This window comes from Achromobacter sp. CF-sbj1-Ac2-l (assembly GCF_052698165.1).
In genome coordinates this window covers 3,838,731-3,950,397 of sequence record NZ_CP199855.1, presented here as the reverse complement: position 1 = coordinate 3,950,397, position 111,667 = coordinate 3,838,731, and the positions used below count along the sequence as shown (strand labels likewise).

Genomic DNA, 111,667 nt, shown 5'->3' with positions numbered 1-111,667 from the left:
TCATCAGCGCCATCACCTACATGGCGCGCCGCAGCGGCAACAAGGACGCACTGCGCCAGCTCAAGCGGGAAGGCCAGCCGTTGCGCCGCCTTGGCGCCGAGGAGCAGGCGCTGGTGCAGCCATTCCTGGTGCGGCCCGCCAAGCCCACGCAAAGCGTCGCGCTGCTCAATGACGGCGTGTTCCCGCTGCGCGGCGCCTTCGTGCGTCACGGGCTGGAATCGAGCCACGGCGCCGCCACGCTGCACGACACGCTGGGCGGCGTCGACGTGGTGCTGCCCTACGACGCGCGCGACTATCTGCGCGAGGACAACCAGGCCGAAGTGGTGCTGACGGAGAAATTCGCCATCGTGGTGGCGCTGAACGGCGGGTTCGACCTGGCCGGCGGCCGCGAGCGCGAGGCGCGCCGGCAGAAGCAGAACCAGCAATGGTCCAGCGGCAAGCTGGGGGCGATGCAGGACGTGGTCGATGCCGACGCGCCCGCAGCGCAGGACGCTGGCAACGCGCCCGACGCCCAGGCCGAACGCGAGTTCGCCGACGCCATGCGGGTCGAGATCCTGAGCCAGCGCGAGGAAACGCCCGCCGAGATCGCCTGGCGCCGTCCGGCCGGCGTCGCCTTCTGGCCCGCCGTGTGGTGGCTGGCGGCGTTCGTCTGCCTGGGCGTGGCCGCGGCGGGCGGCGGCCTGGCGTGGCTGGCCTCGGCCGCCGCGCCGGCGCTGCTGGCCGTCTGGCTGACCTGGCGCCGGCGACCGTTGGGCGCGGCGCAGAAGGTGAACCGGGTGCGAGGCGAACTGAACGCGATCGTGCTGACCAATCCGGCCAACGCGCAGGCGGTGTCGACCCAATTGTTCCTGGGCGACAAGCTGCCGGTGACGCTGCCCGATCATTGGCGCGCCAACCTGGAGCTGCCGGATGACGGCCGCGTCGACGTGGACCTGCGGGTGGAGGACTACACCGTGCTGCGCCTGGGCAACCGGTTTTCCGTGGATGAAGAGCAGCGCCTGTTTCCCCAGGTGGCCTGGGGGCGCCACGTGACACTGGCGCTTGCGGGGCTGATCGCGGGCGCGGCGTTCGGCCTGATCGGTGACGGCGATCTGCGCGGCGACGTCGCGCTGGCGTCGGCGTGGGCGCGTGGCGCCCAGCCGCGGGTCTACGACTCGGCCACGGCGTTGGCCCAGGACCCGCCCGCGCCCGGCGACGTGGTGGCCCTGAAGGGCGCGGGCCGCTGCCAGTTCCAGCCGGACGCTTACCGTCAGGGCGAGGTGCGCTTCGATTGCGAGCGCATCCGTTGGCAGGGCGATGCGATCCAGGCTGGCGAACTGCGGGTCACGCCGGCCGCGCTGGCGTTGTATTCGGGCGGTTTCCTGAAGACCCGGCCCAATCCGATGATGGACATGCTGGTCCGCAACCAGGTGTATGGCAGCGTGGCCGGCAATCCGCTGGCCGCTTACAACGCCCGCAATGTCTCCGCGGTGACCGTGAATCGCGTGACCGATCTGGTGCTGACGATCGAACTGGCCTGCGAGGCCGCCACGGGCCAGGCCATCGCCGAGTGCGACCGCCTCAAGGCCGAGACGGTCGATGGCCTGATGCTGGCGCGCGACGAGCCGGACAGTTGGCTGGCACTGTTGCGGCTGGCACAGGGCGGGGCCTTCAGGCAGCAGGGCAATGCCGACGAGGGCGTCATCATCGCGCACGTCGCCAACCGGCTGCGCGGCCTGGCCAGGAGCAGCATGGAGCCGCAGTTGCGCGAGGCGTTGGCGCGCGCCGGCAACGACCTGATGGCGCGCCAGCGCGGCGGTGTCGTCCTGCAGGTGTGGCCCGGCCGCTACGCCGATATGCCGCAATTGCCGCCGCGCGACGAAATGCCCGATCTGCTGCAGTCGTGGAGTCACCAGACCGCGATGCTGGCGGCCGATGGAGCCCGGCCATTCCAGGCTGGCGGCGTGGTCACCGCGGTCGGGCGCGAGGCGTCCGGCACAACGGTGGTCGACGTCGATGCGCGGCTTTCGCTGGCCGATCCATGGCCGTCGCTTGCGCGGGTCATCTGGCTGGCGCTGGCGTTGCTGCTGCTGGCGGTGCATGTGCCGCTGGCGGTGCTGCGGTTGCGCGCGGCGGCTGCCCGCAAGCGTGGACTGGCGGAATACGCGCGGCGGCCGGTCGCCGCGCGTTCGGCCTTTTTCTAGGAAGGCTGTCCCACAGCGCGCTGGCGCAGCGTCTGCGCCAGCCAGTCGAACAATCGCGGATCGGAAAAGCCGGCCCGCACCGGCACCTCCCACAGGCGCGCGTCATGCAGAGCGGCGCATTTGATGGCGTCCTTGGACGTGACCAGGATGGTCCGAGCGGCCAGCGCCTGGAAGGGCGAGGTGGCGTAGTCGTGGTGGTCAGGCAGGGGCAGCGTGGCCGCCAGCGTGATCCCCTGGGTTCGCAGCGTGGCGAAGAAACGCTCCGGGTTGCCGATGCCGGCGGCCGCCGCCACGTCCGGCTGGCCGGCGAAGGCGGCCAGCGGGCGGCGCGCGCCGCCTTCGATCTGGCGGGCGTCATCGGGTTCCAGCCACATGGCGACCTGGCGCGGCCCCGGGCCGGAGGGCGCCGCCGCGTGTCCGCCGGGCACGCCGATATTGGTGATCACCGCGTCCACCTCGCGCAGCCGGCTGGCCGGTTCGCGCAAGGGGCCTGCCGGCAGCAGGCGGCCATTGCCGACGCCGCGCTGGTCCTGCACGACGATTTCCAGGTCGCGCGCCAATGCCAGGTGTTGCAGGCCGTCGTCGGAAACGATCACGTCCACCTGGGGATGGGTGCGCAGTAGTGCCTGGGCGGCCAGCGCGCGGCGCGGATGCACCGCCACGGGCGCGCCGGTGGCGCGCGCGATCAAAGCGGGCTCGTCGCCGAATTGCGCGGCTTCCAGTTCGCCCTGGCCGACGCGTGCCTGCGGTCCGAGTTTCACGCCGTAGCCGCGGCTGACCACGCCGGGCGTATAGCCGCGGGCGCGCAGCGCGTCGACGGTGGCAATGACCATGGGCGTCTTGCCGGTGCCGCCCACGTAGATGTTGCCGATCACCACCACGGGCACCGGCGCCCGGTAGGCCGTCGCGCGGCCGTCGCGGTAGCGCGCGCGCTTGCGCGCCACCACGCTTGCGGTCAGCGCGGACAGCGGGCGCAGCAGGGTGGAGAGCCAGCCGCCGCGCTGCCATTGGCGCGCAATCAGCGAGGCCTTGGGGCGGGACGAAGTCACCGGGCGGTCTGGGCGGCGAAGTTGACGCGGCCGATGCCGGCCAGGCGCGCCGCTTCCATGACGTTGATCACGGACTGGTGGGTGGCCTGCGCATCGGCGTTGATGACCACCAGCGGTTCGGTCTTGCCGGCGGCGGCCTGGCGCAGCACGTCGGCGATCTCGGGCGGCGTGGAGACGTCGATCAGCGTGCCATTGAGCGCATAGCGCCCATCCTGGCTGATCGCCACTTCCAGCGCCGGCGGGGTTTCCTGCTCGGCCGAGGCCTGCGGCAGCGTGACCTTCAGTTGCGTGAAGCGGGCGAACGAGGTGGTCGCCGCCAGGAAGATGAGGATGACCAGCAGGACGTCGATGAGCGGAATCAGGTTGATGTCCAGCTCGTCGCGGTCGCCCCGGGAGCCCCGGAAATTCATGGACGGTCCTCGCGCGCGGCGGAGGCGGGCGACACCGCGCGCGCCAGCCGCGCGGCCGACAGTTCCATGGCGTTCAGGTAGCCGTCGACCCGGCCGCGCAGATAGCGGTGCGCGATCATGGCGGGGATGGCGATGAGAATGCCGAAGCCGGTGTTGTAAAGCGCGATCGAGATGCCCCGCGCCAACTGGGCGGGGTCGCCGCCGCCAGGCGTGTACGAACCGAAGATTTCGATCATGCCGACCACGGTGCCGAACAGTCCCATCAGCGGCGCGACCACGGCGATGGTGCCGATGGCGGGGATGTAGCGGCTCAGGTCATGGGCCACGGCGCGGCCGGTGTCCTCGACCACGCTGCGCAATTCCTCGCGCGGCAGATGGCGGTGGCGCATGACCTCGGCCAACACGCGGCCGAGCGGCGAATTGCGTTCCAGGCGGCTCAGTGATTCGGGAGAATCCTGGCGGTTGCGCAGCATCTCGGCCACTTGTTCGTTCAGGCCGCGCGGCATGACCTGGCTGCGGCGCAGCGACAGGAAGCGCTCGAAGATCAGCGCAAGACCCAGCACGGAAGTCGCCAGCAGGGGCCAGATCGGCCAGCCGGCCTCGCGCAAGATGGAAAGCAAAGCGGTCAACTCCAGGTGCGCCGGGGGACGGGGAGGGCCACGCGCCGGCATCTGCTCAAGCCGGAACTGTAACGGCGCGGCCGGGATGTGGCAAGGCCGGCCGGGCGGCAAAACTATCCACAGAATTTGTGGATAATTCTGTGCAAAACTTCGCCGGAACGCTTGCGGGCACAGGGCTTGCGCTTGGTTGCTTCAAATTCGAGCAGCCGTGCATGGTCAGAAATTCCATAAAAATCATGTTCTTAGGTCGAATTTGCTAGCTTTCGGGCCTGCCGCGGCAAAAATGCCCGGACGCGGTATCATGGCGGCCCGCTACGTATGCCCTGTGGACAGGTACGCATCGGAAAGCCTTATGACAATTGAACTTGCAGTCACAAACAACGTATTTGCGCGGGATATCCTGACAGTTGCCCAGCTGAACCAAGCGGTGGGGCAGTTGTTGGAGCGCAGCGTCCCGGCACTGTGGGTTCGCGGCGAGATTTCCAACTTCACGCAGGCGGCTTCCGGGCATTGGTACTTCACGCTCAAGGACAGCCGCGCCGCCGTGCGCGCCGTCATGTTCCGGGGCCGCGCCAGCGCGGTCGGCTTCGTGCCGCGCGCCGGCGACCAGGTGGAAATCAGGGCCAGAGTGTCGCTTTACGAACCCCGTGGCGACTATCAACTGCAGGTCGACGCCATGCGCCGCGCCGGCCTGGGCAATCTGTACGAAGCCTTCCTGCGCCTGAAGGAACAGTTGAACGCGGAAGGCCTGTTCGATCCGGCGCGCAAGCGCGAACCCGTGCCGTTGCCGCGCGCCATCGGCGTGATCACCTCGTTGCATGCCGCCGCGCTGCGTGATGTGCTGTCGGCGCTGGCGCGGCGCGCGCCGCAGGTGCCGGTCATCATCTACCCGGCGCCGGTGCAAGGCGCCGACGCGGCCGGCCGGCTGGCCGCGCAGGTCCGCCAGGCGAACGCCCGCGGTGAGGTCGATACGCTGCTGCTGGTGCGCGGCGGCGGCAGCATCGAGGACCTCTGGAGCTTCAACGACGAAGCCCTGGCGCGCGAGATCGATGCAAGCGCCATCACCACCATCAGCGGCGTTGGCCACGAAACCGACTTCACGATCGCCGACTTCGTCGCCGACGTGCGCGCGCCGACGCCGACCGCGGCCGCCGAATTGGCCTGCGTGCCGCGCTCCGAACTGCTGGGCCGCGTCATGTACGCGGCCGAAACCTTGGTGCGCGGCCAGCAGCGCCGCCTGGAACGCGCGGCGCAGCGTCTTGACCGCGCCGCCGCGCAACTGGTGTCGCCGGCCCAGCGGCTGGAACACCAGCGCGAGCGCCTGAACAGCCTGAGCTACCGGCTGGCGTCGGCCTGGGCCGGTCCGCAGGCCCGGCGCGGCGCCCGCGTCAACCTGCTGGCGCAGCGTCTGGCGCATCGCGCGCCCGACACGCGCCGCGGCGCGGAACGCCTGGCCGCCGTGACGCGCCAGCTTGGGCAGACACACGCGCGCCTGCTGGCGCGGCGCCGCGACCAGTTGGCCGCGGCCGGCGCGCAACTGCGCGCGCTCGATCCCGGCAACACGCTGGCGCGCGGGTATGCTATCGCGCGGGACGCCGACGGCCGCATCGTGCGCGATGCCGCCACCCTGGCGGCGGGGCAGGGCCTGGACCTGAGCTTCGCGCAGGGCGGCGCCCGGGTCGAGGTCACGCAGGTGCGCGAGACGCGCGACCTCTGAAGCGCCGCGAACAGGCGGTAGCGGGACAACGCGGCCCTCGGGGCCGGCCGTCAGGGATGGAACGATGCGGTTGAACGAACCACGCAAGCCTGAGCGCCGCATGCGCCAGGCCGCTATGCTGGCGGCGCTGTTGGCCGCCGTGACGCTGGCCGCGACGACGCCGGCGCGGGCCGGATTTCAGAACGACCCGCCGCCGCCCGCCGCGCCGCTGTCGGTGGCGCCGCCGCCTCCGGCCGCGCCGTCGCCCCGGGCCGAGCCCAAGCCGCCGTCCGATTGCGACTGCGCGTCGCCCTACCGCGAATATCGGGCGGCCGAGACCGCCGAGACCCGCGCCTTGTTCAACGCCGTTGCCGCCGGCGACGAGGCGGCCTTCGCCGCCGCGCTGGCCAAGGTGAAGCAGCCGGGCGACTACGCGCTTGAAGGCGTGCCGCTGCTGCACGCGCTGCTGATGCCGGCGGGCAAGCGCGGCAAGCACGTGTATTGGGACATGCCGACGGACGAGGCGGCGCGCCTGCGCCAGGCCTGCCACGCGGCGCTGCCGGCCCGCACCCGCATGCTGGCGGCCCTGCTGGCCACCAGGCCGGCGCTGGACGACATCACCTACGAATCGCGCCGTCCGTCGCTGCAACTGGCGCTGCTGTATGGCACGCCCGAGATCCTGGACATGCTGCTGGCGGCCGGCGCCCGCCCCGACCAGCGCGGCGACGAGAACAAGACTCCGCTCGAATTCCTGCTCAGCCGCGATTTCGAATTCGCGGTGCGCATGACCTACCTGCCGCGACTGGTTGACCGCCAGCAGACCACGCGCATGGTGCTGGCCCTGCTCAAGGCCGGCGCCGCGCGTCCCTTCGCCTATATCGACGAACACGCCGATGACGCCATGCGCCAGGCCTTCAGGGACGCGCAGGGGCAACCGCGCCGGGCCGCGGACTACCTGGCCTGGGGGCCGCTGGTCGAATTGACCGAAGGCGCCGAAGTCGTGCGCGCGCTGGCCGCCACCGGCACCCGGCCCGCGTACGGCGAGGGCGCCAGTCCGCTGGCGCTGGCGGCCTACACCGGCAACGCGGGCGCGGTGACGGCGCTGGCGGAGCTGGGGCCGCGCACCGCGCCCGACACCGGCTACGGCGCCAGCGGCGACCGCGACCTATGGCTGGACGCGGCCCAGGCCGCCGTGGCGGCCGGACACGGCGACATCGCCGTGCCGCTGTTGCGCGCCGACATGCCGTTCAATCAGCGCGGACCGCAGACCGGCACCGACGCGGCGGTCTTCGTGCGCATGGAAGCCGAGGAGCGCCCCATCATGAATCTGGCGGCTGGCAAGGGCGACGTCGTCACCTTGCAGCGCTTGCTGGCGCTGGGCGCGACGGTCGAGGGCGACGATACCGAACCGCATGGCGACACGCCCCTGGCGGACGCGGTGCGGGCCCGCCAGGCCGCGGCCGTGCGCGTGCTGCTGGCGGCCGGCGCCAATCCGACCACCACGCGGGAGGGCTACGACCGCAAGTCCGCCCTGCAGCGCGCCATCGAGGCTGATGACGCGCCATTGCTGCACGACCTGCTGGCGGCCACGCCGCCGGCCGCGCTGCAGGCGCTGCTGGCCGACCCCGCGCGCTCGCCATTGGCGCAGGCGCTGCGCCAGCCGGGCAAGCAGGGCGCCGCGATGCTGCGGCACCTGGTCGATGCCGGCCTCGACCTGAGGACGCTCGATGCCAGCGCCATTCGCCAGGCGCTGGAGAACCGCGACGGCGAGATGGCCAGGTATCTGATCGACGCGGGCGTCCCGGTCAATCCGCAGGCCGCCGCGGCGGCGTCGGACGATCCCTATGACAACAAGGGCGTGCCGCCCTTGCTGGTGGCGGTGACTTCGGGCCAGGCGGCCATGGTCGATGCGTTGCTGGCCAAGGGCGCCGATCCGCTCGGCCTGGCCCCGGACGGCCGCAGCGCCCTGTATTGGGCCATCGGCGGCGGCGACGCGGCCATGTTCGAACGCTTGCTGGCCGCCGGCGCGCGGCTCGACGATCCGCGCTTGCCGCGCGCGCCGGCCGCTCATGCCTTGTTGAACGCCGCGCTTGCCTCCGGCGACCTGGCGCTGGTCAAACGTGTGGAGCAGGGCGCCAAGCAGCCGCTGGCCGACGCCTGCCTGCCGTCGGGGGGCGAATACGCGCTGCTCGACCGGCCCGGGTACTTCGCGCAATTGCAGGCGGCGGGCTACACCGGCGCGCGCGCCGAGTGCGTCGGCAAGGACGGCGCCTTGCCGCAGCGCCTGCTGTCGGCGCTGTTGCGCGACCGCCAGTTGGCGATCGCGCGCCGCGACACGGTGATCGATGTGCTCACGCGCTTGAAGGCCGTGGGCGCCGATCTGGACGCGCGCCAGACCGAGAGCGGCGATACGCCGCTGGTCGCCGCCATCCTGCTGGGCCGCGCCGATCTGGCCGATGCCCTGCTGGCGGCCGGCGCGAGCCCGGACGCCGCCGATGCGCAGGGTCGCAGTCCGGCCTGGGTGGCGCTGGCGAGCGGGCAGCCGGACATGCTGGCGCTGCTGGCGCGGCACCACGCGCGCTTTGATGGCGCGGCGGCGCCCTCGGGCCAGTCGTTCAGCCAGACGCTGGCATGCCAGGCCGCGCCCGGCTTTGCCGCCGCGCTGCAGGCGGCCGGCGCGCCGCTCAAGCAGGCCTGCCCCGCCAAGCCGGGCGCCGCCAAGGCCCTGGGCAAAGCGGCCGCGCGCGTCGCCGGCCATTACTACCTGCGCGGCATGCGCGAAGTCGGCAGCGAGCTGCTGCTGTCGCCCGATGGCCGTTTCGATTACCTGATGAGCTACGGCGCCGTGGACATCCAGGCCAGCGGCACCTGGCGCCTGGAGGGTAGGCAGGTGCGCCTGGACACGCCGCCGATCCAGCCGTTCTCGGCGATCGCGAAGGTCGGCGCGGACTCGCGGCCCGCCGAGGGCGACGAGCTCACGGTGCGCGTGTATTACGAAGGCCGGCCGGTCAAGGTCGATGTGGCGATGTCGTCGGCCAGCGCCGATTACGCCGGCACGCCGAAGCAGTCCGAAGGCGCCGATGGCGTCAGCGCGCCGATCGCGCCGGGTGAGCTCAAGGCCCTGGCGGTGTTCGTGCCGCTGCCTTCCGGCGCGCGCTGGCACAGCGTGGATGTGAGCAAGTCCGATATCGCATCGCGGGCGCTGCGCATCGACCTGGAACTGCCGGAATCGGCTAGTCGCACACCGTTGCACATGACATTGGCGTTGCGCGAAGACGGCGCGCTGGTGGCCGCGCAAGGCGGGCGCGAACTGCGCTATGAGAAAGAGTAGCGTTTACGCGCGCAAGGCATAAACACATGCCCGTTAACCCCGCGCCGCCGCGGGGTTAACGCGGTATCCTCGCAGAGTTGCCGATACAATTGAACGGCTTGATCGTGCACTCAACAGAAGGAACCGACACATGGCACATACTCTTCCCCCCCTGCCTTACGAACTGGACGCGCTGGCTCCGCACATCTCGAAAGAGACGCTGGAGTACCACTACGGCAAGCACCACCAGACCTACGTCACGAACCTGAACAACCTGATCCCGGGCACCGAGTTCGAGAACCTGTCGCTGGAAGACATCGTCAAGAAGTCCTCGGGTGGCATCTTCAACAACGCCGCGCAGATCTGGAACCACACCTTCTACTGGAACAGCCTGGCTCCCAAGGCCGGCGGCGCGCCGAGCGGCAAGCTGGCCGACGCCATCAATGCCAAGTGGGGCAGCTTCGACGCCTTCAAGGAAGCCTTCAACAAGTCGGCCGCCGGCAACTTCGGTTCGGGCTGGACCTGGCTGGTCAAGAAGGCCGACGGTTCCGTCGACATCGTCAACACCAGCAACGCCGCCACCCCGCTGACCACGGCCGACAAGCCGCTGCTGACCTGTGATGTCTGGGAACACGCGTACTACATCGACTACCGCAATGCCCGTCCCAAGTACCTGGAAAACTTCTGGGCCCTGGTGAACTGGGACTTCGCCGCCAAGAATTTCGCCTGATTCCGCTGCGCGCCCGGCGCGCACCGCAGGGCCAAGGCCCCTCGCATCGCGAGGGGCCTTTTTGTTTTCGGCGCGCCCCGGGAGCCGACCGAAATTCTAGATTACGGGGTCAAATTTTGTATTTTGTCGAATTCATTTTGTAGAAAATGAGAATAAATCTCCCTCTCTTTACGAATAAAGCGAGGCGAAGGTCCCGCTATCGTTGAAAGCAGTCTGCGGCCGAGCCATGGGGCCAACGATCGCGGCATGCCCGCCACAACACCGTGGCGTTTGACGGGAAGGGAAGCATGTTGCGGTTTTTTTCGGGGTTGCATATCGGCGCGCGCATCGGCGTGCGACTGTCGGGCGCGTTCCTGCTGGTAGCGTTGCTGGGGGGCTGCATCGGCGCGTTCGGGGTGTGGGGGCTCTCCCGCATCAACGACATGAACGACCAGATCGCCGAGGTCGAATTCCGGGGGCTGTCCGACATCAAGGAAGCCAACATCAGCCTGATCGCCGCCGGCCGTGCGCGCAAGAGCTTCCTGGGCGCCACCACCGAGGAAGAAAGGCAGGCGCTGCGCGCCGAGTTCGACCGCGATGTCGCAAACCTGGAGCGCCTGCGCGCCAAGGCGGCGCAGAGCTTCGTCCGCGAGGACGGCAAGCGCCTGCTGGCGCAATTCGTCGAAGCCGAAGAGCTCTGGAAGCGCGAGGCCATCGAGTTCTTCGAGGCCGCCGAAGGGCTGCCGCTGGCCCAGACCGATGCCGCCATCGTCAACATCACCAAACGCGCCGCCGCCTCGTCCGGCAAGGCCGAGGCGCTGATCACCGAATTGGTCCAGGCCAAGGAGCAGGCGGCCGACCGCGCGGTGCGCGAAGTCACCGACCTGTACTCCGGCACCCGCCTCATCATGATCGGCCTGTCGCTGGCCGGCGTGGCCCTGGGCCTGCTGCTGGGCTGGCTGGTGACGCGCGGCATCACCCGGCCGCTGGGGCGGGCGGTGGAGGCCGCGCGCCGGGTCGCCAATGGCGACCTGAGCGGGGACATCCAGGTCACCTCGCGCGACGAGACGGGGGACCTGATGGCCGCGCTCAAGGCCATGAACGAAAACCTGTCGCGCATCGTGCGCGATGTGCGAGACGGCTGCGAAAGCATCGCCTCCGCTTCCTCGCAGATCGCGCAGGGCAATGCCGACCTGTCGCAGCGCACCGAGGAACAGGCGGCATCGCTGGAGCAGACCGCGGCCTCGATGGAACAGCTCACCAGCACCGTGCAGCAGAACGCCAGCAACGCCGGCGAGGCCGAAAAGCTGGTCACCCAGGCCTCGACCGTGGCGGCGCGCGGCGGCGAGGTGGTCGACGTCGTGGTGCAGACCATGAGCGCGATCTCCGAAAGCTCGCGGCGCATCTCCGATATCACCAGCGTGATCGACGGCATCGCGTTCCAGACCAACATCCTGGCGCTGAACGCCGCGGTCGAGGCCGCGCGCGCCGGCGAGCAGGGCCGTGGCTTCGCGGTGGTGGCCGGCGAGGTCCGCACCCTGGCGCAACGCTCCGCGGTCGCGGCCAAGGAGATCAAGGCGCTGATCGACGAATCCGTCCATCGCGTCGAAGGCGGCACGCGTCAGGCCGACGAGGCCGGTAACACCATGCGCGAGGTGGTCGACAGCGTGCGCCAGGCCGCGATCCTGGTCCACGAGATCGCCAGCGCCTCCGCCGAGCAATCCACCGGCATCGGCCAGGTCAACCAGGCCGTGGCGCAGATGGACACCGTGACCCAGCAGAATGCCGCGTTGGTGGAACAGGCCGCGGCCGCGGCCGGCAGCATGCAGGATCAGGCTGGCCGCCTGGCGCAGCAGGTGCGACGCTTCAAGATCGATGCCGGTCCCGTGTCGATGAATGCCGAACCCCGGGCCCGGCTGATCCAGGCCGGCCGGGCCACGCCGCATCAGGCGGCGGACGCGCGCCAGCAACCGGTCGTGGCGCGCCCGGCCCTCATCAAGCACGACGCGGACGAGGACGACTGGTCGTCGTTCTGAATGGCACGCCTGTGGGCTGGCAGTCAGGCGGCAATGGTATGGTTTAGCCACTTCTGGTTTTGCCACTCCTTGCCGCCCGGCCCCGCCCATGTTCCTGCCCACCCCGCTGCGCCGTATCGCCACCGGTTCCCGCCACCTGCTGCGCCGCAAGTTGCGACAGACCAACCGCCTGTCGCGCAAGAGCCTGCAGATGGCCCTGTTGCTGGGAGGCGCGGCGCTGGTTGCCCTGGTGTCGCTGGGGTTTGCCTACCTGGCCGACCTCGCGCTGGAATGGAACCGCGAATGGGTCGGGCATGCCGGCTGGCTGGCGCTGCTGGTGTTGCCGTGCGCACTGGCCATCCTGCGTTGGGCCACGCTGCGGTTCGCGCCCAATGCCGCGGGCAGCGGCATTCCCCAGGTGATCGGCGCGCTGTCGCTGCCGCCCGGCCCGGGACAGCGCAGCCTCGTGTCGCTGGCGCAGGCGCTGTGGAAGATTCCGCTGGCGTTCTTCGGCATGCTGGCCGGCGCCTCGATCGGCCGCGAAGGGCCGTCGGTGCAGGTCGGCGCCGCGGTGATGCTGGCATGGGGCGATTTCTGGAAGCGTCGCGGGCTGCAACTGCGCGGCTTCCATGCCAACGAGCTGATCGCCGCGGGCGCGGCCGGCGGCCTGGCCGCGGCCTTCAACGCTCCCTTGGCGGGCGTCATCTTCGCCATCGAGGAACTGGGTCGCGGCACCGTGCTGCGCTGGCAGCGGCTGGTGCTCATCGGCGTATTGGCGGCCGGTTTTCTGGTGGTGGCGGTGCAGGGCAACAATCCCTATTTCGGCACCTTTGGCGGCGCGGTCCTTACGCATGGCATGCTGTGGTGGGTACTGATCTGCGCCGCGCTCAACGGTGCGCTGGGCGGTCTCTTCGCGCGCCTGCTGGGCAAGGGGGCGGCCGGCATGGCGCCCGCGGCCTGGCGGGCCTGGATCCGCGTCCATCCCATCTGGACCGCCTTCGCCATGGGCGTGGTGCTCGCGCTGATCGGCCTGGCCACGGCCGGCAGCGTCTACGGCACCGGCTACGGCGCGGCCGCCGACCTGCTGTCGGGCGAGACGCAGAACGCCTTGCCCGCCGGTTTCGGCCTGGCCAAGCTGGCCGCCACCGTGGCTTCGTACTGGGCCGGCATTCCCGGCGGCATCTTCACGCCCGCCCTGACCACCGGCGCCGGCATCGGCCATCACATCTGGCAATTGGCGGGCGAGGGCGTGGACCAGCGCGTGCTGGTCCTGGTGTCGATGGCCGCGTTCCTGGCCGCGGCCACCCAGGCGCCGTTGACGGCCAGCGTGGTGGTCATGGAAATGACGGGCAGCCAGCCCATGCTGTTCTGGCTGCTGGTCGGCTCGCTGCTGGCCTCGGGCGTGTCGCGCCAGTTCTGCCCGCAGCCGTTCTACCATCTGGCCGCCGGACGCTTTCGCCGCCAGGCCATCCTCGAGGCCGGGCGCGCCGCGCGGGCGAGCGCGCCGACACCTTGAGGGCAGGCCGGCATGTGTACGGTGAGTGAACAGTAGCTGGACACCGTCCGTTCTGCGGACATCCTCGGGATGCACCATCTTGGCGCGAAACCGCTGCGTTAAGATCGTGCGCATTCGATTCCTCCACTTCAATCCGAGCATCTCATGACCGTGCATGCCTATATCTGTGACGCGATTCGCACCCCCTTCGGCCGCTACGGCGGCGCACTGGCCCCGGTGCGTCCCGACGACCTCGCGGCCGTAGCCATCAAGGCGCTGGTGGCGCGCAATCCTGGCGTGCGCTGGGAAGAAATCGACGATGCCATCCTGGGCTGCGCCAACCAGGCCGGCGAAGACAACCGCAACGTCGCCCGCATGGCCACGTTGCTGGCCGGTCTGCCGGTCGAAGTTCCCGGCGCCACGGTCAACCGTCTGTGCGGTTCGGGCCTGGACGCCATCGGCAGCGCCGCGCGCGCCATCCGCGCCGGCGAAGCCGGCCTGATGCTGGCTGGCGGCGTCGAAAGCATGAGCCGCGCGCCGTTCGTCATGGGCAAGGCCGATAGCGCCTTCTCGCGCAACGCCGCGATCTATGACACCACCATCGGCTGGCGCTTCATCAACAAGTTGATGAAGGCCCAGTACGGCGTCGACTCGATGCCGGAAACCGCCGAAAACGTCGCCGACGATTTCAAGATCAACCGCGAAGACCAGGACCTGTTCGCGCTGGCCAGCCAGCAGAAGACCGCCCGCGCCCAGAAGGAAGGGTTCTTCGACGCCGAGATCGTGCCGGTCTCGATCGCGCAGAAGAAGGGCGATCCTATCGTCGTGTCCAAGGACGAGCATCCGCGCGAGACCAGCCTCGAGGCGCTGGCCAAGCTCAAGGGTGTGGTCCGCGAAGGCGGCACCGTGACCGCCGGCAATGCTTCGGGCGTCAACGACGGCGCCGCCGCGCTGCTGCTGGCCGACGAAAAAGGCGCCGCGCGCCACGGCCTGACGCCGCGCGCCCGCGTGGTCGGCATGGCCACCGCCGGTGTCGCGCCGCGCATCATGGGCATCGGCCCGGCGCCCGCCACCCGCAAGGTGCTGGCCCAGACCGGCCTGACGCTGGACCAGATGGATGTGATCGAGCTGAATGAAGCCTTTGCCGCCCAGGGCCTGGCCGTGTTGCGCCAGCTTGGCATCGCCGACAACGACCCGCGCGTCAACCCCAACGGCGGCGCCATTGCCCTGGGCCACCCGCTGGGCGCCAGCGGCGCGCGTCTTGCCACCACCGCGATCAATCAGTTGCACCGCACCGGCGGCCGCTATGCGCTGTGCACCATGTGCATCGGCGTGGGCCAGGGCATCGCCTTGATCATCGAGCGTGTCTGATTCCGCTACGGCCCCGGGCGACCGGGGCCGGGCCCGCCGCCGCGCGGTGGCGGCACGGCCAAACGAAAAGGGAGCCCATGGGCTCCCTTGTTGCGTGCGCGGGACCGCGGCTGGCTCAGGGCAGTCCGTCGATCTTCCTGCCGGCCTTCATGCCGTGGCTTTCGTACCAACCCTGCGCCATTTCGAGTGCGTAGCGCACCGGTTTCTTGGAGCAGTGGGTGTCGTCGGTCTGGGGCGCCATGTCTTCGATGTTGACGATCGTGCCGTCGTCGGCGATAAAAGCGATCGACAGCGGCAGCAGGGTGTTGCGCATCCAGAAGCACTGCACGTCGGGCTGCTCGAAGACGAAGAGCATGCCGTCATTGCCGGCCAGTTCCTTGCGGAACATGAGGCCGTCGCGGCGGCTGGCTTCCGTGTTGGCGACTTCTGCGCGGATAATATGGATGCCGGCGGCCAGTTGCGCGATCGGCAGCGTCGGTTGCGGGCCGGTCGCCGTCTGGGCCCCGGCCGCCAGGGGCAACGCCAGGGTGGCGGCGCCGAGCAGCGCGGCTACCGCCGCGCGCGCTGCCGATTTAATGAACGCTGTTTTGAGCAACGCACCACCAACATGAAACAAAGCAGCATTCTTCAGCATGACCAAACGCGGTAATCGCGGTAATAAGAAAATAACAAGGCGGGGCCCGAAAGCCCCGCCTGATAATGGCGCAACCTTACCGTTGCGCTGTAAAGAGTAACTCAGGCAGCGGTGATATTGAGCGCCTGTTTGCCTTTGGGCCCCTGGATAATCTCGAAAGCCACTTTCTGGCCTTCTTTCAGGGTTTTAAAACCATTCATCTGGATGGACGAGAAGTGGGCGAACAGATCTTCACCGCCGTCGTCGGGCGTAATGAAGCCGAAACCCTTTGCATCGTTGAACCATTTGACGGTACCCGTCGATTTGGGATTGTCCCCTTGGACGGCGGTTGCGGTCGTATCAGACATGCGGACTGCCTCATTGAATCGTATGTTGACAGAAGGGCATCGCGGCCTAGACCCCTGTCCCCCCTCCGGCCTCCTGGCAGGTTTTCGGTGAATTGAAAACCCCAGAATGCGTGGATAATGCGCCGCTTTTCTTTGCGGAGTCAAGTATGGAAACTACGCATTTCTACGTGTAATTTTGCGTAAGTTACATGCAAGCCGTCCCCTGATTAAATAGAATAGCCGCCCTATGAGTTCTACCTTGGATACCCAGCATGATTTGGCCGTCGAGAAGGCGCCGGCGCGCGTCGCGCCGCCTCCGATGTACCAGGTGCTGTTGTTGAATGACGACTACACCCCGATGGAGTTTGTCGTGAAGGTGCTGCAGAAGTTCTTCAACAAGAACCACGAAGAAGCCACGCGCATCATGCTTCAGGTGCATCACGAAGGCCGTGGGGTTTGCGGCGTCTACCCGCGCGACCTGGCCGCCACCCGGATTGCCCAGGTGGCCCAGTATGCGCGGGCGCGCCAGCATCCATTGCAGTGCGTGATGGAACCGGTCTGAACTCGCAAGAACAGCGCCGCCACCACAGGCGGCGTTCTGCTGTACAGGGTTGCAAAGCAGGAACCGCGCACCGAGAAGCGCGCGGCACTATCAGGTCGGCAGCTCCGCCGCAAAGGAGCATCGCATTCGAGTAGGCGGGGAGGTTTGCCGTGAGTGGAAAGAACAGCAAGACCTGGCTGGCGGTAGCCGGCGCGATCGTGGTGGCCGGCGCCATAGGCGTGGGTTGGTGGATGGGCAAGGGCGGCCAACCGTCCGCGCCGGCGACGCCGCAGACGGTTACGCCGGCGGCAGCCACGACCGCGCCCGCCGCGACGGGTGGCGCCGCCAAGCCGGAGGCCTTGCCGGCCACGGCCACGGTCGGCACCGCTGACGCGTTCGCGGTCCTCAATTGCCAGCCGCGCCAGTACAACGACTCGCTGGCGCTGGCGGTCACTTTCACACAGCCGGTCGAAGCCAAGGCCGATCTGACCAAGTTCCTGCAGGTCACCGACACCGGCGCCGCCTCGGGCAAACCCGACCAGGACACCGAGCGCAGCGCCAACGGCCAGCAGCCGAGCTCCGTCCAGCCTGGCGACGCCGCGCCCAAGGGCAAGATCGTCCAGGGCAACTGGGTGGTCGGCTCCAATCCGCGCATGGTGTATTTCCCCTTCGTCCAGCCGCAACGCACGTATTCCGTCGCGGTGCGCGCGGGCCTGCCGGGCGCTGGCGACAAGGTCGCCCTGGCCGGCGCCTCGCATTGCGACGTGGTGACCGATGCCATGCCGCCTTCGTTCTATTTCGCCAGCCGCGGCGTGGTGCTGCCGGCCGGCCAGAACGGCGGCCTGCCGGTGGCGACGGTCAACATGCCCGAGGTCGACGTGCAATTCCTGCGTGTCGCGCCCGAGCGCGTGCCGGAACTGTTCGAGTCGGTGCTGGGCATCGGCCGCAACACCTCCGCGTCGGACGATGATGAATCCGGCGGCTACGACGACGAAGACGGCTGGCGCTACTCGGGCAACCGCAGCCTGAAGGGTTCGGTCAGCAACTGGGACCTGGACCGCCTGAACACCCTGACGACCAGTGTCTACCAGGGCCGCTTCCTGACGGACGACAAGCCGAACCGCCGCCACGTCACCTTCCTGCCGGTCGAAGGCATCAAGGAACTGCAGGAACCCGGCATCTACGTCGCGGTGATGAGCCAGCCCGGCCGTTTCCGCTACGAATACCAGGTCACCTACTTCTATGTCAGCGACATCGGCCTGCACGCGCGCCGCTACAGCGACCGCATCGAGGCCTACTCGGTGTCGCTCAAGAGCGGTCAGGCGATCTCGGGCGCGCTCTTCGAACTGGTGGATGGCGCCGGCAAGACGCTGGCCAAGGCCCAGGCCGATGGCCAGGGCCACGTGCGCTTTGACGGCAGCTTCACCAACGCCCGCGTGATCCGGGCCTCGCGTGACAAGGAAATGACCGTGCTGGCGCTGGCCGAGCCCGCGCTGGACCTGTCCGAATTCGATACCGGCGGCCATATTTCCCGCCCCAACAGCCTGTTTGTCTATGCCGGCCGCAACCTGTACCGCCCCGGCGAGACCTTCCATGTGTCCGTGCTGCCGCGCGACCTCGACGGCCGCGTCATGCCGCCCGCGCCGCTGACCGCCACGCTCAAGCGCCCTGACGGCCGCGTGGTCTCGACCAACCTGTGGCAGCCCGCCAAGGACCTGCAGGGTTATGTCGAGCGCGCCATCGACCTGCCGCCCGATGCCCAGACCGGCGCCTGGATGCTGGAACTGCGCGTCGACCCCGCGTCGCGCGCGCCGGATGCTTCCTGGAAGTTCCAGGTCGAGGAATTCCTGCCCGAACGCATGAAGATGGCGCTCACGTCCGACCAGGATGTGTTGGCGCCGAACGACACCCTGACCGTCGACGTGCAGGGCGACTATCTGTATGGCGCGCCCGCCGCCGGCAACCGCCTGCTGTCCAGCTTCCAGGTCAAGCGCGACCGCTATGCGCTGCCGCAGCAATGGCCCGGGTTCATCTTCGGCGACGTGGACGACGATTCGCGCCGCCATTTCGAGGAATTGCCGGAGGCCGCGCTGGATTCGACCGGCGCCGCGCAACTGGAAATCGAACCGCGCACCGAAGGCACCCATTCGCCGATGAAGGTGCGGGTCTCGGCCAGCCTGCTGGAATCGGGCGGCCGCCCGGTGGTGCGCTCGATCGAGCGCAGCGTCTGGCCCGCCGACAAGCTGATCGCCGTGCGTCCGCAGTTCGACAGCGACGTCGCGCGCGAAGGCGCGCCGGCCTCGTTCGAAGTGCTGCGCGTGGACGCCCAGGGCAAGATCGCGCCGCTGGCGCAGGCCCAGATGCGCCTGTATCGAGAGGAACGCCAGTACTACTGGCGCTTTGACGACCAGCGCGGCTGGAACAGCGGCTACACCGAAACCGAGGAACTGCTCGATTCGCGCGAGATCGCGCTGAAGGACCGCAGCCAGTTCACGGTGCCCGTCAAATGGGGCCGTTACCGCCTGGAAATCGCCGATCCCGAGACCGGCGAAACCCTGCGCTACCGCTTCTATGCGGGCTGGGACGCCCAGGACGCCGACGCCATGGGCAACCGCCCCGACCGCGTGCAGATGAAGCTGGAAGGCGTGCCGGCCAAGCCGGGCGACAGCGTCAAGCTGACCCTGACGCCGCCGCACGACGGCCAGGCCCTGATCACCGTCGAGGGCGACCGCATGCTGTGGTCGACCTGGGTGGCCGTGAAGGCGACTGGCACGCAAGTGGAAATCCCGATCGACAAGAGCTGGAAGCGCCATGACCTGTACGTGGCCGCGGCGGTGTTCCGTCCCGGCAGCGAGGGTGACCGCGTGACCCCCGCGCGCGCGCTGGGCCTGACCTTCCTGCCGATCGCCAGCGCCGACCGCAAGCTCGACGTCAAGCTGACGGCCGCGGCCAAGACCGAACCCGAAACCAAGACCACGGTCCGCGTGAAGGTCGATGGCGCCCAGGGCAAGCAGGCCGTGGTGACGCTGTCGGCGGTCGACGTCGGCATCCTCAACATCAACCAGTACCGCACGCCCGATCCGCTCGACTTTTTCTTCGGCAAGCATCGCTACGCGGCCGAACTGCTGGACATGTACGGCAAGCTGATCGAGAAGATGGACGGCACCAAGGGCAAGCTGAAATGGGGCGGCGACGCCGCCATGCGCGGCGACAGCAAGAGCCTGCCCAAGAAGGTCAAGCTGGTCGATTTGTTCTCGGGACCGGTCAAGCTCAACGACAAGGGCGAGGCCGACATCCCGCTGAATCTGCCCGACTTCAACGGCACGCTGCGTCTGATGGCCGTCGCGTTCACCGCGGACAACTACGGCAGCACCGACACCGAAATGGTGGTGGCGGCGCCGATCGTGGCCGAGCTGAACACGCCGCGCTTCATCACCCCGGGCGACCAGGCAGCCATCGCGCTGGACGTGACCAACCTGAGCGGCGCCGACCAGAAGGTGACGGTCAAGCTGGAAGCGCTGGATCCGGTCGGCATCGTCGACGGCACCCGCACCGTGACCCTCAAGGACAAGCAACGCACCACGCTGCGCTTTACCGCCACCACCACGGGCTCCTACGGCCTGGGCCTGATGCGCCTGACCGTGGACGGGCAGGGCGGCGCCAAGCCGATCCACATCGTGCGTGAATCGGTGCTGCAGGTGCAGCCGGCCTACGCGGCCGAGCGCCAGGTGCGCCGCCTGCGCCTGAACCCGGGCGAGTCCAACACGCCGCAGGCATCGTGGGTGGCGTCGTACTACCCCGACTCGACCACGGTCAGCATGACGGTCTCGAACCGTCCGCCGATCAACGTCAACCGCGTGGTCGAAGGGCTGCTCAACTACCCCTACGGCTGCACCGAGCAGACCATCAGCGCGACGCTGCCGTGGGTCCTGATCGACGAGGAAGCGGCCAAGCAGTTCGGCCTCAAGCCGCGCACCCAGGCCGAGCGTGAAGCCAAGGTCGCGGGCGCCATCGGCCGCCTGTCGGGCATGCGCAACGCCGTGGGCTCCTACAACCTGTGGAGCAGCTCGTCCTCGCGCGACGTGTGGCTGACGGCCTACGCCGTGGGCTTCCTGCAGGACGCGCGCGACAAGGGCTTCACCATTCCCGAGGCCTCGCTGGATCGTTCGCGCCAGTGGCTGTTGGAACAGGTGCAGCAGAGCAGTGGCTCGTTCGGCACCTGGTCGACCAATCTGAAGCGCGACTTCGAGTCCGGTCGCCTGGACAGCGGCGGCCAGAGCGTGCTGCGCGAAGACCACCGCCGGTTTGCCGGCCTGGCTACGGCCGCCCTGGCGCTGGCGCGCGACAAGAAGGCGCCGCTGTCGACGGTGCGCCAGTTGTTCGACAACTACCAGGACCGCGCGCGTTCGCCGCTGCCCCTGATCCAGTTGGCCGCCGCGTTCAAGCTGATGGGCGACGAAGGGCGCATGAAGAGCGCGCTCGATCTGGCCATGACGCGCGAGTACGGCATCACCCGCCGCGCCAACAGCTACTACGATGACTGGCTCGGCGATTACGGCAGCGCCGTGCGCGACTACGCGCTGGCGTATGCGCTGGCCAACCAGTACGAGCTGCGCCATGACCGCGTCGAGAACCTGATGACGCAACTGGCCGCGCGCCTGGGCAACCGTTCGTACCTGTCGACCCAGGAACAGATGGCCCTGCTGCTGGCCGCGCGCGCCGCGGGCGGCGACAAGTCGACGCCGTGGCAGGCCGCGCTGACGGTCAATGGCGTGCGCAAGGAGCTGGAAGGCGGCAGGTCCGACCGCACCGTGTCGCTGAGCGCGGCCGAGCTGGCCGGCACGCAGTTGCTCAACACCGGCAGCCAGTCGCTCTTCATCGAGTACGACATCCAGGGCAGCCCGACCACGGTGCCGGCGCCGCGCAACGACGTGATTCAGCTCAAGCGCGGCTGGTACCGTCCCGACGGCAAGCCGTGGGATGGCGGCACGCTGCAGACCGGCGACATGCTGGTGGTATGGGTCCAGGCCAGCGCCAACCAGAACATTCCGGACGGCCTGCTGGTGGATCGCGTGCCGGCCGGTTTCGAGGTCGAGAACCTGAACCTGTCGCAAAGCCCCGAAATGCAGGACTGGAGCATTGGCGGGCGCCGCGTGGCCGACGCGATGGCCGACCCCAACATCAAGCACCGCGAGTTCCGCGATGACCGGTATGTTGCGGCGGTCTCGCTGGGTCGCGGCAAGGTGGACGTGTTCTACCTGGTGCGGGTCGTGACGCCGGGCCGCTATGCGGTGCCGTCGACCGTGGCCGAAGACATGTACCGGCCCGAGATCCGTGGCGTAGGCGAGCAATGGAGCACGGTCGAAATCCGCGATCGCAGCGCCAAGCAGCGTCCTTGAACACCGCCGCCACCCCGCCGGCGGGCGCCTCGCGCGCCCGCCGCTGGCGGCGGCGCGGACTCTTCGCGGCCAGCGTGCTACTCGCGCTGGCCGCGTTGTTATTCGTGTTCGACCGCCTCTATCCCCTGCCTCCCATCGATTCCGGCGGCGCGGCCGTGGTGGTCGCCGCGGACGGCACGCCGCTGCGCAACTATCCCAGCCGCGACGGCATCTGGCGCTACCCGGTCAAGCCTGACCAGGTCTCGCCGCACTACCTCGATACGCTGCTGACCTACGAGGACCGCTGGTTCTACTGGCACCCCGGCGTCAATCCGGTGTCGCTGGCGCGCGCCGGCTGGCAATGGGCCACCAACCGCCGCATCGTCTCGGGCGGTTCGACCCTGACGATGCAGGTGGCGCGCCTGATCGACCCGCAACTGGCCGGCAAGCCGTCGCGCTCAATGAGCGCCAAGCTGCGCCAGGCGTGGCGCGCGGTGCAGTTGGAAATGCACTACAGCAAGGACGAGATCCTGTCGCTGTACCTGACCCACGCGCCCATGGGCGGCATCGTCGAAGGCGTCGAAATGGGCTCGCGCCTGTGGCTGGGCAAGCCGGCGCGCGATCTCAGCCCGGCCGAGGCCGCCATGCTGACCGCCTTGCCGCAGGCCCCGTCGCGGCTGCGGCCGGACCGCCATCCCCAGGCCGCGCAGACCGCGCGCGACAAGGTGCTGGACCGCATGGTGGAACTGGGCCGCTGGACCCCGGCCGAGGTGGCCGACGCCAAGATCGAGCAGGTGGTGGCGCCGCCGTTGCGCGCCCGCTGGCTGGCGCCGTTGGCTGCCCAGCGGCTGTTACAGGAGGCCGGCCGTCCCGCAGCCGGTTCGCGCCGCCCCGGCGCCCGCCCGCCGCTGCTGACCTCGACCTTGGATGCGGACATGCAGGCCGCGGTCGAGCGCATGCTGCTGGATCGGGTCGACAACCTGCCGCCCAAGGTCTCGATGGCGGTGCTGGTGATGGACAACGACACGCTTGAAGTCAAGGCCTACGCCGGCTCGGCCGACTTTTCCGATGATTCCCGATACGCCCACGTGGATATGGTGCGCGGCGTGCGTTCGCCCGGCTCGACCCTCAAGCCATTCCTGTATGCGCAGGCGCTGGACGACGGCCTGATCCACTCGGAAAGCCTGCTGATCGACGCGCCGTTGTCGTTCGGCGGCTACGCGCCGGGCAATTTCCAGGCGTCGTTCTCGGGGCCGGTCAGTGTGGCGCAGGCGCTGCAACGCTCGCTCAACGTGCCGGCCGTGGACCTGCTGGACCGCGTCGGGCCCACCCGTTTCGCCTCGGTTATGCTGACGGGCGGGGTCTGGTTACGTTTGCCGGCCGGCGCCGAGCCCAATCTGAGCTTGATTTTGGGCGGGGGCGGCACCACATTGGAAGAACTGGTGGGCGCTTATCGGGCCCTGGCCCGTGGCGGCATTTCCGGGCGTCCGCGCCTGCGGCCGGAGCAACCGCGGGTCGAGTCCCGTATGATGAGTGCTGGCGCGGCCTGGATTGTCCGCGACATCCTGGAGGGCGGCGGCCACCCGGACCGGCCGTTTTACCAATCGGGCAGCCCGGCGAAGCAACTGGCCTGGAAAACCGGGACGAGTTTCGGATTCCGGGACGCCTGGGCCGTCGGGGTGACCGACAGTTGGACGATCGGGGTATGGGTGGGCCGTCCCGACGGCACGCCGAATCCCGGTTTTTTCGGGGCGAATGTGGCGGCGCCGCTACTGCAGGATATCGTGGCGGCGTTGCCGGAAGGCGCCCAGCACGTGCGCGTGCGGCCTGCCTCGGTGCAGGCGGTCGTGACGTGTTGGCCGCTGGGTTACCGGCTCGGCAGCGTGCCGTCGGGGGAATGCCCCGAGCAGCGCGCGGCGTGGGCCTTGAACGACACGGTGCCGCCGTCGTTCGCCGGCTATGCCGATGCCACGCAGGGGCCGTTGCGCCTGGGGGGCGTGGCCACCGGATCGGTGTTGCGGCCGGTGCCTGGCAGTGCGCAGGTGGCGGTGGATGTGGATGTGCAGGGCGCCGAAGGCGAAGTTTGGTGGATGCTCGATGGTCGCGTGGTGGGTCATGCCGCGTCGGGTCGTCCGTTTAATCTGGTGCTGACGCGGGACGGACGGTATACGCTTACCGTCATGGACGCGCAAGGCCGTCATGACAGCGTGGTTTTTGAAATCGCTGGCGTTACGCCCTGATCGGCATAGAATATGAATCGTGTATTTGCCCGCTTCGATGCGTTACGGAGGAAGCGTGATTTCCCAAGAGCTTGAAGTCAGCCTGCATATGGCTTTTGTCGAGGCCCGTTCGGCCCGGCACGAATTTATTACCGTCGAGCACCTGTTGCTCGCGCTGCTCGATAACGCTTCGGCCGTTGAAGTGTTGCGCGCCTGCGCCGCCAACCTGGATGACCTGCGCCGCAACCTGCGTCAGTTCGTTTCGGAAAACACGCCGGTGATCCCCAGCGGCGCGGAAGTCGACACCCAGCCCACGCTGGGTTTTCAGCGCGTCATCCAGCGCGCGATCATGCACGTGTCCGCGGGCGGCACCGGCAAGAAGCCGGTCACCGGCGCGAACGTGCTCGTGGCCATTTTCGGCGAAAAGGATTCGCACGCCGTGTACTACCTGCAACAGCAGGGCGTCACGCGGCTGGACGTGGTGAATTTCCTGTCGCATGGCATTACCAAACAGCCACAGGTGGAGTCCGCCGCCGTGCAGAAAGAGCAGCAAACCAATGGTGAAGAACAGGGCGAATCGCGCCAGTCGCCGCTGGACCAGTATGCGACCGACCTGAACGCCGCGGCGTTGGCCGGCCGCATCGATCCGCTGATCGGTCGCGAGCACGAAGTCGAACGCGTGATCCAGGTGTTGTGCCGCCGCCGCAAGAACAACCCGCTGCTGGTCGGCGAGGCAGGCGTGGGCAAGACCGCGATCGCCGAGGGCCTGGCCTGGCGCATCACGCGCGGCGAGGTCCCCGAGATCCTGCAGGCGGCCCAAGTGTTCGCGCTGGACATGGGCGCGCTGCTGGCGGGCACCAAGTACCGCGGCGATTTCGAGCAACGCCTGAAGGGCGTGCTCAAGCAGATCCGCGGCAATCCCGACGCGATCCTGTTCATCGACGAAATCCACACGCTGATCGGCGCCGGGTCGGCGTCGGGCGGCACGCTGGACGCGTCCAACCTGCTCAAGCCGGCCCTGTCCTCGGGTCAGCTCAAGTGCATCGGCGCCACCACGTATACGGAATACCGCGGCGTCTTCGAGAAAGACCACGCGCTGTCGCGCCGCTTCCAGAAGATCGACGTGGCCGAGCCCAGCGTCGAGCAGACCGTGCAGATCCTGCGCGGCCTGAAGAGCCGCTTCGAGGAACACCACAACGTGCGCTACTCGGCCGCGGCGCTGTCGGCCGCCGCCGAGCTGTCGGCGCGTTTCATCAACGACCGCCATCTGCCGGACAAGGCCATCGACGTGATCGACGAGGCCGGCGCCGCCCAGCGTCTGCTGCCGCGTTCGCGCCAGAAGAAGGTGATCGGCAAGGTCGACATCGAGAACATCGTTTCCAAGATCGCGCGCATTCCGCCGCAGTCCGTCTCCAACGACGACCGCAGCAAGCTCGCCACGCTCGACCGCGACCTCAAGACCGTGGTGTTCGGCCAGGACAACGCCATCGAGGCGTTGTCGGCCGCCATCAAGATGGCGCGCTCGGGCCTGGGCAAGCCGGAAAAGCCGATCGGCGCCTTCCTGTTCTCCGGCCCCACCGGCGTCGGCAAGACCGAAGTCGCGCGCCAGTTGGCGTTCACGCTGGGCGTGGAGCTGCTGCGCTTCGACATGTCCGAGTACATGGAACGCCACGCCGTCTCGCGCCTGATCGGCGCGCCGCCGGGATACGTCGGTTTCGACCAGGGCGGTCTCTTGACCGAGGCCATCACCAAGCAGCCGCATTGCGTGCTGCTGCTCGATGAAATCGAAAAGGCCCATCCGGACGTCTTCAACATCCTGCTGCAGGTCATGGACCATGGCACGCTGACGGACAACAACGGCCGCAAGGCGGACTTCCGCAACGTCATCCTCATCATGACGACCAACGCGGGCGCCGAGACCTTGAACCGTCCGTCCATCGGCTTCGCCAATTCGCGCGTGGTGGGCGACGAAATGGCGGAAATCCGCCGCATGTTCACGCCCGAGTTCCGCAACCGGCTGGATGCGATCATCCCGTTCGCGCCACTGGACCGCGAGATCATCCTGCGCGTGGTCGACAAGTTCCTGATGCAGCTCGAAGACCAACTGCACGAGCGCCGCGTCGAAGCCGTGTTCACCACGGCCCTGCGCGAGCACCTGGCCAAGGAAGGCTTCGACCCGCTGATGGGCGCGCGGCCGATGCAGCGCCTGATCCAGGACACCATCCGGCGCGCGCTGGCCGACGAGCTGCTGTTCGGCAAGCTCGTCGATGGCGGCACCGTCACCGTGGACCTGGACGAGGCCGGCAAGGTCACGCTGGACTTCGACGACCACGGCAAGCCGCCGTCGGCCGCGCCCGACAAGCAGGAAGTCGAGCTCGTCGAATAGGCCCATGAGTAGCGCGGAGAGCCAGCCGCTGATCGAGTGCGAGCACTGCGCAAGCATCTATCGCCGACATCCGCTCGAACCTGGCGAGACCGCCAATTGCGCCCGCTGTGGCACCATTCTATGGCGCTACAGCGGGCTTACTTTGTCCAATTGGCTGGCGCTCGCGATCGCCGCGCTGATCGTCTTCGGCGTGGCCAACGCCTATCCGGTCGCGTCGATGTCGGTGCAGGGCATGGTGCAGCAGGCTTCGCTGCTGGATGCCATCGACATCACCTGGCGCCAGGGACATTACGTGGTGGCGGTCATGACCGGGCTGGCGGGTTTCGTGCTGCCGCTGTTCCAGTTGATCGTGCTGCTGTGGGTGCTGGGGCCCCTGTCGCGCGGCGTCGAGCCGGCGGAATTTCGCGGCGCGATGCGCCTGCTGGGCCTGTTGCGGCCGTGGTGCATGGTGCCGGTTTTCCTGCTGGGGGTGCTGGTCGCCGTGGTGAAGCTGGCGGGCATGGCCGCGGTGGCGCCCGGCGTCGGCCTGTTCGCCTTTGGCGTCCTGACCATTTTCCTGACCATGCTGGGCCGGCTGACCCCGCATGTGTTGTGGCGCTACGCCGAATCCGGCGGCGTGGTGCCCGTGCATGTGCCCGAGGCAGGGCCCGACGCGGTGCTGACGGGCTGTCATGTGTGTGGCCAGGTTCAGGCGGTGCCGCGCGCCGACGACCCCGAAGCGGAGCACCACTGCGTGCGCTGTCACGCGGTGGTGCACTACCGCAAGCCCGACCACCTGGCCCGCACCTGGGCGCTGTTGCTGGCTGCGATGGTGTTCTATATTCCCGCCAATGTCTTGCCGGTGATGAAGGTCAGTTCGGTGCTGGGCGACAGCGCCCACACCATCCTGGGCGGCGTCGTGGAACTGTGGAACATGGGCTCCTGGGACATCGCGCTGATCGTCTTCATCGCCAGTGTGGCGGTGCCCTTGACCAAGTTGCTGGCGCTGATCCTGCTGCTGCTGACCGAGCAATGGCGCAGCACCACCAACCTGCGTCCGCGCACTCGCCTGTACCAGATGGTCGAGTTCATCGGCCAATGGTCGATGCTGGATGTCTTTGTCGTGATCCTGCTGGCAGCCCTGGCCGATTTCCAGGGCCTGATGGAAATCAGTGCCGGCGCGGGGGCCGCTGCGTTCGGCGTGGTCGTCATCCTGACCATGCTGGCCGCCATGAGTTTCGACCTGCGCCGCAGTTGGGACCTCGAGGATGTGAGTGAGTTGGACGATGCCGCGCCGGCCGGTGGCGGGCGCGCGGCGTCCGCAGCCGGCGCGCAAGCGGGCTGATGCCGGCATGATCGCGGTGGACGGAAACCTCCCCGCGCGCCGTTCAAAGAAGAAAAGGAAATACCAATGTCCGACCAAGCACCTGGATCTGGTGAAGAGAAGTATGCGTCGCCCACGATCTCGCGCAAGCGCAAGAGCCGGATTTCATGGATCTGGCTCGTGCCGGTCGTTGCGGCGTTGATGGGCCTGTCGCTGGTGGTGCGGACCTGGATGCAGGCCGGCCCTGATCTGTCGATCGAGTTCAATACGGCCGAGGGGCTGGAAGTCGGCAAGACCCAGTTGCGCTACAAGGACGTGAACGTCGGCACCGTCAAGTCGATCGGTTTCAACGCCGATCGCAGCAAGGTGGTGGTGCAGGCCGAGCTGTCCAGGGAAGTCGCCGACCTGGCGCGCGAGGGCACCAACTTCTGGGTGGTGCGCCCGCGCCTGGACGTCAGCGGCGTGTCCGGCCTGGGCACCTTATTGTCCGGCGCCTACATCGGCGTGGACGCGGTCGAGGGCAAGGACTCGTCCAAGAAGGCGACCAAACTGCATTTCGTCGGCCTGGAGACGCCGCCGGCCGTGACGCACGACCGCGCCGGCAAGCGCTTCAAGCTGAAGGCCGCGGACCTGGGGTCGCTGGATATCGGGTCGCCGGTGTATTTCCGCCGCATCAACGTCGGCCGCGTGATCGGTTACGCACTGGACAAGACCGGCAATGCCGTCAACGTCGAGGTATTCGTCGACGCGCCCAACGACAAGTTCGTGACCAACGGCACCCGCTTCTGGAACGCCAGCGGCGTGGATTTCAGCGTCAACGCCGAGGGCCTGAAGGTGCGGACCCAGTCGCTGGTGTCGATGGCCGTGGGCGGCGTGGCGTTCGAGCCGGTCTACAGCGCGCGTGACGCCAACACCCCGGCGGCGGCCGATTCGCACTTCGAGCTATACGCCACCGAGGCGGCCGCCAAGGCCAACCCCGACGGCGAAGCCTTCCCGATCCGCATGCGCTTCGATCAGTCGATCCGCGGCCTGGCGGTGGGCGCGGCGATCGACTTCTCGGGCATCACGCTGGGCAACGTCACGCAGATCAACATGGACTTCGATCCCGTCAGCAAGCGCTTCTTCGCGCTGGTGGATGCGACGCTGTATCCGGAACGCCTGGGCCGCGTGTACGACGAAGTGCGCGAGCACGCCATCAAGGACGGCGACGAGGCCGGCGGGCGCCTGCTGGGCATCATGGTCAAGCACGGCCTGCGCGCCCAGTTGCGCACCGCCAACCTGTTGACCGGCCAGTTGTACGTGGTGCTGGACGAGTTCCCCAACGTCAAGCCGGTGGAATTCAAGATGACCACGCCGGCGATGATCCCGACCGTGCCGGGCCAGCTCGATCAGTTGCAGCAGCAGGTCAGCAATATCGTCGCCAAGATCGACAAGATTCCGTTCGACAAGATCGGCGAGGACCTGCGCACCACGCTGGCCAGCACGTCCAAGCTGATGAACCGCCTGGACAAGCAGGTGGCGCCCGAGGCGCAAGGCGTGCTCAAGCAGGCGCGCGAGTCCATGGCCAGCCTCAACGCCCTGGTGGCGTCGGATTCGTCGTTGCCGGTCAATGCCGAGAAGGCCATGCAGGAACTGAGCCGCGCCGCCCGCTCGCTGCGCGCGTTGGCGGACTTCCTGCAGTCCAACCCCGAAGCGCTGTTGCGCGGCCGCGGCCAGGACCCGATTCCGGGCGCCGGCCCCGTCAGGAACTGAACCCATGACCCGACTCGATTTCCGTCCCTTCCCGACCTCCCGCCCCGGCCCGTTTGCGCGCGGCCTGGCGCTGTTGGCGCTGCCGCTGCTGCTGGCCGCCTGCGCCTCGTCGCCGCCCGTGCACTACTACACGCTGCAAGGGCCGGCGCCCCAGCCCCCGGCCGTGCCGCGCGCCGCCGCGCCGTTCCTGCTGGAAGTGCAGGGCGTCAATGTGGCGGCCCAGGCCGACCAGCCTCAATTGATGGTCCGCACCGGCGACGGCAGCGTGGCGGCGATGTATTCCGAGCGCTGGAGTTCGCCCTTGGGGGACGAGATCCGCGGTGCGCTGTCCGACGCGCTCAAGCACGACCTGGGCGCGCTGGACGTGCAGGTGGTCAAGCCCGCGCCCACCGCGCCGGTCTGGCGGGTGCAGACCGACGTGCAGCGGTTTGACCTGGTGTCCGGCAGCATGGCGCAACTGGACGCCACCTGGCGGGTGCGGCCGGTCAATCTCAAGGGCAACGGCCTGCTGTGCCGCAGCGTTGTCACCGAAACCGTGTCGGAGGCCGGCATCCCCGCGCTGGTCGCCGCGCAGCAGCGCGCGGTGGCGGCGCTGGCGGGCGCCATGGCGTCCGCCATCCGCGGGCAGACGCCCGACAGCGGCGGCGCGGTGCGGATGCTGGGCTGCTCGCCCCTGCCCGATGCCGACAAGCCTTAAAAAGGGACGGGCAGGGCGCCAAAACCTGTCGCGATCTCAATCGGTTAACCCTAGGGTTAACCTTAATACAAACCCGGTTGCAACCTGACTAGCATACGGTCCTACCGATGCCGGGCCCCCTTGCGGGTCCGGTGTGACCTTTGCCATGCGACAGGAAGCAATCTCTTATGGCCAGCACCACCCTCGGCGTCAAGGTCGATGACGCGCTACGCGATCGCCTGAAGGCCGCCGCGCACAAACTCAACTGCACGCCGCACTGGCTGCACAAGCAGGCGATCCTTGCCTACCTGGACAAGATCGAGCGCGGCCACCTGCCCGCCGAGATGTCCCATCTGGGCGGGGAAGAGGGAGGCGATGACGAGGGGGGCGAACACCAGGCCGCCGCCACGCCGCCGTTCTACGAATTCGGCCAGGACGTGCAGCCGCAATCGGTGCTGCGCGCGGCCATTACCGCCGCCTACCGCCGCCCCGAGCCGGAATGCGTGCCGCTGCTGCTGGGCCAGGCGCGCATGCCGAACCTGGAAAAAGTGCATGCGATGGCCACTGACCTGGTCAAGAAGCTGCGCGGCAAGCGCACCGGCGGCGGGGTCGAAGGCCTGATCCAGGAATTCTCGCTGTCGAGCCAGGAAGGCGTGGCGCTGATGTGCCTGGCCGAGGCGCTGCTGCGCATTCCCGACCGCGCCACGCGCGACGCGCTGATCCGCGACAAGGTCGCGCGCGGCGACTGGAAGTCGCACATGGGCGGCTCGCAGTCGCTGTTCGTCAATGCCGCCACCTGGGGCCTGATGATCACCGGCAAGCTGGTGGCCGTGAGCAGCGAGCAGTCGCTGTCCAAGGCGCTGACGCGCCTGATCGGCAAGGGCGGCGAACCGCTGGTGCGCAAGGGCGTGAACATCGCCATGCGCATGATGGGCGAGCAGTTCGTTTCGGGCCAGACCATTTCCGAAGCGCTGGCCAACAACCGCAAGATGGAAAGCCGCGGCTTCCGCTATTCATACGACATGCTGGGCGAAGCGGCCACCACGGCCGAGGACGCCGACCGCTATTACGCCTCGTACGAACAGGCCATCCACGCCATCGGCAAGGCCGCCGCCGGCCGCGGCATCTACGAAGGCCCCGGCATCTCCATCAAGCTTTCGGCGCTGCATCCGCGCTATTCGCGCGCCCAGCGCGAACGCGTCATGGCCGAGCTGCTGCCGCGCGTGAAGGCGCTGACCATCCTGGCGCGCAGCTACGACATTGGCCTGAACATCGATGCCGAGGAAGCCGACCGCCTCGAGATCTCGCTGGATCTGCTGGAGGCGCTGTGCTTCACGCCCGAGCTGGAGGGCTGGAACGGCATCGGCTTCGTCATCCAGGCCTACCAGAAGCGCGCGCCGTTCGTGATCGACTACGTCATCGACCTGGCCCGCCGCAGCCGTCATCGCGTGATGGTGCGTCTGGTCAAGGGCGCCTACTGGGACAGCGAGATCAAGCGCGCCCAGGTCGACGGCCTGGAGGGCTATCCGGTCTACACCCGCAAGGTCTACACCGACGTGGCCTACCTGGCCTGCGCCCGCAAGCTGCTGGGCGCGCCGGAAGCCGTGTATCCGCAGTTCGCCACCCACAACGCCTACACGCTGTCGGCGATCTACCAACTGGCCGGCCAGAACTACTACCCCGGCCAGTATGAATTCCAGTGCCTGCATGGCATGGGCGAGCCGCTGTACGACGAAGTGGTCGGACCGCTGGCGCAGGGCAAGCTGAACCGCCCCTGCCGCATCTACGCGCCGGTCGGCACGCACGAAACGCTGCTGGCCTACCTGGTGCGCCGCCTGCTGGAAAACGGCGCCAACACCTCGTTCGTCAACCTGATCGGCGACGAGAGCATCCCGGTCGAGACGCTGGTGGCCGATCCGGTCGAGGCCGCCTCGCGCATCGTGCCGTTGGGCGCGCCGCACGAGAAGATCCCGCTGCCGCGCGAACTCTACGGCAATCCGCAGCAGGGCGCGCGCGCCAACTCCGCCGGCCTGGATCTGAGCAACGAACACCGCCTGGGCTCGCTCTCGGCCGCGCTGCTGACCAGCGCCGCCACGCCCTGGCGCGCCGCGCCCATGCTGGGCGAGGGCGATGGCGCCTGGGACACGGCGCGGGCCATCGAGGTGCGCAACCCCGCCAACCTGCACGACGTGGTTGGCCACGTCATCGAAGCCAATGGCGAGGAAGCCGAGGCCGCCCTGCGCGCCGCCGCCAATGCCGCGCCCATCTGGCAGTCGACCCCGGTGGCCGAGCGCGCGCAATGCCTGCGCCGCGCCGCGCAAATGCTGGAAGAGCAGATGCAGACCCTGCTGGGCCTGATCGTGCGCGAGGCCGGCAAGTCGCTGCCCAACGCCATCGCCGAGGTGCGCGAAGCGGTGGACTTCCTGCGCTACTACGCCGACCAGGCCGACCGCGAATTCAGCAACGACACCCATCGTCCGCTCGGGACGGTGCTGTGCATCAGCCCCTGGAATTTCCCGCTGGCCATTTTCACCGGCCAGGTCGCGGCCGCGCTGGCGGCCGGCAATACCGTGCTGGCCAAGCCCGCCGAGCAGACGCCGCTGATCGCGGCGCAGGCGGTGGCGATCCTGCGCGCCGCCGGCGTGCCGCCGGGCGCCGTGCAACTGCTGCCGGGCCGCGGCGAAACCGTGGGCGCGCAACTGGTGGCCAGCCCCGGCGTGCGCGGCGTGATGTTCACCGGCTCGACCGACGTGGCGCGCATCATCGCGCGCACGCTGGCCGACCGCCTGGACGACGACGGCCACACCATCCCGCTGATCGCCGAGACCGGCGGCCAGAACGCCATGGTGGTCGACTCGTCGGCGCTGGCCGAGCAGGTGGTGTTCGATGTGCTCAGCTCCGCATTCGATTCGGCCGGCCAGCGCTGTTCCGCGCTGCGCGTGCTGTGCGTGCAGGAAGACAATGCCGATCACGTCCTGACCATGCTGCGCGGCGCCATGCGCGAGCTCAGCGTGGGCAATCCCGACCGCCTGTCGGTCGACGTCGGACCGGTCATCGATACGGAGGCGCGCAACAATATCCAGCGCCACATCGATGCGATGCGCACGGCGGGCCACCGCGTGGACCAGGTGGAGTTGAATGGCGAATGCCGCCACGGCACGTTCGTGGCGCCCACCATCATCGAGATCGACCACATCAGCGAACTGACCCGCGAGGTGTTCGGTCCGGTGCTGCACGTGGTGCGCTACGCCCGCGACGAGCTGGACGGGCTGCTGGACGCCATCAACGGCACCGGCTATGGCCTGACCTTCGGCGTGCATACCCGCATCGACGAGACCATCGCCCACGTGACCGGCCAGGTCCACGCCGGCAACGTCTACGTCAATCGCAACATCGTCGGCGCGGTGGTCGGCGTGCAGCCGTTCGGCGGCGAGTGCCTGTCGGGCACCGGTCCCAAGGCTGGCGGCCCGCTATATATGTACCGCCTGCTGGGCACGCGCCCCGAGGGGTTGCCGCCGGCGCTGGACGCGGCCGCGCCGTTGCCGCAGCGCATTGCATTGCCGGGTCCCACTGGCGAGACCAACACTTATATGGTCGAGCCGCGCGGCGCGGTCTATTGTGTGGCGGCCACGGAGGCCGGCGCGCGTGCCCAATGGGCGGCGGCGCGTCTGACCGGCAATCACGCGTGGTTCGCCGATACGCCGGCGGCGCAGGCGCTGCTGGCGGGATTGGACGCCGAGCAGCAGGGGCAGGCGGGCATTCTGGCCGATGCCGAGGTCGACCACGCCGATTACCATGCGGTGCTGTTCGAAGGCGATGGCGACACGCTGCGCACGCTGAACCAGCGCATCGCGCAACGCCCCGGCGCCATCCTGGCGGTGCATGGATTGACCTCGGATGCCCTGGCGGCCGGCGCCTCGTATGTGCCCGAGCGCCTGCTGACGGAGCGTTCCATCAGCGTCAATACGGCGGCGGCCGGCGGCAACGCCAGCCTCATGACCATCGGTTGAACGTGACCGAGGGGTAACCCTTGGGAAACCAAGGGTTATCTCCAATATCTAGCGAGGTTGCACTGGAAGCAAAATCCGGTCGCACCTGAAGTTCGATTGTGGCAACCCGGCAATCGCACTCAAATAGATCACCTGGCCCAAAAGCCCAGGTATAACAAAGCCACATCCGACATACCGGAGGATTCCCATGAAGTTTCGCACCACTTTGAAGCTTGTCGCCGCCAGCATCGCCGCCGTCGGCATGGCCGCCGCCGCGCAGGCCGCCGACGTCAAGTTCGGCTTTGCCGCGCCCCTGACCGGTCCCCAGTCGCACTACGGCGAGGACATGCAGAACGGCCTGAACCTGGCCCTGGAAGAAGCCAACAAGAAGGGCATCAAGGTCGACGGCCAGCCCGCCAAGTTCGTGCTGGTGTCGCGCGATGACCAGGCCGATCCGCGCGTCGGCGTGCAGGTGGCGCAGCAACTCGTCGACGAGAACGTGGTCGGCATCCTGGGCCACTTCAATTCGGGCACCACGATCCCCGCCTCGCGCGTCTACCACGAAGCCGGCCTGCCGCAGATCGCCATGGCCACGTCGCCCGAGTACACCAAGCAGGGCTACGAAACCACCTTCCGCATGATGACCAGCGACACCCAGCAGGGCGCCGCGGTCGGCAAGTTCATGGTGCAAAGCCTGAAGGCCAAGAAGGTCGCCATCATCGATGACCGCACCGCCTACGGCCAGGGCCTGGCCGACGAGGTCGAGAAGGCCGTCAAGGCCGCCGGCGGCCAGGTGGTGCGCCGCGAGTACACGACCGACAAGGCCAACGACTTCACGGCCATCCTGACCAACATCAAGGGCTCGGCGCCCGACGCCATCTTCTACGGCGGCCTGGACGCGCAGTCCGGCCCGATGAAGCGCCAGTTGGCCACGTTGGGCCTGAAGTCGCCGCTGGTTTCGGGCGAAATGACCCGCAGCGACACCTTCATCAAGCTGGCCGGCGACGCCGCCGACGGCACCTTCGCCTCGCTGGCCGGCGTGCCGCTGGACAAGATGGCCGCGGGCAAGGACTTCGAAAAGCGCTACCAAGAGCGCTTCAAGAAGGCCCCCGGCGTCTACGCGCCCTACGCCTATGACGGCGCCTGGAACATGATCGCGGCGATCGAAGCGGCCGGCTCGGCCAAGCCCGAGAAGTACCTGCCGGAACTGGCCAAGCTGAACCGCAAGGGCGCGACCAGCGAGCACATCGCCTACGACAAGAACGGCGACCTGAAGGAAATCTCCGTCACCATCTACGAAGTCAAGAATGGCAAGTGGGAGATGGTTGAAACGATGGTCAGCCAGGCCAACTAAGGCCGCCTGACCCGGCCAGGACGCGGCGCCGCCGTGCCTGGCCATCCTGATTGACCCCGCGCGCGCCGCCCGGCGCGGCGGCGATTTGCGCGAAGGCGGCCCCCGGGCCGCGCCGCATCCGATCCTCGCGCGATTTTTCCAGGCTTATTTCCACGGCCCCTATGGATATCTTCATTCAACAACTGATTAACGGCGTCACGCTCGGCAGCGTGTACGCCCTGGTCGCCCTTGGCTACACCATGGTGTACGGCATCATCGGGCTGATCAACTTCGCGCATGGCGACGTCGTCATGATCGGCGCGATGGCGGCCACCACGATCGCCATCTCGCTGGTCGGCGGCGACCCGTCCGCTTCCGCCTTCATGGTGCTGGGCCTGGGCCTGCTGGTGTCCGTGCCGCTGTGCATGGCCGTGGGCTGGACCGCCGAGCGCGTGGCCTACCGGCCGCTGCGCCGCGCGCCGCGCCTGGCCGCCCTGATCACCGCCATCGGCGTGTCCATCATCCTGCAGAACGTGGCGATGATGGGTTGGGGCCGCAACTACCTGAACTTCCCGCAGGTGCTGTCGCCGCGGGTGTTCGAGATCTTCGGCGCGCGCATGAGCACGCTGCAGATCGCCATCGTCGCGATCGCCGCGCTCATCATGGGCGGATTGCTGGCCGTGGTGCACAAGACGCGCCTGGGCACCGCCATGCGCGCCACCGCGCAGAACCGCGAAGTGGCCGGCCTGATGGGCGTGAACATCAACACCGTGATCTCGGCGGCGTTCCTGATCGGCTCGGCGCTGGCCGCGGTGGCCGGCATGATGGTGGCCACCTACTACGGCGTGTCGCAGTACACGATGGGCTTCATGCTGGGCCTGAAGGCCTTCACGGCCGCGGTGCTGGGCGGCATCGGCAACCTGGTCGGCGCCATGGCGGGCGGCCTGCTGCTGGGCATCATCGAATCGCTGGGCGCCGGCTACATCGGCGACCTGACCGGCGGCTTCCTGGGCAGCCACTACCAGGACGTGTTCGCGTTCTTCGTGCTGGTGCTGGTGCTGATTTTCCGTCCGTCCGGCCTGCTGGGCGAGCGTGTGGGGGACCGCGCATGAGCACCACCCTGAAACACAGCGGGCTGTCGACCCGCAACCTGATCGGCATCGCGCTGATCGGCATCGTGCTGGCGGTGCTGCCGTTCGTGATCGGCATGGCCGGCCAGAGCTGGGTCCGCATCCTGAACTTCGCGCTGCTGTACGTGATGCTGTCGCTGGGCCTGAACATCGTGGTGGGCTTTGCCGGCCTGCTGGACCTGGGCTACATCGCGTTCTACGCGGTGGGCGCCTACACCTGGGCGCTGCTGGCCTCGCCGCACTTCGGGCTGCACCTGCCGTTCTGGGCGATCCTGCCGATCGCGCTGGCGGTGGCGTGCCTGTTCGGGGTGCTGCTGGGGGCGCCGACGCTCAAGTTGCGCGGCGATTACCTGGCCATCGTGACGCTGGGCTTCGGCGAGATCATCCGCATCTTCCTGAACAACCTGAACGCGCCGGTCAACATCACCAACGGCCCGCAGGGCATCAACCGCATCGATACTTTCAAGGTGGGCGAGTTCGCCTTTGGCCGCACCGAGAGCCTGCTGGGCATCCGCGTGACCGGGCCGGAGAAGTACTACTACCTGCTGCTGGCGCTGACGCTGATCATCATCCTGGTGTGCGTGCGCCTGCAGAACTCGCGCATCGGCCGCGCCTGGGAAGCGATCCGTGAAGACGAGATCGCCGCCAAGGCGATGGGCATCAACACCCGTAACATCAAGCTGCTGGCCTTCGCCATGGGCGCCTCGTTCGGCGGCGTGGCGGGCGCGCTGTTCGCGTCGATGCAGGGTTTCGTCAGCCCCGAGAGCTTCTCGCTGATGGAATCCATTTCCATCCTGTGCATGGTGGTGCTGGGCGGCATGGGCCACATCCCGGGCGTGATCCTGGGCGCGCTGATCCTGGCCGCGTTGCCGGAATTCCTGCGCGCCGTGGTCGAGCCGGTGCAGCAGATGGTGTTCGGCGCCGTGGTGCTGGATCCCGAGGGCATCCGCATGCTGCTGTTCGGCCTGGCGATGGTGTGCGTGATGCTGTTCCGTCCCGCCGGCCTGTGGCCGTCCGCCGTGCGCAAGCGCGAGCTGGCCACCAAGACGCAGGGAGGCGCGGCATGAGCAAACTGCTGCAAGCCCAGGGACTGGGCAAACGCTTCGGCGGCCTGCAGGCCTTGTCGGATGTCAGCTTCGACATCGAGCAGGGCGAGATCTACGGCCTGATCGGCCCCAACGGCGCCGGCAAGACCACGCTGTTCAACGTGCTTACGGGCCTCTACATCCCGGAAGACGGTAGCTGCACCTTCAACGGCGCCTCGATGTCGGGCAAGAAACCGCACGAGGTGGCGCACGCGGGCCTGGCGCGCACCTTCCAGAACATCCGCCTGTTCGCCAACCTGAGCGCGATCGAGAACGTCATGATCGGCCGCCACATGCGCACCCGCGCCGGCGTGCTGGGCGCGGTGTTCCGTACCCGCGGCACGCGTGCCGAGGAAGCCGCCATCGAGGCCCGCGCCCAGGAGCTGCTGGACTACGTCGGCATCGGCCACCGCGCCAACGACGTGGCGCGTTCGCTGCCCTACGGCGACCAGCGCCGCCTGGAAATCGCGCGCGCCTTGGCCACCGATCCCAAGCTGCTGGCGCTGGACGAGCCGGCCGCCGGCATGAACGCCTCGGAAACCGTGGTGCTGCGCAAGCTGATCGAGAAGATCCGCGACGACGGCGTCACGGTGCTGCTGATCGAGCACGACATGAAGCTGGTCATGGGCCTGTGCGATCGCGTGCTGGTGCTGGAATACGGCAAGGTGCTGGCCATGGGCAAACCCGCCCAGGTGCAGCGCGACCCCAAGGTCATTGAAGCGTATCTGGGCGCGGGCGCCGCCCAGGATCCGCTGATTCATCAGGAGCGCCCGGCATGACGACGGCAAGCAAACCCCTACTGGAACTGCGCGGCCTGCAGGTCGCCTACGGCGGCATCCGCGCGGTGCGTGGCATCGACCTGCGCGTGGACGAAGGCGAACTGGTGTGCCTGATCGGCGCCAACGGCGCCGGCAAGAGCACGACCCTGCGCGCCATCTGCGGCCTGGTGCCGCTGGCCGGCGGCGAAGTGGTCTACGGCGGCCAGTCCATCGGCGGCCAGAAGTCGCACGAGCTGGTGCGCCAGGGCCTGGTGATGGTGCCCGAGGGCCGCGGCATCTTCGGCCAGCTCACCATCGAGGAAAACCTGGCGATGGGCGCCTACATCCGGCGCGACGCCGCGCAGGTGCGGCAGGACACCGACCGCGTGTTCACGCTGTTCCCGCGCCTGGCCGAGCGCCGCAAGCAGGCGGCCGGCACGCTGTCGGGCGGCGAGCAACAGATGGTGGCGATGGGCCGCGCGATGATCGCGCGGCCGAAGCTGCTGTTGCTGGACGAACCCTCGATGGGACTGGCGCCGCTGATGGTCGAGAAGGTCTTCGAAGTGGTGCGCACCATCGCCAGCGAAGGCGTCACGATCCTGCTGATCGAGCAGAACGCCCGCCTGGCGCTGGAGAACAGCCACCGCGGCTACGTGATGGAATCCGGCGAGATCACGCTGTCCGGTCCCGCCGCCGACATGCTCCACGATCCCAAGGTGCGCGCGGCGTACCTGGGGGAAGTGGAAGAGGCGTAGGCCTGTCCCTCTGCCGCATAAAAGAGCCCGGCCATGCCGGGCTTTTTTTATGCGCGTCGGACTCAGCCGGCCTGGCGCTTGAGGAAGCCCTCGATCAGGGCGGCGAAGGCGGGCGGGCACTCCTGCATCGGGTAATGGCCGCAATGCGCAATGACGTGCAGCGTCGCGTTGGGATGCCAGGCCAGGAAGCTGCCTTGCATCGCTTGCGCGTCGATTCCCGGGTCCCGATCGCCGACCACGACCAGGAACGGTGTCTCGATTCCACGCACGGCGTCGACGAAGTCCGCCGTCACCAGCATGTCGAGGTACTTGCGCCGGCAGGCGGGTGCCACGGTCGCGCGGTTGTGGCGGACCTTGGCGTCGGCCCAGCCGTCGGACAGGCTGCTGGAGACATGCCGGAACAGCCGGCGCAAGGCGTCGTCGTCCTCGGTCGTGCTGGCGAAGAACGCCAGGGCCTCCGGCCCCAGGGGGTTGCCGGCGGCGGAGACGGGGCACACCGCGATGGCGCTGGCGATGCGTGACGGCGCGTCCGCCGCCAGGCGTTGCGTGATCATGCCGGTCATCGAGTGGCCGATGATGTGGAACCGCCGCCAGCCGAGCCGGTCGGTGAGCGCGAGGCAGTCGGCGGCGATTTCCTCGACCGTGCAGGCGCCGGTGAGCGCGATGGACTGGCCGTAGCCGCGCAGGTCGGCGAACACGTAGGTGAAGGCCTGGCCGTCGAGCCAGGGCATGACGGCATCGTAGCTGCCATGGTCGCCGAGCCAGTCGTGCAGGACCAGCACGGGGATCGGGCCGTGGCCCAGGCGCGCGTAGCCGAGACCGGCCGGCGAGCCGGGATGGATTTCAAGGGACGTCTTCATTCCAGGTTTCCTTGTGTGAGGGGAACGAAAACGAAACGCCCTCCCGGCGGACCGGGAGGGCGTTTTCAAAGTGCAACCATCCTATCAAATCGCCGGCGCCAGCGTCAACGGGGCGGCGTCGCCGCCGGCGCGCTGGCGGGAAGGCCGGCTCAGGCAGGCTGCGCCACGACCCGCTCGCGCCCGATCAGCAGGGCGATGACGGCGGCGATCAGGCCGGTGGCGCCGGCTGCGACGAAGGCCATCAGGTAGCTGCCTTGCGACTCGCGCACCACGCCCGCCATCCAGGCCGCGCTGGCCGCGCCCAACTGGTGGCCGGCAACGATCCAGCCGAACACGATGGGCGCCTCCCGGTCGCCGAAGGCTTCGGTGGCCAGGCGCAGCGTGGGCGGCACGGTGGCGATCCAGTCCAGGCCGAAGAACACCGCAAAGATCGCCAGGCTGTAGAACGAGAAGTCGGAGTAGGGCAGGTAGACCAGCGCCAGGCCGCGCAGTCCGTAATAGACGAACAGCAGCTTGCGCGGATCGTAGCGGTCGGTCAGCCAGCCGGAGGCGGTGGTGCCGAACAAGTCGAAGATGCCCATGATCGCCAGCAGGCCGGCCGCCTGCACTTCGGGCATGCCATGGTCGCCGCAGAGCGCGATCAGGTGCGTGCCGACCAGTCCGTTGGTGGTGAAACCGCAGATGAAGAAGGTGGCGAACAGGAACCAGAAGGTGCGGGTCTTGGCGGCGCGGCCCAGGGCGCCGAAGGTGGCGGCGATCATGCCGGTGCGCGGCGCAACGGGCGCGGGCGGCGCATGCGGATCGCTGCCGAACGGCACCAGGCCGACGCTGGCGGGGCGGTCGGGCACCAGCCACCAGGCCAGCGGCACCAGCGCGGCGGCGGCGCCGGCCACGGTCCACACCACCCGGGTCCAGTCGCCCGACGACGCCAGCGCCGCCAGCAGCGGCAGGAAGATCAGCGTGCCGGTGGCGGTGCTGGCCGTCAGCAGGCCCATCATCAGGCCGCGATGCTTACTGAACCAGCGGTTGACCACGGTCGCGCCCATGACCACGGCGACCGCGCCCGAGCCGATGCCCGAGAACACGCCCCACGTCATCAGCAGGTGCCACGGCTGGGTCATATAGGCGCTGATGGCGCTGGAGGCGGCCATCAACGACAAGGCGGCGATCAGCACGCGGCGCAGGCCGAAGCGTTCCATGGCGGCCGCGGCGAACGGCCCGACCAGGCCGTACAGGAAGATGCCGACGGCGGCGGCGAACGAGGTGGTGCCGCGGTTCCAGCCGAAGCTTTCCTCCAGCGGCACCAGCAGCACGCTGGGCGAGGAGCGCAGGCCGGCCGATACCAGCAGGGCCAGGAACACGACCGCGACCACGACGAACGCGTACTTCTGGCCGGCGCGGCGGAAGGGGATGGGGGGGTGGGCTATACTCATGTTACTGACCGGTACGTAATTTGGTTTGCGAATAGTATGTACCGGTTAGTAACATCGTCAAGAGGTATTTTTGACGTCCCTGTTTTCAGGGCGGCCGGCCTTGCCGGCCGGTCTCAGTGAGGAGTTCCAGTCATGGCCAGCAAATCCCCGGCGGGTGGCAAGACCGCCGTCGCCGATACGCCCGCGAAGCCGCTCCTGGCGGCCGATCGCATCCGCAAGACGGCGCGCGAGATGTTCTACCGCGACGGCATCCGGGCGGTGGGCGTGGACGCCATCGTCAACCAGGCCGGCGTCACCAAGCCCAGCCTGTACCGCAGCTTTTCGTCCAAGGACGAACTGGCCGCGGTCTATCTGCGCGACTACGACGCCGAGTTCTGGGGGCGCTTCAACGCCGCCTGCGACGCGCATCCCGGCGATCCCCAGGCGGGGTTGCGGGCCTATCTGTCGGGCCTGAGCGTGCGGGCGGTGCAGAACGGCTATCGCGGCTGCGGCTTGACCAATGCCGCGGTGGAATATCCCGAGGCCGGCCATCCGGCCCGCGTGGTCGCGGTCGAGCACAAGGTCGAGCTGCGCCGGCGCCTGGCCGCCATGGCCGCCGAGATGGGCGCGCCCGATCCCGCCAAGCTGGGGGATGGGTTGTTGCTGCTGATCGAGGGCGCCTTCGTCTCCAGCCAGTTGTTCGGCGAGGGCGGTCCGGCCGCCCGGGTGGCCGACATGGCCGACCTGCTGATTGACGCACATCTGGGGCGGCGATAGGTTTTTGCACTGCACAATACTGGTGCCAGATGTGGTGCCGGATGCACCGTTGTGGTGGTGTTTGTACTTATTTCGCAACGCCAAAAATAATGCTAGGCATTTTTATTGCAACGCAGCATGCGCGGGTCTAAGATGGACTCGTGCTGTTCCCCCATCGCGCTTTCTCAAGGAGAGAATCATGAGCGATACCGCGTTGAAAAATGCCCGCATGTCGGATGCGCTGGAGCGGTCCCTGATCCGCGAGGCCATCAAGGCGGAAACCCTGTCCGGCCCGTTCTCGCGCATGGGCTGGCGTCGGCTGAAGCTGCGCCTGCGCCGCTTGGGCGGGGCCGTCGGCGAAGTGCTGCACGACATGGACGCCGGCCGCCGCCAGCATCCGGTGATCTCCGCCCGCCGCTGAACCCGGGCCATGCGCTAGAAAAACGCCAGCGATTGCTGGCGTTTTTTCATGGGGAGGCCGTTGTCAGGCCGCTCCCGCCGCGGCGTCGATGATCCAGTCCAGGAAAGCCCGTACCTCCGGCCGCTCGGTCGCGCCCGGCACGGTGACCGCGTAGTAGGCGAATCGCGCGGGCCATGGTTTGTCCAGCACCTGCGCCAGCCGGCCGGCGGCGATCTCCTGCTGCGCGTACTGCTGCGGCACCAGGGCCAGCCCCTGGCCGGATTCCGCCGCGCGGATCAGCAGGAAGTCATCCTCGAAGGCATTGCCGCGTTCGGCGCGCGGATCCGCCGGCGCGCCGCAGGCCGCCAGCCACAGGGGCCAGTCGGCGCGGTCCGAGTCATGCAATAGCGGGTAATCCAGGCAGTCGGCGGGTTCGCGGATCGCGCCCGGCGGGACCAGTTGCGGACTGGCCACGGGCACCAGCACCGGCGCCATCAGGCGCACGCTTTCCAGTCCCGGGTAGTCGCCCAGGCCGTGGCGCAGGGCGACGTCGACCCGGTCGCGGCGCAGGTCGGTCAATGCCGAGGTCGCCTCCACGCGGATCTCGATTCCCGGATGCAATTGCTTGAACGCGCCCAGCCGCGGCACCAGCCACGAGGCGGCGAAGGTGGCGACCGTGCTGATGGTCAGCGTGTGTTGCCCCTTGCTGGCCTCCAGCGCCGCCATGGCCTGGTCGATCTGCGCGAAGGCCTGCAGCAGGGCGGGATGCAGCGTGGCGCCGGCCGGCGTCAGGCGCAGGCCCTGGCGTTCGCGGGTGAACAGCGCCAGGCCGACGCGGTCTTCCAGCAGGCGGATCTGCTGGCTGATCGCGCCCGGGGTGACGTGCAGCGCCTGGGCCGCGGCCTTGATGCTGCCGCGTTGGCCGACTTCGACGAAGGTGCGCAGGGTCTGAAGCGGGACGGGGGGCATCGAGTTTAGTTTTTCTAAAGCATGGTGGCAGAAATCATCGCTTCTGATTATAGGAGCTTGTTGCCATCATGGTGCGGTCGGTTTGAATTTCCGACGCCACGAAAACTAAACCGAGAGGATCGCTTTGATGATGCCTGCAACCCGTGTCCGGCAGCCTGTCCAGGTCGGGGCACAGCCATGATCGACCTGTATACCGACAGCTCGCCCAATGGTTTCAAGATCACTATCGCACTGGAGGAACTGGGCCTGCCCTATACCCTCAGGCACGTGCATATCGACGCGGGGGAAAACCGGCGGCCGGCATTCCTGCGGCTCAATCCGCACGGCCGCATACCGGTGCTGGTCGACCATGCCACCGGCATCACCCTGTTCGAGTCGGCGGCGATCCTGCTGTATCTGGCCGACAAGACGCGCCGCCTGCTGCCCGTGGAACCCCGGGCGCGCTGGCAGGCCATCCAGTGGCTGATGTTCCATGCCGCCAGCGTCGGTCCCATCCTCGGTCAACGCGTGCACTTCGAGATTTTCTCGGCCACCGCGCAGCCCGATGCGATCGACCGCTATCGAGGCCTGTGCGATGCCGCGTTCGGCGTGCTCGATGGGCAACTGTCGCGGCACCCCCATATCGCGGGCGAAGACTATTCGATTGCCGATATCGCGCACTTCGGCTGGACCCATATCGCCCGCATCGTCGGCTTCGATTTCAGCGCCCACGCCCATTTGAGCGCATGGCACGAACGCGTCGCCGCCCGGCCGGCGGTCCAGCGTGGCGTCACCTTGCCCGCGCCGGCCGTCGGCGCCTGAACCCGCTCAATCATGGAAATGCAAAATGCTTGAATCCACCACGACGTCGTCCGTGTCCGTCCCCACTGGCGCTTCCGCGCCGGCGTTCGCCGCGCATCCGGGTTATTGCCGCATGTTCGCGCCCGGCCAGCTCACCCTCGGCATGTTCCTGCCGCTGCGCTTCTACAACGGCGACATGCGGGTGCTGGCGGGGCAGTCGGAGCTCGTGACCGAGATCGACCGGCTCGGCTTTGCCGCCGTCTGGGTACGGGACGTGCCCTTGATGGACGTGGGCTTCGGCGATGCCGGACAGGTTTTCGACCCCTTCACCTACCTGTCGTTCCTGGCGGCCCGGACCCGCTCGGTCGCGCTGGCCACCGGCAGCGCAATTTTTCCGTTGCGCCATCCGATCGATCTGGCCAAGGCCGCCGCCACCATCGACCAGTTGTCGGGCGGCCGGCTGGTGATGGGCATCGCCTCGGGCGACCGGCCGTCGGAGTTTCCGGCCTATGGCATCGAACACGAGCAGCGGGCTGAACGCTTCCGCGACGCGGTGGCGTACTTCCGGCGGCTGCTGGGCAGCGCGGGCGGCGCCATCGAATCGCCGTTGGGTCGCACCCTGAACGGTACGCTGTTGCTGCCCAAGCCGGCAACGGGCGTGATCCCGCTGATGGTGACGGGGGGCTCCGGCCAGTCGCCGGCGTGGATCAGCGAGCATGCGGACGGCTGGTTGAGTTATCCCGGTCCGTCGCACGACAAGAGCGGGCCGGCGCGGCTTGCCGACAAGATCCGTATCTGGCGCCAGGGCATTCCGGACGGCGGTTTCCGGCCGCACATGACCAACGAGTGGCTGGACCTGGTCGACGATCCCGACCATCCGCGCACGCCGCTGCAAGGCGGCTTCGTGCTGCGCACGGGCCGGAACGGCCTGATCGATCTGTTGCGCGACTGGCAGGCAGCAGGGGTGAACCACGCCGCGCTGGGAATCCAGTTCTCGGAGCGGCCGGCGGCCGAAATCATCCACGAGCTGGCCGAGGAAGTGCTGCCGCATTTTCCGTCGCTGCCGGGGCCGGCCCCGCGCGACGGCCGCTGGTGAGGATCACAGCGCCATATCCACCAGCAGGTAGCCGTCCAGCAGGATGATGCCAACGGTGGCGACCACGGCTGCCCAGGCCCAGGCGCCGCGCAGGACGTGGCGGCCCATTACCTGCTTGCGGCAGGCCAATACCACCAGCGGCCCCAGCGCGAACGGCAGGGCCAGGCTCAGGATGACCTGGCTCAGCACCAGCAACTGGTCTGGGTCCTGGCCGCCGGTGAAGGCCAGCAGGGCGGCGGCCACGGTGCCGGCGATCAGCCGCGTGGCCAGCGCGCGGCGGCGATCGGACCAGCCGCTGTTGATCTGGAAGCCTTGCGACAGCATGCGGCCGGCCAGCACGCCGGTGATGGTGGAGCTTTGGCCCGCCGCGTACAGCGCGATCGCGAACACGATGGCGGCGCCGATGCCGAAGGTCTGGCCGATCACGGCATGGGCGTCGTCCAGGCTGGAGACGATGATGCCGGAGCCGGACAACGAGGCCGCGGCGACGATCATGATGGCCGAATTGATCAACATGGCCACGCCCAGCGACACCATGGTGTCGTTGCGCGCCACGCGCATGGCCAGGTCGCGGGCGTCGGCCGGCAGCACGCGGGCGCGCTGCGCCAGCGACCCGGAATGCAGGTAGAGGTTATGCGGCATCAAGGTCGCGCCCAGGATGCCCAGCGCGATCAGGAAGCCTTGCGGGTCGCGCAGCGCGCGGCCGGTCTGCGTCATGCCATGGGCCACGTCGGTCCAGGCCGGGTTGGCCTTGAACAGCAGGAACACGAACGAGGCTGCCACGATCGACAGCAGCACGGCGATGACGCGCTCGTGGCGGTCGGCGTTGCCGCGCGTCAGGGCCAGCACGGCGAAGGTGCCGACGCCGGTGACCGCGACGCCGCCCAGCAGCGGCAGGTTGAACAGCAGGCGCAGCGCGATGGCGCCGCCGATGAGTTCGGCCAGCGCGGTGGCCAGGATGGCGGCCTCGCCGGCCAGCCAGGCGGCCTTGGCGGTGCGCGGGGACAGGTGGCGGGCGGTGAGGGTGGCCAGGTCTTCGCCGGTGGCCAGTGCCAGGCGCGACACCAGCACCTGGAAGCCCAGCGCCAGGATGGCCGAGGCGATCACCACCAGCAGCAGGCCGTAGCCGAAGCCGCTGCCCCCGGCGATGTCCGTGGCCCAGTTGCCCGGGTCGATATAGCCCACCGCCACCAGGATGCCTGAGCCGACCACCCGGCGCAGGTTGGCCGAGACCTGGGCGTCCTGAGGGTACGCCGCCTTGCCGCCTGAAATCGCGTAGATGAATCGGGTCATGTTAGCTCCTGAGAATGGTTCTCATTTTCCATATCTCCGGCATGACCGTCAAATTGATTTTCAGCAAGCCCCGGATAGGGCGGGCCAATGGCGTCGCCCCATCCGGGCCTGCCGCGGCCGGTCAGGACTTGAGCTTGGCGTCCATGGTGATCTTGGCGTTGAGCACCTTGGAGACCGGGCAGCCCTTTTCGGCCTTGCGCGCGGCCTCGTCGAAGGCTTCGGCGCTGGCGCCCGGAATCACGGCCTCCACGGTCAGGTGCACGGCCGTGATGGCGAAGCCGCCGTCGACCTTGTCCAGCGTGACCTCGGCCTGCGTGTCCAGCTTTTGCGGGGCCAGGCCGGCCTCGCTCAGGATGTTGGACAGCGCCATGGTGAAGCAGCCCGCGTGGGCAGCGCCCAGCAGTTCCTCGGGATTGGTGCCCGGGGTGTCGCCGAAGCGCGTGTTGAAGCCATAGGGCTGGTTCTTGAGCGCGCCGCTCTGCGTGGAAATCGTACCCTTGCCCGTCTTCAGATCGCCCGACCAGGCGGCGGTTGCGGTTTTCTTCATGCGTGACTCCTGTTGAGGGAACGCGCCCGAAACGGACGCGTCCGGTTGGGGGAGCGCGCGGCCGGCCCGATGGCGGCGCGCGTTGCCGGAAGGGGCATGGACCATGATACGGCGGGCGCGGCGGGGCGTCGCCTGTCGGCCGCCCGCATCCGGCAAGCCGATGTAACCGCCGCTTGCGGCGCCTTGCCAGCGCCGCGCGGCGCCGTCACACTTCGCCCCTGGCTCAACCCGAACAGGCATTGGATACAGATGGTAGTGATCGACACCGAACAAACCCGCCGCGCATTGTCGTTCGACGCGGCGATTCCGGCCTTGCGCGAGGCGTTCCGCCAGGGCGCCCATGTGCCCGCGCGCCATGTCCACGCGATCGAATCGGGCGGCGCGCACGGGACCACGCTGATCATGCCGGCCTGGAACGAGCAGGGTTACTTCGGCGTCAAGGTCATCAACATCTTTCCCGAGAACACGCGCCAGTCGCTGCCGGGCCTGCACGCCACCTACAACCTGTACAGCGCCCGCACCGGCGTGCCGCTGGCGCAGGTGGACGGCGACCTGGTGACGGTGTTCCGCACCGCCGGCGCGGCGGCGCTGGGCGCGTCCTACCTGGCGCGCGAGGATGCGCGGGTGCTGACCATCGTCGGCTCGGGGCGCATCGCCGGGCTGGTGGCGCAGGCCATGCGCACGGTGCGGCCGATCGACAAGGTGTGGGTCTGGAACGTGCGGCCGGCCGGCGCCGAGGCGCTGGCGACGGCGCTGCGCGAGCAGGGCTTTGACGCCAGCAGCACCCTCGATCTGGAGCAGGCCGTGCGCCAGGCCGATATCGTCAGTTGCGCGACGCTGTCCACCGTGCCGCTGGTGCGCGGCGACTGGCTGCGCCCCGGCGCCCACCTGGACCTGATCGGCAGCTTCAAGCCCGACATGATCGAGACCGACACGGCCTGCTTCGACGGCACCACGGTCTACGTGGATACCGACGAGGCGCCGACCAAGGCCGGCGACCTGTTGGCCGCGTTCGAGGCCGGCGTGCTGGCGCGCGAGGACATCCGCGGCAACCTCACCGACCTGGTGTGCGGCCAGGCGCCGGGCCGCACCCGGGCGGATGAAGTGACCGTGTTCAAGGCGGTCGGCAGCGCGCTGGAGGACCTGACGCTGGCCGCGCTCGTCTACGAGGCCCGCAGCGGTCAGGCAAAATAGCGCCATCCGCTGTTTTTTCATCCTGCGAGCTGTCGTCATGTCCCGCTTTTTCGTCCGCTACGCCTGCGCTGTCGCGCTGGCCGTTCCCGCCCTGTCCGTCCATGCCGAGATCGTGATCGGCGTGGATGTCTCCACCACCGGCCCGGCCGCGGCGATCGGTATCCAGACCAACAACGCCATTCGCCTGTGGCCCAATACGCTGGGCGGCGAGCCGGCGCGCTACGTGGTGCTGGACGACGGCACGGACGTCAGCCGCGCGGTCAAGAACCTGCGCAAGCTGACCTCGGAAGACAAGGTCGACGCCATCGTCGGCCCCAACACCACCGCCGCCGCCCTGGCCGGGCTGGACGTGCTGGCCGAGACCGGCACGCCGATGATCGCGCTGGCGGCTTCCAGCGTGATCGTCGAGCCGCTGTCCGATCCCAAGCGCGCCTGGGCCTTCAAGATGCCGCAGAACGATTCGCTGATGGCGACCGTGCTGGTCGAGGACATGAAGAAGAAGGGCTTCAAGAACGTGGCCTTCATCGGCTTCGCCGATTCCTACGGCGACAGTTGGTGGAAGGAATTCTCCGCGGCCGCCGGCAATGACATCAAGATCGTGGCGCAGGAACGCTTCCAGCGCACCGACGCGTCGGTGGTGGGCCAGGTGCTCAAGGTGATCGCCGCCAAGCCGGACGCGGTGCTGGTGGCCGGCGCCGGCACGCCCTCGGCGCTGCCGCAGAAGACGCTGCTCGAGCGTGGCTACACCGGCACCATCTATCAGACCCACGGCATCGGCACGCTGGAATTCCTGCAGGTCGGCGGGCGCGACGTCGAAGGCACGCTGTTCCCCACCGGCCCCGGCGTGGTGGCGCGCGAGCTGCCGGATTCGAACCCGGTCAAGAAGGTGGCGGTGGAATTCGCCGACAAGTACGAGCGCCAGTATGGGGCCAACACCCTGACGCAGTTCGCCGGCGACGCCTATGGCGCCTGGATGCTGCTGGATTCGGCGGTGGCGCGCGCCCTCAAGACCGGCGCCAAGCCAGGCACCCCCGAATTCCGCATCGCCCTGCGCGACGCGCTGGAGAACACCCGCGACCTGATCGTGCCCAACGGCGTGCTCAACATCTCCAAGGACAACCACCAGGGCTTCGACGAGCGCGCCCGGGTGATGGGCGTGGTGCGCAATGGCAAGTTTTCCTACGCGGACGCGGCGGGGAAAAAATAGGGACGACATAGTCCCGTACGGTTCGTAACGAGTGCTCACCCGCCATAGGGCGGGACGGGGAAAAGCAGGCTTCGGCCTGCTTTTTTTCGTCCATATCATTAGAGGTGAAATGATTTAATGTCGTATCATTTTTAGCGAAGCCATGTACCTAGAAATAAATTCGGGAGAAATAAGACCATGATCGTCCAACGCACCCGCCGCGTCCTGCTGGCCCTGAGCCTGGGCCTGCTGGCCGCCTGCTCCGACTCCGGCTCGGACAAGCCCGCACAGGGGGCCAGCGCGCCCGCCGCTGGCGGCGACACGCTGGCGGCCGCCAAGGCCGCCGGCAAGATCCGCATCGGCTACGCCAACGAGGCGCCGTTCGCTTTCATGGACAGCAAGGAAGCCAAGGTCACCGGTGAATCGGTGGAAATCGCGCGGGTGGTGCTCAAGCGCATGGGCATCAACGAGGTCGAAGGCGTGCTGACCGAGTTCGGCTCGCTGATCCCGGGCCTGCAGGCCAAGCGATTCGACATCATCGCGGCGGGCATGTACGTGACGCCCGAGCGCTGCGGCCAGGTGGCGTTCTCGAACCCGACCTATGGCGTGGGCCAGGCGTTCCTGGTCAAGCAGGGCAACCCGAAGAACCTGCACAGCTACGAGGACGTGGTCAAGAACCCGGACGCCAGGCTGGGCGTGGTGGTGGGCGCCATCGAAGCCGAATACGCCTCCAAGGTGAAAGTGCCGGCCGGCCAGATCGTGGTGTTCCCGGATGCCGTGAGCGCGCTGTCCGGCGTGCAGGCCGGCCGCGCCGACGCCTACGCGGCCACGGCGTTGACGGTCAACGACCTGATGGGCAAGACCAACGACGGCAGCGGCCTGGAAAAAGCCGAACCATTCACCGATCCGGTGATCGACGGCAAGGGCGTGCGCGGCTATGGCGCCTATGCTTTCCGCACCGACGACAAGGCCTTTGCCGACGCCTTCAATGCCGAGCTGGCCAAGTTCATCGGCACCGAGGAACACAAGAAACTGGTGGCGCCGTTCGGCTTCACGCCCGAGGAACTGCCCAAGGACGTCACGGCCGCCAAGCTCTGCGCCGCTAACTAGGGGGCGCCGATGCAGCTCATATCCGAACATATCGCCGAGCTGGTGCCGCCACTGCTGGAAGGCCTGGCGGTGACGCTGGAGATCATGGCGGGCGCCGTCGTGCTGGCGGTGCCGCTGGCGCTGGCGGCCGGGGTGGGGCGCCTGTCGACCGTGCGCCCCGTGCGCTGGCTGGCGTCGATCTACGTCGAGGTGTTCCGCGGCACGTCGGCGCTGGTGCAACTGTTCTGGTTCTATTTCGTGCTGCCGCTGTTCGGCGTGCAACTGCCGGCCATGCTGGTGGGCATCGTGGTGCTGGCGCTCAATGCCGGCGCCTATGGCGCCGAGGTGGTGCGCGGCGCGATCCGCGCGGTGCCGCCAGGCCAGCGCGAGGCCGGCGTGGCGCTGAACCTGACGCGTGGCCAGATCATGCGCCGCATCGTGGTGCCGCAGGCCATTCCGGCCATGCTGCCGCCGGCCGGCAACCTGCTGATCGAACTGCTCAAGAACACCGCGCTGGTGTCGCTCATCACCATCACCGACCTGACCTTCCGCGGCCAACTGCTGCGCAGCGAAACCCTGCGCACCACCGAGATCTTCACGCTCATGCTGCTGCTGTACTTCGCGGTGGCGCTGCTCATCACCGCCGGCGTGCGCCTGCTTGAACGGAGGGTCCGCGTCCGATGAAACCGATATTCGACTGGTCCTTCGCGCTGGAGATCCTGCCCACGCTGGGTTCGGCGCTGGTCATCACCATCCAGGCCACGGTGCTGGGCATGCTGGTGGCCGTGACGCTTGGCCTGGCGCTGGCGCTGCTGCGGCGTTCGCGCCTGGCGCTGCTGTCCTTGCCCACGGCGTTCGTGATCGAGTTCGTGCGCAGCACGCCGCTGCTGGTGCAGATGTATTTCCTGTTCTACGTGCTGCCCCTGACCGGGGTGCAGATGTCGCCCCTGGCGACCGGCATCGTGGCGCTCGGGCTGCACTACGCCACCTATTGCGCCGAGGTCTACCGCGCCGGCATCGAGGCGGTGCCGCGCGGCCAACTGGAAGCGGCGCGGGCGCTGAACATGTCGCCGTGGCGCACGGCCGTGGGCGTGGTGCTGCCGCAGGCGATCCCGCCGGTGGTGCCGGCGCTGGGCAACTACCTGGTGGCCATGTTCAAGGACACGCCGCTGCTGTCGGCGATCACGGTGGTCGAGCTGCTGCAGCAGAGCAAGATGATCGGCTCCGCCACCTTCCGCTACACCGAGCCCCTGACGCTGGTCGGCGTGCTGTTCCTGGCGCTGAGCCTGATCGCGGCCTGGGGGGTGCGCGGCCTGGAGGCCCGCCTGCAACGATATGGAGGAAAGCGATGAGTTCCAGCATCACCATCAAGAACCTGCACAAGCGCTATGGCGAGCTGGAGGTGCTCAAAGGCATCAACCTGGAGATTCCGGCGGGCCAGACGGTGGCCGTGATCGGGCCGTCCGGCTCCGGCAAGTCGACCCTGCTGCGCGTGCTGATGACGCTGGACCAGCCCAGCAGCGGCGAGATCGAGATCGACGGCGAGCCGATGTGGACCGACGCCCAGGGCCGCCCGGCCGGCCCCAATTCCGAGCACCTGCGCAAGGTGCGCGGCAAGATCGGCATGGTGTTCCAGCACTTCAACCTGTTCCCGCACATGACCGCGCTGGGCAACGCCATGGAGGCGCCGGTGCACGTGCTGGGGCTGTCGCGCGACCAGGCCCGCGAGCGCGCGGTGGAATACCTGGAGATGGTGGGGCTGGGCGACAAGCTCGACGTCTACCCGGCGCAGTTGTCGGGCGGCCAGAAGCAACGCGTCGGCATCGCCCGCGCGCTGGCGATGTGCCCGGAGATCATGCTGTTCGACGAGGTCACCTCGGCGCTCGACCCGGAGCTGGTGGGCGGCATCCTGCAGATCCTGCGCGACCTGTCGGCGCGCAAGAGCATGACCATGATCATCGTCACCCACCAGATGAAGTTCGCCGAGCGCAGCTCGGACCGCACGCTGTTCTTCGACCAGGGCAACATCGTCGAGGATGCCGAATCGCAGACGCTGTTCAGCGATCCGAAGGAGGCGCGCACCCGGCAATTTCTGGACAGCGTGATCGAGGGGCAATAAGTCGCGGTAAATAAGGGGCGGCCCTAAAGGGCGGGCCTAAAGGACGGCCCTAAAGGGCGGGCCTCGTCCCACCCTAAATCCCCACGCGGGCGTCGGGATTGGCCGCGCGGGCGGATGCCGGCGCTATGCTGTGCATCCGCGTCCATCGCCCGGAGCCTTACGCATGAGTCATCTTTTCAGTCCCACGTCAGTCGGCAATGTCGAACTGGCCAACCGCATCGTCATCGCGCCCATGTGCGAGTACTCGGCCGACGAGGGCCGCGCCACCGATTGGCACATGATCCACCTGGGCCACCTGGCCCTGTCGGGTGCGGCGCTGCTGTTCACCGAAGCCACCGCGGTCGAGGCCGACGGCCGCATCTCCCCGGGCGATCTGGGCCTCTGGTCCGACGAGACCGAGGCCGCGCTGGGCCGCGTGGTGCAGGCGGTGCGCCGCTATTCGCCCATCAAGCTCGGCATCCAGCTTGGTCACGCCGGCCGCAAGGCGTCGAGCCATGCGCCCTGGGAGGGCGGCCAACTGGTGCCGCCGGAGCAGGGCGGCTGGCAGGGCTGGGCGCCGTCGGCGCTGCCGCACAATGCCTCCGAGCCGGCGCCGCGCGCGCTTGACGCCGCCGGCCTGGCGCGCGTGCGCGATGCCTTCGTCGACAGCGCCCGCCGCGCCATCCGCCTGGGCTTCGATGCCATCGAGCTGCACGCGGCCCACGGCTATCTGCTGCATCAGTTCCTGTCGCCGCTGGCCAACCAGCGCGACGACGAATACGGCGGCTCGCTGGAGAACCGCATGCGCTTTCCGCTGGAAGTGTTCCGCGCGGTGCGCGCGGTGACGCCGTCGTCGGTGGCGCTGGGCGTGCGGGTGTCGGCCACCGACTGGGTCGAGGGCGGCTGGGACCCGGCGCAGACCGAGGCGTTCGCGCTGCGGCTCAAGGAATTGGGCTGTGAGTTCATCGACGTCTCCAGCGGCGGCGTGTCGCCGCTGCAAAAGATCCCGGTCGGGCCGAACTACCAGGTGCCGTTCGCCGACGCCCTCAAGCGCGCGGTCGGCCTGCCCACCATCACGGTGGGCCTGATCACCGAGGCGCAACAGGCCGAGGACATCCTGGCGCAAGGCCAGGCCGACATGGTGGCGCTGGCGCGTGGCATGTTGTACGACCCGCGCTGGCCCTGGCATGCCGCCGCGCAACTGGGCGGGCAGGTCGCCGCGCCGCGCCAGTACTGGCGGTCGCAGCCGCGCGAGCTGAAGGAACTGTTCGGCGAGACGCGCTTCGGCCAGCGCTAGCGCGCGACCGTCGTCCAAAGAAAAACGCCGCGTGACGCGGCGTTTTTCATGGGCGGACGCTGCGCGCTTACAGGCGCGAATACGCCGCTTCCAGTTCGCGATGCAGGATGTCCGCGAAGTCGGCGCGGGCGGCGTCGTGCTGCGACAGCAGGCGCGCCAGCACCACGTTGTCCTCTTCGCCGTTCCAGATCTTGATGTAGGTGCCTTCCTTGTAGCCATGCTGCTGGCGGAAGATGTTCAGCACGTTCTTGGAAACGTACTGGGTGTAGGCATCGTTCCAGCTCATCTCGCAGGCGCTCATGCTCTGCTCGAGCAGCTTGAAGCTGGCGCGGCCGCACACCGCCAGGCCGCCGATCAGTTCCAGCAGTTCGGGCACGTTCAGGCTGGCCAGCGCGTAGCTCTTGCCGTCCAGCGTGATCGAGGCGGGGCCGGCCAGGTCGGCCACCAGCGCGGCGGCGGCGGCGTTGACGTCGCCCTTGGCCTGCACGATGGTGTGCGACAGGTAGAAATGCAGGATGTCGACCAGTTCCATCTGCACCTGCGGCAGGTCGATGGTCTGCTTCTTCCACCACTTCCAGCCGTAATGCTCCAGGGCCTCGGCCGATTCGACGAAGGCGGCGCGCAGGAAGCGGGCGCCGCCGTTGATCCAGTCCGGATTGATCATGCTGTTCAGGTCGCCTTGCAGCTTCAGCATCGTGGCCGCCTGGGCCTGGTTCAATCCGACAACGTTATTCACTTTCACTCCGGTATTCGTGGGGTCTGTTCGACAGCGGCGGAAATGTTAGCACCATTGCCGCCGCGGCCGCGCCCTCTCACGCATCCTTGCGGTACGACGAGGTCTTGAGCGGCGGCAGCTTTTCCAGCGGCCGCTTGCGCGGGTCGCGGGCGCCGCTGGCGGCCTTGAACAGCATCAGCGCGAAGAAGCCCAGGAACACCGCCGGCATGAAATCGTCCAGGTCGAAGCGCGGCGCGTGCAGCGCCTTGAAGGCGACGTTGACCGCGGCCCAGCCGGCCACCGCGCCGGCGATGGTCAGGAAAATGCCCTGCTTGCGCTGGCGCGCGCGCTTGGCCAGCGACACCGCCTCGGCGTCCGTCTGGCCGGGCGCGACGGTGGGCGGCACGCTGTCGGCGCGACGCGATTGCAGCGGCGGCGGGGCTGTCTTGCCCCAGGTCAGGTCGTTCAGGGAACCCTGGTCCGGGGCGGGGGAGGACGTCGGCGCCGGCATGGCGGCCTGGCGCTTGGTCTCGGCCTTGCTCGGCACCCGTCCAGGCGTGGCGCCACCGGCGCGCGAAAGATTTTCGATGTAGCGCGCGAAGTCGCCGTTCTTTGGCTCCATGTCGATAGCCATGCTGTTCTCCGCTAATTGCCGCGACGGATCCGCGCCGGCTGCCGGCGCTTGCGCATCATCGCGACCAGAAGTCCGCATCCTAGCAGCACCGAGAAACCCGCGCCGATCATCATGGCGATCTGCTGGGCGTTTTCCGCGGCGCCCAGGCTGCGCGCGGTGATGTAGCCCGGCGCCAGCATCAGCGGCATCCACAGGATGGCCGAAAGCACATTGGCCATCTGGAAACGGCCATGCGCCATGCCCATGACGCCGGCCACCGTCGGGATGGTCGAGCGGATCGGTCCCAGGAAGCGGCCGATCAGCACCGAGGCGAAGCCATAGCGGTAGAAGAACAGCCGGGCGCGGGCGACGGCGGTGCGCTGCTGCTTGAGCGGCCAGCGCCGCAGCACGCTGGGACCCGCCCAGCGGCCCAGCCCGTAGGACAGCGCGTCGCCGACGATGGCGCCAGCGACGCCCCAGGCCATGATGCTCCATGGATCCAGCGTGCCGGCCCCGATCAGGCCGCCCGTCAGCAGCATCAGCGCGGTCGCGGGAATGAACAGGCCCAGCAGCACCATCGATTCTCCCAGCGTGAGCAGGAAGGTGATGGGGCCGGCCCAGGCCTGGTTGGTCTCGATCAGCACGCCGATCTTGTCGATGTATTGGTCCATGAGGCAAAAGTTGAAAATTAGCTGAACGCAATCGGTATCTTAACGCCTGCATTGTGGGCGCCGCGTGAAAGCGGCGTCCCCCGAAGGCTATCGTCGGAGTTCTATGGATTCGGTTACACAAGCCGTGCTGGGCGCGGGCATACAGGGGGCGCTGCTGGGGCGCGTGCAGGGACGGCGAGCGCTGATCTACGGCGCGGCGCTGGCCACGGTGCCGGATCTGGACGTGTTGATGCGTTACCCGGACCCGGTGTCACTGATGACCTATCACCGGGGCTTCTCGCATTCGATCTTCGTGCTGACGGGTCTGGCGCTGCTCCTGGCCTGCCTGATACGCCGATACTGGCCACAGGCCCCCTACAGCGGCAGGCGATTGTTCCTGACACTGTGGTTGGTATTGGTGACGCATCCACTGCTGGACGCCTTCACCGTCTACGGCACGCAGTTGTTCTGGCCGCTGGCGTCGATTCCGGAAAGCTGGTCGGCGATTTTCATCATCGATCCGGTCTACACCGTGCCGCTGTTGCTGGCGGCGGTCTACGCGATCATCGCGGGCATGACGCGCAACGCCCGGCGACTGCTGGCGGGGGCGCTGATCTTCAGCACGGCCTACCTGGCGTTCGGCCTGGCGGGCCGCATCGCCGCCGAGCAGCGGGTGCGCGATGCGATGCAGGCGCGAGGCATCGTCGTCACCGAGCTGCGGGCCGTTCCCATGCCGCTCAACACGCTGCTGTGGCGCGTTATCGCCAAGACGCCCGATGGCCATTACTACGAGGCCGTCAGCAGTTGGTTCGACCGCGAGCCGCCGGAATGGCTGCGCCAGCCGCTTCACCCGGATCTGGGCCAGGCGCTGGCGGGCGTGCCGCTGCACGAGCGACTGCGCTGGTTCACCGATGACTGGCTGCGCTATGACGCGCTGGGCGATGCGCTGGTGGTGACCGATTTGCGCATGGGCATGGCCGGTCACTACAACTTCCGCTTCAAGATGGCGGAGCGCGCGCCCGATGGCACCTGGCGGCCGGTGACTCCGTCCAGTTGGCCGGGCGAGCGGGGCGGCTGGGCCGAGCTCAAGCTGCTGCTGGCCCGCATCCTGCATGCCCAGCCGCCGCTGCCGCTGGCGCAGTGGGCGGAGAGCGCCACGCGCTGAGCCGGTCCGCATTGGCTCGCCACGCCGCCTGATACGACCCGCCGCGATCCGGCGGGTTTTTCATGTTCCGGCGCTGCCCCGGCGTGGGCCCCGTATTGACCGGCGGTCCGACCCTGCATTATTCTTGTTCGATATTAAGGAACAGTAGTTCCGTTTTATGGAACATCGATGAGTATTCTCGACGGCGTCCAACGCGTGCTTGCGCTTTATGCGGAGGGCGCTGCGGAGCTCAGCTTCACCGACGTGGCGCAGCGGTTATCCATGCCCAAGAGCACGGCATCGCGCCTGCTCAACCAGATGCAGCACTACGGCATGCTCGACCAGGACGCGGCCTCGCGCCGTTATCGTCCCGGCCTGCTGCTATCGCAGGCGGTGCGCGCCGGCCTGGCCGCTACCCCGCTGGATGACGCCTGCCGCAAGGTGCTGGCGCGCCTGTCGGCGGACAGCGGCCTGACCGCCTACCTGTCCACCTTGAACCAGCGCGAAACCGTGGTGCTGCAGCGCCTGAACGGCTCGCACCCGGTGCAGGTGCTGTCGCCGCCCGGCTCGCGTCGCGCCGCCTCGGGCACGGCCATGGGGCGGGCGCTGCTGTCGCGCCTGAGCCAGGCCGAGTTCGACGCGCTCTACGGCGCCGACCCCACGCAGTCGCTGCCGATGGAAGGCAAGGATTGTCCGGCCACCGTCGGCGAACTGGCGCAGCGCGTGGCGCAGACCCGCGCCGACCATTACGGGGTTGCCATCGACCAGGCGATGCCCGGCATCGGCGCCGTGGCGGCGGCGGTGCGCGATCCGTCCAGCGGTGAATTGCGCGGCCTGTGCCTGTCCTTTGTGTCGTTCCAGGTCGATGCCGCCCGCGTCGCCGCGTTGCGCGACGCCCTGACACAGCAGGTCGCCGCGTTGGGGCGCGAACTGAACGACCCCTACTGGCTGGACTGATCCCTGTTACCGATTCCCGCTATCTGGCCGCCCGCATGCGGCGCTCCGACCCAACGACTCCACGGAACTTTGCACATGAACCTTCTGCTCCTCAGCAATTCCAGCAGCGACGCCGGCTACCTGGTGCACGCCTTGCCCGACATCCGCGAACTGATCGCCACGCTGCCAGCCGGCGCGCCGGCGGTGTTCGTGCCGTACGCAGGCGTCACCCGCAACTGGGACGACTACACCGCGATGGTGGTGACGGCGCTGGCCGACACCGGCCTGGACATCGAGCCGCTGCACCGCGCCGCCGATCCGGTGGCCGCGCTGGAAAGGGCCGCGGTCATCATCGTCGGCGGCGGCAACACCTTCAATCTGCTTGGCGAGCTGCGCCGCCTGGGCCTGTTGAGCGTGGTGGCGCGCCGCGTGCGCGAAGGCGCCGCCTACCTGGGCTGGAGCGCCGGCTCCAACCTGGCCTGCCCCAGCATCTGCACCACCAACGACATGCCGATCACCGATCCCGCGGGCTTCGACGCGCTCGGCCTGCTGTCCTTCCAGATCAATCCGCACTACACCAACGCCCATCCTCCCGGCCACCGCGGCGAGACCCGCGCGCAGCGCCTGGCTGAGTTCTGCACGCTGAACCCGACGATGCCGGTGCTGGGCCTGCCCGAAGGCGCCGCGCTGCGCGTGCGCGGCGCCGCCATCACGCTGGTCGGTCCGCACGATGCGCCGCTGTTCCTGGGCGGCAACGAGCCGCGCGTGTTCCAGCCCGGGGTGGTGGAGATCCCGGCATGAAACAGGTCATCGACACTATCGAGCTGCTGTCCTCGGCGCATGTCACGGGCGAAGCGGTGGCGCAGGTCCTGCGCGAGGCGGGCCAGTGCGAAGTCGAAGTCACTCGGCTCGAGCGCGACGGCCTGGCCACCGACTTTCTCTCCATTGTCATCCCGGGTTCCGACGCCAACGCGCCGCAACTGGGCATCGTCGGCCGCCTGGGCGGCATCGGCGCGCGTCCGGCCGTCACCGGCCTGGTGTCCGACAGCGATGGCGCCGTGGTCGCCGTGGCCACCGCGCTCAAGCTGATGGCCATGGCGCGCCAGGGCGACGTGCTGCCCGGCACCGTGCGCATCCGCACCCACATCTGCCCGCGCGCCGGCACCCGTCCGCACCACCCGGTGCCGATGATGCGCTCGCCGTTCCCGATGCGCGAGATGATGTCGCACGAAGTCGATCCGCGCATGGACGCGATCCTGTCGGTCGACACCACCCGCGGCAACCGCCTGGTGAACCAGCGCGGCGTGGCCCTCACGCCGGTGGCCAAGCAGGGTTACCTGCTGCGCATTCCCGAAACCATGCTGGACGTGATCGGCTGGGTCAGCGGCCAGTTGCCCCTGACGCTGCCGTTGACCACACAGGACATCACGCCCTACGAGAACGGCCTGTGGCACGTCAATTCGCTGATGCAGCCGGCCATCGTCACCGACGCGCCGGTAGTGGGCGTGGCGCTGACCGCGCAGACCGCCGTGCCGGGCTGCGCCACCGGCGTCACCAACGCGGTCGACGCCGACGTCGCCATGCGCTTCTGCATCGAGATCGCCAAGCTGTTCGGGCAGGGCGCGCTGACTTTCTTCGACGACGCCGAATGGCGCGCGCTGCAGGCCCGCTACGGCTCGATGGCGCACCTGCAGACCACCGGCCGGGAACCCGGGGGCGCGCAATGAGCGCGCCCAAGCCGCGTCGCGTGGCGTTCTTCACCATCGGCCAGTCGCCGCGCAGCGACGTGGTGCCCGAGATGGCTCCCTTGCTGGGCGAGCACGTGCGCATCGACGAATTCGGCGCGCTCGACGGCTTGGACGCCGCGGCGCTGGCCGCGCTGGCGCCGCGTCCGGGCGAATACCGCTTCGCCACGCGCATGCGCGACGGCAGCCAGATCGAACTGGACGCGGCCGCCGCCGAGGCCCGCCTGGCGCAGGTGATGCGTCAGGTCGACGCTGCCGGCTACGACCTGCTGGTGCCGTTATGCACGGGCACTGCGATCGCGCCGATGCGCACGCTGGTGGTCGAGCCGCAGCAGGTGGTGGACCACCTGGTCGCGGGCCTGTCGCAGCACGGTCGCCATGTCGGGCTGGTGGTGCCGCTGGAAGCCCAGGTCGATGCGTTCCACATGGCCGTGCCGCTGGAATGCCCGGCGACGGTGGTGCATGCCTCGCCCTACGAAACGGACGCGGCGCGCGCGGCCGCCAATTTCACGCAGGCCGGCCGCGCATTGGCTGACTGCGATTTCATCGTCATGCATTGCATGGGCTACGCCGAACGCATGCGCCAGGCGGTGGCGCAGGCATCGGGTCGCCCGGTGCTGCTGTCGAATCGTGTTGTGGCGCAGATGCTTGCGCAAATTCTGGAATAAGGGATCCTCTTCATGTTCAGCCGTAGTTTGCAACGCGCCGTGGGCGCACTGTTCGTCGTCGGCGCCATGTCGGCCGCGCCGGTCCTGGCCGCGGACGCCTGGAAGCCGACCAAGCCGGTGCGCCTCCTGGTCGGTTTCGCGCCCGGCGGTTCCGCCGACACGCTGGCGCGCCTGCTGGCCGAGCCGCTGTCGCAGCGCCTGGGCCAGACGGTGGTGGTCGAGAACCTGGCGGGCGCCGGCGGCAACATCATGGCGTACCGCCTGTCGCAATCGCAGCCCGACGGCTACACCATCGGCATCGCGGCGGCCGGCTCCATGGCCATCACCCACGTGCTCAACGCCAAGGGCACCAGCTACAAGCCGACCGACTTCACGCCCATTACGCTGGCGGCGGTGCAGCCCAACGTGGTCATCGTCAACAAGGACGTGCCGGCCAACAACCTGGCCGAACTGAAGGACTACTTCCAGAAGACGCCGACCGCCACCTACGGCACCGCCGGCGTGGGCATCTCCAACCACCTGATCGCCGAGACCATGCTGTACAAGCTGGGCGTGAAGGTGCCCCACGCGGCCTACCGTGGCGCCGCGCCGGTCATCACCGACCTGCTGGGCGGCCATATCGCGATGACGATGGACAACATCTCCACCGCCGCGCCGCTGGCGCTGCAGGGCAAGGTCAAGGCCATCGGCGTGGCCTCGCTCAAGCGCTCGCCGCAACTGCCCGACGTGCCCACGCTGGACGAGCAGGGCCTGAAGGGCTTCGACATGCCGACCTGGCAGGGCGTGTTCGCGCCGGCCGGGCTGCCGGCCGACGTGCTGGCCGCCTACTACGCGGCGCTGCAGGACGTGCTCAAGCAGCCCGCCGTGAAGGAGAAGATGGCCGGCCTGGGTTCGGAACCGGTCACCGGCATGACGCCCGAGCAGTTCGGCCGGTTCCTGGAGAACGACCGCAAGCAGTGGGCCGACATCGTGCGCGCCGCCAACATCAGCCTGGAGCAATAAGCAGGCTGTCGCGTCCGCCGTTGCCAGCAGGCGCGGCGCGCGCCGCAAACAAAAACGCCAGACTCGCGTCTGGCGTTTTTGTTGGGTCTCGCGGACGGGCGGGATCAGTCCGGCAGCCGCGCCGCGATCTCGGCGATCAGGCGGCGCGCGGCGTCCAGCTTGTCGGCGGCCGGCAGCGGGTGCGCGCCCTGCGCGTCGAACAGCACCAGTTCGGTGGTGTCGGCGTCCATCACCTTGTGCGCCAGGTTGCCCACCAGCAGCGGAATGCCCTTGCGCTGGCGCTTGGCCTCGGCGTGCTCGGCCAGCTTTTCGGTCTCTGCCGCAAAACCCACGCACCACGGCCCGTCCTTCAGTTTGGCCACTTCGGCCAGGATGTCGGGGTTGGGCTCGAACTCCATCTGCGGCGCGCCGCCGCCTTCGCTGGTCTTCTTCAGCTTCTGGTTGCTGACGTTCTTGACGCGCCAGTCGGCCACGGCGGCCACGGCGATGAAGATGTCGGCGTCGGCGGCGCTGGCCATCACGGCGTCGTGCATCTGGCGCGCCGTCATCACCGACAGGGCGGTGACGCCGCGCGGCACGGGCAGGGCGGTGGCGCCGGTGATCAGCGTGACGCGGGCGCCGGCTTCGCGCGCGGCGCGGGCCAGGGCGTAGCCGGTCTTGCCCGACGAGCGGTTGCTCAGCACGCGCACCGGATCGACCGGCTCGGAGGTGGGGCCGGCGGTCAGCAGCACGTGACGGCCGGCCAGCAGCTTGGGCTGGAAGAAGGCGATCAGGTCAGCAAGGATTTCATGGGCTTCGAGCATGCGCCCGTCGCCGGTCTCGCCACAGGCCTGTTCGCCGGCGGCCGGGCCCAGGATGCTGATGCCGTCGGCGCGCAGTTGCGCCACGTTGCGCTGGGTCGCCGGGTTGGCCCACATCTCGCGGTTCATGGCGGGCGCGACGAGCAGCGGGCAGGCGCGCGCCACGCACAGCGTCGACAGCAGGTCGTCGGCCATGCCGTGCGCCAGCTTGGCCATGAAGTCGGTGCTGGCCGGCGCGATCAGCACGGCGTCGGCGCCGCGCGTCAGGTCGATGTGCGCCATGTTGTTGGGCACCCGCGGGTCCCAGGCATCGACGAACACCGGACGGCCGGACAGGGCCTGCATGGTCACCGGCGTGATGAAGTGCGTGGCCGCCTCGGTCATCACTACGTCGACGACGGCGCCTTGTTCGGTCATGCGCCGCACCAGCTCGGCGATTTTGTAGCAGGCGATGCCACCGGTCAGGCCGAGGACGATGCGTTTGCGGGCGAGGTCGAGCATGGGCGTCGGACGGCGTTTGGATGCCGTCGAATCAGGGAACGGACAGTGATTTTATTCCGCATTGCCGCATCGCGCCGTTCGCCATGCGTGCAGGGGGGCTCAAACAGGAAAAAACCCGGCCGGGGGCCGGGTTTCGAAGGGGGGCGGGGGAGGGCGTCAGGCGCGCGGCTTGCGGGCCCGCAGCAGCTCGTCCAGCACCAGCAGTACCGCGCCGCAGGTGATCCCCACGTCCGCCACATTGAAGGCGGGATAGTACCAGTCGCGCCAATAGAACAGCAGGAAGTCCACCACGTGGCCATACACCACCCGGTCGATCACGTTGCCGATGGCGCCGCCCAGGATCATCGCCAGCGCCAGGCAGAAGCGCGGCTGGCCGCGGGTGCGGCGCAGGATCACGGTGATGACCACGGCGGCGACGAGGCCCAGCGCCGTGAACAGCCAGCGCTGCCAGCCTTCCTCGGATGCCAGGAAGCTGAATGCCGCGCCGCGGTTATACAGCAGCGTGAAGTCGAAGAACGGCAGCAGGTTCAGGCGCTCGCCATACTGGTATGAGGTGTTGAAGTACACCTTGGTCAGTTGGTCCAGCACGACGATGGCCAGCGCGATGCCCAGCCAGCGGCCCACCCTTGCGGGGGGCGCGCCGGCGGATGCCCCGGTGGCCGTGCCTTGAGGGCCGGCCATGCTCAGGCCTTGTCGCGGGCTTCGCCCGAGCCGAACAGGTTGGACACGCAGCGGCCGCAGATCTCGGGGTGATCCGGATCCTGGCCTACGTCCAGGCGCCAGTGCCAGCAGCGCTCGCATTTCTTGTGCTTGGACGGCGTGACCTCGATGCGCGTCTCGCCTTCGCCTGCGTGCACGGCGGCCCGCGAGACGATCAGCACGAAGCGCAGGTCGTCGCCCAGGCTGGCCAGCAATTGCTGGTCTTCGCCGCTGGCGTACAGGTCGACCTCGGCCTGCAGCGACGAACCGATGTCGCCGGCCGTGCGCACTTCTTCCAGCTTGCGCTGGACCTCGGCGCGGATGGCGCGCAGGCGCGTCCACTTGGCCGACAGGGCCTCGGCGTCCGCGAACGGCGGCAGCGCGTGGTAGACCTCGGTGAAGATGGTGACGCGGGCGGCGTCGGCCTGGTGCTTCAGGGCCGAGCCGACCAGTTCCTTCCAGGCTTCTTCGGCCGTGAACGACAGGATCGGCGCCATCAGCTTGAGCAGCGTCTGGGTGATGTCCAGCAGCGCGGTCTGGGCCGAGCGGCGGGCCACGCTGTCCACCTTCGAGGTGTACAGGCGGTCTTTCAGGATATCCAGGTAGAACGCGCCCAGGTCTTCCGAGCAGAACGTCTGCAGGCGCGAAACCGCCGGGTGGAAGTCGTAGCGTTCGTAGTGGCCCTGCACCTCGGCCTGCATCTGCGCCGTCATGGCCAGCGCATAGCGGTCGATCTCGAACAGCTCGCCGTAGGGCACGGACTGCGACACGGCGTCGAAGTCGGCCAGGTTGGCCAGCAGGAAGCGCAGCGTGTTGCGGATACGGCGGTAGCCTTCGACCACGCGCTTGAGGATTTCGTCGGAGATCGACAGCTCGCCCGAGTAGTCGGTGGAGGCGACCCACAGGCGCAGGATCTCGGCGCCCAGCGAATCGGACACCTTTTGCGGCGCGATCACGTTGCCGACCGACTTGCTCATCTTGCGGCCCTGGCCGTCCACCACGAAGCCGTGCGTCAGCAGGGCCTTGTAGGGCGGCTGGCCATACAGCATGCAGCCAGTCAGCAGCGAGGAATGGAACCAGCCGCGGTGCTGGTCGGAGCCTTCCAGGTAGAGGTCGGCGGGCCAGCCCAGTTCGGCGCCGTGCGAGCCGGCGAAATCGCCGTCCTTGCCGCCCAGCACGGTGGCGTGGGTGCTGCCCGAGTCGAACCACACGTCCAGCGTGTCGCGGTTCTTTTCGTATTGGTCGGCTTCGTCGCCCAGCAGCTCGCGCGGGTCCAGCGTCTGCCAGGCCTCGATGCCGCCTTGCTCGACGCGTTGCGCGACCTGTTCCAGCAATTCGGAGGTGCGCGGATGCAGCGCGCCGGTTTCCTTGTGCACGAAGAAGGCCATCGGCGTGCCCCACTGGCGCTGGCGCGACAGCGTCCAGTCCGGACGGTTGGCGATCATGGCGTGCAGGCGGGCGCGGCCCCAGGCCGGATAGAAGGCAGTGGCGTCGATGCCGGCCAGCGCCGATTCGCGCAGGGTCGGGCCGCCGTTCTTCGGCTTGATGTCCATGCCGGCGAACCATTGGCTGGTGGCGCGGTAGATGATAGGCGTCTTGTGGCGCCAGCAGTGCATGTAGCTGTGCTTGTGCTTTTCGACGTGCATCAGCGCGCCGGCTTCCTTCAGGGCCTCGACGATCTTGGGGTTGGCGTCCCAGATCGACAGGCCGCCGAACAGCGCCAGGCTGTCGACGTACTTGCCGTCGCCCATGACCGGGCTGATGAAGTCGGTGTCCTTCATGCCGTGCTCCTTGCACGAGATGAAGTCCTCGATACCGTAGGCGGGGGCCGAGTGCACCACGCCGGTGCCGGAGTCGGCCGTGACGTAGTCGCCCAGGTAGATCGGGGCCTTGCGGTCGTAGGCGGCTTCGAACTGCGCCAGCGGATGGCGGAACTCGATGCCCGACAGCGCCGCGCCCGGGGTGGTGGCGATGACTTCGCCTTCCAGGTTCCAGGCCTTCAGGCAGGCTTCGACGCGCTCGCGCGCGATCAGCAGCAGCGGGCCGAACTTGGGCGCGGGCGACACGCGCACCAGCGCGTATTCGATTTCGGGGTGCAGGTTCAGCGCCTGGTTGGACGGGATGGTCCAGGGCGTGGTGGTCCAGATGACGATGGCGCCGTCGTCGACCTTGTCCAGGCCGAAGGCCTTGGCCAGCTTGTCGTGCTCGTCGAACGGGAAGGCCACGTCCACCGCCGGGTCGACGCGGTCGGCGTATTCGACCTCGGCCTCGGCCAGCGCCGAGCCACAGTCGAAACACCAGTTCACGGGCTTGAGGCCGCGGAACACGTAGCCCTTGTCCAGGATGCGGCCCAGGGCGCGGATCTCGTCGGCTTCATTGCTGAAGTTCATCGTCATGTAGGGACGATCCCACTCGCCCAGCACGCCCAGGCGCTTGAAGTCCTTGCGCTGGCGGTCGATCTGCTCGAGCGCGTAGGCGCGGGCCTTGGACTGCACCTCGGCCACGGGCAGGTGCTTGCCGTATTTCTTCTCGATCTGGATCTCGATCGGCATGCCGTGGCAATCCCAGCCCGGCACGTAGTGCGCGTCGTAGCCGGCCATGTTGCGGCTCTTGACGATGATGTCCTTCAGGATCTTGTTGACCGCGTGGCCGATGTGGATGTCGCCGTTGGCGTAGGGCGGGCCGTCGTGCAGCACGAAGCGCGGACGGCCGCGGCTGGCGGCGCGGATCGCCTGGTAGACGTGGTTTTCCTCCCACTGCGCAATCCAGGCGGGCTCGCGCTTGGCGAGGTCGCCCCGCATGGGGAAGGGGGTATCGGGCAGGTTGAGGGTCTTTTTATAGTCCATGAACGGCAAAATAGGCGCGCGCGTTTCGCGCGTCTTCGGCGATGGCGGCAGTCAGGGAAGGGAGATCAGGAAATTTTTCTTCGTCCCGCAGCTTTTGCAGGAATTCGACACGCACGAGTTTACCGTATGCGTTGACGGTCTCGTCGAGCAGGTGCGCTTCCAGCAGCACGCGGCCGCGGTCCTCGACGGTCGGGCGCACGCCCAGGCTGGCCACTGCCGGCAGGGCGCGCTCGGCCAGGCCATACACCTGTACCACGTAGATGCCGGAGCGGGCCGCGCAGCGCTCGGCCACCCGCAGGTTCATGGTCGGATAGCCCAGGGTGCGGCCCAGCTTCTGGCCGTGGATCACGTGACCGCTGATATGGAAGGGGTGGCCCAGGAGGTGGCGGGCCCGGTCCAGGTCGCCCACGGCCAGGGCGGTGCGCACTTCCGAGCTGGAAATGCGGTGGCCGTGGCGGTCGGTGACGTCGGCCAGGGTCTGCACCTCGAAGCCATGGCGCAGCCCGGCTTCGCGCAGCAGGTCGATGTCGCCGCTGCGCTTGTGGCCGAAGCGGAAGTCCTCGCCCACCAGCAGCCACTTGGTATCCATCCCCCGCACCAGCAGGTTCTCGATGAAGGCGTTGGCCGACATTTCGGCCAGGCGGGCGTTGAAGCGCTCTACCACGACCTGGGATACGCCATAGCGGGCCAGCGCCGCCAGCTTGTCGCGCAGCCCGGAAATGCGGGTGGGCGCCAGCTCGGGACGCTGGTTCAGCGTGGCGAAGTACTCGCGCGGGTGCGGCTCGAAGGTCATCACGGCGGGCGTCAGGCCGCGGTCGCGCGCGACCTGGCAGACGCGCGCCAGCATGGCCTGGTGTCCTCGGTGGACGCCGTCGAAATTGCCGATGGTCAGCGCGCTGGGAGCGCGCTGGGCGGGCGGCGGAAGGGATCGGTGGATGCGCAGCGGTGGTTTCACGAGCGAGAGTTTACAATTTTGGATTACGGGATTGTTCGTCATCCCCAATTTGGATCGCTCATCTTGCCGGAAACTTCTACACCACCGCGCCGCATCGTCATCCTGATCTCGGGACGAGGCAGCAACATGCAGGCGCTGGTCCAGGCCTGTCGCCAACAGAGCTGGCCCGCCACGATCGCCGCCGTGATCGCCAGCCGGCCGGACGCCGCCGGCCTGGAATGGGCCGCGGCCCAGGGCATCGCCACGGCGGCGCTGTACCACAAGGACTATGCCAGCCGCGAAGCGTTCGACGCCGCGCTGGCCACGGAAATCGACCTGCACGCGCCGGACTACGTCATCCTGGCCGGCTTCATGCGGGTGCTGACCCCCGGCTTCGTCAATCGCTACAGCGGCCGCCTGGTCAACATCCATCCGTCGCTGCTGCCGGCGTTCCCGGGGCTGCACACGCACGCCCAGGCGCTGGCCACCGGGGTGCGGGTGCATGGCTGCACCGTGCATTTCGTGACGCCGGTGCTGGACCATGGCCCCATCATTGCCCAGGGCTGCGTGCCGGTCCTGGCTGGCGACACGCCCGAAATGCTGGCCGAACGCGTGCTGGAAGTCGAGCACCAGGCTTTTCCGACCGCCGTGCGCTGGCTCGCCGAAGGCCGGGTTACCCTGACGAATGACCACCGGGTGGACGTGCAGGGAGATCCCGACCGCCTGTTCACCTGGTCCGCGGCGGCCTGAGCCGACGCCAGCCGCGCAGCCGGGCCGCCGACGGCCCTGAATCGCATTTATCGGGCGGCATGTGTCCGCCCCACTGGAATACACCATGAGCAAACCCCAATCCCCGCGTTCCCGCCCGGCAGCCGCTGGAGAGCGTGACGGCCGGTCCTTCTTCTCGCGCCCCAAGGGCGAGGCCCGCGTCGCCCAGGAACGCGCGCCGCGCCCCGAGCGCGCCGCCGGTGGCCGCGAAGGCCGTTCGGACGAGCGCCGCGACAGCCGTCCGACCCCACGTCCGTCCTATGACGCGCCACGCGGCGAAGGCCGCGGCGAACGCGGTTCCTTCGGCGGCGACCGGCGCGAAGGCTCGGGCCGCCCGACGCCGCGCCCTTCCTATGACGCGCCGCGTGGCGAGCGTGGCTCGTACGGCTCGGAGCGCCGTGAGGGCCAAGGCCATGGCGGTGAACGGGGTTCCTTCGGTTCGGACCGCCGCGAAGGCTACGGCCGTCCGGATTCGCGCCCGTCCTACGGCGCTTCGCGTGGCGAAGGCCGTGGCGGTGAGCGCGGCTCCTTCGGTTCGGACCGCCCTGAAGGCCAGGGTCGCCCGGATTCGCGTCCCTCCCATGGCGCTTCGCGCGGCGAAGGCCGCGGCGGCGAGCGCGGCTCCTTCGGTTCGGATCGCCGTGAAGCCTTCGGTCGTCCGGATTCGCGCCCGTCCTACGACGCTCCGCGCGGCGAAGGCCGTGGCGGCGAGCGTGGTTTCCCCGGTTCCGACCGCCGCGAAGGCCAGGGCCGGCGTGACGCCGCCCCGCAAAAGCCGCAATTCAACCGGCCGCGCCTGTCGTATGCCGCCAGCCGTATCGACCAGGTGCAGCGCGTGCTGGGCGAGATCCTGCAATGGACCTACCCGGCAGACGCCGCCTTGTCGCACTGGCTGCGTGGCCATCCCGGCCTGGGCGCGCGCGACCGTTCGGAAGTGGCCGAAGCCGTCTACGACGTGCTGCGCCACCTGCGCCGCTACCGCCAGTTCGGCGAAAGTGGCGTCGGGCCGGCTTCGCGCCGCCTGGCCATCCTGGGCCTGGCCGCCACCCTCGGCACGGAAGCGCTGCGTGAAGGCCTGGACGCGGCCGAGGCGGAATGGCTGCAACGCGTGCTGCAGATCGACCTGGCGACGCTGCCGCGCGCCGTGCGCGGCAGCATCCCTGACTGGCTCGACGAGCGCCTGGGCGCCATGGAAAGCCCCGAAACCCTGATCGAGGCCCTCAACCGCCAGGCCAGCCTGGACCTGCGTGTCAACCCGCTCAAGGTCGAGCGTGACGCCATGCTGGCGGAACTGCAGCAGAGCGCCGGCCGCTACGAACCCGTGCCGATGCCGTACTCGCCCTGGGGCATCCGCATGGAAGGCCGTCCGGCCATCAACCGCTGGCCGCAGTTCGAGAACGGCAGTATCGAGGTGCAGGACGAAGGCAGCCAGTTGCTGGCCCTGCTGGTGGCGCCGCGCCGCGGCGAAATGATCATCGACTTCTGCGCCGGCGCCGGCGGCAAGACCCTGCTGCTGGGCGCGCTGATGCGCTCGACCGGCCGCCTCTACGCCTTTGACGTCTCGGCCGCCCGCCTGGCGCGAGCCAAGCCGCGCTTTGCACGCAGCGGCCTGTCGAACGTGGTGCCGGTGGCGATCGACAGCGAGAACGACGCCCGCGTCAAGCGCCTGGCCGGCAAGGCCCAGCGCGTGCTGGTCGACGCGCCCTGCAGCGGCATCGGCACCTTGCGCCGCAACCCCGACCTGAAGTGGCGCCAGCACCCCGAGTCGCTGGCTGAACTGGGACAACTGCAGGAACGCATCCTCAATAGCGCCGCGCGCTGCGTGGCGCCCGGCGGCCGCCTGGTGTACGCCACCTGCAGCCTGCTGGCCGAGGAAAACGAAGTGCAGGCCGACCGCTTCCTGGCCAGCCATCCGGATTTCGAGCGGGTGGACGCGGCCGAGATCCTGGCTGCCCGTTGCGACAACCTGAAGCTGGAGGGGCCCTACGTCCAACTGCGTCCGGACCTGCATGGCACCGACGGCTTCTTCGCCGCCGTGTTCGAGCGCCGCAAGAAGGCTGTCACCGCAGCGGAAGGCGAAGCCGAGGCGCAGTCGGACGCCGAAGCGCCGCACGAAGAGGGTGTCGGCACTGCCGAGGCGCCCGTCGCCCAGGAGTCCCTGGAACCGGTGGCCTCGGAAGCGTTCAGCGAGGCGGATCAGGCCAGGCCGGCTTCCTGAGCGGCGGCTAGCCCCGCGCTGGCTCAGGGAGCCGGCGCGATGCCCAGCGTCGCGCTGTACCGGCGCGTTCCGATGGTCTTATTCTGGTATTTCACTTCCCAGGCCAGCGAATCCGACCCGGGTTGGTTGGCCTGGTAGACCAGTTGCGCCACCGGCACTGTCTTGTACGCGCAACGTCCCGAGTCGCCGGACTGGCCGCGCGTCTGGACGATGCTGGCGACCCCCAGGCGCGGTTGCAGCGTGATGGTGACGCGGGGCGCGCGCAGCGCCAGGCAGTCAGAGCCGCGGATCTCGTAATAGGACGCCAGCACGGTAACGTCCCCAATTTTCAGCGACTGGGCATGCGTGGGCGCCGCGGCGGCCAGACCGGCGGCGGCCAGGAGGGCAATAAAATAGGGACGGGTTTTTTCGCGGAACATCGTGAGGCGGAAGAGACGGTGATAGCGGACCGAAGTGTGCGCCAGACCCGTGGCGCCCGCAAGACAGCGCGTGCCAGCCTGACAGGAACTTTAATCGCGACGCGTAGCCAAAACGAAGTGTCCGACGTGGGCGCGTCCCGGCCCGGGATGCGTCGTCATCGTCGCCAAGGGTCGCGCCGACTCGGTCGCGCGCCTGGCGTAGTGTGGTCAAAAGCAGGGCTTAGTCCTTGATTTCCCTCAAAAACTATTTTGAAACTCCATTGTCATAACGCGGCAAAGGTAAGCTAAACTTCAGGCACTCTTCAAGCGAGGCTCATTACAGCTTTATGGATTACATCCTCTCCTTCATTGCCGGCGGTCTGACCCAAGCCACTTGGTGGCAGATCGTCGTTTTCACCCTGGTCATGACGCACATCACCATTGTGTCCGTCACCGTCTTCCTGCACCGCAGCCAGGCGCACCGGGGCCTGGACCTGCATCCGGCCGTCATGCACTTCTTCCGCTTCTGGCTCTGGATGACGACCGGCATGGTCACCAAGGAATGGGTTGCCATCCACCGCAAGCACCACGCCAAGTGCGAAAAGGAAGGCGATCCCCATTCGCCCATCCTGTTCGGCATCTGGAAGGTGCTGTTCCGCGGCGCCGAGCTCTACCGCGAAGAATCCAACAACAAGGAAACCATGGCCAAGTTCGGCCACGGCACGCCTGACGACTGGCTCGAACGCAACGTCTACAGCAAGCACAGCCTGTGGGGCGTGCTGACCATGCTCGCCATCGACATCGCCCTGTTCGGCGCGATCGGCGTCACGGTGTGGGCGGTGCAGATGGCCTGGATCCCCTTCTGGGCGGCCGGCGTCGTCAACGGCATCGGCCACTACTGGGGCTACCGCAACTACAACAGCCCGGACACCAGCACCAACGTGTTCCCCTGGGGCATCGTGATCGGCGGCGAAGAGCTGCACAACAACCACCACGCCCACGGCACGTCGGCCAAGTTCTCGGCCAAGTGGTACGAGTTCGACATCGGCTGGTGCTACATCAACATCCTGAAGTTCCTGGGCCTGGCCAAGATCAAGAAGGTCGCGCCCAAGCTCAAGCTGGATGATTCCAAGACCGGCATCGACCTGCGCACGCTGCAGGGCGTGATCACGCACCGCTACGAAGTCATGGCCCGCTACGCGGACGTGATCAAGAGCGCCGCCCGCGAGGAACTCGCCAAGCTGAAGGCCTCGCGCCAGGACGGCAACGCCGATTGCGGCTGGACCAAGCTGCACAAGGTGCGCCGCGCCATCCACCGCAACGAGGACATCCTCCAGCCGGAACAGCTCGAAGCCGTGGACAAGGCCATCGCCCAGAACAAGTCGCTGTCGACGCTGGTGCAGATGCGCCGCGAACTCGGCCGTATCTGGGAAAGCTCCAGCGCCAGCAGCGAACAGCTCCTCCATGACCTGCAGGCCTGGTGCCAGCGCGCCCAGCAAAGCGGCATCGCCGGGCTCGAGCAATTCGCTCAACGTCTGCGCCGCTACGCGGCATGATGCTAGAGAAGCTCAATCCTGAACAACGCGCCGCAGTAACGTTAGAACCGCAGCACGCCCTGGTCCTGGCCGGGGCGGGCAGCGGCAAGACCCGGGTGCTCACCACCCGCATGGCCTGGCTGATTCAAACCGGCCAGGCCTCGCCTTTTGGGCTGCTGGCCGTCACGTTCACCAACAAGGCCGCCCGCGAAATGCTGGCGCGCATGTCGGCCATCCTGCCGATCGATACGCGCGGCCTCTGGATCGGCACCTTCCACGGCCTGTGCAACCGCATGCTGCGCGCGCATCATCGCGACGCCGGCCTGCCGCAGACCTTCCAGATCCTCGACGTCACGGACCAGCTCGCCGCCATCAAGCGGCTGATGAAGGCTAATGGCGTCGACGACGAGAAATATCCGCCGCGCGACGTGCAGCGCTTCATCAACGGCGCCAAGGAAGAGGGCTTGCGCCCCGCCGACGTCGAAGCCTATGACGCGCACCGCCGTCGCCTGATCGAGATCTACCAGCTCTACGAAGCCCAGTGCCAGCGCGAAGGCGTGGTCGACTTCGCCGAGCTGCTGCTGCGCGCCTACGAACTGCTGTCGCGCAACGCGCCGGTGCGCGAGCACTACCAGCGCCGTTTCCGCCACATCCTGGTCGACGAGTTCCAGGACACCAACACGCTGCAGTACAAGTGGCTGCGGCTGCTGGCTGGCGGCGGCGCGGCGATCTTCGCGGTGGGCGACGATGACCAGTCGATCTACGCGTTCCGCGGCGCCAACGTCGGCAACATGTCCGACTTCGAGCGCGACTACGCCCGCGGCACCGTCATCCGCCTGGAGCAGAATTACCGCTCGTACGGCCACATCCTGGATTCGGCCAACGCGCTCATCGGCCACAACAGCGGCCGCCTGGGCAAGAACCTCTGGACCGACCAGGGTGAAGGCGAACCGGTGCGCGTCATCGAACAGCCCTCGGACGGCATGGAAGCGCAATGGATCGTCGACGAGATCCGTTCGCTGATCCACGAAGGCAGCCTGCGCCGCGAGATCGCCGTGCTCTACCGCAGCAACGCGCAGTCGCGCGTGATCGAACACGCCATCTTCTCGGCCGGCATTCCCTACAAGGTCTACGGCGGCCTGCGCTTCTTCGAGCGCCAGGAAATCAAGCACGCGCTCGCCTACTTGCGCCTGATGGCCAACCCGCACGACGACACGTCGTGGATGCGGGTGGTGAATTTCCCCACGCGCGGAATCGGCGCGCGCACGCTGGAACAACTGGCCGACGCGGCGCGCGCGCATGATTCCAGCCTGTACTCGGCGGTGGCGCTGGTGGCCGGCAAGGGCGGCTCCAACCTGGCCCAGTTCGCCCAGTTGATCCATCGTCTCACAGAGGAAACGCGCGACCTGCCGCTGCCAGAAATGGTCGAGCACATGCTCGAGGCCAGCGGCCTGAACGCGCACTACAAGGCCGAGCGCGAAGGCGCCGAGCGCCTCGAAAACCTGAACGAACTGATCACCGCCGCGGCGGTGTTCGCGTCCGAGGAAAACTACGACGGCATGCCCGCCGGCGTGGTGCCCGACCAGGACACCTCCAGCACGCTGATGCCCGGCGTGGTCGATGCGGCGCCGGTGGTGTCCGACGGCCTGACGCCGCTGGCGGCCTTCCTGTCGCATGCCGCGCTCGAAGCCGGCGACAACCAGGCGCAACAGGGCCAGGACGCCGTGCAGCTCATGACCGTGCACGCGGCCAAGGGCCTGGAGTTCGACGCCGTCTTCATCACCGGCCTGGAGGAAGGCCTGTTCCCGCACGAGAACAGCATCCTGGAGCAGTCCGGCCTGGAAGAAGAGCGCCGCCTCATGTATGTGGCGATCACCCGCGCGCGCCAGCGCCTGTACATCAGCCTGGCGCAAAGCCGCATGCTGCATGGCCAGACGCGCTACGCCATGCGGTCGCGCTTTCTCGACGAAATTCCCGAGCAGCACCTGAAGTGGCTGTCGCCCAAGGCCGGCCTGACACCGTCGCTGAGCGCCGGCGGCGGCTGGAACGGCAACCGCGGCGACGCCTTCGGCCGCAAGCCCACCAACACCATTGCGCCGCGTCAACCGCGCGGCACGGCCTCCGGCGTCACGGTGGGCGACAAGCAGTATCGTGTGGGACAGGGCGTGCACCACGCGCGTTTCGGCGACGGCACCATCGTCAGCCTGAGCGGCGCGGGGCAGGACGCGCAGGCGGAAATCCATTTCCGCGATGTCGGTTCCAAGACGCTGGCTCTCGGCATCGCCAAGCTGGATATCGTTCAAGGTTGATAGACATGGCCAATCAAGACTCCCCGAAAGCCGAACTGGCATCGCTGCGCGCCGAAGTCGACGAGATCGACCAGCAGATCATCCTGCTGCTGGGCGTGCGTTTTCGCTGCACGGACATGATCGGCGAGCTCAAGCAAGCCAACGACATGGACCTGGTGGACCCGGTGCGCGAAGACCAGCAGGTCCAGCGCATCCGGCGCCTGGCCGAAGAGGCCGGCGTGCCCCCGGCCCTGGCCGAAACCATCCTGCGCGAAGTGATCGACACGGTGGTCGATCACCACACCCGGTTGCGCGAGCGTCCCTACTCGTGATGCGTGGGGGTGGCCGGTGGCCTGCTTGGCCGCCGTCACCATGCGCAACGGCAGTTCCATGGCCGCGGCTCCAGCCGCGGCCATTCTTTTTTCCGCGGCGCGGGGTCGGCGGCGTCCGCTACAACGTTTTCAGGAACGCCAGCAGGGCGTCGATCTCGGCCGGGCTCAGGTCGAGCGGCTTGATGTGTTCCGACTTGCGCGGCGCATACGGGTCCGGGGGATCGGCCGGCGGCGTCTCTCGGCCGATGCCGGCGTTGTACATCCGCAGCAGCCCCCGCAGATCCGGGAACAGGCCGTTGTGCATCCACGGGCCGGCCTGCGCAACGTTGCGCAGGCTCGGCGTGCGGAACTTGCCCAGGTCGGCGGGATCGCGCGTGGCTTCATAGCGCCCCAGGTCCTGGTTGCGGCGGCCGTAGAACGACAGGCCGATGTTGTGGAACTGATGGTCGGTGAGCAAGGGGCCATTGTGGCAGTTCATGCAGCGCGCCTGCGTGCGGAACAGGTGCAGGCCCAGTAGCTCGGTGTCGTCCAGCGCATCGACGCGGCCAGCGAGGAAGTCGTCGAAGCGGGTCTTCCCCGGGCGCAGCGAGGCCACGTAGGCGGCCAGTGCGCGCGCCAGGCGGTCGGCGTCGATGGCGGATGCCGTGGTCGATGCCCCAGGCGCTTGAGCTGTCGGTATCATTGCCGCCGATGCCGATGCCGATGCCGATGCCGATGCCGATGCCGATGCCGTTGAGCCAGCCGCTGATGAAGCCGGCGCAACTGTTGATGAAGCCGATGCAGTCGCTGGAGAAGACGCCGCCGTCGCGCCGCCGAACGCGTCCAGGAAGCGCGCAGGATACATGTCGCTCTCCCGCAGTCGCGCCACTGCCCCGGCGGCGTCATGGTTCATTTCCCGCGGGTCGTGCAGCGGCCCCATCACCTGCTCCTTGAGGCTGGACGCGCGCCCGTCCCAGAACAGCCGGGGCGCGAACGGCGCGGCATACAGCGGCGTGGAGCGACGCCGGCCCATCAGCTTGTCCTCGCCCACCGCGAGCGGCAAACCGTCCGTGAAGGCGCGCTGCGGTTGGTGGCAGGAGGCACAGGAGATTTGGCCCTTGCGCGACAGGCGGGTATCGAAGAACAGCATCTGACCCAGCGCCACGATTGCCGGCCGCGCCACGTCGGCGGCCAGTTCGGCCTGGCCGGAATTGGCGGCGGTCCATTGCAGCGGCGGGTCGGCGACGGGCGGGACCGGCGCCCATTCATGCCATTGCACGCCGACGTCGATGGTGGGCGCGGGCCAACCGGCCGTGGGTCCGGAATAGCGCGCGCGCAGGCAGGCGATGTTCCAGCCCGCCGGGTCGTGGCAAGCGGCGGCGCTGGGCGCGATGCCGGATGGCGTGGCGGCGCGCTGCTGGCCAGAAGCGGTGGACGGGGTGGCGAGCACGAGGGCCAGCGGAATGGCATGCAGGACGGCGGCCAGGGCGTTCTGCCGGAGCCGGGATTTGCCACGCAGGGGCATCGATACGTTCCGTGTCGCGTTGGTGTCAGGCGTAGGACGCTGCGACGATTGCAATACCTCAGCACGCAATCGATGAATAATTTATATGGATATCGATTTTTTGATTGGCGCATGAGGGCCGATGACCCGTGCCAGGCGCCTTGGTTGGCGCCGCGTCGTGGCTGGCTTTGCCTTGCCGGTCCCTCATTCGCCAAGAAGGCGGAATGCCCCGGCGGGATCCCGCTCGACGATGCCGCGCCGTTCCGCTCGCGACAGCAGGGGTTCCAGGATGTAGTCGATATACGCCACGCCGTTCGGGCCGATCTTGATGCATCCCGCGCTGTCACCCGCCACCGGATAGCCGGTGTAGGCCTCGGCGTCGAGCACGAGCGCGCCGGGGCGGGGGGCGGGATGGGTGGCGGTCAGCAACCGGGTATCGTCGGTGACATGCTTGCGATAGAGATCGCGCGCGGTGTCCTTGAACAAGACCGGTCCGCCCCGCCCGCCGTGGTGCATGACGAAGACGAATTCCCCCAGCGGCATGTCGTCGGGGATATGGCGATTGGTGGCGGGACTGTGGTACCAGGCCGCGTAGGTCGCCAGGTCGGTGTAGAAAGCAGCGATCTGGCTGCCCGGGGCGTCCTTTTCGCCCACGGCTTGATGATGCGCGTACCAGGCCTCGTCCGTGTACTGGAACAGGCCCGATGCGCTTGAGCTGGCGTCGGGGCACCGCGGCGAGGCGCCGAACGCCGATTCGATGTAGGCAATGTCCGCTGCGATCTGGATGGTCGGGGGGCTGAAGCCGCGCTGCCGGCCGTGTTCCGCGATGGCGGCTTTGATTTCGGTCTGGGATCGGCTCAAGGCCATGCAAATAGCTCCTGCGTGACGGCGCGACTGGCGTCCCGATGGAGAACCCGCGCCGTGGCCGGGATGGCCACGGCGCATGTTAGGGACGAAGGCCGCGGCGCTCCATGCCGCATCGTCTGATTTGTCGGTCAGAAGCGATAGCCGACCTGCAACCAGAGCTCGCGTCCGGATTGATAGGTGCGATGGTCCGCCGTGAGTTTGGGTCTATTGCCCGTGACCGCAGGCATGCGATTGAGCAGGTTCAGAACTTCGATGGTCAGGTCCAGGTTGCGTGCGAACGTGGGCTGCCATTTCAACCTGGTGTCCCAGGTCCAGTAGGATGGCAACTTCTCCGATGTGTAGCTGTTGAGAAATTCCGGAGCCGGACCTTTGCCTGTATAGAAAATCGCGTCGCGCGCACTGCGCCAGTTGAATGCGTTGCTCCACGTGAGGCCCGCGCCCGGGTAGGCTCCGGTCAGGGTCAAGGTGGCGACTTGCGGTTGGAAGAACGAATTGGTTGGCAGGTCGAAGGCGCGAATCCGCGCGTCGTTATATAGCACCTGTTCATCAGGATCCCCCGCGTGGTCGTTGTAGCCCTTGGCCAACTCGGTGTTGGCGCGGCGCCGCTGCCAGCCCCAGGTGGCGCGCATGGTCCAGCGGGTCCTTCCCAGGGCAATCGGATGAAGCGTACGCACGGTCATGTTGATGCCGTCGGTCGTGGAATGACCATCACTGTTGTATCGGGAGGTGTTGGCGTTGACGTTGACGTTTGTCCACTGGTCCCGCCCGTTGCGATGCACATAGTTCAGCGCGCCCTCCAGACCCGCCACTCGTTGGCGCAGCGATATCGCCCATTCGTCGTCATACGGCGTGCGTAACCCCTTGTATTCCACCGTATACGGCTTGCGGCCATCCGCGATCGGGTTTCCATTCTTGTCCGTCTCGTGCAGTTTCAGGCGCGCGCGCTCCGCCTCCATGGCGATGCCCAGTATCTGTGCGCCGTAGTAGCGCGACCATCCCATGCTCAGCACGGTGTCGTCCGTTCCGAACATGTCCCAATCCAGGCGCGTGCGGGGCGCCAGATTGTCGTTGCCAAGAAAGCTGTCGCGGTCGTAGCGCAGCCCGGCATCCAGGGCCAGTCGTTGCCATTCGATGCGGTCCGACAGATACAGGCTGGCAGTGTGATGCTTTACCGCGGCCGTCCCGGGAAGGTAGTGGGTTCTATTGCTGTCTTGGACAGTGCCATCGGCGAACTGGCTGCGGCGGTACGCATAGGCATCCTGAAATCGCTTGAATCGAGCGTGGGTCTGCCGCAGCTCTGAACCCGCGTAGACGGTGTGGGCAAACATGCCGGTGCGTAGCGGATCCAGGTCAACGCGGCCCTTGAGAACGCCGGTGTCCTGCAGCGTCTGCTCCTTGCCAAAGCCCACCACCGCGTACTGGACCTTTTTGATCGGCGGAGTGAAATAGGAAACAAACTCTTCACGAACCGATTGCCGGTGGCTGGTGGCGCGATCCCAGCCCGCTTGCAGAGAAAAGCGTCCGCCCTGGAATCGATGTTCCAGATTGCCGTCGACGCCCCGTCCGCTGTGATAATTGTCCCAGGTGGTGTCGCGGAAATAGGCGTCGGCCAGGGCCTGGCGATACTCGCTGTATTTCAGCGTCAGGTCGGCGACGGTGTCCGGGGCGGGACGCACACTGAATTTGCCCAGAAGGTTATCGATCTGGCTGCGGTAGGTTCCCTCGCGCAACTCCGGTTGACCCTTGTCGTCAACGCCCATGGCTGCCCGCGTGATGTCGGATTGGCGACGAGACAATGCCAATACCATGCCGGCCTTTTCGCTGAATGCGACATCGCCCAGCGCCGAATAGAAGTTCTTCTTCCACTTGGGTGAGTAGTCGAAGTGGCCCTGTGACCACTTTTGTTCATCGCCATGCGCCGTGCGCTGTCGGGTCATGTTGGAGCTGTTCCAACGGTAGTCCAGCTTCAGATGGTTCTGCCCGGAGAACCGGCGCAATTTTGCATCTACCACGCCGCCAGTGAAGTGACCGTATTCCACAGGCACGAAGCTGTCATGCACTTGCACCGATTCCAGCAGACTGGTGTCGACGAAGTAGGACTGCGAATTGCTGGGCACGTTGTTGACGACCAGGTTCGGATTCTTGCTAGCCGGGTCTACGCGGTTGGTGGCGTCCATGCCATCGATCTGGAACAGATTCTGGTAGGGGCTGGCGCCATGGAATGAAATCTCCTCGACGTCCAGCGATCCCCGATTCTTCGAACCCGCCGCGCCGGGGTCGGTGCGGACCGCCGGATGCGTCGCCACCAACGTGCTCAGGTCCCGGTTGGACGACGGCGTTTCCGCGATCTCCTCGCGGCTATAGAGGCGCCCGCCAATCTGCTCGCCGTAGACGCGTACCGGCTCAAGCCGCGATGCCGAGAACGGATTGGCCTTGTCCTCGAAGACGATATAGCGTCCCGGCCCGTCGGCGCGCAGCGCCAGGCCGGAGCCTGCCAGCAACTGGTTCAGCGCCGCCAGCGCCGACGTTTCTCCCCGCAGGGCGGACGAGGCCTTATTGGCCACGGCGGCCGGCGGGAACGAGATCTGCAGGCCGGACAGGCGACCCAGTTCCAGCAAGGCGTCGCCCAGCGGTTGCGCTGGAATGTCATAGTCGAAGGTGCGGTTGGGCGACTGGGCCAGGGCGGGGGCGGCCATGGCCAGCGTGGCGCAGAAGATCGCGGCCGACGCGTTGGCGCGGAAACGGCCGTTGAATGAGAGAGGCATGCGAGCGTCCTATGGCTGATTGGAAACCAGCCATAGGACGCGGCGGTCGACGGGGAACCTCAGCGTCAAACCGGCCGGTAAGCCATGCGACGCGTCGAAGTCAGACCGGATGAATGCTTGCGCCCCGTGTCAGGCCCGCTTCAGAACCGATATCCCACCTGCAGCCACAGTTCGCGTCCCGACTGGAACGTGCTGCGGTTGGCCTTCAGGTTGGGATTGCTGGCCGTGACCGCCGGCATGCGGTTCAGCAGGTTCAGCACTTCGACCGTGAATTCCAGGTTGCGCGCGAAGGTCGGCTGCCACGCCAGCTTGGTGTCCCAGGTCCAGTACGATGGCAGCTCGCCGGATTCGTAGCGGTCGAGGTATTGCGGGCGCGGGCCGACGCCAACGTAGATGGTGGCGTCGCGCTTGCTGCGCCAGTTCAGCTTGTTGCTCCAGGTCAGGCCGGCGCGCGGGTAGGCGCCGATCAGCGTGAGCGTAGCGACCTGGGGCTGGTAGAAGGTGCTGGGCGGCAAGTCGATGGCGCGGATCTCCGAGCCGTTGTAGATCACCCGGTCATCCGGATCGCGGGCATCGGCGGTATAGCCCGTGACCAGGTCGCCGTTGGTCTTGCGCTTCTGCCAGCTCCACGATGCCTGCATGTTCCAGCGCGTCGGCCCCAGGCGCCAGGGCTCCAGCGTGCGCAGCGTCAGGCTGACGCCGTCGGTGGTGGAGAAGCCGTCGTTGTTGTAGGTGTAGCCGGTGGCCTGCGTGCCGCTCTTGGTCCATTGGTCGCGGCCGTTGCGATGCACGTAGCTCAGCAAGCCCTCGATGCCTGCCATGCGCTGGCGCAGCGACACCGCCCATTCGTCGTCGTAGGGCATGCGCAGGCCGCGGTAATCCACAAAGTACTCCTTGCCGCCATCGGCCACGGGCCTGCCCTTGCTGTCCAGCACCTGGCGGCGCAGGCGGCTGCGCTCGGCCTCCAGCGCCGTCTCCAGCACCTCGCCGCCGTAGTAACGCGACCAGCCCGCGCTCAGCAGCGTGTCGCCCGATCCCAGCAAGTCCCATTCCAGGCGGGTACGCGGCGACACGTTGGCGTTGCCCAGGAAGGTCTCGCGGTCGTAGCGCAACCCGGCGTCCAGCGCCAGCCGTTGCCACTCGATGCGGTCGGACAGGTACACGCTGGCCATGTTGTATTTCACGTTGACCGTGCCGGGCAGGTAGTGGACCTTGCTGAAGTCCTGGTAGGTGCCCTTGTTGTTGTAGGCGCGGCGGAACGAATACGAATCCTGGAAGCGCTTGAACCCAGCGTCGACCTGTTGCAGATCGGCGCCCGCGTACAGGCTGTGGGTGAAGATGCCGGTGCGCACCGGATCCAGGTCGACGCGGCCCTTGAGGGTCCAGGTGTCCTGCCGCGTCTGCTCCTTGCCGAAGCCGCCCGCGGTGTATTGCGGCAGTCGGTAGGGTTGATAGGTCACCAGTTCATCGCCGACCGACTGGCGATCGCTGGTGGCGTGGTCCCAGCCGGCCTGCAGCGAGACGCGGCCGCCCTGGAACAGGTGGTCCAGGTTGCCGCTCAGGCCGTAGGCGCCGTGGTTGTTGTCCCAGTGCGTGTCGCGGAACAGGTAGCTCGACAAGGTCTCGCTGCGGTCGCTGTATTTCAGCGTCAGGTCGGCGGTGGTGTCGGCACTGGCGCGCACGCTGAACTTGCCCAGGAAGTTGTCGACGCGGTCGCGGTAGGTGTCCTGGCCCTGTTGCGGCTGGCCTTTGTCGTCCACGCCCATGTTCCAGCGCGTGATGTCGGATTCGCGGCGTGACATGGCCAGCACCACGCCGGATTTGTCGTTGAAGGCGAAGTCGCCCACGGCCGAATAGAAACGCTTCTTCCATTCGGGGGAATAGCCCGGCTGGCCCTGCGCCCAGCTATTCTCCTCGCCCTCGGCTACATGCTGCCGCGTCATCTTCGACGTGTTCCAGCGGTAGTCGAACTTCAGGTGGTTCTCGCCGGAAAAGCGGCGCAGGCGCGCATCGACCACGCCGCCGGTGAAGCGGCCGTATTCGACCGGCACGAAGCTGTCGTACACCCGCACGGCTTCCAGCAGGCTGGTGTCGACGAAGTACGACTGCGGATTGCTGGGCACGTTGCCGACCTGCAGGTTGAGGTTCTTGCTGGCCGGGTCGACGCGGTTGGTGGCGTCGATGCCGTCGATCTGGAACAGGTTCTGGTAGGGGCTGGCGCCGTGAAAGGAGATGTCCTCGACGTTGAGCGAGCCGCGGTTCTGTGAGCCGGCCGCGCCCGGATTCGTGCGCACCGCCGGGTGGCTTGCCACCAGCGTGCTCAGGTCGCGGTTGGAGGAAGGCGTTTCGGCGATCTCCTGCTGACCATAGGTGCGTTCGCCGGCCTGTTCGCCGTAGACACGCACCGGCTCCAGCCGCGAGGTGGAGAAGGGATGTGCCTTGTCGACGAAGACGATATAGCGGCCCGGACCTTCGGCGCGCAGCGCCAGTCCGGAACCGGCCAGCAGGCGGTCCAGCGCGAGCAGGGCGGAATACTCGCCTTGCAGCGCGGGCGACATCTTGCCGGCCACGGCGGCTGGCGGGAACGAGATCTCCAGGCCCGATTGGCGGCCGAGCGCGAGCAGGGCGTCGCCCAGCGGCTGCGACGGGAGGTCATACGCGATGGTGCGCGCGGGCGGCTGGGCGATGACGGGCGCGGCAATGGCCAGCATGACGCAAAGGAGGGCGGCCGAGGCGCCGGGCCGGCGTTTGCGGTCAAGAGGGAAAGGCATGAAAACGTCCTACGCTGCTGTTGATGTCAGCCGTAGGACGCGGCGTAGGACGCAACCCCTCATTGCAGAATTGATGAATAATTTATATTGATTCTTATTTACCGATTGGCATTGATCGAAACGGGCAGCGCGGCGAATGCGCTTGTCCGTCCCGGTCACTCACGGGACTTCCAGGTCGGGCGACCCGGGCCGCGCCCGATCCGCAAGACTCATCGGGGGAGTCGCCGCCGGACGGGAAGGTCCGCGGCGGGGGGCGTGATCAGCGCAGGATCAGCAGACCCGGCAGGTCGGTGATGCGCACCTTGGTCTGCGCCAGCAGCAGGTCGAGCGCCCGCTTGGGGTCGGCGACGCCGGCCGTGCCCGACACTCGGGTGTCGCGCGCCAGCTCGCCCAGCACCAGGATGTGCCTGCCGGTGTAGCGCGCCAACTGCGCGGCCGCCTCGGGCAATGCGGTGTTGTTGAAGGCCAGCATTCCCTGGCTCCAGGCGGGCGCGGTTTCATGCGGCGCCGCATCCTGGACCATGCCTTCAGCCGAAACCGCGATGCGTTGCCCGGCGTCCAGCGTTTGCGGTTGCCGGTCCGCACAGGCCAGGCATTGCACCGCCACCTGGTGCGTGTAGACGGTGACGCGCGTCGCGTCGCGGTCGCGCGCGACCGCGTAGCGGGTGCCCAGGGCCGTGGCGCTGGCGTCCGCCGTCACCACGCTGAAGGCCGGGCCTGCGGTGCCGCGCGGCGCGGCCTCGAACAGCGCCTGGCCGGCCAGCAGGCGCACCTCGCGCCTGTCGGGGCCGAAGTCCACGGCGATCGCCGAATGCGCGTCCAGGATGGCGCGCGAGCCATCGGGCAGGGCGACGCGCAGCGGCTGCGTGTCGCTTGCGTAGTCGGCGCCAGGCTGGAAGTCGCGCAGCGCGTACGCGGTCGTGCCGGTGGCGGCGACGAGTGCCAGCGCCAGCGCCGTATGGCGCTTGCGCGGCGGGCGGGCAGCCAATTTTCCGCGGTCGATCTCGCCCATGCGGCGCCACACCCGCGCCAGCCTGTCGTAGGCGGCGGCATGGCGGGGATCGGCGTGGTACCAGGCGTCGAACTCGGCCTGCGCCTGTGCATCGAGCGGCTGGCCGCTGTGGCGGATCACCCAGCGCGAGGCCTGCTCGTCCGCGGTGGCGGAATTGCCCGGGGTGCTGGTCTTGCTCATGCCGACAGCGCCTGGTCGCAGGCCAGCAGGATGCGCATCATGTGTTTCTCGACCGCGCTCACCGAAATCGCGAAACGCTCGGCGATGGCGCGGTAGGTCAGTCCTTCGTGGCGATGCAGGACAAAGACGTCGAGGCTGCGGCGCGGCTGGCGCAGCAGGGCGGTTTCGAGCCGCCGCAGCAGTTGGTTGGCCGAAGCCACTTCCAGCGTGTCGGCCTCGAAGGCGGGCGGCTGCGTGGCGGCATAGTCGGCCACCACGTTCAGTTCGCGGCCCCGGCGGCGGTGCCAGTCGGTGGCGATGTTGGCCGCCACGCGGAAGACATAGGCCCGGTGGTTGTCCGGCAGGGTCTTGTCCTGGAACTCGGCCAGCTTGATCCAGGTGTCCTGGGCGCAGTCCTGGGCCACGTCGCGCGAGCCAGTGCGCATGGCCAGAAAGCCCAGCACTTCGCGGTAGTGCCGCAGAAATACATCGGTAAGCGAAGACATGTCGCTGACGCCTCGCGCCAGATAGAGTCAGATTCGCGTCGAATTATAAATGATAATTATTATTGTTATTGGGTGTTGCGCCCCGAGGGAAAGGGCGGACGGCCCATGCCGTCCCGCCCGCGGCTCAGGCTTCGCCCTGTTCGATTTCTTCGAGCGAGCCCTGCAATTCCAGCCACTGTTCCTCCAGCGTCTCCATGCGCTTGCCGTGTTCGCCATGTTCGGCCATGACTTTCTGGCGCTCGGCGCGACGCGCATCGGAATACAGGTCCGGGTCGGCGATCACCGCGTCCAGGGCCTGCAGCTTGGCGCGCAGCTTCTCCATTTCGGTCTCGACCTTGGCCAGCCTGGCTTCCAGCGGCTTGCGCAGCGCCGACAGGCGTTGGCGCTGCTCGGCCTCGGCGCGGCGTTGCGCCTTGCGGTCGACCACGGCCTCGCCATTCTCGGCGTTCTCGCGGGCGGCCTCGGCGCGTTCGCCGGCGTTGCGGGCCGCCAGCCAGTCGCGGTAGTCCTCCAGGTCGCCGTCGAATTCGCGCACGGCGCCGTCGGCCACGATCCAGAAGCTGTCCACGGTGGTGCGCAGCAGATGGCGATCATGCGAGACCAGCAGCATGCTGCCGCCGAACTCGGCCAGCGCGGCGGCCAGGGCCTCGCGCGTCTCGACGTCCAGGTGGTTGCTGGGCTCGTCCAGCAGCAGCAGGTTGGGCTTCTGCCAGACGATCAGCGACAGGGCCAGGCGGGCCTTTTCGCCGCCCGACATTGGTCCGACCTTGCTGTTGACCGTGTCGCCCGAGAAGCCGAAGCCGCCCAGGTAGTTGCGCAATTCCTGCTCGCGCGTTTCCGGCGACAGCCGCGCCAGGTGGGCCAGCGGCGTGCTGTCCACGTCCAGCATGTCGAGCTGGTGCTGGTGGAAATAGCCGATCGCCAGCCCGCGCGAGGCGCGGCGTTCGCCGGCCTGCACCGGCAGTTCCTCGGCCAGGGTCTTGATCAGCGTGCTCTTGCCGGCGCCGTTGGCGCCCAGCACGCCGACGCGGCTGCCGGCGCGCACCATCAGCGTCACGTCGCGCAGGATCGGCACTTCGTTGCCGGCCGCGTCGGTGTAGCCGGCCGACAGGTGTTCCAGCGTCAGCAGCGGATCGGGCACCTGGTCGGGCGAGGGGATGCGGATGTCGATGCCGGCCTCGGCGTGCAGCGGCGCCAACACCTGCATGCGCGCCAGGGCCTTGACCCGGCTCTGGGCCTGCTTGGCCTTGGAGGCCTTGGCCTTGAAGCGGTCGATGAAGCCCTGCAGGCGCGCGGCTTCGCGCGTCTGGCGTTCGTAGGCGATGTTGGTCTGGCGCAGGCGCTCGGCGCGCTGCGTCAGGAAGTCGCCGTAGCCGCCGCGGTAGCGCACCAGCTTGGCGTGATCGAAATGCAGGATGGACTTGGCCACCGCGTCCAGGAACTCGGTGTCGTGGGAGATCAGCATGACGGTGCCGGGATAGGCGGCCAGCCATTTCTCCAGCCACAGCATGGCGTCCAGGTCCAGGTGGTTGGTGGGCTCGTCCAGCAGCAGCAGTTCGGACGGCGCCATCAGTGCGCGCGCCAGCGCCAGGCGCATGCGCCAGCCGCCGGAGAAGCTTGCCACCGGCTGGGTCCATTCGGCCGGCTTGAAGCCCAGGCCGGCCAGCAACTGCTCGGCGCGCGAGGCCGCGCTCCAGGCGCCGGCCTCGACCAGCGCCGCTTCGACCTCGGCGATCTGCGTGCCCTGGTCGTCGGTCAGCTCGGCGCGGCGTGCCTGCAGGGCGCGCAGCGGCGTGTCGCCGTCGATGACGAATTCACGCGCGGGGCGGTCGTCGGCATGCAGTTCCTGTTCGACGCTGGCGATGCGCCAGCCGGCCGGCAGCGCCAGGTTGCCGGCGTCCAGGTCCAGCGCGCCGGTCAGCAGCGCGAACAGCGACGACTTGCCGGCGCCGTTCTTGCCGACGATGCCGACGCGTTCGCCCGGGTGCACCACGAATTCGGCGTCGTCCAGCAGCACCTTGGTGCCGCGACGCAGGGTCAATCCAGAGGCGCGGATCACGTCGTCAACTGCTCGCGGGTCAGCAGCAGCAACTGGTCGGACGCTGCTTCCGTATCCAGCCACACCGGCGACAGCTCAGGGAAGGCGGCTTCGAAGAAATCGCGCTCGTGGCCGATCTCCAGCACCAGCACGCCGTTCTCCGACAGGTAGCGCGGGGCCGCCTGCAAGATGCGGCGCACCAGGTCCATGCCGTCGGCGCCGCCGGCCAGGGCCAGGTGCGGCTCGTGGCGGTATTCCTGCGGCAGCACGTCCATCGAGCCGCTGTTGACGTAGGGCGGGTTGCAGACGATGACGTCGTACTGGCGTTCGGGCAGGCTGTCGAACAGATCGCTCTGGTGCAGCGCGAGGCGATCGCCCAGGCCGTAGTCATCGACGTTGCGGCGGGCGACTTCCAGCGCGTCTGGCGACACGTCGACGGCGTCCACCTGAGCGTAGGGGAAGGCCAGGGCCGACAGGATCGCCAGGCAGCCCGAGCCGGTGCACATGTCCAGCACGCTGTCGACGGCCTGTGCGTCCTGCACCCAGGGCGACAGGCCTTCGTCCAGCAGCTCCGCGATGGGCGAGCGCGGCACGATGACGCGCGCGTCCACGTAGAAGCGATGCCCGCGCAGCCAGGCCTCGTTGGTGAGATACGCGGCCGGCACGCGCTCGGTGACGCGGCGGTCGATCAGCTCCAGCACGCGGTTGCGTTCCTCGGTGAGCACGCGGGCGTCCAGGAAGGGCTCCAGCGTGTCCAGCGGCAGGTGCAGCGCGTGCAGGACCAGGTAGACCGTCTCGTCCCAGGCGTTGTCGCTGCCGTGTCCCAGCGCCACCTGGGCGGCGTTCAGGCGCGATACGCCGTAGCGGATCAGGTCGCGCAGGGTCAGCAGTTCTTGGCGGGCGGATTGATACATGAGAGGCTTTTTAAGCGGCGGGCAGGAGGTTTTCCAGCGTGCGCCGATAGATGTTTTTCAGCGGGTCCAGCGAGGCCAGCTCGATACGCTCGTTGACCTTGTGGATCGTGGCGTTGCAGGGGCCGAACTCGATGACTTGCGGGCAGATCTTGGCGATGAAGCGGCCATCGGACGTGCCGCCGGTGGTCGACAGCTCGGCCGTCACGCCGGTCTCGGCCTGGATGGCCTGCACCAGCGCATCGGTCAGCGAACCGCGCGGGGTCAGGAAAGGCTCGCCGCCCAGTTCCCAGTCCAGCGTGTATTCCAGGCCATGGCGGTCCAGCACTTCGTGCACCCGCGCCTTCAGGCCTTCCGGCGTGCTGGCGGTGGAGAAGCGGAAGTTGAACAGCGCCACCGCCTCGCCTGGCACCACGTTGGTGGCGCCCGTGCCCGAGTTCAGGTTCGAGACCTGGAACGTGGTCGGCGGGAAGTACTCGTTGCCCTGATCCCACTCGATCGCGACGATCTCGGCCAGCGCCGGCGCCAACTGGTGCACAGGGTTGCGCGCCAGGTGCGGATAGGCCACGTGGCCCTGGATGCCCTTGACCGTCAACGTGCCCGACAGCGAGCCGCGGCGGCCGTTCTTGCAGGTGTCGCCGAGCACGTCGCCCGAGGTGGGTTCGCCGACGATGCAGTAGTCCATCTGCTCGCCGCGCGCCTTGAGCGCGTCACAGACGATGGCGGTGCCGTCGATCGACGGGCCTTCCTCGTCCGACGTGATCAACAGGGCGATCGAGCCGCCGTGCCGCGGGTTGGCCGCCACGAATTCCTCGGCTGCCACCACGAAGGCCGCGATCGAGCTTTTCATGTCGGCGGCGCCGCGGCCGTACAGGTAGCCGTCGCGCTCGGTGGGCACGAAGGGGTCGCTTTCCCACTTCTCGCGCGGGCCCGGGGGCACCACGTCGGTGTGGCCGGCGAAGACCACCAGCGGCGCGGCGCTGCCACGGCGCGCCCACAGGTTGGTGACGCCGCCCTGGGCGATGGTTTCGCAGGTGAAGCCGAGCGGCGCCAGGCGCGCGGCCAGCGTCGCCTGGCAATCGGCGTCCGCCGGGGTGACCGACGGACGGGCGATCAGGTCCTTGACCAGATCCAGAACAACCGAGGGAGGTTGGCCCTCCTGCCGCTGCGCGGCTGCCTCCCCAAGGGAGGGTGCACGCCCTTCGGGCGGCCGTGCGGTCGTGCGCATTACGCCCTCAGCAGATCGTTGATGCTGGTCTTGGCGCGGGTCTGCGCGTCGACACGCTTGACAATGACGGCGCAGGCCAGGCTGTGCGAGCCGTCGGCCGAGGGCAGCGAACCCGGCACCACCACCGAACCCGACGGCACGCGGCCGTAGGTGACCTTGCCTGTGGCGCGGTCATAGATCTTGGTGCTTTGCGACAGGTACACGCCCATGGCCAGCACCGAGTTCTCTTCGACGATCACGCCTTCCACGACTTCCGAGCGGGCGCCGATGAAGCAGTTGTCTTCGATGATGGTGGGGTTGGCCTGCAGCGGCTCGAGCACGCCGCCGATACCGACGCCGCCGGACAGGTGGACGTTCTTGCCAATCTGGGCGCACGAGCCGACGGTGGCCCAGGTGTCGACCATGGTGCCTTCATCGACGTAGGCGCCGATGTTGACGTACGAGGGCATCAGCACCACGTTGCGGCCGATGAAGGCGCCGCGGCGGGCGACGGCGGGCGGCACCACGCGGTAGCCGCCTTGCTTGAAGGCGTTGTCGCCGTATTCCGAGAACTTGAGCGGCACCTTGTCGTAGAACTGCAGCGGGGCCTGGCCCATGATGGCGTTGTCGTACAGGCGGAACGACAGCAGCACGGCCTTCTTGATCCACTGGTGCACGACCCAGTCGTCGTTGATTTTCTCGGCCACGCGCAGGCGGCCCAGGTCCAGCCCGTCGATCGTGTGTTCGACGGCTTCGCGCACTTCGGCGCTGGCGTCGGAGGGCGACAGGTTGGCCCGGTCGTCCCAGGCTTTTTCGATGGTGGTCTGGAGGTCGAGAGTCATAGCGGCTCAGCTTTTCAAAAAAGGTTGATCAAACGGAAGTATGTACGAAATGGGCGATGCGTTCGGCCGCCTGCACGCAATCGGCCAACGGCGCCACCAGGGCCAGGCGGATGCGCCCCTGCCCGGGATTCACGCCGCGCGCTTCGCGCGCCAGGAAACTGCCCGGCAGCACGGTAACACCGGTACGGCCGTAAAGGTCACGCGCGAACGCGGTATCCGAACCCGGGGTGGCTGCCCACAGGTAGAACGAGGCCTGCGGACGCTGCACGTCCAGCACGTTCTGCAGGATCGGCAGCACCGCCTCGAATTTCTCGCGGTACAGGCGGCGGTTGTCCTTGACGTGGGCCTCGTCGGTCCAGGCGGCGATGCTGGCCGCCGACACCAGCGGGCTCATGGCGCTGCCATGATACGTGCGGTAGCGCAGGAAGCGGCCGATCAACGCGGCGTCGCCCGCCACGAAACCCGAACGCAGGCCCGGCACGTTGGAGCGCTTGGACAGGCTGGAGAAGGCCACCAGGTTGCGGTAGTCGTTGCGGCCCAGGCGGCGCGCCGCCTGCAGGCCGCCCAGCGGCGGATTGCCTTCGTCCAGATAGATCTCGGAGTAGCACTCGTCGGAGGCGATCACGAAGCCGTGGCGGTCGGACAGGGCGAACAGGTCTTCCCATTCGTCCAGCGTCATGACGTTGCCGGCCGGGTTGCCGGGCGAGCAGACGAACACCATGCGGGTCTTTTTCCAGACCTCGTCCGGCACCTGGTTCCAGTCGCAGGCGAAATTGCGCAGCGCGTCGGCGTTGACGTAATAGGGCGTGGCGCCGGCCAGCAGCGTGGCGCCCTCGTAGATCTGGTAGAACGGGTTGGGGCAGATCACCACCGACCCGGCCGCCGGATCGATCACGGTCTGGGTGAAGGCGAACAGCGCCTCGCGCGAGCCGAGCGCCGGCAGCACCTGGGTCTCGGCGTCAGGTGCCGGGATGCTGTAGCGCTGTGCCAGCCAGTTGGCGATGGCCTGGCGCAGCGCGGGATCGCCCTTGGTCGACGGGTACACCGACAGTCCGCCAAGGTTGTCGCGAATGGCCTGCGCAACGCGTTCCGGCGCGGCGTGTTTGGGCTCGCCGATCGACAGGTTGATGGGCGTCAGGCCGTCCGGTTGCGCAGTGGCCGAGGCCAGCAGGGCGCGCAGTTTTTCGAACGGGTAGGGGTGCAGGGCATCGAGGCGCGGATTCATGACGCAAGATTTTAACAAGCAAGCTACAATAGCGGGCTTGGCCTATTGCGAAGGTGGCGAAATTGGTAGACGCACCAGGTTTAGGTCCTGACGCCGTAACAGGTGTAGGGGTTCGAGTCCCCTCCTTCGCACCAACCCTATTCGGATCGTGACCGGCGCCACGCCGTCACTGTCCCACGACTCCGAGCCATGACCCCGAGACATGTTTGTGTCTCGGGGTCTTTTCATTTTTTCTCCCTTTGGAATGTCCTTATTAATCAAATGGTTGATAATCAAATGGTGGATCAATCCTGATCGAAGCCTCGGCCCGGGCGCCGGGCTCACTTGCCTGTAGCGCGCGCCTGTACCGCATTTGTCTCGCTTGTTATAAAGAGGCCTGAAGCTTTTCTTGTCGAGCGAGGGTAAATTGTTGTCGATTCAATCACTTGGCCGCGGCGCATTGATGGTGTTGCTCGCCGGGCTCGCATCGGGCTGTTCTTCCTCCTCTCCCCTGAATGTCTGGTCGGCGCCGGCGTCGTCATCCGGCCCCGACTCGTCGCGCGTCAGTCTCGAATGCCGGGTGAGCCGCAGCAGTTGCCTGTATGACGGCAAGTACGAAGCGGGCGAGCGCGATTACGCCGAGGACGAGGCCAAGCGCCTGAACCGCGCCGAATTGGACCGGCTGCGCCGCGCCGCCGGCAATTGATCGAACAGGAACGGCCCGCCTGACCGCGGGCCGTTTTGTTGGCGGAATCGCTCGCGATGGAATACGGCAAGGCCTTTTTTGACCTGCAACTGCGCTTTGCGCAGGCGGCGCGCGCCCTGGCGGGAATTTCCCTGGAGCGCGCCGTGATGGACTACACCAATGTCTATATCCGGTTTGGACTGGGTCGCGACTTCGATGCCGGTCATGCGGCCTGGCGGGAATACGCCGACGGGCTCGTGGCTGCGCCGGACATTGGCGACTGGACGTATCGACATTACCTGCGGCTGGGCGCGGACCGGCCGGGCGTGGACACGTCCGGCGCCGTTTCTGGCTGTTTTTCCTACGTCATGCAGGATGCCGCCACCGTGCGGCTGCATTTCCGCAATGCCGAGCCGGCGCCGGCATCGCCGCTGAACGGCAGCCGCCTGCCGCTGAGAATCGACGAATTGCGGTCACTGTTTCATGCCATCCGGCGGGATCGGCCAGCAGCCAGGAGGGTGGCGGGAACGTCATGGCTGTACAACCTGCCGGCCTACCGGCGCTGTTTCCCGGCGGATTATGTCGGCAGCCTGCGCCTGGCGGGTGATCGCTTTCGCAACGTGTCGCTCTGGGGACAGTTCCTGCGTCGCGATGGCGCGTTGAGAGCGCAAGCCGTGCGGGAGTTCGAGGCGGGCTGGGCGCGAGCGGGCGATGTCCGCGATCTGGCGGCATGCTTTCCGCTGCGGGCGCTGGCGGCCGAGGCGCCGATCGCGGCGTTCTATCGGCACTACGGCATAGCGCAGGGCTGAACCGGCGGCCCCTCGCTGTCCGCCCGCGGCCCCGCGGCCGCCTAGCGAGTCGCGGCCTGCAGCCGGATGCGGAACGTCGCCCGCGGATCGTTGAACGCGCTGGCGCTGTCGGCGCCGATATCGATGCGTGCAGTGTCGGCGTTGGCGTACGACCTGTTCGAAAAGTGCTTCACCACGTCGCGCCCGGAGACGATGTCGGCCAGGTAGATGGCAGGGCTGAAGTCGACCTGCCCGTGGCGCAGATCGGCGGTCACGGCCACCAGCGCCCAATGACATACCCCTTGGCCGTAATAGTCCTCGTCGCGGAATCGGTCGAGGAGGATTTCGGCGCGATAGCCGCCATCGGCGGCGGGCTCGAATGAGACGGGCGCGCGTTGCTCCGGCACCACCGTGGCGCCGGTGACGGCGGTCAGCGGCACGCAGTCCGGGTTCTCGACCCGGTAGTCGGCATGGCCGTCAATGCGTTCGAAGGGGCCCGGCGCGTCCTCGACGCGCACGCTCAGGTCCACGCGCTGGCGCGCTTGCGGATCGGGGTGCGCAACGACGTTCGCGGCCAGCGCGCAGGCCGAAGCGGACACGGCCGCAAACACCGGCAGGGCAATCGAAACGAGGCGGCGCGTCATGACGTTCAGCGGGCCGGTTTGGCGGGGGCCAGCGTGTCGTACTGGTCGATCTGGCCGACGTCCACCCAGCCGGCCGCGCAGTCGCCCTGGTAGTCGTCATCCTTGGTGCGTTCGCAGGCCTGGCCGCGCTTGGCCCGCTTCCATTGCACCGGCAGGTCGGCGTCCTTGCACAGCGCGTTGCCACGGCATTCGGGCACGCTGGCGGTGGGCACGGCGATCACGTAGTGGCGCTGTTCCTCGCCCTTGCGCACCATGGCCGGAATGCAGACGAACTGGCGGTCCATGACGTGAGCCACCGGCTTGCCCTGGCCGTCGACGCGGTCATTCAGGTCAACGCCGCCGTCGCCGGCGATCGAGCCGAAGGCGGCGCCTTCGCCGCAGTCGCCCAGGTACATCACGGTGTAGCCGTCGGCGCTGCATTGCGCGCTGTTGCCGCCGTCGGCGTGACACTCGATCCGCGAGGCGGGCGTCATGGCGGCCAGCTTGGCCTGCGCGTCGGCGACCGAGGTGACAGGGGCGGCCTGGGCAGCTCCAGCGCAGAGGCTGGCGGCCAGGGTGGCGAACAGGCGGGACAGGGAGATCGTCATGGATGCTTCCATAGGGTGATGGGGAAAACAGCGGGCGGCGGCGCTCACGCGGTGGCGGCAAGGGTGGTTTGCTGCCTGCCGTAGAACACCCGCGCGCAGACCGCGCCGCTTATCAGGCCGGGCACGCCTCCCAGGAACATTGGAAAGCTCATTTCGGGCAGGGTGTATTCGCGCACCGCGAAGCCCAGCAGGAAGGTGAAGGCGTAGAGGCCGCCCAGCAGCCCCGGCCAGCAATACGAGCGCCATGACGGGGTGGCGGGGCGGCAGGCGCCCGCCACCAGGCCGCACAGCAGCGCGGGCACGCCGCCGTACAGGTACGACCAGGGCACCAGGAAAATCGACGTGAACAGCGCCTCGACGCTTATCGAGGAGATGGCCACGAACAGCGCGAAGACCAGGGTGCCAACCGGGGGCCCCAGTGCGGCGAACAGGGCGGCGCCGGCGGCGGCCGAGCGGGCAATGTCGCCGCGCGTCTTGCCGGCGGGCCGGCGCGCGAGGCGCCACGTCAGCGCGCCCAGCGACATGGCGGCCAGTACACACACGGATAACAGCAGCACAGCGTGGCTTCTCAGATGTCGGTGGGTTTGTTGGGAAACAGGTTCAGGGAAAGGATCGCGTCGGGATACGTCGCGAGCAGCATGCCGGACAAATGGCCATGCAGCGCGCCGAACAGCGGCCAGGTCAGCGGCTCGCTGCCGGGCAGCAGGTCCAGCAGCATCAGTTGGCCGGTGCGCACGGTGCCCACGAAGTAGGCGCGTTCGTCATGCTGGCCGGTGGGCGTGGCGCGGTAGATCTTCGTGGCGCGGCCGCTGTCGTCCTTGCGCCAACTGTTACCGCTGGTCGTGGTTCGGACGCTGAGGGGGGCGATGTCTGCCTGGATGGTCTCCCAAAGGGTGCGGGCGTTGGCGGCGTATACGACGATGGTCATGGTGGGCGTTGTCCTATTCGAAAAATGGGTAACGCGAGGCCAAGCACGGCAAAGTTACCAACGCCGCCGCGCCGCGGCAAGCGCCGCCGCGTTCCGCCGCATCGTCAGTCGCCCGCCAGTTCCCGCAGTTCGGCGGCGCGGCTGATATTGAGCAGCATCGGGCAGTATTCATACATGGGCGAACCGACGTGCGCCCCGGCCAGGGCGCAATGGCCGTTGCGGTAGGCCAGCCAGGCTTTCTGCGTCTGTTCCAACTTGGCGGCGTCTTCCGGGAAATCGCTGGCCAGGCGCGCCTGGATCCGGGCGTAGAGCGTGTTGATCTCCCGCTTGGCCGCCGCCGAGACGCCTTCGGCGCAGGCGCCCACGGTGCCGTTGTTGGTGACGCCTGCGTCGCGCAGGCAGCGGTCGTACTGGCCCATGTAGTCCGGCGTGGAGGCGCCCAGGACCAGGGCGGGAGACAGCATCAGGGAGAGGGCGAAGGCGTGTCGGATCATGACGGCGTGGATGGGGAAACAGGGAAGGGGCGCGCGGCATGGCCGCGCAGGCGAAGCATACCGCCCGCCGCCGCCGTTCGTCCTAGCCGTGTTGCAGCATGGCGGGGGGCGTCATCGTCAAGTACTGTCAAGAACCAGCAGGAATTTTCATTGCTTTGAAGTCGCAATTCCCGGCGCGGGCTACCGTCGGGTTTTCTGTTGCGGAGGCAAGTCATGTATCCCTTATCGAAACGCTGCGGCGCGGCGGTGCTGGCCGCCGGGTTTCCGCAGTTGGGCATCGGTTTCGCCGGCGTGGCGCTGGCGTTCGGCCTGACGGTGCTGACCATGGCGTTCGCGGTCGGCCATATCTCCGGCGGGCACTTCAATCCCGCCGTCACGGTCGGGCTGGTGGCCGGCGGCCGCTTCCCGGCGCGCGAGATCCTGCCGTACGTGCTGGCGCAGGTGCTGGGCGCCATCGCCGCGGCGGCGGTGCTGGCGGTGATCGCCGATGGCAAGCTGGGCTTCGACCTCAAGGGCAGTCACTTCGCCGCCAACGGCTACGGCGCCTATTCGCCCGGCAAGTATTCGATGGCGGCCGCGCTGGTCACCGAAGTCGTGATGACGGCGGGGTTCCTGTTCGTGATTCTGGGCGCCACCGCCAAGCGGGCGCCTGCCGGTTTCGCCGCCATCCCCATTGGCCTGGCGTTGACGCTGATCCACCTGGTCAGCATTCCCGTCACCAATACGTCGGTGAATCCGGCGCGTTCCACCGGCCCGGCATTGTTCGTGGGCGGCTGGGCGCTGGAGCAACTGTGGCTGTTCTGGGCAGCGCCGATCGCCGGCGCGATCATCGGGGCGCTGGCCTACCGGCTGGTGAGCGAGCCAGCCTCGCAGGCGTAAGGAGCGGGGCGCGCCGACCCGGGTCAGTCCATCGCCTGCAACCGGGCCAACTGCGCATCGCTGGGAAACCCGCGGGTGCGGTAGCGCACCGGATAGAGGTTCTCGCGCTCGAGCAGCGGGGCCAGCATGGCCACCGCCTGCGTCCAGGCGACCACCCGGACTTCGCCGATCTCGTCGGTCGCGTCCGGGCGCACCAGTGCCAGACGGTCGACCTCGGGCAGCGAGGTGTCCACGCCGCGGGTCCAGGTGGCCAGCGAGAACGAGGCGTCGGCGTCGCCGTCCTGCACGAACAGGTTGTAGGTGGCGACAAACACGTCGACGCCATGTTCCTCGTAAAGATGGTCCAGCGCCTCTTTCTGGGCGTCGTAGTCGCCCTTGGCCAGCGTGCGCGCCAGGTGGGCCTGGCGCTGCAGCAATTCGTCGTGCGGCGGCCGGTAGCGTTCGACGCCGGCCTCGCCATAGCGGTACATACAGGGCGAGACGGGCCGGCCGTGCGGGATGACCTGCTGGCACAGCTCGGCCATCCTCATCAGGCCTTCGGTGTCGTTGTCGCCGCTGACCAGCAGCAGGTCGCGGGTCGGCATCATGAAGACCGGCCGGCCGCGCACCGGGACGCGCTCCAGCATGTCGGGCAGCAGCACGCGGCTGATGTCATAGCCGTCTTCCCAGCCGCCGCCGTAGACGCCCGGCGCCACCTCCACGAAGTTGTCGGCCGAGTCGCGCAGATTGTCGATGGCGATGGCCAGCGCTTCGTCGAACGTGATGCCCCAGGAGGCTTCGGGCCCGTTGGTGAGGGTGGCGATGGATTCCGGCCGGTCCAGCGCCAGCAGCACCACGCAGTCGTCGCCGAAGGGGCGCACGGCGGGCTGGAACGCCGCGTCGTTGCCGTCGTTGCGCAGGTGGTGCATGCGCACGGCCTCGACGGCGCTGCGGCCACGGATGACGGGACGCAGCAGCGCGCGCGCTTCGGCCAGCGAGTGCGGCATGGCCTGGCCGCTGCTGAGCAGGGTGGAGACATAGCCCTGCAAGGCGCCCTGGCGTTGTCCGCCGCGGGCATCGCAATAGGCGTGGTAGGCGTTGTGCAGGTTGAAGTAGGCGCTGTCACCGTGCAGCAGGCGGAACTCGTCGGCCTTGTAGGTGAGCTCGCCGGTGTAGCCCCGTTGCCGGACGGCGGCGATGAACAGCGTGGCGAACTGATCTTGCGTGGGCTTGCGCCGGAACAGCGAGTCTAGGAATCCCATGCTTGTCTCACCTGGTGGGGGCGTCGCTATGCCGGTCTGGGGTGTAATCGCGGTTGGCCGAGCTTGAACCAGGCCCGGGTGATGTGCTGGCCGCGCACTTCGTAGATCGCGACCACGTCGATCTCGCCGGGGCCGTCGGCGAAGTTGCGGGTGACGATCTCCTGGTCCACCACGATGTCGCCATTGACGATCCGGTTGACCAGCCTGCCGTGCAGGTCGGGTTCCTGGAAGCGCTCGAGGTGGCGCGCGCGGATTTCGGCGCGGCCGCTGGCCAGCAGCGTGTCGGGAAAGGCGTAATACTGGCAGTCCTCTGCCCAGGCCGGCATGAACGCCTCGATATCGCGGGCGTTGTAGGCGTCCAGTTGCCGCTGCACCACGTCGGCGGGGCGGGCGGGGGACGCGTCGCGTGCCGCGGCCTGCTGGCGGATGCGCGCTTCGGTGTCGGCGTCGAGCAGCCGGCGGATCTCCCGGAACAGGGGCAGGGCGTCGGTGTGCTTGCGGCCGTAGTCCAGGTTGAACGCATAGTCGAAGTCCGGGGCATTGGCGCCCTGGTTATGTTGCAGTAGCGTCTCCAGCTTGTCCATCGCCTTCACCGCGCGGGCCTCGGGCGAGCCGGCCTTGTCGTAGTCGTCCCACAGGGCCAGCAGCCGTGCGCGCGCCGGGGCGTCCAGCGCAGCGGCCAGTTGCAGCAGGTCGAGCCGTTCCTGGGCGCCCTTGTCGGCGCCCGTCGCCTGCTGCGTCGCCGGGATGTCGCCATGGATGGCCTCGCCCAGGTCGTGCACTACGCACAGCCGCAGGATGCGGGCGAAATCCAGGTCCGCCAGGCCGTCTTCGAGCATCATCGCCATCAGGCACAGGCGCCAGGTGTGCTCGGCCGTGCTTTCCTGGCGTCCGCCCGAACTGCGGGCGCTGCGCAGGACGTCTTTCAGCTTTTCGGCTTGCCGCAGGAACTCGAGCCGGCCCTGTAGTGTGTCGGTGTCCATGAATCAGGTTGTCGTAAGTCTGTTCTCAATACGCTCGCGCGTATCGCTTCCCGCCAACGAGTGTATCTTGTGACCGCCGCGATGACGCCATCCGCGCCCGCCGGCCCTGAGCAACCGGCCTCGGCCGGCCGCGGCGGGCGGGTCCGGGTCGGGCTGGTTGTACATTACGCACTATCACCCGCTACATCTTTACAGGATCGCTCTCCCATGACCGCCCCGGAAGTCGTCATCTCGCCCTCCATCACCTGCGCCAATGACCAGCCCTTCGTGCTGTTCGGCGGAATCAACGTGCTGGAATCCAAGGATCTCGCGTTGCGCGCCTGCGAGGAATACCAGCGTGTGACCACCAGACTCGGCATTCCCTACGTGTTCAAGGCGTCGTTCGACAAGGCCAACCGCTCGTCGATCCATTCCTACCGCGGCCCAGGCCTGGAAGAGGGCATGAAGATCTTCGAGGCGGTCAAGCAGAACTTCGGCGTGCCTGTGATCACCGACGTGCACGAACCCTGGCAGGCGGCTCCCGTGGCCGAAGTGGCCGACATCCTGCAATTGCCGGCGTTCCTGGCGCGCCAGACCGACCTGGTGGTGGCGCTGGCCAAGACCGGCCGCGTCGTCAACATCAAGAAACCGCAGTTCCTGAGCCCCACCCAGGTGCTCAACATCGTCGAGAAATTCACCGAGGCGGGCAACCAGCAGATCATCCTGTGCGACCGCGGCACCAGCTTCGGCTACGACAACCTGGTGGTGGACATGCTGGGCTTCGGCGTCATGAAGAAGGTGTCCGGCAACCGGCCGGTGATCTTCGACGTCACCCACGCGCTGCAGCAGCGCTCGGCACTGGATACGGCCTCGGGCGGTCGCCGCGAGCAGGTCGCGGAACTGGCGCGGGCGGGCATGGGCGTGGGGCTGGCGGGTCTGTTCCTGGAGGCCCATCCGGACCCCAGGAATGCCAAGTGCGATGGCCCCAGCGCCTTGCCGCTGGACAAGCTGGAGCCGTTCCTGACCCAGCTCAAGCAGTTGGACGATCTGGTGAAATCCTTTGCGCCCATCGATATCGAACCCTGATGCCGCCTGTCACCGCGGATCAGTGAAGTTGTTATACGATCCGGGCCACCAACTTTCGGGAGGCCTGGATGTCGTTTTACGCAATCGTCGCCGTTCGTAAAGAAGCCGTCAGCGGTCACGTCGCCTACGTGCGCTGGGGCCTGGCCGAGCGCGGCGTGCCCGGCTGGGTCAGCGACCCCGTGACGGCGGCGGTCTCCGAGGTCATCGAGGCCATCAAGGCCGGCATCGAGGTCGAGACGGTGATCAGCGTCGACGGCCTCTCCGTGGCCTCGCGCCCGGTGCGGATGCTGACCGACGACGACGGGCGCGAGCACCTGGCGTCAGTGCCGATGCCAAGTTCCACCCTGCATACCATCTTCGATTTGCCGGAATTCTAGGGACGGCATGACCGTACCGGTCCGACCGGTAGTTTTTTCACCCCCGAAGCGCCGATCCCGCGCCCCGCGCCGCGGGCATGGCGCTTGCTGCCGCCCCTGTCGTCATACCGCCGCGAGCCGCGCGGCCGCGGCGGGGCTTCAGGGGAACCAGCATGATGGACCACAGCGAAATGATGGCCCGCATGATCAGCAAGCCTGTCGCGTCCGGCAGGCCCGAAGGTTGGGATGGCATCCTGTCCGCCTATGCCGACTGCCTGATGCGGGTGCAGGGTCAATTGACGGACGACGACATGCAACGCTTTCTGGAAGTGGGCGCGCGGGTGTTCCGCAGTTGTTGCCAGGAGGACGCCCGGCAGCGCTGGACCGCCGAGCAATTGGCGGCCTACCACCGCAAACCGCGGGTTGGCGACTGACGAAGGCGGGCGCGCTCTGGCGCGCTAGAGGCACTGGCGCAGCGCGAACTTGCGGCCGAAGGCGCGTATTACGTCGCCGTCGATCGAGGCGGCAACGTCCCAGTGGTCGCCGCGCGTGATCAGCATCGATTGCGACGACAGCGCATGACGCAGCGCGAACATCCAGAACGCCGCTTCCGAGCCGACTGGCGCGAGGTCATGCGGCCCGATGCGCAGTCGCGCCGGCCGGGGCGTGGCGCCCAACGACCAGCGCAACGCGACGCCCAGGAAGGCGAAGCGAGCCATCACCGATGACGGTTGCACGCAAAGCACTCGGATCTTGGGTTGCATGGTCACTGGACCTCCACGAGGGTGACCCAGCGTAGCAAAGAAGATTTCATCCTTCCATACTGCATTTGGATTACCAGCGGATTGCGTCCGGGGCGGCGGGCATCAGTCCGCGGGCAGGCGGGTAAAGAGATTGGTGACGATCATCTGATCGGGACGCTTGGTGCCCGGCGTCGCCGGCGGCATCAGCTTGTCCATTTCCTTGCGGTCCTGCACGCGGGTGAGCGTCAGGTGGTCGCCCTGGATCTTCACGTAGCGGATGGAAGCCTCGCCGATCTCGTATTCGCTGGTGGATTGCTCCAGCGTCTGCTCGATGCGCTTGGCGTCGAGCCAGCGATAGGTGCCGCTGGAAAGCGCGCCCGGCCCCTGCATCGACCAGGTGCCGTCGCTGCGGAATTCGGCCACGCCGGCGCCGCCGGAAGGCTGGGGCGGCAGCGCCTGACCGTCGACGGTGCGCAACATGGTCTGGTGCCGCCATTTGCCGACAAGGGCCTGCGCGGCGGCTTGCTGCGTCGGCGGTTGGGCGGGCGCCGCGGCGGGCAATAGCACGGTGCCGCCGAGCAGGGCGGCCAGGGCGTATAGGCGCAGGAGCTTCATTTTGGTGGGGCGAGGGATCCGGGTTGCGGGGGCGGGGGCCGGTCTCCAGGGGCGGCCCATCAAACGCGTTGTTGCATTATGCGCGACGACGGCGTTTGCGGCGAGTGCCGATCCCGCTCGTCGGGGGGACGCGCTCAGGTCCGGCGCAGGCCCGCGAGCAGCAGATCCAGCGCCTGAAGCGCCTGCGCCAGCCGCCCCTGACTGTCGTCTCCGGCGATCCAGAGGGCGCTGTCGGCCAGCCCGCCATGCAGCATCCGCGCCAGCGCGTCGGGCTCGGCCGGGCCGATGACGCCTTGCGTCATCAGGGCCTGCAGCAGCGCGCCCAGCGACGCGGTGCACTGTTCCTGCGCGGCGGCGCCGCCATGGCCCAGCACCGCGCGCGCGTCCTGCAGCACGATCCGGCGGATTTCGGGCTCGGCCGCCATCGCCAGATAGGCCCGGCAGCGTTCGCGCAGGGCGGTCCAGGCATCGGGAGCGCCGCGTGCAATGGCCTGCAGGCGCGCCTCCATCTCGCGGTCGATCTGCGCCGCGACCGCCGCCAGCAAGCCCTGCTTGTCACCGAAATGGTGATACAACGCTCCTCGGGTCAGCCCCGCGGCGGCGGTCAGGTCGTCCATCGACGTGCCCGCATAGCCGGCGCGGCGGAACGACTCGCGTGCCGTCGCCAGCAGTTTTCCGCGGGTTTCTTCGATCATCTCGGCGCGCGATCGCGACATGGCTGTCTCCAGTGGCATACGAGTCGTATGTTAATTGACATACGTAATGTATGTGAATACCATCTTGCATACGCTACGTATGTCAATCTGTCCGGCGTCGCTGCCGCCGGCTGCAACATCCCCAGAGGTACCGGGTGTCGAATCCCTATCGCGAATTGTTCCAGGCGCCCGGCGCCGCCGGTTTTGTCGCCGCCTGCGCCGTGGCGCGGTTGGCCCTGCCCATGATCGGCATCGGCATCATCACCATGCTGTCGCAGGTGCGGGGCGCCTACACCCTGGCCGGCGCGGTGGCCGCCACCTTCGCTTTGGCGACCGCGTTGCTGGCGCCGCGAATTTCGCGCTTGGTGGACCGGCACGGCCAGGGCCGCATCCTGCCGCTGGCCGCCGGCGCCAGCGTGGCCGGCCTGGCGGGCCTGGCCGCCTGCGTGCGCTGGCAGGCGCCCGACTGGACGCTGTTCGTGTTCGCCGCGCTGGCGGGCAGCCTGCCAAGCATGCCCGCCATGGCGCGGGCCCGCTGGACCGAGATCTACCGCGACCGGCCGCAGTTGCGCACCGCCTATGCCCTCGAGTCGGTATTCGACGAACTGAGCTTCATCATCGGCCCGCCGCTGGCCGTCGGGCTGTGCGTGATCCTGTTTCCCGAGGCCGGCCCGCTCGGCGCGGCCCTGCTGCTGGGGCTGGGCGTGACCGCCTTCGTGCTGCAACGGGCCACGGCGCCGGTGGTGCAGCCGCGCGAGGCGGGCCGCGAGTCGTCGGTGCTGGGCGTGCCGCTGATGCGCCAGCTAACCGCCATGATGGCCGCCATGGGCGTCATCGTCGGCACTATCGATGTCATGAGCGTGGCCTTCGCCCGCCAGCAGGGAATGCCCGCCGGCGCGAGCCTGGTGCTGTCGGCCTACGCACTGGGGTCCTGCGTCGCCGGGCTGGCGTTCGGCGTGCTGAAATTCCGGGTGCCCCTGGCGCGCATGTTGGCGATTGCCGCCAGCGTGACCGCCCTCACCACCTTGCCGCTGCTGTGGGTGGGTGATCTGCTGACGCTGTCGCTGGGCGTGCTGCTGGCGGGCCTGTCGTTCGCGCCGACCATGATCATCGCCATGGCGATGGTGGAGGCCAGCGTGCCGGGTCGCCGCCTCACCGAAGGCCTGACCTGGCTGGTGACGGGCCTGGGGGCGGGCGTCGCGGCGGGCGCCGCGCTGGCGGGGTGGATCGTCGACCGTCATGGCGTGGGCGCGGGGTTCTGGACCGCGGCGGGCGCGGGAGCGGTGGTGCTGCTGGTCGCGGTTTACGCGGCGCGCGGCGCCCGGCCTGCCGCCGCCGTGGCCTGAGCGCGGCCGGGGCGGCCACCCCGGATGTATAGAATGCCGGCAACGCCGCGCCGCGGGGCGAGGCGTCTACAAGGAGAACCAATATGTCCCGAACCGTCGTCAATCCCGACACCGTCTTCAATACCGTGCAATACGGCTTCAGCCAGGCTGTCATCGTCACGGGCCAGCGCCGCATGCTGTTGTCCGGTCAGGTCGGCGTCGATGCCCGGGAGCGCACTGTCGGCCCTGGCCTGCGCGAGCAGACCGACGCGGCGCTGGACAACATCGGCCGTGTGCTGGCCGCGGCGGGCGGCACGCTGGCGCAGGTCATCATGCTGCGTATCTACATCTGCGAAACGGCGCGCGAGGATCAGGAGGTGATCGCGCAGGCGCTGCGCGACCGCTTCCCGGTCGATCCGCCGCCGTCGTCCTGGATCATCGTCAGCGGCCTGTCGCTGCCCGAGTGGCTGGTCGAGATCGAGGCCGAGGCCATGCTGGACTGATCCGTCCGGCGCGCGCCTCAGGCAGGCGTCTTGTCTCGCCACGGCGTGGCCGCGAAGGCCTGGCGCAGGTGGGCGAGAAAGCCAGCGGTGCGGGCCGGCAGCTCCTGGCGCGATTTCACCAGCGCCACCACGTTGGCCTCGGGCAGAGTCCAGCCCGGCAGCAGCGGCACCAGCGCGCGCGTTTTCACATGCTCGGCCACGTCCCACTCCGAGCGGGCCACGATGCCGTGGCCGGCCAGGGCCCAGGCCACGGCGGCGGCGCCGGCGTTGCTGGATAGCACCGGCGCGATGCGCACGCCCACCGCTGGCCCGCGCCCGCGCTTGAAGCGCCACAGGGTCACGTCCTCTTCGTTCTCGCGCAAGGCGATGCAGTCGTGTTCGCGCAGGTCTTCGGGCTTGGCGGGCGCGCCGTGGCGCGCCAGGTAGGCGGGCGAGGCGCACAGGATGCGCCGGTTGGGCGCCAGCGGATAGGCCACCAGGGTCGAATCGCGCAGTTCGCCGATATGGATCATCACGTCCCAGTCGTCGCTGGCCAGGCGGGGCGGCCCGTCCGACAGGATCAGGCTGGCGGTCACGTTCTCGCTTTCCTTGCGAAACCCGGCCACCAGTCCGGCGACGTAGCGCTGGCCGAAGCCCAGCGGCGCCACCACGCGCAGGTGGCCGGCCACCACGCCCCGCCGGCCCGCCAGTTCATCGGCCAGGTCGTTCAGTTCGCCGCAGATCTGGCCGGCTCGCAGCGCCAGCAGCCGGCCCTCGTCGGTCAGCGCGGTGCCGCGTCCCGAGCGATTGACCAACCGCACGCCCAGGCGCTTTTCCAGCGCGTGCAGGCGTTGTGTCACGGCGGGCGGCGTCACGTCCAGGGCGCGCGCCGCCTGCGCCAGCGAGCTGGTGGCCGCCAGGCTCAGGAAGAAACGCAGGTCATCGGTCGTGATCATTCAGAATCACCTTAATGATTGATTAAGAGATGATTAAACACGCAAGCCGCGCGGCGCGCCATACTGCGGGCATGCGGTCGCGTCCCGGGGCGGCGCCCGTGTCGGTTTCCCTTTTTCCGCCCCTTCCTGTTTCGTCGCTACCGCCATGACCACTGCCTCTGCCACCCTCGATACGCTGGAAACGCCCTGCCTGCTGCTGGACGAAACCCGCATGACGCGCAATATCGAGCGCCTGAACGCCCTGATGGCCGGCCACGGCGTGCAATTGCGTCCCCATCTGAAAACACCCAAGTCGATCGAGGTGGCACGCCGCGTCATGGCGCGGCCCGAGGGGCCGGCGGCGGTCTCGACGCTGCAGGAGGCCGAACAGTTCGCCGCCGCTGGCGTGACCGACCTGCTGTACGCGGTGGGCGTGGCGCCAGCCAAGCTCGGCCGCGTGCTGGCCCTGCGCCGCCAGGGCGTCGACCTGACTGTCGTGGTCGACAGTATTGACGCCGCCCAAGCGCTGGCGGCGCGCGTGCGGCAAGAGGGCGCCGCCATCCCCGCATTGATCGAGATTGATTGCGACGGCCACCGCGCCGGGGTGCAGCCGGGTCACACCGACCAGTTGCTGGCGATTGCGCGGACTCTGCATGCCGCCGACAGCCTGCGCGGCGTCATGACCCACGCGGGTGAATCCTACGGTTGCCGCAGCGTGCAGGCCATCGCCGACATGGCGGAGCAGGAGCGCGCGGCCGCGGTCGGTTGCGCCCAGGCCATCCGCGCGGCGGGCCTGCCGTGTCCGGTGGTCAGCGTGGGGTCTACGCCCACCGCGCATTTCGCCCGCAACCTCGACGGCGTGACGGAGGTGCGCGCCGGCGTGTACGTGTTCTTCGACCTCGTCATGGCTGGCCTCGGCGTCTGCGACGTGGACGACATCGCCGCCACCGTGCTGACCACGGTGATCGGCCACCAGCCCGACAAGGGCTGGATCCTGGTGGACGCGGGCTGGATGGCCATGTCGCGCGATCGCGGCACTGCCAGGCAGCCAGTGGACCAGTTGTACGGGCTGGTTTGCGATGTCGACGGCAAGGTCTATCCCGACCTGCTGCTGGCCGAGACCAACCAGGAGCAGGGCATCATCAAGCTGCGCGCGGGCAGCGGCGCCGCCTTGCCGGAACTGCCGCTAGGCACCAAACTGCGGATCGTGCCGAACCACGCCTGCGCCACCTGCGCCCAGCACGACGCCTATGAGGTCGTGCGCGAGGGCGACCGCCGGGTCGTGGCGCAATGGCAGCGCTTTCGCGGCTGGTAAGTCGGCTGCCCGCAAAAGGACTCGAGATGGACCTGATCCACACCCCCCACGCCACGCCACCGGCGGGCCATTATTCGCAGGCCGTGCGCGCCAACGGCTTCGTGTTCGTTTCCGGGCAACTGGGGTTCCTGCCCGCCGCCAGTCCGGGCGAACGGCCGCAACTGGCGCAGGGCGTCGCGGCGCAGACCGAGGCCGCGCTTCGCAGCGTCGCCGCCATCCTGCAGGCCGCCGGCGCGTCGATGGGTTCGGTGGTCAACGTCACCGTCTACATTCCCGACGTCGGTCTCTGGAACGAAGTGAACAGCGTCTACGAACGCAGCTTCGGCGACCACAAACCGGCCCGCGCGATCGTGCCCACGCGCGAATTGCACTATGGCGCGCTGGTGGAAATCAGCGCCGTCGCCGTCGTTCCCCAGGGTTGAACAAGACCCTGGCGACAGCCCTGTCCGTATGCCGGCCGCCCCCCTCGGGGACGGATTAGACGACCGCCCACCTATAATGCGGGCGCCGCAACATCCCAGGGGAGTCCGTCCGCATGCAGTACGAATACCTGTTCTGGTCCATGGCCGCCATGGTGGCGGTGGCATTGGTGGGCGGGGCGCTCTGCGGCCGCCTGCATTCCCCCGGGCGGACGCTGGCCGGCGTGGCCGTGCTGGCCGCGGCGGTCTGCGCGGGCGTGGTGGCGTTGTCGCGGTCGGCCGGTTTCGGCGACCAGGCGGCGATGCTGGCGATCGCCGCGTTCATGTTCAGCCTGGTGATCGGCGCCGCCGCCGCGCTGCTGACGCGGCGCATCCTGCGGCGCCGTTGAGCGCTCATTCTTCGTCGTCGAAGTCCTCGTCTTCTTCGTCTTCCTCGTCCTGCTCCAGGGCGTCGTAGCCCTTCCAGGTGATGCGCCAGCGCGTGTCGCCGGCGGTCGCCGTCGTTTCGCTGATCTGCTTGACCAGGCCGGCGTCGGCCAGCAGGTCCAGGTGGTGCGCAATCAGTTGCAGGCCTTGCTCCTGCGCGTGGGGCGCCAGGGCAGCCTCCTTGATGTCGTGGGTGCTCAGGTTGGGGCCCGCCGCGTCGCGCAGGGCTCCCAGGATCGTGACGACCAGATCGAAATCGCGTTGCATGATGTCCGCCGTATGGGTTGGGGTGGAACAGCCCACAATAGCAGAGTTCCGTGGCGGCGACGCGACAGCCGGCCGGGTCGGTTACAGTGCGGGATTACCGATCACAGACAGGCTGTATCAATGAAGAAACCCGCCGAGCGCGATTGCCTCGCCCTGGTCCCTGGCTACACCGGCCAAGCCGCCAAGCTGTTCCTGACGCGCACCGAGGAGGGCGCCATCGTCGGCGTCACCGTGTTCGATCTGCTGGGGCACGTCAAGCAACAGGGCGATGCCCAGGCCGCCGCCGACTGGGTGGCCAACTGGCTCGCGCAAGAAGCCGACAACCGCAAGGCGCGCCGCACGCAACTGCAAGCCCAGATGTTCCTGTGCAAGCTGGTCGGCGACGAGAAGGCCGCGTTCCTGGACGCCCAGAAGCCGCTGCTGGCCGCGCTGGCCGCGGCCGGGGTGCGTAGCCGCAACGTGGCGGCCACGTCCGGCGCCGCCCGCCGCTCGCTGGGACCGGCTGTCAGGAAGCCTTAGCGTAAGGCTGTTATAGTCGCGCCTGGACGTGCACGCATCCGTGCGGGCGCGTCCACGCGGGCCTGGCCCGCAAGTCAAGGAAGAGTGATCATGGAAATACTGAGTCGGCATGTTGCCGACGTGGCGGGCGGCGTTGAGCTGCACACAACGCTGGATGGCGAGAGCATCAGCGTCTATGTCGTGACCGATGTGGACGATCTCAATGCGATTGCCGACATCGTGCCCCCCGAAAAAGTCGAAGCCGGCGCGGACATACACGCCGCCAGTGTCGACAATGTTGATAATGCGCAAGAACAAATCGACCAAGTCCTGGAAAATATGAATCCCGGCGACGTGGCGGTTTTCCTTTGCTCGGGCCCCGACGCTTTCGGCGCGGCGCTCGATCTGTTGGGTTTACCTATCGAAGAGTAAGCCTGACGGCAAACCAAAGTGCCCGTCCAAACGGCGTATGCATCCGGGTACGCTCTTTGCCGGCATTTATATAAGCCTTGATTGTTTTTTTATGATGCGTGGGTGTTTACACCTATGCAGGGCTTCTTTTTTCCTATGAAAACGTGCAAATTCTGTTCGCAGTTTCTCTTTGTTGCATTATTGGCACGTATTTTTTAGGATTATGTTGACTTGTGAGGGGAACATAACGATAGTGTCGGCACACGATCACAAGCGTTGCGATTTTCGTTCAGTGCCGTGCCTTTTCCGGCTCAGCGTTATTGTTCTACTGTCCCCTCCTTGATTGATTCGTGACCTCCGGGCATTTGCCCATTATCTCTAGGAAATACAGTATGGAAACCGGCGTCGTTAAGTGGTTCAATTCGGAAAAAGGCTATGGCTTCATCACCCCGGAAGCGGGTGGTAAGGACCTGTTCGCTCACTTCTCCGAAATTCAGGGCTCGGGCTTCAAGTCTCTGGAAGAGAACCAGCGCGTCAGCTTTGTGACGGCCAATGGCCCCAAGGGCCCGCAAGCCACGAAGATCCAGGTCCTGTAAGGTTCTGGCTTTTCGGAAAAGCCCCTTCGGGGGCTTTTTTGCGTTTGGGCTCCCCGCGGTATCCTTGCCCGTGTCTCCCGCCGCACAGCCTGGCCGGACCCGCCATCGACAGAGGACGATCTCCATGACCCACCCTGGCCAAGCCCCCGCATCCCTGACGCCGCAGGACGTCGTCGCGTTCTGGCGCGACGCCGGGCCGCGGCAATGGTTCACCAAGGACGCGGCCTTCGACGAGCGCTTTCGCCAGCATTGCGGCGCCGCCCACATGGCCGCCGCCGCGCGCCAGTTGGATGCCTGGCTGGATGAGCCGGACGGCGCGCTGGCCCTGATGATCCTGCTGGACCAGTACCCCCGCAACGCCTACCGCGGCACGGCTCACATGTTCGCCACCGATCCGCTGGCGCTGCTGTTCGCCGAACGCGCCATCGCCGCCGGCCACGACCTTGCCGTCGATCCGGAGCTGCGCCAGTTCTTCTACATGCCCTTCGAGCACGCCGAGACCGTGGCCGCACAGAACCGGGCGGTTGCATTGATGGAGCCGCTGGGCGCCGACGCGGTGCGCTGGGCCGTCCTGCACCGCGACATCATCAAGCGCTTCGGCCGCTTTCCCCATCGCAACGCCGCGCTGGGCCGGCAGACCACGCAGCCCGAGCAGGAGTTCCTGGACACCGGCGGCTTCTCCGGCTGAGCCCCGGCGGCATGGCCGTTCGACGCGAGCGTATCTGCTTGTATCGGTGCATGGCGAGTTGAAAGATCCGGGGCCGCGGCTCGGGTGGTGGCGCGGCGCGGGCATGGCGATCACCGCATATTTGACGTTTTTCCGGGTTCGCCAATACACTGGGTTCAGCGAGATTTTCAAGAGACGCGGTCTGCGTTTAACTTGTCGCGGTCAGTGGTGCTGCGGTTGCTTTCCTCTCCCATCCTTGATCATCTGGCGCCCCGCGAGCAATCGCTTCTTTAGGTTCGAGGAAATTCCATGGCAACCGGCATCGTCAAGTGGTTCAACGCCGAAAAAGGGTATGGCTTCATCATGCCCGACGACGGCAGCAAGGATCTGTTCGCCCACTACTCGGAAATCCGCAGCGAAGGCTACAAGTCGCTGCAGGAAAACCAGCGCGTCACGTTCGAGGTCGGTACCGGCCCCAAGGGTCCCAGCGCCAAGAACATCAAGGTGGCGGCCTGAGTACAGGTCCACGGCGGGCCGGATACGGCCCGCCGTAATAAAAAAGCCCCGACACGCCAGTGCCGGGGCTTTTCTTTTCCCGCGCGGCGCGGGGGGGGCGTTCAGTGCTTCGCGTGCGATGGCGTGGACAGCCTGTCGACCAGGGCGATGCCCAGCGCCGACAGAATGAACAGCGCGTGAATGATGGTCTGCCACATCACGCCCGCTTCCGAGAAGCGCGCGTTGGGCGTGCCCAGCGTGCCGGCCTCGATGAAGGTGCGCAGCAGGTGGATCGACGAGATGCCGATGATGGCCATGGCCAGCTTGACCTTGAGGACGCTGGCGTTGACGTGGCTGAGCCATTCCGGCTGGTCCGGATGCCCCTGCAGCCGCAGGCGCGACACGAAGGTCTCGTAGCCGCCGACGATCACCATCACCAGCAGGTTGGAGATCATCACCACGTCGATCAATCCCAGCACCAGCAGCATGATTTCCATTTCGCCGAAGCTGGTGGCGTGCGTCAGCAGATGCCAGAGTTCCTTCAGGAACAGCATCACGTAGACGCCCTGGGCGACGATCAGTCCCAGATAGAGCGGCAGTTGCAGCCAGCGCGAACTGAAAATCAGGCTGGGCAGCAAGCCAAGACGGGGTGGGGTGTTGGGGGTCATGATGGGTGCGAGCCGTTATAGGGATACGGAAAAAGTGCGGCGGCAATTCTAACAACGCCGCGCTCTCCCGGGATTTGTTTTTGATGACGAATTTATGGCGGAGCAGGGGGTACTTACCACGGTAAGAAGTCTTTCGCCCGCCTTTTGTGTAAGAGAAATTCGCATTTGCGAAACTCTGTGGCGAAACGGTTTGAGCGCTTTTGGCGTATATAGAATTGCCGCCTCACTCGAACAGAGTCAGTTAAGAGGAGTTTTTTCCATGAAGATCCGCTACACCGTTGCCGCGCTGGCCGTTGCCCTTGCCCCTTATTCCGCGTCGCATGCCCTCGATATCGGGGGACTGGTGGGCGCCGGCAGCAAGGTGGTGCAGGCCGCCACCCTGAGCGATGCCGAAATCAAGACCTTGTCGGACAAGGCTTGCGCGCAGAGCGACTCCCAGGAAAAGATCGCCGCCCCGGGCAGCAAGTACGACGTGCGCCTGCAGAAGATCGCCAAGCAACTGGGCGGCACCGTCAACGGCCAGAAGGCCAACTACAAGGTCTACATCACCAAGGACGTCAACGCCTGGGCCATGGCCAACGGCTGCATCCGCGTCTACAGCGGCTTGATGGACATGATGACCGACGACGAAGTGCTGGGCGTCGTGGGCCATGAAATCGGCCACGTGGCGCTGGGCCACAGCAAGAAGGCCATGCAGACCGCCTACACGGTCTCGGCCGCGCGCGACGCCGCCGGCGCCGCCGGTGGCGCCACGGTCGCCGCCCTGAACTCTTCGCAGTTGGGCGACCTGACCGAGAAGTTCATCAACGCGCAGTTCTCGCAATCGCAGGAAAGCGCCGCCGACGACTACTCGTTCGACCAGTTGCAGGCCAAGAAGCTGAACACCCGCGGCCTGGTGACGGCGTTCCAGAAGCTGGCCGAGCTGGACGGCGGCAAGAGCGATATGATGAGCTCGCACCCGTCTTCGGCCAAGCGCGCGCAGCACATCGAAGATCGCATCGCCAAGGCCAAATAAAGCGCCCTGGCGGGCAATTTGCCGCCCTTTCCGGGTGGAAAACGGGGCGCGAGCATCCGGGCTTGTCCGGGTGCTCGCGCCCCTTTGCGTCAGGGGTCCGGAAGTTTCCGGTAAAATGCCGCGTTTATCCGCCCGTCATCCCATATCTTTCGGAAAATAGGTCTTTTAATGCAGCCTGTGGTTGAAACCCTCTCCGGCCTCGAGCGCCGTGTTGATCTGGCCGTCTCGGTGGCCGACGTCGAAAAGGAAGTCCAGGCGCAGTTGAAGCGCGTGGCCCGTACCGCCAAGGTCCCTGGCTTTCGTCCCGGCAAGGCGCCGCTCGCCATGCTCGAGCGCAGCCATGGCCCCGGCATCCGCTACGACGTGATCAACAGCCAGGTCGGCCGCGCATTCGAACAAGCCGTCGACGGCGCCAAGCTGCGCGTCGCTGGCGCCCCGAACCTGGAACCCAAGACGGAAGGCGTCGGCGAAGACACGCTGGCCTTCACCGCCACATTCGAGGTCTACCCCGAAGTCGCCGTGCCGGACCTGTCGGCCCTGGCCGTGACCCGCTATGAAACCGCCGTCACCGACGCCGAAGTGCAGCAGACCCTGGACGTCCTGCGCAAGCAGCGCGCCACGTTCGAAGCCCGCGAAGGCCGCGCCTCGCAAGACGGCGACCGCGTCACGCTGGACTTCGCCGGCACCATCGACGGCGTGCCGTTCGAAGGCGGCAAGGCCGAAGACTTCCCGTTCGTGCTCGGCCAAGGCCGCATGCTGCCGGAATTCGAAGAAGCCGCCCGCGGCCT

At 67.8% G+C, this 111,667-nt stretch carries 102 protein-coding genes, 1 tRNA gene and 1 pseudogene (2 of these 104 only partly in view); 61 read left to right on the top strand and 43 right to left on the bottom strand.

Annotated features, from left to right (window positions below; genetic code table 11):
* A protein-coding gene (locus ACUDCK_RS17860) for an IgaA/UmoB family intracellular growth attenuator (RefSeq protein ID WP_175166722.1) crosses the window boundary here: on the top strand, window positions 1-2,183 show its 3' portion. It extends 55 nt beyond the left edge of the window; 2,183 of the gene's 2,238 nt are visible here — the last part of the coding sequence; its start codon lies beyond the left edge, outside the window; its stop codon occupies window positions 2,181-2,183.
* On the opposite strand, the gene lpxK is transcribed toward ACUDCK_RS17860, so the two are convergent.
* The 3 genes from lpxK to ACUDCK_RS17845 are packed head-to-tail and all read right to left on the bottom strand — an operon-like array spanning window position 2,180 to window position 4,262.
* Complete coding sequence (lpxK, locus tag ACUDCK_RS17855) at window positions 2,180-3,232, bottom strand: tetraacyldisaccharide 4'-kinase (protein WP_064524679.1); 1,053 nt, start codon at window positions 3,230-3,232, stop codon at window positions 2,180-2,182. The two genes, ACUDCK_RS17860 and lpxK, sit on opposite strands and share 4 nt — an antisense overlap.
* A complete protein-coding gene (locus ACUDCK_RS17850) occupies window positions 3,229-3,642 on the bottom strand; it encodes an ExbD/TolR family protein (RefSeq protein ID WP_054502073.1) in 414 nt (137 codons plus the stop codon). The genes lpxK and ACUDCK_RS17850 overlap by 4 nt, the downstream gene beginning before the upstream one ends.
* Window positions 3,639-4,262 (bottom strand): MotA/TolQ/ExbB proton channel family protein, encoded by a 624-nt coding sequence (locus tag ACUDCK_RS17845; protein ID WP_064524676.1) that lies wholly within the window; start codon window positions 4,260-4,262, stop codon window positions 3,639-3,641. The genes ACUDCK_RS17850 and ACUDCK_RS17845 overlap by 4 nt, the downstream gene beginning before the upstream one ends.
* Window positions 4,263-4,614: 352 nt before the next feature.
* On the opposite strand from ACUDCK_RS17845, the gene xseA reads away from it, so the two are divergent.
* The 6 genes from xseA (at window position 4,615) to pcaF (ending at window position 14,858) form a co-directional block, all read left to right on the top strand.
* Complete coding sequence (gene xseA / locus ACUDCK_RS17840) at window positions 4,615-5,979, top strand: exodeoxyribonuclease VII large subunit (RefSeq protein ID WP_054502075.1); 1,365 nt, start codon at window positions 4,615-4,617, stop codon at window positions 5,977-5,979.
* 100 nt (window positions 5,980-6,079) lie between these two features.
* On the top strand, window positions 6,080-9,289 hold the full coding sequence (locus tag ACUDCK_RS17835; RefSeq protein ID WP_244976822.1) for an ankyrin repeat domain-containing protein: 3,210 nt from the start codon (window positions 6,080-6,082) through the stop codon (window positions 9,287-9,289).
* 130 nt (window positions 9,290-9,419) lie between these two features.
* Window positions 9,420-9,998, top strand: coding sequence for a superoxide dismutase [Fe] (gene sodB, locus ACUDCK_RS17830; RefSeq protein ID WP_049073101.1), 579 nt, complete (start codon window positions 9,420-9,422; stop codon window positions 9,996-9,998).
* A 287-nt stretch (window positions 9,999-10,285) separates the two neighbouring features.
* Window positions 10,286-12,013, top strand: coding sequence for a methyl-accepting chemotaxis protein (locus ACUDCK_RS17825; protein ID WP_175166724.1), 1,728 nt, complete (start codon window positions 10,286-10,288; stop codon window positions 12,011-12,013).
* Window positions 12,014-12,101: 88 nt separating this feature from the next.
* The gene (locus tag ACUDCK_RS17820) at window positions 12,102-13,508 is read left to right on the top strand and encodes a chloride channel protein (RefSeq protein ID WP_054502078.1); all 1,407 of its coding nucleotides are present in this window, start codon (window positions 12,102-12,104) and stop codon (window positions 13,506-13,508) included.
* 144 nt (window positions 13,509-13,652) lie between these two features.
* Complete coding sequence (gene pcaF / locus ACUDCK_RS17815) at window positions 13,653-14,858, top strand: 3-oxoadipyl-CoA thiolase (RefSeq protein ID WP_054502079.1); 1,206 nt, start codon at window positions 13,653-13,655, stop codon at window positions 14,856-14,858.
* A 115-nt stretch (window positions 14,859-14,973) separates the two neighbouring features.
* On the opposite strand, the gene ACUDCK_RS17810 is transcribed toward pcaF, so the two are convergent.
* Both ACUDCK_RS17810 and ACUDCK_RS17805 read right to left on the bottom strand, forming a co-directional pair.
* A complete protein-coding gene (locus tag ACUDCK_RS17810; protein ID WP_231132925.1) occupies window positions 14,974-15,492 on the bottom strand; it encodes a DUF192 domain-containing protein in 519 nt (172 codons plus the stop codon).
* A gap of 101 nt (window positions 15,493-15,593) precedes the next feature.
* A complete protein-coding gene (locus ACUDCK_RS17805; protein WP_006220277.1) occupies window positions 15,594-15,839 on the bottom strand; it encodes a cold-shock protein in 246 nt (81 codons plus the stop codon).
* Window positions 15,840-16,065: 226 nt separating this feature from the next.
* Here ACUDCK_RS17805 and clpS point away from each other — a divergent pair, with 226 nt between their 5' ends.
* The 13 genes from clpS (at window position 16,066) to ACUDCK_RS17740 (ending at window position 39,123) form a co-directional block, all read left to right on the top strand.
* A complete protein-coding gene (gene clpS, locus ACUDCK_RS17800; RefSeq protein ID WP_025135841.1) occupies window positions 16,066-16,380 on the top strand; it encodes an ATP-dependent Clp protease adapter ClpS in 315 nt (104 codons plus the stop codon).
* Window positions 16,381-16,610: 230 nt separating this feature from the next.
* On the top strand, window positions 16,611-21,758 hold the full coding sequence (locus ACUDCK_RS17795) for an alpha-2-macroglobulin family protein (RefSeq protein WP_244976847.1): 5,148 nt from the start codon (window positions 16,611-16,613) through the stop codon (window positions 21,756-21,758).
* Entirely contained in the window at window positions 21,755-23,977 is a 2,223-nt protein-coding gene (gene pbpC / locus ACUDCK_RS17790) for a penicillin-binding protein 1C (RefSeq protein ID WP_144654872.1), read from the top strand. The genes ACUDCK_RS17795 and pbpC overlap by 4 nt, the downstream gene beginning before the upstream one ends.
* A 55-nt stretch (window positions 23,978-24,032) precedes the next feature.
* A complete protein-coding gene (gene clpA, locus ACUDCK_RS17785; RefSeq protein ID WP_024069529.1) occupies window positions 24,033-26,342 on the top strand; it encodes an ATP-dependent Clp protease ATP-binding subunit ClpA in 2,310 nt (769 codons plus the stop codon).
* A 4-nt stretch (window positions 26,343-26,346) separates the two neighbouring features.
* Window positions 26,347-27,666, top strand: coding sequence for a paraquat-inducible protein A (locus tag ACUDCK_RS17780; protein WP_175166727.1), 1,320 nt, complete (start codon window positions 26,347-26,349; stop codon window positions 27,664-27,666).
* Window positions 27,667-27,732: 66 nt separating this feature from the next.
* The gene (locus tag ACUDCK_RS17775; protein ID WP_054502082.1) at window positions 27,733-29,397 is read left to right on the top strand and encodes a PqiB family protein; all 1,665 of its coding nucleotides are present in this window, start codon (window positions 27,733-27,735) and stop codon (window positions 29,395-29,397) included.
* Window positions 29,398-29,401: 4 nt separating this feature from the next.
* Window positions 29,402-30,094, top strand: a complete 693-nt coding sequence (locus tag ACUDCK_RS17770; RefSeq protein ID WP_054502083.1) for a PqiC family protein — start codon at window positions 29,402-29,404, stop codon at window positions 30,092-30,094.
* A 167-nt stretch (window positions 30,095-30,261) separates the two neighbouring features.
* Complete coding sequence (gene putA, locus ACUDCK_RS17765; protein ID WP_054502084.1) at window positions 30,262-34,083, top strand: trifunctional transcriptional regulator/proline dehydrogenase/L-glutamate gamma-semialdehyde dehydrogenase; 3,822 nt, start codon at window positions 30,262-30,264, stop codon at window positions 34,081-34,083.
* Window positions 34,084-34,270: 187 nt separating this feature from the next.
* Window positions 34,271-35,416 carry a branched-chain amino acid ABC transporter substrate-binding protein gene (locus ACUDCK_RS17760; RefSeq protein WP_049073109.1) on the top strand — a complete coding sequence of 382 codons (1,146 nt, stop codon included), beginning with the start codon at window positions 34,271-34,273 and terminating at the stop codon, window positions 35,414-35,416.
* A 161-nt stretch (window positions 35,417-35,577) separates the two neighbouring features.
* Window positions 35,578-36,507, top strand: coding sequence for a branched-chain amino acid ABC transporter permease (locus tag ACUDCK_RS17755; protein ID WP_049073110.1), 930 nt, complete (start codon window positions 35,578-35,580; stop codon window positions 36,505-36,507).
* On the top strand, window positions 36,504-37,592 hold the full coding sequence (locus tag ACUDCK_RS17750; protein ID WP_064524669.1) for an ABC transporter permease subunit: 1,089 nt from the start codon (window positions 36,504-36,506) through the stop codon (window positions 37,590-37,592). The genes ACUDCK_RS17755 and ACUDCK_RS17750 overlap by 4 nt, the downstream gene beginning before the upstream one ends.
* Entirely contained in the window at window positions 37,589-38,389 is an 801-nt protein-coding gene (locus tag ACUDCK_RS17745) for an ABC transporter ATP-binding protein (protein WP_006383977.1), read from the top strand. The genes ACUDCK_RS17750 and ACUDCK_RS17745 overlap by 4 nt, the downstream gene beginning before the upstream one ends.
* Window positions 38,386-39,123, top strand: a complete 738-nt coding sequence (locus tag ACUDCK_RS17740) for an ABC transporter ATP-binding protein (RefSeq protein WP_006383976.1) — start codon at window positions 38,386-38,388, stop codon at window positions 39,121-39,123. The genes ACUDCK_RS17745 and ACUDCK_RS17740 overlap by 4 nt, the downstream gene beginning before the upstream one ends.
* A gap of 62 nt (window positions 39,124-39,185) precedes the next feature.
* Here ACUDCK_RS17740 and ACUDCK_RS17735 read toward each other — a convergent pair whose 3' ends face one another.
* Window positions 39,186-39,983 carry an alpha/beta fold hydrolase gene (locus ACUDCK_RS17735; RefSeq protein WP_175166728.1) on the bottom strand — a complete coding sequence of 266 codons (798 nt, stop codon included), beginning with the start codon at window positions 39,981-39,983 and terminating at the stop codon, window positions 39,186-39,188.
* 149 nt (window positions 39,984-40,132) lie between these two features.
* Entirely contained in the window at window positions 40,133-41,416 is a 1,284-nt protein-coding gene (locus ACUDCK_RS17730) for an MFS transporter (protein ID WP_054502087.1), read from the bottom strand.
* Window positions 41,417-41,548: 132 nt separating this feature from the next.
* Between ACUDCK_RS17730 and ACUDCK_RS17725 the strand changes: the two genes are divergently transcribed.
* Both ACUDCK_RS17725 and ACUDCK_RS17720 read left to right on the top strand, forming a co-directional pair.
* Window positions 41,549-42,172 carry a TetR/AcrR family transcriptional regulator gene (locus ACUDCK_RS17725; RefSeq protein WP_054502088.1) on the top strand — a complete coding sequence of 208 codons (624 nt, stop codon included), beginning with the start codon at window positions 41,549-41,551 and terminating at the stop codon, window positions 42,170-42,172.
* Between the two features lie 178 nt (window positions 42,173-42,350).
* Window positions 42,351-42,572 (top strand): hypothetical protein, encoded by a 222-nt coding sequence (locus ACUDCK_RS17720; RefSeq protein WP_054430075.1) that lies wholly within the window; start codon window positions 42,351-42,353, stop codon window positions 42,570-42,572.
* A gap of 63 nt (window positions 42,573-42,635) precedes the next feature.
* Here the strand turns inward: ACUDCK_RS17720 and ACUDCK_RS17715 are convergent, their stop codons facing one another.
* Window positions 42,636-43,520 (bottom strand): LysR substrate-binding domain-containing protein, encoded by an 885-nt coding sequence (locus tag ACUDCK_RS17715; protein ID WP_175166729.1) that lies wholly within the window; start codon window positions 43,518-43,520, stop codon window positions 42,636-42,638.
* Between the two features lie 177 nt (window positions 43,521-43,697).
* On the opposite strand from ACUDCK_RS17715, the gene ACUDCK_RS17710 reads away from it, so the two are divergent.
* On the top strand, window positions 43,698-44,321 hold the full coding sequence (locus tag ACUDCK_RS17710) for a glutathione S-transferase family protein (protein WP_064523575.1): 624 nt from the start codon (window positions 43,698-43,700) through the stop codon (window positions 44,319-44,321).
* 25 nt (window positions 44,322-44,346) lie between these two features.
* Window positions 44,347-45,396 carry an LLM class oxidoreductase gene (locus ACUDCK_RS17705; RefSeq protein WP_064523572.1) on the top strand — a complete coding sequence of 350 codons (1,050 nt, stop codon included), beginning with the start codon at window positions 44,347-44,349 and terminating at the stop codon, window positions 45,394-45,396.
* A 3-nt stretch (window positions 45,397-45,399) separates the two neighbouring features.
* On the opposite strand, the gene ACUDCK_RS17700 is transcribed toward ACUDCK_RS17705, so the two are convergent.
* Both ACUDCK_RS17700 and ACUDCK_RS17695 read right to left on the bottom strand, forming a co-directional pair.
* Window positions 45,400-46,689 (bottom strand): Nramp family divalent metal transporter, encoded by a 1,290-nt coding sequence (locus tag ACUDCK_RS17700; protein ID WP_175166730.1) that lies wholly within the window; start codon window positions 46,687-46,689, stop codon window positions 45,400-45,402.
* Window positions 46,690-46,810: 121 nt separating this feature from the next.
* A complete protein-coding gene (locus ACUDCK_RS17695; RefSeq protein ID WP_064523566.1) occupies window positions 46,811-47,236 on the bottom strand; it encodes an OsmC family protein in 426 nt (141 codons plus the stop codon).
* 249 nt (window positions 47,237-47,485) lie between these two features.
* Between ACUDCK_RS17695 and ACUDCK_RS17690 the strand changes: the two genes are divergently transcribed.
* From ACUDCK_RS17690 to ACUDCK_RS17660, 7 genes are all read left to right on the top strand, one after another.
* Window positions 47,486-48,430: an ornithine cyclodeaminase family protein gene (locus ACUDCK_RS17690; protein WP_064526381.1), complete on the top strand. Its 945-nt coding sequence runs from the start codon at window positions 47,486-47,488 to the stop codon at window positions 48,428-48,430.
* A 37-nt stretch (window positions 48,431-48,467) separates the two neighbouring features.
* Window positions 48,468-49,637 (top strand): ABC transporter substrate-binding protein, encoded by a 1,170-nt coding sequence (locus ACUDCK_RS17685; RefSeq protein ID WP_054502092.1) that lies wholly within the window; start codon window positions 48,468-48,470, stop codon window positions 49,635-49,637.
* A gap of 177 nt (window positions 49,638-49,814) precedes the next feature.
* Window positions 49,815-50,726 carry an ectoine/hydroxyectoine ABC transporter substrate-binding protein EhuB gene (gene ehuB, locus ACUDCK_RS17680; RefSeq protein ID WP_054502093.1) on the top strand — a complete coding sequence of 304 codons (912 nt, stop codon included), beginning with the start codon at window positions 49,815-49,817 and terminating at the stop codon, window positions 50,724-50,726.
* 9 nt (window positions 50,727-50,735) lie between these two features.
* Window positions 50,736-51,389 (top strand): ectoine/hydroxyectoine ABC transporter permease subunit EhuC, encoded by a 654-nt coding sequence (gene ehuC, locus ACUDCK_RS17675; RefSeq protein ID WP_064526387.1) that lies wholly within the window; start codon window positions 50,736-50,738, stop codon window positions 51,387-51,389.
* Window positions 51,386-52,057, top strand: coding sequence for an ectoine/hydroxyectoine ABC transporter permease subunit EhuD (ehuD, locus tag ACUDCK_RS17670; RefSeq protein WP_175166731.1), 672 nt, complete (start codon window positions 51,386-51,388; stop codon window positions 52,055-52,057). Before ehuC ends, ehuD begins: the two co-directional genes overlap by 4 nt.
* Window positions 52,054-52,824 carry an ectoine/hydroxyectoine ABC transporter ATP-binding protein EhuA gene (gene ehuA, locus ACUDCK_RS17665; protein WP_049073126.1) on the top strand — a complete coding sequence of 257 codons (771 nt, stop codon included), beginning with the start codon at window positions 52,054-52,056 and terminating at the stop codon, window positions 52,822-52,824. The genes ehuD and ehuA overlap by 4 nt, the downstream gene beginning before the upstream one ends.
* A gap of 163 nt (window positions 52,825-52,987) precedes the next feature.
* Window positions 52,988-54,100, top strand: coding sequence for an NADH:flavin oxidoreductase/NADH oxidase (locus ACUDCK_RS17660; protein WP_054502095.1), 1,113 nt, complete (start codon window positions 52,988-52,990; stop codon window positions 54,098-54,100).
* Between the two features lie 67 nt (window positions 54,101-54,167).
* Here the strand turns inward: ACUDCK_RS17660 and ACUDCK_RS17655 are convergent, their stop codons facing one another.
* The 3 genes from ACUDCK_RS17655 to ACUDCK_RS17645 form a co-directional block, all read right to left on the bottom strand.
* The gene (locus ACUDCK_RS17655; protein WP_175142913.1) at window positions 54,168-54,794 is read right to left on the bottom strand and encodes a dUTPase; all 627 of its coding nucleotides are present in this window, start codon (window positions 54,792-54,794) and stop codon (window positions 54,168-54,170) included.
* A gap of 118 nt (window positions 54,795-54,912) precedes the next feature.
* Window positions 54,913-55,449 carry a hypothetical protein gene (locus ACUDCK_RS17650; protein ID WP_116791356.1) on the bottom strand — a complete coding sequence of 179 codons (537 nt, stop codon included), beginning with the start codon at window positions 55,447-55,449 and terminating at the stop codon, window positions 54,913-54,915.
* 11 nt (window positions 55,450-55,460) lie between these two features.
* Complete coding sequence (locus tag ACUDCK_RS17645; RefSeq protein WP_054502098.1) at window positions 55,461-56,099, bottom strand: DedA family protein; 639 nt, start codon at window positions 56,097-56,099, stop codon at window positions 55,461-55,463.
* 103 nt (window positions 56,100-56,202) lie between these two features.
* On the opposite strand from ACUDCK_RS17645, the gene ACUDCK_RS17640 reads away from it, so the two are divergent.
* The 6 genes from ACUDCK_RS17640 (at window position 56,203) to ACUDCK_RS17615 (ending at window position 61,573) form a co-directional block, all read left to right on the top strand.
* Window positions 56,203-57,243 (top strand): metal-dependent hydrolase, encoded by a 1,041-nt coding sequence (locus ACUDCK_RS17640; protein ID WP_064526390.1) that lies wholly within the window; start codon window positions 56,203-56,205, stop codon window positions 57,241-57,243.
* A 168-nt stretch (window positions 57,244-57,411) separates the two neighbouring features.
* Complete coding sequence (locus ACUDCK_RS17635) at window positions 57,412-58,179, top strand: IclR family transcriptional regulator (RefSeq protein ID WP_054502100.1); 768 nt, start codon at window positions 57,412-57,414, stop codon at window positions 58,177-58,179.
* A 75-nt stretch (window positions 58,180-58,254) separates the two neighbouring features.
* Window positions 58,255-58,959: a dipeptidase PepE gene (gene pepE / locus ACUDCK_RS17630; RefSeq protein WP_175166732.1), complete on the top strand. Its 705-nt coding sequence runs from the start codon at window positions 58,255-58,257 to the stop codon at window positions 58,957-58,959.
* On the top strand, window positions 58,956-59,885 hold the full coding sequence (locus ACUDCK_RS17625; protein ID WP_175142854.1) for a DUF1177 domain-containing protein: 930 nt from the start codon (window positions 58,956-58,958) through the stop codon (window positions 59,883-59,885). The genes pepE and ACUDCK_RS17625 overlap by 4 nt, the downstream gene beginning before the upstream one ends.
* On the top strand, window positions 59,882-60,571 hold the full coding sequence (locus ACUDCK_RS17620) for an AroM family protein (RefSeq protein WP_054502103.1): 690 nt from the start codon (window positions 59,882-59,884) through the stop codon (window positions 60,569-60,571). The genes ACUDCK_RS17625 and ACUDCK_RS17620 overlap by 4 nt, the downstream gene beginning before the upstream one ends.
* Window positions 60,572-60,583: 12 nt before the next feature.
* A complete protein-coding gene (locus ACUDCK_RS17615) occupies window positions 60,584-61,573 on the top strand; it encodes a Bug family tripartite tricarboxylate transporter substrate binding protein (RefSeq protein WP_054502104.1) in 990 nt (329 codons plus the stop codon).
* A gap of 104 nt (window positions 61,574-61,677) precedes the next feature.
* Here the strand turns inward: ACUDCK_RS17615 and coaBC are convergent, their stop codons facing one another.
* The 4 genes from coaBC to ACUDCK_RS17595 form a co-directional block, all read right to left on the bottom strand.
* Window positions 61,678-62,874 carry a bifunctional phosphopantothenoylcysteine decarboxylase/phosphopantothenate--cysteine ligase CoaBC gene (gene coaBC / locus ACUDCK_RS17610; RefSeq protein WP_054502105.1) on the bottom strand — a complete coding sequence of 399 codons (1,197 nt, stop codon included), beginning with the start codon at window positions 62,872-62,874 and terminating at the stop codon, window positions 61,678-61,680.
* 156 nt (window positions 62,875-63,030) lie between these two features.
* Window positions 63,031-63,555 (bottom strand): signal peptidase II, encoded by a 525-nt coding sequence (lspA, locus tag ACUDCK_RS17605; RefSeq protein WP_054502106.1) that lies wholly within the window; start codon window positions 63,553-63,555, stop codon window positions 63,031-63,033.
* Between the two features lie 2 nt (window positions 63,556-63,557).
* Window positions 63,558-66,419 (bottom strand): isoleucine--tRNA ligase, encoded by a 2,862-nt coding sequence (gene ileS, locus ACUDCK_RS17600; protein ID WP_175166733.1) that lies wholly within the window; start codon window positions 66,417-66,419, stop codon window positions 63,558-63,560.
* Window positions 66,409-67,374, bottom strand: coding sequence for a bifunctional riboflavin kinase/FAD synthetase (locus ACUDCK_RS17595; protein ID WP_059271438.1), 966 nt, complete (start codon window positions 67,372-67,374; stop codon window positions 66,409-66,411). The genes ileS and ACUDCK_RS17595 overlap by 11 nt, the downstream gene beginning before the upstream one ends.
* A 63-nt stretch (window positions 67,375-67,437) precedes the next feature.
* Between ACUDCK_RS17595 and purN the strand changes: the two genes are divergently transcribed.
* Window positions 67,438-68,103, top strand: coding sequence for a phosphoribosylglycinamide formyltransferase (purN, locus tag ACUDCK_RS17590; RefSeq protein ID WP_175166735.1), 666 nt, complete (start codon window positions 67,438-67,440; stop codon window positions 68,101-68,103).
* Between the two features lie 853 nt (window positions 68,104-68,956).
* The gene (locus tag ACUDCK_RS17585; RefSeq protein ID WP_175142912.1) at window positions 68,957-70,339 is read left to right on the top strand and encodes an RsmB/NOP family class I SAM-dependent RNA methyltransferase; all 1,383 of its coding nucleotides are present in this window, start codon (window positions 68,957-68,959) and stop codon (window positions 70,337-70,339) included.
* A gap of 23 nt (window positions 70,340-70,362) precedes the next feature.
* Here the strand turns inward: ACUDCK_RS17585 and ACUDCK_RS17580 are convergent, their stop codons facing one another.
* Window positions 70,363-70,758, bottom strand: coding sequence for a hypothetical protein (locus ACUDCK_RS17580; RefSeq protein ID WP_116791360.1), 396 nt, complete (start codon window positions 70,756-70,758; stop codon window positions 70,363-70,365).
* A gap of 326 nt (window positions 70,759-71,084) precedes the next feature.
* Between ACUDCK_RS17580 and ACUDCK_RS17575 the strand changes: the two genes are divergently transcribed.
* From ACUDCK_RS17575 to ACUDCK_RS17565, 3 genes are read left to right on the top strand one after another with little or no spacing between them, the layout of a single operon-like run.
* Complete coding sequence (locus ACUDCK_RS17575; RefSeq protein ID WP_049073143.1) at window positions 71,085-72,293, top strand: DesA family fatty acid desaturase; 1,209 nt, start codon at window positions 71,085-71,087, stop codon at window positions 72,291-72,293.
* Window positions 72,290-74,581: a UvrD-helicase domain-containing protein gene (locus ACUDCK_RS17570; protein WP_054502111.1), complete on the top strand. Its 2,292-nt coding sequence runs from the start codon at window positions 72,290-72,292 to the stop codon at window positions 74,579-74,581. Before ACUDCK_RS17575 ends, ACUDCK_RS17570 begins: the two co-directional genes overlap by 4 nt.
* A 5-nt stretch (window positions 74,582-74,586) precedes the next feature.
* A complete protein-coding gene (locus ACUDCK_RS17565; protein ID WP_006384334.1) occupies window positions 74,587-74,892 on the top strand; it encodes a chorismate mutase in 306 nt (101 codons plus the stop codon).
* 118 nt (window positions 74,893-75,010) lie between these two features.
* On the opposite strand, the gene ACUDCK_RS17560 is transcribed toward ACUDCK_RS17565, so the two are convergent.
* From ACUDCK_RS17560 to dapC, 11 genes are all read right to left on the bottom strand, one after another.
* Entirely contained in the window at window positions 75,011-76,396 is a 1,386-nt protein-coding gene (locus tag ACUDCK_RS17560; protein WP_175166736.1) for a cytochrome-c peroxidase, read from the bottom strand.
* 183 nt (window positions 76,397-76,579) lie between these two features.
* Window positions 76,580-77,242: a hypothetical protein gene (locus ACUDCK_RS17555; RefSeq protein ID WP_054502113.1), complete on the bottom strand. Its 663-nt coding sequence runs from the start codon at window positions 77,240-77,242 to the stop codon at window positions 76,580-76,582.
* A 128-nt stretch (window positions 77,243-77,370) separates the two neighbouring features.
* Window positions 77,371-80,007, bottom strand: coding sequence for a TonB-dependent receptor plug domain-containing protein (locus ACUDCK_RS17550; RefSeq protein ID WP_175166737.1), 2,637 nt, complete (start codon window positions 80,005-80,007; stop codon window positions 77,371-77,373).
* Window positions 80,008-80,147: 140 nt separating this feature from the next.
* The gene (locus ACUDCK_RS17545; protein WP_175166738.1) at window positions 80,148-82,778 is read right to left on the bottom strand and encodes a TonB-dependent receptor plug domain-containing protein; all 2,631 of its coding nucleotides are present in this window, start codon (window positions 82,776-82,778) and stop codon (window positions 80,148-80,150) included.
* Window positions 82,779-83,037: 259 nt separating this feature from the next.
* Window positions 83,038-83,970: a FecR family protein gene (locus ACUDCK_RS17540; RefSeq protein WP_175166739.1), complete on the bottom strand. Its 933-nt coding sequence runs from the start codon at window positions 83,968-83,970 to the stop codon at window positions 83,038-83,040.
* Window positions 83,967-84,455 (bottom strand): RNA polymerase sigma factor, encoded by a 489-nt coding sequence (locus ACUDCK_RS17535; RefSeq protein ID WP_064526411.1) that lies wholly within the window; start codon window positions 84,453-84,455, stop codon window positions 83,967-83,969. The genes ACUDCK_RS17540 and ACUDCK_RS17535 overlap by 4 nt, the downstream gene beginning before the upstream one ends.
* A 124-nt stretch (window positions 84,456-84,579) precedes the next feature.
* The gene (locus tag ACUDCK_RS17530) at window positions 84,580-86,514 is read right to left on the bottom strand and encodes an ABC-F family ATP-binding cassette domain-containing protein (protein WP_116791367.1); all 1,935 of its coding nucleotides are present in this window, start codon (window positions 86,512-86,514) and stop codon (window positions 84,580-84,582) included.
* On the bottom strand, window positions 86,511-87,407 hold the full coding sequence (prmB, locus tag ACUDCK_RS17525; RefSeq protein WP_049073151.1) for a 50S ribosomal protein L3 N(5)-glutamine methyltransferase: 897 nt from the start codon (window positions 87,405-87,407) through the stop codon (window positions 86,511-86,513). Before prmB ends, ACUDCK_RS17530 begins: the two co-directional genes overlap by 4 nt.
* 10 nt (window positions 87,408-87,417) lie before the next feature.
* Window positions 87,418-88,632, bottom strand: coding sequence for a succinyl-diaminopimelate desuccinylase (gene dapE / locus ACUDCK_RS17520; RefSeq protein ID WP_240317240.1), 1,215 nt, complete (start codon window positions 88,630-88,632; stop codon window positions 87,418-87,420).
* The gene (dapD, locus tag ACUDCK_RS17515) at window positions 88,632-89,453 is read right to left on the bottom strand and encodes a 2,3,4,5-tetrahydropyridine-2,6-dicarboxylate N-succinyltransferase (protein ID WP_006395964.1); all 822 of its coding nucleotides are present in this window, start codon (window positions 89,451-89,453) and stop codon (window positions 88,632-88,634) included. The genes dapE and dapD overlap by 1 nt, the downstream gene beginning before the upstream one ends.
* A gap of 28 nt (window positions 89,454-89,481) precedes the next feature.
* Window positions 89,482-90,678: a succinyldiaminopimelate transaminase gene (dapC, locus tag ACUDCK_RS17510; protein WP_175166740.1), complete on the bottom strand. Its 1,197-nt coding sequence runs from the start codon at window positions 90,676-90,678 to the stop codon at window positions 89,482-89,484.
* 47 nt (window positions 90,679-90,725) lie between these two features.
* On the opposite strand from dapC, the gene ACUDCK_RS17505 reads away from it, so the two are divergent.
* The 3 genes from ACUDCK_RS17505 to ACUDCK_RS17495 all read left to right on the top strand — a co-directional run bounded on the left by ACUDCK_RS17505 (window position 90,726) and on the right by ACUDCK_RS17495 (window position 92,151).
* A tRNA-Leu gene (locus tag ACUDCK_RS17505) sits at window positions 90,726-90,812 on the top strand.
* A 254-nt stretch (window positions 90,813-91,066) separates the two neighbouring features.
* Window positions 91,067-91,363, top strand: coding sequence for a hypothetical protein (locus tag ACUDCK_RS17500; protein ID WP_374700845.1), 297 nt, complete (start codon window positions 91,067-91,069; stop codon window positions 91,361-91,363).
* Between the two features lie 56 nt (window positions 91,364-91,419).
* Window positions 91,420-92,151 carry a hypothetical protein gene (locus ACUDCK_RS17495; RefSeq protein WP_064526425.1) on the top strand — a complete coding sequence of 244 codons (732 nt, stop codon included), beginning with the start codon at window positions 91,420-91,422 and terminating at the stop codon, window positions 92,149-92,151.
* Between the two features lie 41 nt (window positions 92,152-92,192).
* Here ACUDCK_RS17495 and ACUDCK_RS17490 read toward each other — a convergent pair whose 3' ends face one another.
* The 5 genes from ACUDCK_RS17490 to ACUDCK_RS17470 form a co-directional block, all read right to left on the bottom strand.
* Entirely contained in the window at window positions 92,193-92,774 is a 582-nt protein-coding gene (locus tag ACUDCK_RS17490; RefSeq protein ID WP_175166741.1) for a hypothetical protein, read from the bottom strand.
* Window positions 92,775-92,779: 5 nt separating this feature from the next.
* Complete coding sequence (locus tag ACUDCK_RS17485) at window positions 92,780-93,361, bottom strand: hypothetical protein (protein WP_175166742.1); 582 nt, start codon at window positions 93,359-93,361, stop codon at window positions 92,780-92,782.
* A 44-nt stretch (window positions 93,362-93,405) separates the two neighbouring features.
* Window positions 93,406-93,918, bottom strand: coding sequence for a hypothetical protein (locus ACUDCK_RS17480; protein WP_054502125.1), 513 nt, complete (start codon window positions 93,916-93,918; stop codon window positions 93,406-93,408).
* Between the two features lie 11 nt (window positions 93,919-93,929).
* The gene (locus ACUDCK_RS17475) at window positions 93,930-94,289 is read right to left on the bottom strand and encodes a hypothetical protein (RefSeq protein WP_175166743.1); all 360 of its coding nucleotides are present in this window, start codon (window positions 94,287-94,289) and stop codon (window positions 93,930-93,932) included.
* 104 nt (window positions 94,290-94,393) lie between these two features.
* Window positions 94,394-94,783 carry a lysozyme inhibitor LprI family protein gene (locus ACUDCK_RS17470; protein ID WP_054502424.1) on the bottom strand — a complete coding sequence of 130 codons (390 nt, stop codon included), beginning with the start codon at window positions 94,781-94,783 and terminating at the stop codon, window positions 94,394-94,396.
* Window positions 94,784-94,996: 213 nt separating this feature from the next.
* On the opposite strand from ACUDCK_RS17470, the gene aqpZ reads away from it, so the two are divergent.
* The gene (aqpZ, locus tag ACUDCK_RS17465; RefSeq protein ID WP_175166744.1) at window positions 94,997-95,662 is read left to right on the top strand and encodes an aquaporin Z; all 666 of its coding nucleotides are present in this window, start codon (window positions 94,997-94,999) and stop codon (window positions 95,660-95,662) included.
* Window positions 95,663-95,685: 23 nt separating this feature from the next.
* Here the strand turns inward: aqpZ and ACUDCK_RS17460 are convergent, their stop codons facing one another.
* The 3 genes and pseudogenes from ACUDCK_RS17460 to ACUDCK_RS17450 form a co-directional block, all read right to left on the bottom strand.
* Window positions 95,686-96,903, bottom strand: coding sequence for a hypothetical protein (locus ACUDCK_RS17460; RefSeq protein ID WP_064526440.1), 1,218 nt, complete (start codon window positions 96,901-96,903; stop codon window positions 95,686-95,688).
* A 26-nt stretch (window positions 96,904-96,929) separates the two neighbouring features.
* A complete protein-coding gene (locus tag ACUDCK_RS17455) occupies window positions 96,930-97,229 on the bottom strand; it encodes a nuclear transport factor 2 family protein (RefSeq protein ID WP_231133003.1) in 300 nt (99 codons plus the stop codon).
* A gap of 87 nt (window positions 97,230-97,316) precedes the next feature.
* Window positions 97,317-97,886: pseudogene (locus ACUDCK_RS17450) on the bottom strand (HD domain-containing protein); the annotation flags it as partial.
* Window positions 97,887-98,093: 207 nt separating this feature from the next.
* Here ACUDCK_RS17450 and kdsA point away from each other — a divergent pair.
* The 3 genes from kdsA (at window position 98,094) to ACUDCK_RS17435 (ending at window position 99,741) form a co-directional block, all read left to right on the top strand.
* Window positions 98,094-98,951: a 3-deoxy-8-phosphooctulonate synthase gene (kdsA, locus tag ACUDCK_RS17445; protein ID WP_054502130.1), complete on the top strand. Its 858-nt coding sequence runs from the start codon at window positions 98,094-98,096 to the stop codon at window positions 98,949-98,951.
* Between the two features lie 68 nt (window positions 98,952-99,019).
* Window positions 99,020-99,328: a hypothetical protein gene (locus tag ACUDCK_RS17440; RefSeq protein ID WP_054502131.1), complete on the top strand. Its 309-nt coding sequence runs from the start codon at window positions 99,020-99,022 to the stop codon at window positions 99,326-99,328.
* Between the two features lie 152 nt (window positions 99,329-99,480).
* On the top strand, window positions 99,481-99,741 hold the full coding sequence (locus tag ACUDCK_RS17435) for a hypothetical protein (protein WP_231133000.1): 261 nt from the start codon (window positions 99,481-99,483) through the stop codon (window positions 99,739-99,741).
* A 24-nt stretch (window positions 99,742-99,765) separates the two neighbouring features.
* Here the strand turns inward: ACUDCK_RS17435 and ACUDCK_RS17430 are convergent, their stop codons facing one another.
* The 3 genes from ACUDCK_RS17430 to ACUDCK_RS17420 form a co-directional block, all read right to left on the bottom strand.
* A complete protein-coding gene (locus ACUDCK_RS17430; protein ID WP_054502132.1) occupies window positions 99,766-100,071 on the bottom strand; it encodes a hypothetical protein in 306 nt (101 codons plus the stop codon).
* Between the two features lie 102 nt (window positions 100,072-100,173).
* Complete coding sequence (locus ACUDCK_RS17425) at window positions 100,174-100,665, bottom strand: hypothetical protein (RefSeq protein WP_054502133.1); 492 nt, start codon at window positions 100,663-100,665, stop codon at window positions 100,174-100,176.
* Between the two features lie 134 nt (window positions 100,666-100,799).
* Complete coding sequence (locus ACUDCK_RS17420) at window positions 100,800-101,381, bottom strand: TetR/AcrR family transcriptional regulator (protein ID WP_054502134.1); 582 nt, start codon at window positions 101,379-101,381, stop codon at window positions 100,800-100,802.
* A gap of 134 nt (window positions 101,382-101,515) precedes the next feature.
* On the opposite strand from ACUDCK_RS17420, the gene ACUDCK_RS17415 reads away from it, so the two are divergent.
* Together ACUDCK_RS17415 and ACUDCK_RS17410 are read left to right on the top strand one after the other, a co-directional pair.
* A complete protein-coding gene (locus tag ACUDCK_RS17415; RefSeq protein ID WP_144657974.1) occupies window positions 101,516-102,706 on the top strand; it encodes an MFS transporter in 1,191 nt (396 codons plus the stop codon).
* A gap of 83 nt (window positions 102,707-102,789) precedes the next feature.
* Complete coding sequence (locus tag ACUDCK_RS17410) at window positions 102,790-103,188, top strand: RidA family protein (RefSeq protein ID WP_054502136.1); 399 nt, start codon at window positions 102,790-102,792, stop codon at window positions 103,186-103,188.
* A gap of 17 nt (window positions 103,189-103,205) precedes the next feature.
* Here ACUDCK_RS17410 and ACUDCK_RS17405 read toward each other — a convergent pair whose 3' ends face one another.
* On the bottom strand, window positions 103,206-104,123 hold the full coding sequence (locus ACUDCK_RS17405; protein WP_054502137.1) for a LysR family transcriptional regulator: 918 nt from the start codon (window positions 104,121-104,123) through the stop codon (window positions 103,206-103,208).
* A gap of 145 nt (window positions 104,124-104,268) precedes the next feature.
* On the opposite strand from ACUDCK_RS17405, the gene ACUDCK_RS17400 reads away from it, so the two are divergent.
* The 3 genes from ACUDCK_RS17400 to ACUDCK_RS17390 all read left to right on the top strand — a co-directional run bounded on the left by ACUDCK_RS17400 (window position 104,269) and on the right by ACUDCK_RS17390 (window position 106,225).
* Window positions 104,269-105,417 carry a DSD1 family PLP-dependent enzyme gene (locus ACUDCK_RS17400; protein WP_175166745.1) on the top strand — a complete coding sequence of 383 codons (1,149 nt, stop codon included), beginning with the start codon at window positions 104,269-104,271 and terminating at the stop codon, window positions 105,415-105,417.
* Between the two features lie 26 nt (window positions 105,418-105,443).
* Window positions 105,444-105,839 carry a RidA family protein gene (locus tag ACUDCK_RS17395; RefSeq protein ID WP_054502139.1) on the top strand — a complete coding sequence of 132 codons (396 nt, stop codon included), beginning with the start codon at window positions 105,444-105,446 and terminating at the stop codon, window positions 105,837-105,839.
* Window positions 105,840-105,952: 113 nt separating this feature from the next.
* Window positions 105,953-106,225, top strand: a complete 273-nt coding sequence (locus tag ACUDCK_RS17390; RefSeq protein WP_175166746.1) for a hypothetical protein — start codon at window positions 105,953-105,955, stop codon at window positions 106,223-106,225.
* Window positions 106,226-106,229: 4 nt separating this feature from the next.
* Here ACUDCK_RS17390 and ACUDCK_RS17385 read toward each other — a convergent pair whose 3' ends face one another.
* Window positions 106,230-106,529: a DUF2513 domain-containing protein gene (locus tag ACUDCK_RS17385; protein WP_006395879.1), complete on the bottom strand. Its 300-nt coding sequence runs from the start codon at window positions 106,527-106,529 to the stop codon at window positions 106,230-106,232.
* A gap of 120 nt (window positions 106,530-106,649) precedes the next feature.
* On the opposite strand from ACUDCK_RS17385, the gene ACUDCK_RS17380 reads away from it, so the two are divergent.
* The 5 genes from ACUDCK_RS17380 to ACUDCK_RS17360 all read left to right on the top strand — a co-directional run bounded on the left by ACUDCK_RS17380 (window position 106,650) and on the right by ACUDCK_RS17360 (window position 109,217).
* Window positions 106,650-107,048: a hypothetical protein gene (locus ACUDCK_RS17380; RefSeq protein WP_064525937.1), complete on the top strand. Its 399-nt coding sequence runs from the start codon at window positions 106,650-106,652 to the stop codon at window positions 107,046-107,048.
* Window positions 107,049-107,138: 90 nt separating this feature from the next.
* Entirely contained in the window at window positions 107,139-107,459 is a 321-nt protein-coding gene (locus ACUDCK_RS17375; RefSeq protein WP_054502142.1) for a hypothetical protein, read from the top strand.
* Between the two features lie 371 nt (window positions 107,460-107,830).
* Window positions 107,831-108,034: a cold-shock protein gene (locus ACUDCK_RS17370; protein WP_006220190.1), complete on the top strand. Its 204-nt coding sequence runs from the start codon at window positions 107,831-107,833 to the stop codon at window positions 108,032-108,034.
* 124 nt (window positions 108,035-108,158) lie between these two features.
* Window positions 108,159-108,722, top strand: coding sequence for a DUF924 family protein (locus ACUDCK_RS17365; RefSeq protein WP_175142840.1), 564 nt, complete (start codon window positions 108,159-108,161; stop codon window positions 108,720-108,722).
* 288 nt (window positions 108,723-109,010) lie between these two features.
* Window positions 109,011-109,217 (top strand): cold-shock protein, encoded by a 207-nt coding sequence (locus ACUDCK_RS17360; RefSeq protein ID WP_006225311.1) that lies wholly within the window; start codon window positions 109,011-109,013, stop codon window positions 109,215-109,217.
* A 101-nt stretch (window positions 109,218-109,318) separates the two neighbouring features.
* Here ACUDCK_RS17360 and ACUDCK_RS17355 read toward each other — a convergent pair whose 3' ends face one another.
* Window positions 109,319-109,864, bottom strand: coding sequence for a TIGR00645 family protein (locus ACUDCK_RS17355; RefSeq protein ID WP_054502144.1), 546 nt, complete (start codon window positions 109,862-109,864; stop codon window positions 109,319-109,321).
* A gap of 259 nt (window positions 109,865-110,123) precedes the next feature.
* Between ACUDCK_RS17355 and ACUDCK_RS17350 the strand changes: the two genes are divergently transcribed.
* Both ACUDCK_RS17350 and tig read left to right on the top strand, forming a co-directional pair.
* Window positions 110,124-110,879, top strand: coding sequence for a M48 family metallopeptidase (locus ACUDCK_RS17350; RefSeq protein WP_006386184.1), 756 nt, complete (start codon window positions 110,124-110,126; stop codon window positions 110,877-110,879).
* Window positions 110,880-111,047: 168 nt separating this feature from the next.
* On the top strand, window positions 111,048-111,667 hold the start of the coding sequence (gene tig / locus ACUDCK_RS17345; RefSeq protein ID WP_054502145.1) for a trigger factor. It continues 691 nt past the right edge of the window; 620 of the gene's 1,311 nt are visible here — the first part of the coding sequence; it begins with the start codon at window positions 111,048-111,050; the stop codon falls past the right edge of the window.

Bases quoted from the DNA above. Each gene is read 5' to 3' on its own strand.
- ACUDCK_RS17850 (WP_054502073.1), bottom strand. From the start codon at position 3,642: ATGAATTTCCGGGGCTCCCGGGGCGACCGCGACGAGCTGGACATCAAC.
- xseA (WP_054502075.1), top strand. From the start codon at position 4,615: ATGACAATTGAACTTGCAGTCACAAACAACGTATTTGCGCGGGATATC.
- ACUDCK_RS17835 (WP_244976822.1), top strand. From the start codon at position 6,080: ATGCGCCAGGCCGCTATGCTGGCGGCGCTGTTGGCCGCCGTGACGCTG.
- sodB (WP_049073101.1), top strand. From the start codon at position 9,420: ATGGCACATACTCTTCCCCCCCTGCCTTACGAACTGGACGCGCTGGCT.
- ACUDCK_RS17825 (WP_175166724.1), top strand. From the start codon at position 10,286: ATGTTGCGGTTTTTTTCGGGGTTGCATATCGGCGCGCGCATCGGCGTG.
- ACUDCK_RS17820 (WP_054502078.1), top strand. From the start codon at position 12,102: ATGTTCCTGCCCACCCCGCTGCGCCGTATCGCCACCGGTTCCCGCCAC.
- pcaF (WP_054502079.1), top strand. From the start codon at position 13,653: ATGACCGTGCATGCCTATATCTGTGACGCGATTCGCACCCCCTTCGGC.
- ACUDCK_RS17810 (WP_231132925.1), bottom strand. From the start codon at position 15,492: ATGCTGAAGAATGCTGCTTTGTTTCATGTTGGTGGTGCGTTGCTCAAA.
- ACUDCK_RS17805 (WP_006220277.1), bottom strand. From the start codon at position 15,839: ATGTCTGATACGACCGCAACCGCCGTCCAAGGGGACAATCCCAAATCG.
- clpS (WP_025135841.1), top strand. From the start codon at position 16,066: ATGAGTTCTACCTTGGATACCCAGCATGATTTGGCCGTCGAGAAGGCG.
- ACUDCK_RS17795 (WP_244976847.1), top strand. From the start codon at position 16,611: ATGGGCAAGGGCGGCCAACCGTCCGCGCCGGCGACGCCGCAGACGGTT.
- ACUDCK_RS17780 (WP_175166727.1), top strand. From the start codon at position 26,347: ATGAGTAGCGCGGAGAGCCAGCCGCTGATCGAGTGCGAGCACTGCGCA.
- ACUDCK_RS17775 (WP_054502082.1), top strand. From the start codon at position 27,733: ATGTCCGACCAAGCACCTGGATCTGGTGAAGAGAAGTATGCGTCGCCC.
- ACUDCK_RS17770 (WP_054502083.1), top strand. From the start codon at position 29,402: ATGACCCGACTCGATTTCCGTCCCTTCCCGACCTCCCGCCCCGGCCCG.
- putA (WP_054502084.1), top strand. From the start codon at position 30,262: ATGGCCAGCACCACCCTCGGCGTCAAGGTCGATGACGCGCTACGCGAT.
- ACUDCK_RS17760 (WP_049073109.1), top strand. From the start codon at position 34,271: ATGAAGTTTCGCACCACTTTGAAGCTTGTCGCCGCCAGCATCGCCGCC.
- ACUDCK_RS17755 (WP_049073110.1), top strand. From the start codon at position 35,578: ATGGATATCTTCATTCAACAACTGATTAACGGCGTCACGCTCGGCAGC.
- ACUDCK_RS17750 (WP_064524669.1), top strand. From the start codon at position 36,504: ATGAGCACCACCCTGAAACACAGCGGGCTGTCGACCCGCAACCTGATC.
- ACUDCK_RS17745 (WP_006383977.1), top strand. From the start codon at position 37,589: ATGAGCAAACTGCTGCAAGCCCAGGGACTGGGCAAACGCTTCGGCGGC.
- ACUDCK_RS17740 (WP_006383976.1), top strand. From the start codon at position 38,386: ATGACGACGGCAAGCAAACCCCTACTGGAACTGCGCGGCCTGCAGGTC.
- ACUDCK_RS17735 (WP_175166728.1), bottom strand. From the start codon at position 39,983: ATGAAGACGTCCCTTGAAATCCATCCCGGCTCGCCGGCCGGTCTCGGC.
- ACUDCK_RS17730 (WP_054502087.1), bottom strand. From the start codon at position 41,416: ATGAGTATAGCCCACCCCCCCATCCCCTTCCGCCGCGCCGGCCAGAAG.
- ACUDCK_RS17725 (WP_054502088.1), top strand. From the start codon at position 41,549: ATGGCCAGCAAATCCCCGGCGGGTGGCAAGACCGCCGTCGCCGATACG.
- ACUDCK_RS17720 (WP_054430075.1), top strand. From the start codon at position 42,351: ATGAGCGATACCGCGTTGAAAAATGCCCGCATGTCGGATGCGCTGGAG.
- ACUDCK_RS17715 (WP_175166729.1), bottom strand. From the start codon at position 43,520: ATGCCCCCCGTCCCGCTTCAGACCCTGCGCACCTTCGTCGAAGTCGGC.
- ACUDCK_RS17710 (WP_064523575.1), top strand. From the start codon at position 43,698: ATGATCGACCTGTATACCGACAGCTCGCCCAATGGTTTCAAGATCACT.
- ACUDCK_RS17705 (WP_064523572.1), top strand. From the start codon at position 44,347: ATGCTTGAATCCACCACGACGTCGTCCGTGTCCGTCCCCACTGGCGCT.
- ACUDCK_RS17700 (WP_175166730.1), bottom strand. From the start codon at position 46,689: ATGACCCGATTCATCTACGCGATTTCAGGCGGCAAGGCGGCGTACCCT.
- ACUDCK_RS17695 (WP_064523566.1), bottom strand. From the start codon at position 47,236: ATGAAGAAAACCGCAACCGCCGCCTGGTCGGGCGATCTGAAGACGGGC.
- ACUDCK_RS17690 (WP_064526381.1), top strand. From the start codon at position 47,486: ATGGTAGTGATCGACACCGAACAAACCCGCCGCGCATTGTCGTTCGAC.
- ACUDCK_RS17685 (WP_054502092.1), top strand. From the start codon at position 48,468: ATGTCCCGCTTTTTCGTCCGCTACGCCTGCGCTGTCGCGCTGGCCGTT.
- ehuB (WP_054502093.1), top strand. From the start codon at position 49,815: ATGATCGTCCAACGCACCCGCCGCGTCCTGCTGGCCCTGAGCCTGGGC.
- ehuC (WP_064526387.1), top strand. From the start codon at position 50,736: ATGCAGCTCATATCCGAACATATCGCCGAGCTGGTGCCGCCACTGCTG.
- ehuD (WP_175166731.1), top strand. From the start codon at position 51,386: ATGAAACCGATATTCGACTGGTCCTTCGCGCTGGAGATCCTGCCCACG.
- ehuA (WP_049073126.1), top strand. From the start codon at position 52,054: ATGAGTTCCAGCATCACCATCAAGAACCTGCACAAGCGCTATGGCGAG.
- ACUDCK_RS17660 (WP_054502095.1), top strand. From the start codon at position 52,988: ATGAGTCATCTTTTCAGTCCCACGTCAGTCGGCAATGTCGAACTGGCC.
- ACUDCK_RS17655 (WP_175142913.1), bottom strand. From the start codon at position 54,794: ATGCTGAAGCTGCAAGGCGACCTGAACAGCATGATCAATCCGGACTGG.
- ACUDCK_RS17650 (WP_116791356.1), bottom strand. From the start codon at position 55,449: ATGGCTATCGACATGGAGCCAAAGAACGGCGACTTCGCGCGCTACATC.
- ACUDCK_RS17645 (WP_054502098.1), bottom strand. From the start codon at position 56,099: ATGGACCAATACATCGACAAGATCGGCGTGCTGATCGAGACCAACCAG.
- ACUDCK_RS17640 (WP_064526390.1), top strand. From the start codon at position 56,203: ATGGATTCGGTTACACAAGCCGTGCTGGGCGCGGGCATACAGGGGGCG.
- ACUDCK_RS17635 (WP_054502100.1), top strand. From the start codon at position 57,412: ATGAGTATTCTCGACGGCGTCCAACGCGTGCTTGCGCTTTATGCGGAG.
- pepE (WP_175166732.1), top strand. From the start codon at position 58,255: ATGAACCTTCTGCTCCTCAGCAATTCCAGCAGCGACGCCGGCTACCTG.
- ACUDCK_RS17625 (WP_175142854.1), top strand. From the start codon at position 58,956: ATGAAACAGGTCATCGACACTATCGAGCTGCTGTCCTCGGCGCATGTC.
- ACUDCK_RS17620 (WP_054502103.1), top strand. From the start codon at position 59,882: ATGAGCGCGCCCAAGCCGCGTCGCGTGGCGTTCTTCACCATCGGCCAG.
- ACUDCK_RS17615 (WP_054502104.1), top strand. From the start codon at position 60,584: ATGTTCAGCCGTAGTTTGCAACGCGCCGTGGGCGCACTGTTCGTCGTC.
- coaBC (WP_054502105.1), bottom strand. From the start codon at position 62,874: ATGCTCGACCTCGCCCGCAAACGCATCGTCCTCGGCCTGACCGGTGGC.
- lspA (WP_054502106.1), bottom strand. From the start codon at position 63,555: ATGGCCGGCCCTCAAGGCACGGCCACCGGGGCATCCGCCGGCGCGCCC.
- ileS (WP_175166733.1), bottom strand. From the start codon at position 66,419: ATGGACTATAAAAAGACCCTCAACCTGCCCGATACCCCCTTCCCCATG.
- ACUDCK_RS17580 (WP_116791360.1), bottom strand. From the start codon at position 70,758: ATGTTCCGCGAAAAAACCCGTCCCTATTTTATTGCCCTCCTGGCCGCC.
- ACUDCK_RS17575 (WP_049073143.1), top strand. From the start codon at position 71,085: ATGGATTACATCCTCTCCTTCATTGCCGGCGGTCTGACCCAAGCCACT.
- ACUDCK_RS17570 (WP_054502111.1), top strand. From the start codon at position 72,290: ATGATGCTAGAGAAGCTCAATCCTGAACAACGCGCCGCAGTAACGTTA.
- ACUDCK_RS17565 (WP_006384334.1), top strand. From the start codon at position 74,587: ATGGCCAATCAAGACTCCCCGAAAGCCGAACTGGCATCGCTGCGCGCC.
- ACUDCK_RS17560 (WP_175166736.1), bottom strand. From the start codon at position 76,396: ATGCCCCTGCGTGGCAAATCCCGGCTCCGGCAGAACGCCCTGGCCGCC.
- ACUDCK_RS17555 (WP_054502113.1), bottom strand. From the start codon at position 77,242: ATGGCCTTGAGCCGATCCCAGACCGAAATCAAAGCCGCCATCGCGGAA.
- ACUDCK_RS17550 (WP_175166737.1), bottom strand. From the start codon at position 80,007: ATGCCTCTCTCATTCAACGGCCGTTTCCGCGCCAACGCGTCGGCCGCG.
- ACUDCK_RS17545 (WP_175166738.1), bottom strand. From the start codon at position 82,778: ATGCCTTTCCCTCTTGACCGCAAACGCCGGCCCGGCGCCTCGGCCGCC.
- ACUDCK_RS17540 (WP_175166739.1), bottom strand. From the start codon at position 83,970: ATGAGCAAGACCAGCACCCCGGGCAATTCCGCCACCGCGGACGAGCAG.
- ACUDCK_RS17535 (WP_064526411.1), bottom strand. From the start codon at position 84,455: ATGTCTTCGCTTACCGATGTATTTCTGCGGCACTACCGCGAAGTGCTG.
- prmB (WP_049073151.1), bottom strand. From the start codon at position 87,407: ATGTATCAATCCGCCCGCCAAGAACTGCTGACCCTGCGCGACCTGATC.
- dapE (WP_240317240.1), bottom strand. From the start codon at position 88,632: ATGCGCACGACCGCACGGCCGCCCGAAGGGCGTGCACCCTCCCTTGGG.
- dapD (WP_006395964.1), bottom strand. From the start codon at position 89,453: ATGACTCTCGACCTCCAGACCACCATCGAAAAAGCCTGGGACGACCGG.
- dapC (WP_175166740.1), bottom strand. From the start codon at position 90,678: ATGAATCCGCGCCTCGATGCCCTGCACCCCTACCCGTTCGAAAAACTG.
- ACUDCK_RS17495 (WP_064526425.1), top strand. From the start codon at position 91,420: ATGGAATACGGCAAGGCCTTTTTTGACCTGCAACTGCGCTTTGCGCAG.
- ACUDCK_RS17490 (WP_175166741.1), bottom strand. From the start codon at position 92,774: ATGACGCGCCGCCTCGTTTCGATTGCCCTGCCGGTGTTTGCGGCCGTG.
- ACUDCK_RS17485 (WP_175166742.1), bottom strand. From the start codon at position 93,361: ATGACGATCTCCCTGTCCCGCCTGTTCGCCACCCTGGCCGCCAGCCTC.
- ACUDCK_RS17475 (WP_175166743.1), bottom strand. From the start codon at position 94,289: ATGACCATCGTCGTATACGCCGCCAACGCCCGCACCCTTTGGGAGACC.
- ACUDCK_RS17470 (WP_054502424.1), bottom strand. From the start codon at position 94,783: ATGATCCGACACGCCTTCGCCCTCTCCCTGATGCTGTCTCCCGCCCTG.
- aqpZ (WP_175166744.1), top strand. From the start codon at position 94,997: ATGTATCCCTTATCGAAACGCTGCGGCGCGGCGGTGCTGGCCGCCGGG.
- ACUDCK_RS17460 (WP_064526440.1), bottom strand. From the start codon at position 96,903: ATGGGATTCCTAGACTCGCTGTTCCGGCGCAAGCCCACGCAAGATCAG.
- ACUDCK_RS17455 (WP_231133003.1), bottom strand. From the start codon at position 97,229: ATGCCGGCCTGGGCAGAGGACTGCCAGTATTACGCCTTTCCCGACACG.
- kdsA (WP_054502130.1), top strand. From the start codon at position 98,094: ATGACCGCCCCGGAAGTCGTCATCTCGCCCTCCATCACCTGCGCCAAT.
- ACUDCK_RS17440 (WP_054502131.1), top strand. From the start codon at position 99,020: ATGTCGTTTTACGCAATCGTCGCCGTTCGTAAAGAAGCCGTCAGCGGT.
- ACUDCK_RS17435 (WP_231133000.1), top strand. From the start codon at position 99,481: ATGATGGACCACAGCGAAATGATGGCCCGCATGATCAGCAAGCCTGTC.
- ACUDCK_RS17430 (WP_054502132.1), bottom strand. From the start codon at position 100,071: ATGCAACCCAAGATCCGAGTGCTTTGCGTGCAACCGTCATCGGTGATG.
- ACUDCK_RS17425 (WP_054502133.1), bottom strand. From the start codon at position 100,665: ATGAAGCTCCTGCGCCTATACGCCCTGGCCGCCCTGCTCGGCGGCACC.
- ACUDCK_RS17420 (WP_054502134.1), bottom strand. From the start codon at position 101,381: ATGTCGCGATCGCGCGCCGAGATGATCGAAGAAACCCGCGGAAAACTG.
- ACUDCK_RS17410 (WP_054502136.1), top strand. From the start codon at position 102,790: ATGTCCCGAACCGTCGTCAATCCCGACACCGTCTTCAATACCGTGCAA.
- ACUDCK_RS17405 (WP_054502137.1), bottom strand. From the start codon at position 104,123: ATGATCACGACCGATGACCTGCGTTTCTTCCTGAGCCTGGCGGCCACC.
- ACUDCK_RS17400 (WP_175166745.1), top strand. From the start codon at position 104,269: ATGACCACTGCCTCTGCCACCCTCGATACGCTGGAAACGCCCTGCCTG.
- ACUDCK_RS17395 (WP_054502139.1), top strand. From the start codon at position 105,444: ATGGACCTGATCCACACCCCCCACGCCACGCCACCGGCGGGCCATTAT.
- ACUDCK_RS17390 (WP_175166746.1), top strand. From the start codon at position 105,953: ATGCAGTACGAATACCTGTTCTGGTCCATGGCCGCCATGGTGGCGGTG.
- ACUDCK_RS17385 (WP_006395879.1), bottom strand. From the start codon at position 106,529: ATGCAACGCGATTTCGATCTGGTCGTCACGATCCTGGGAGCCCTGCGC.
- ACUDCK_RS17380 (WP_064525937.1), top strand. From the start codon at position 106,650: ATGAAGAAACCCGCCGAGCGCGATTGCCTCGCCCTGGTCCCTGGCTAC.
- ACUDCK_RS17375 (WP_054502142.1), top strand. From the start codon at position 107,139: ATGGAAATACTGAGTCGGCATGTTGCCGACGTGGCGGGCGGCGTTGAG.
- ACUDCK_RS17370 (WP_006220190.1), top strand. From the start codon at position 107,831: ATGGAAACCGGCGTCGTTAAGTGGTTCAATTCGGAAAAAGGCTATGGC.
- ACUDCK_RS17365 (WP_175142840.1), top strand. From the start codon at position 108,159: ATGACCCACCCTGGCCAAGCCCCCGCATCCCTGACGCCGCAGGACGTC.
- ACUDCK_RS17360 (WP_006225311.1), top strand. From the start codon at position 109,011: ATGGCAACCGGCATCGTCAAGTGGTTCAACGCCGAAAAAGGGTATGGC.
- ACUDCK_RS17355 (WP_054502144.1), bottom strand. From the start codon at position 109,864: ATGACCCCCAACACCCCACCCCGTCTTGGCTTGCTGCCCAGCCTGATT.
- ACUDCK_RS17350 (WP_006386184.1), top strand. From the start codon at position 110,124: ATGAAGATCCGCTACACCGTTGCCGCGCTGGCCGTTGCCCTTGCCCCT.